Genomic DNA, 115,343 nt, shown 5'->3' with positions numbered 1-115,343 from the left:
CGCTCGTGGGTCCCGTTGCCACCGGCGATCTGGTGCTCGTGCATGCCGGCACCGCGATCAGCCGAATCGAGGACACGCGATGAGCCGCGACGAACCCACCAACTTTCTCTATCCGTTCATCGACGCGCAGGAGGACGACCCCACCTCGCTGCTCGCCGACCTGGCCGCGTCGGCGCGGGCGAAAGCGGCCGAAAGCCTGGCCTTGCGGCGCGCCACGCTGGACGCCAACGCCGAGCTGCTGCAGGTGGCCGCCACCGAGACGGCACGCCGGTTCGCCGCGGGCGGGCGGATGTTCACCTTCGGAAACGGCGGCAGCTGCACCGATTCCACGACCCTTGCCACCTTGTTCGCCCGGCCGCCGATCGGCACGTCGCTGCCGGCCTGGTCGTTGACCGCCGACCAGGCCATCGTGACCGCGCTGGGCAACGATGTCGGGTTCGAGCTGGTATTCGCCCGTCAGCTGATCGCCCGCGCCAACGCCGGTGACATCGCCGTCGCGATGTCGACCAGCGGCAACTCGCCGAATCTGCTCACCGCGCTGGCCGAGGCGCACCAACGCGGCCTGTACACCATCGGTTTCGCCGGTTACGACGGCGGTGCCTTCGTGAACAATCCAAATGTGAACGCCTGCTTCGTCGTTCGATCACAAAGTGTGCACCGGATCCAGGAATCTCAAGCGCTGCTGGGCTATCAACTGTGGCTAGCTGTTCACGAACGGTCCGGCGACCAAGGTGTGGGGGCCGCATGAACAAGTATCTTTCGTCGGGACCGCGCTTCGCCGAGGGTGAGGTGATCGAGCGGATCGAGTCGTTCCGCCGGCGCCGCCCCCGGTTACTCGACGACCACGTGACGCTGGCGCATGGCGCCGGCGGCAAAGCGTCGGCGGCACTGCTCGACGCGGTGTTCATGGAGGCGTTTCGCAACCCGGCGCTGGAGTCACTCGGCGACGGCGCGGTGCTCACGTTGCCCGGCGGCGAGCGACTGGCGATGTCCACCGACTCGTTTGTGGTGCAGCCCAGGCGTTTTCCAGGCGGCTCCGTCGGTGAGCTCGCCGTCAATGGCACCTGCAATGACCTGGCGATGACCGGTGCCGTGCCGGCCTGGATATCGGCGGCGTTCGTGCTCGAAGAGGGCTTTGCGATCGCCGAGTTGAAAGAGATCGCCGCCGATATGGCCGCGGCCGCCGCCAAGGCCGGTGTGCAGATCGTCACCGGCGACACCAAGGTGGTGCCCAGAGGCGCGGCCGACGGGCTGTTCATCACCACCGCGGGGGCCGGCGTCATCCCGGCCGGGCGCACCCTGTCGGCGGATTCGGTGCGCGTCGGCGACAAACTGCTGCTGTCCGGGTCGATGGGCGACCACGGCATGGCCGTCATGCTGGCCCGCGGCGACCTGGCCATCGAGGCCGACATCGCCTCCGACACCGCCTGCGTCAGCCCGCTGGTCGAATTGCTGATGGCCGCGGCACCCGCCACTCGCTGGCTGCGCGACGCCACCCGCGGCGGCGTCGGCACGGTATGCAACGAACTGGCCCAGGCCTGCGGTCTCGGGGTGGTGCTCGACGAGCAGCGACTCCCGTTGCAGGCACACGTCAATGGCGCGTGCGAGTTGCTCGGCATCGATCCGCTCTATGTCGCCAACGAGGGCAAGTTCGTCGCCGTCGTCGCGCCGCAGGAGGCCGAAGCCGGCCTGGCCGCGTTGCGGTCGCACCCGCTCGGCACGCAGGCGGCGCAGGTCGGGGAAATCGTCACCGAACCCGCGGACGCCGTGGTACTGCGCACCGGATTCGGCGGGACCCGCATCGTCGACATGCTCGTCGGGGATCCGTTACCAAGAATCTGCTGACGAAAAGGAGCTCGCTGACATGTGCCTCGGAATTCCGGGCCGGATCGTTGAAATCACCGACCCCGCAAACTATTTAGCGAAGGTCGACGTCAGCGGCGTGCAGCGCAACATCAGCGTGCGCCTGCTGGAGGACGACATGCCCGAGCCCGACGAGTGGGTGCTGGTCCACGTCGGGTTCGCGATGGCCAAGATCGACGAAACCGAGGCGCTGCTCACCTTGGCCGCGATCAAAAAGCTCGGCGAGGCCTACACCACCGAAATGGAAGCCTTCGACTCGTCGGCCATCGTCTGAAAGGGGGACGGCAATGAAATTCGTTGACGAATTCCGCGATCCGGCCGCGGCCCGCAAGCTGCTGGGCGCGATCGAGCACCTGGCCGGCAGCGGTGCTGAGCAGTTCAAGTTCATGGAGGTGTGCGGCGGGCACACCCACACCATCTATCGGCACGGCATCGAGCATCTGTTGCCCGACAACGTCGAATTGGTGCACGGCCCGGGCTGTCCGGTCTGCGTGATCCCGATGGGCCGCATCGACGACGCGATGTGGCTGGCCGGTCAGCCCGATGTGATCTTCACCTGCTTCGGCGACATGATGCGGGTGCCCGGTTCGAACGGAAGCCTGTTGGACGCCAAGGCCCGGGGCGCCGACGTGCGTTTCGTCTATTCACCGCTGGACGCGTGCAAGGTCGCGATGGACAACCCGGACCGCCACGTCGTGTTCTTCGCGATCGGCTTTGAAACCACCGCGCCGTCCACCGCGGTCACACTGGTGCGGGCACGCGAGCTGGGGCTGCCGAACTTCTCCGTGTTCTGCAACCACGTCACGATCGTGCCGCCGATCAAGGCGATCCTGGAATCGCCGGATCTGCGGCTGTCGGGATTCATCGGTCCCGGTCACGTGTCGACGGTGGTCGGCAACCGGCCGTATCGATTCGTCCCCGATGTGTATCGAAAGCCGTTGGTGGTGGCTGGATTCGAGCCCCTGGACATCCTGGCCGCGGTCGCGATGCTGCTGCGTCAGATCCGCGAGGGCCGCTGCGAGGTGGAGAACCAGTACAAGCGGGTGGTGCCCGAGCACGGCAACCCGGCCGCGCTGGCGCTGCTGGGCGCGGTGTTCGCGCTACGCCCGCATTTCGAATGGCGAGGGCTGGGCTTCATTTCGCAAAGCGCACTGCGGCTGCACGACGACTTCGCGGAGTTCGACGCCGAGCTGCGGTTCGCGATGCCCGGTGTGCGGGTCGCCGACCCGAAGGCTTGTCAATGCGGCGAGGTGCTCAAGGGTGTGCTGAAGCCTTGGGAGTGCAAGGTTTTCGGCACGGCGTGCACGCCGGAGACGCCGATCGGAACGTGCATGGTGTCGCCCGAGGGGGCCTGCGCGGCCTATTACAACTTCGGCCGCATGCACCGTGACGCCGTCAAATTGGTGGCGCGGTCTTGAATCAGAGGGGCGTCGAGATGTTCGCCCGCTACGCGTATGCACCCAACGCACTGGGCTACTGCGGGCCACCGCTGGGCGCCACGCTGCGTGCCGGCTCGGTAGCCGATGTGCGCGCCGCGGCGTCGAAGTTCTCCGGGGCCTGGCCGTATCTGCGGGTGCTGGCCGCGCTGGCGGGTATCGCCGATCCGCTGGATCACCGCCTGGTCGAATCGTATTGGCTCGGCGGCGGAATCGGCGCCGGCATCGATGCGCGGGACTTCTACGACGCGTTGCTGGCGATCATCGGCCCGCAGGCCGGGCGCTACTGGTCACACCTGACACCGGAGCTGTCGCGCGAAGCGGCCGGCAACCACTGCTTCCATGTGTTCGGCGTGTACCCGTGGACACGATTTCTCGGCCGCGGCATGGACGAACATCCGCTAGGTGTGTTGGACAACTGCCGAATCACCTGGGGCACAGTCGTTTCCCGAACCGGTGACGACGTCGAGGTGAGCTGCCGGCGGCTGATCTACGATGGGCGGGCGCTCACACTGGGCGAGCCGTCGCTGCGATTGCTCGACATCTGGGCCGACGGGTACAGCGCGGTGCCCGACGTGGCCGTCGGTGACGAGGTCGCGGTGCACTGGGGCCGGCTGTGTGGCCGGCTGGACCCGCAGCAGCAGCGCGCGCTGGCGCAGAGCACGGACCGGCAACTGCGGGTGACCAGTCAACGGCTGGCCCACGTTTAGCCGTGCCAGACTGGGGCCATGTCTGCTCCCACGCCCGGCTCCCTGTGCGATGTGCTGCCGGCGGCGGCCGCACTGCTCGGCGTGCCGGATGCCGTCGACCGGTTGGCGGTCACCGAATCGGTTGCCGGGCAGGTTGATCGAATCGCCGTCGTGCTGGTGGACGGACTGGGCTGGCACCTGCTACCGGAGTTGGCGGGCAGCGCGCCGCTGCTGGCCTCGGTGCTGGCCGGCGGGGCGGGGCGGATGACCCAACTCACGTGCACCTTCCCGTCGACCACGCCGAGCAGCCTGGTGTCGCTGGGCACCGGCGCGCAGCCCGGCGAACACGGCATCCTCGGCTTCACCCTCAACGTCCCGGGCACCGAGCGGGTGCTGACCCACATCTACTGGCGCTCGGATTCACCCTGGGCCCCGCCGCCGGCGCAGTGGCAGCCGTTGCCCACCTGGTTCGAGCGGCTGCACCGATGCGGGGTCGCCGCGCGGGCGGTGCTGCCGGCGTTGTTCGTGGGCAGCGGACTGACGGATTCGGCGTATCGCGGCGCCGACTTTCGGCCCAGCAACCCCGGCGACGACTACGCCCAGCTGGTCATCGACGAGCTGCGCGCGGCACCCGGCCTGGTCTACGGCTACACCGCCGAACTGGACACCGCCGCGCACGTGTTCGGCATCGGATCGCCGCAGTGGCATGACGCGGCCGCAGGGGTCGACGCGCTGCTGACACGCCTGGTCGATGCCCTGCCGGCCAACGCCGCGCTGCTGGTGACCGCCGATCACGGCGGCCTCAACGTGCCGCCGCAGGCCCGCGTCGACATGGACACCGACGCCCGGCTGAGTGCGGGCATCCGGGTGGTCGCGGGTGAACCGCGGGTGCGCTACCTGCACACCGAGCCGGGCGCCGCGGTCGATGTGCAGGCCACCTGGAGCGCGCTGCTGGACGGCCGGGCCCAGGTTTACAGTCGCGACCAGGCGGTGGCCACCGGGATGTTCGGGCCGGTCGATCCGGGGCATCTGGCGCGCATCGGCGACGTCGTTGTGATCTGCACCGGCGACACCGCGGTGCTGGCCACCAAGCGCGAGCCTGCCGAGGCGGCCCGCCTCATCGGGTTTCACGGCGGGGCCACCGCGGTCGAAATGGCGATACCGCTCATCGTTTTCGCCCTATGAGCGAAATGCACAACAGACTCCGATCCACCTCACAGCTGGCGACCGCCGACGACCAGCTTCGTCCTGTACAGTCGGGCCACTGTGAACGTCCGGTGCGCAAGTCACACTCGGCGGCGGCAGGCGGCCATCGCCGTTATCGCGGCGCTGAGTCTGTTTGCCAGCCTCATCGCCGGTTCTGCGTTGCGGTCCCAATTTTCGGCGGCCACCCTGCCCGAGCCCGCGGCGTGGTCGCACTCGACACCGAATTCCGGTCATCCGCAATCCGATAGCGCATTCTTCGCGGCGATCCACCTGCAACAGGCCAGTTCATGGGATGCGTCCCCGGTGAACAAGAAACCGTTCCACAGCATGTGGATGACGCACGACCGCCCGGACGTCTGGACGCGCATATCGGCGCACTCGTTACTGTCCGTGCTGCCGGTTTCTTTTCCCGGCACCGGTTTTCGCATCGGCGGCGTGTCCGCCGGCACCCCCGCACCCGAATGCGACAAGCAGGAGATATTGGCGCTGCTCTGCGTTGCTCGCCGCTGAGCGGACAGCACCAGGCTGTGGCCCGCCTCACTTTCGACCGTGAGATGCGTTGTGAGGCCTATTACAACTTCCGCAGGAGCGAAACGCGAGCGTCCGTGGCGGCGTTCTTTTTCGCATCTATGTCTTGAAGGGAACGTCCATGTTTGCAATGGATTTCGCAACTCTACCGCCCGAAATCAACTCGGGGCTGCTGCATTCGGGCCCCGGCTCACGATCGATGACGGATGCCGCCACGGCATGGAGCGTGCTCGCTGATCGCCTATATAACGCTGCGGCACAATATAATTCGTCGACCGCGGAGCCCGTGATGACCACCCACGCCCAATGGCTGAACGACGTTGCGGCACAAGCCGAGCAGACGGCCGCCCGGGCTACCTCGGCCGCGAATGCCTACGAGTTGGCGCTGGCGGCGACGGTGGCCCCTGCGGCAGTCCAGGCCAACCGCATGCTGTGGACGTGGCTGGCCGAGACGAACTGTCTGGGCCAGGCAAGTGCGGCCATCGCGGACGCCGAGAGCGACTACGACCAGATGTGGGCCCAGGACGTCGACGCGATGCACACCTACGCGCAGGCCTGCGCCGACGCCGCGGCGGTGACGCCGTTCGCGTCGCCGCCACTGGCCGGTGTGGATCCCGACCAGGACAGCCGCACGCCGCACGCGCCGGTCGTCATCTCGGCTGGCCGCCAGGTGATCTCGGCGATACCCGACGCTCTCGATGCACTGGCTACGTCGTCCGGAAAGCCCTCGACGGTTTTCGACACGTTCCTCTCGCCGGTGACCGCGTCGCTGTCGAACCTTGGCTCACTGTGTGCGCCGTCGGACTTCGCGATCAACCACCTGAATTCGCGGAACAAGAACGCGGCACTGCAAAGAGCGGCGACGTTGTTGTCCGGGTTACCGATCCGCGCTCGGGCGGCGGACTTCGGGCGCGCGGCATCGGTCGGGATGCTGACCGTGCCGCAAGGCTGGCTGGCCCAGACGCCACCCCCGCAACGCGAGTGGGGTTACGAACCAATGCATTTGGTCAACAACGGTGAACCGCCGCAATGGCCACAGACCCGTTAGGCGACCCTCGTGCCGGACGCGTAGGAGCTCGCGGCGTCGACGATCGCCGTAAACAGCCGCAGATCCTCGAGGAACTGCTCGGGATGCCACTGCACGGAGACCACGAAGTTGTCCCCGGGTACCTCCAGCCCCTCGACGACGCCGTCAGCGTCCCAGGCACTGACGATCAGGCCGTCACCGACCTTGTCGACGGCCTGGTGGTGGTAGCACCAGGCGTAGGCGGACTCGCCGAGTAGCTCGGCGAGCCTGGTCCCGGCAACCGTGGTGACCGGCAACTTGGTGAAGCGCCCATAGCCCGCGTGATGCCCGCGGTGGCCGAGCACGTCGGGCAGATGCTGATGCAGGGTTCCACCGAATGCGACATTGAGCATCTGCGTGCCGCGGCAGATGCCCAGCACCGGAAGGCCGCGGTCCAGTGCGGCCCGCAACAGCGCGAACTCAAACTGGTCGCGGACCGTGCGGGGCGCGTCGGTCTTCGGATGCGGTTGCTGGCCATAGGCGGCCGGGTCGACGTCGTATCCCCCGGTGACGATCAGCCCGTCGAGGTGGTCGAGCACGCTCTCGGCGACCCCGGGATCCGCCGGCTGGGGCGGCAGCAGCACCGCGATGCCGCCCGCCTTGATGACGCCCTCGAAGTAGTTGGCGCCCAGATATCCCGCCGGGATGTCCCAGCCGTCGGACTGCACTTGCTCGAGATAGCTGGTCAGGCCGATGACCGGCCGACGCATTCCAGAGGCGTTCACGCCGCGGCGTCCTTTCCTTGACTACGCGACCACGCTGTCGCCAAACGTATGCCGGCCGGACAGTCCTACCAGGTGCTGGTACGCAAGACGATCTCGGCCGCCAATTGGGCAGTCGACTCCTGGGCGTTGCGCCGTCCGAGCATGTCCACGCTGCGGTAGTCGGCGTACACGAACCGCTGGCTGTTGCGGGCGACCGTCCGTCCGCCCGGCGTACTGACCAGCACCGTGGTGCCGATCTCGACCGGAGGACAGTGCTCGTCGCGGACCACGCCGTTGACGTCGGCCACGCACGGATGCCCGCGATCCACGACGACCAGCCCGACGAACCGGCCCAACTTGGTCGCCGCGAGCTCCCAGGCGATGTCGCCGCCGGCGCGGTCTCCCACCACGACGGCCCAGCCGATACCCAGGCCGTCGAGGATGCCGATCACCGACTTCGGGGTCAACCGCGGGTCGAGGCCGATGACGATGGTGCGCAGCGACGCGGTGTGGAGGCGCTCACAGACCGCGTCATATGCGGCTAACTCTCGCTGTTCATCGCAGAGGATGACGACGACGACACCCTTCTCCGGACCGGACACGCCCACCGGGACGGGAAACCCGTCGAGCGTGGTCATCATCGAGGGCACTTACGCACGCTACAGCCAATATTGGCACCGCGCGAGGTTTCTCCCGGCGCCAGCGCGAGCCGCGGGCGCTACGGCCGCAGCCGGCTCACGAGCTGTGGCCGCGGCGGCGGGCCGTCGAGCAGGCCGAGGACAGCGTCCATGTCGAGGTGCGACGCCAGCAATTCGGCGGCCACGTCCAGTTGGGCGTCGCGTCGCGCCGCGACGTCGATGTCGTCGGCGACGACGAACCTCGTCCGTCCGGCGGCCGCGGCCACCTCGGTCAGCCAGTCGCGGCGAAAGTCGTCGTTGTCCAGTAGGCCGTGCCAATGCGTGCCGAAGACCGCGCCGTGGGCCAGGCCGTGCAGATCGTCGCCCGCCTGGAACCACGGCTCGTTGCGGTAACGGGCCAGCCGGCCATGGTGGATTTCGTAGCCGGCGAGCGGCCGCTCCCAGCGCCGCAGCACCTTGGCTTGCGCGAACACGATGTCGGCGTCCAGCAGCCCGAGCCCCGCCACTTCCCCGCTACCGGATTCCACCGTGTCCTGGATGCGCCGGCACAGCATCTGGAATCCCCCGCAAATCCCCAACAACGGCTTGCCGGCCCCGGCGTGCTCGGTGATCGCGGCGGCCAGGCCCTGGTCGCGTAGCCAGTGCAGATCGGCGACGGTCGCCTTGCTCCCGGGAAGCACCACCAGGTCGGCGTCGGCGAGGTCGGCCGGGTCGCTGGTCCAGCGCACCAGCACACCGGGCTCGCAGGCCAGCGCCTCGATGTCGGTCGAGTTGGAGATCCGCGGCAGCCGGACCGCGGCGACCTGGAGCCACTCGTCACCGCGCGGCGGCGCCGGCCTGCCGATGACGCGATGTGCGAGCACCGACAGCGAGTCCTCGGCATCCAGCCAGAGGTCGTCGGCGTAGGGCAACACCCCGTAGGTCGGGCGGCCGGTCAGGTCGAGGAGTTGCCGCAGTCCGGGCTCCAGCAGCGCGGGGTCGCCGCGAAACTTGTTGACGATGAAGCCCGCGATCAGTGCCTGGTCGTCGGGGTCGAGCACGGCGAGGGTGCCGAACAGATGCGCCAGCACACCGCCGCGGTCGATGTCGCCGACCACGACGACGGGCAGGTTCGCGGCCCGGGCCAGACCCATGTTCGCCAAATCCGTTGCACGCAAGTTGATTTCGGATGGTGATCCGGCCCCTTCACAGATCACCACGTCGAATTCATCACGCAGCGAAGCCAGCTCGTCGGCGACGACTTCCGCGAGCCGGTCGCGATGCTCGAAATAGCTTGCCGCAGTCACTGATTCGGCAACACGCCCCCGGATCACCAGCTGCGACGTCCGGTCGCTGCCCGGCTTGAGCAGGATCGGGTTGAACCGCACGCTGGGCTGCAGTCCCGCCGCCCGGGCCTGAATGGCCTGGGCCCGGCCGATTTCGCCGCCCTCGACGGTGACCGCGGAATTGTTGGACATGTTCTGCGCCTTGAACGGCGCGACCCTGACCCCGGTGCGGGCCAGCAGCCGGCACAGGCCCGCGACGACCACCGATTTGCCGGCATCGGAGCTGGTACCCGCGACCAGCAGCGCGCCGTTCAAGCGCTCACGGCTTGCTATACCTGGGTCAGGATTTCGGCACCGGTGTCGGTGACCAGCAGGGTGTGCTCGAACTGTGCGGTCCACTTTCGATCCTTGGTGACCACGGTCCAGCCGTCGTCCCAGATCTCGTAGTCCAGCGAGCCGAGATTGATCATCGGTTCGATCGTGAACGTCATTCCCGGTTGGATCTCGGTGGTGACCGACGGCTGGTCGTAGTGCAGCACGACCAGCCCGTTGTGAAACGTGGTGCCGATGCCGTGACCGGTGAAGTCGCGAACCACGTTGTACCCGAACCGGTTTGCGTATGCCTCGATGACGCGTCCGACGACGGACAGCGCGCGTCCGGGTTTGACGGCGTTGATCGCCCGCATCGTCGCCTCACGTGTCCGCTCGACCAGCAACCGGTGTTCCTCGGACACGTCGCCGGCCAGAAACGTCGCGTTGGTGTCGCCGTGCACGCCGTCGATGTAGGCGGTGACGTCGATGTTGACGATGTCGCCGTCTTCGACCACCGTCGAGTCGGGGATGCCGTGGCAGATCACCTCGTTGAGCGAGGTGCAGCAGGACTTGGGGTAGCCCTTATAGCCCAGGGTCGACGGATAGGCGCCGTTGTCCACCATGTACTCGTGCGCGATGCGGTCCAGCTCGTCGGTCGTCACGCCGGGCGCGACCGCCTTGCCCGCCTCCTCCAGCGCACCGGCCGCAATCCGGCCCGCGACGCGCATCTTCTCGATCACCTCAGGCGTCTGCACCCACGGCTCGGTGCCCTCCTTGGCGGTGGGCTGCCACGCGTACTCCGGCCGCGGGATGCGGTTGGGCACCGGCAGCGTCGGGGACAACACTCCGGGCGAAAGCGCGGTGCGAACAGACATGCTCGCTAGCTTAATCGCAGGCAGCGGGCTTGGGTGTGCCTGCAGAGCCGCCGGCGCCGGCATCAGGGCTTGCGGCGGTGCAGCAGCGAGCGGCGGGGGCCGTGAATGGTCACCGAGCCGCACACCACCCGGCCGGTCAGCACCACATGCGGCCTGCCCTCGCCGGGCGCATCCTTGCGACGGTCGCGAGCACTGCCGACGTACACCTCGACGTCGTCGATCGAGGCGCTGGCGCCCTCCGGCAGCCAGATGTCGACCGAGCCGAACCGCACGTCGAGCTCGACGACCACCACCGGGCCGGCGAACCGGGCCTTGGTGAGCTCGAGTTTGACCGAACCGAGGCGCCGCACCAACGCCAACCGGGTGGGCACCGTCCATTCGCCGTGCCGGCGCAGCGAGCCGGCCCAGCCCCGCAGCTCGATCCGATCCGCCGCCGAGGTGACGATCGCGCCCGGCCCGGGCAGGTCGCCGACCAGGCCGTCCAGCTCGCCCTGGGTGCGCGCGTAGGACACCCGCGACGAGCGCTGCTCGAATTCGTCGATATCGATCAGGCCGAGCGCAACCGCATTGTGCAGTCGCCGCATCGTGCCGTTGCGGTCCGCATCGGAGACGCGCAGCGTCACCATGTCCCCGCCGCTATCCGTCATGCCCGCAATTTACGCCGTTACGGGTTCGGGGGCCGCCATGCTTCAGGTCAGATAGCCCGGCGGGAGCGACTCGAACATGAATTTGGTCATCCGGACCGCCCATTCCGAGCTGCCGCCCCCGACGATCAGCGCCGCGAAGGCCAGATCGCCGCGGTAGCCGGCGAACCACGAGTGTGACCCGCCCGGGAACTCGGCCTCACCGGTCTTCCCGTAGATCTCGCCACAGCCGTTGATCTCCTTGGCGGTCCCATTGGTCACCACCAGCCGCATCATCGGGCGCAGCGCGTCGATCATCTTCGGGCTGATCGGGGTGCTGTCACCCTCGACCGTCGTCGGCCGGCCCGCGATCAATTGCGGCACAGGGGTTTTCCCGGCCGCGACGGTGGCCGCCACCAGCGCCATGCCGAACGGGCTGGCCAGCACCCGGCCCTGGCCGAAGCCGTCCTCGGTGCGCTCGGCCAGGTCGACCGTCGGCGGCACCGACCCGGTCACGGTGGTGATGCCGTCGACCGTGTAGTCGAGCCCGATCCCGTATTGGGAGGCCGTCTGCGTCAGGCCCCGCGGCGGCATCTTGCTGCTCAACTCGGCGAACGTGGTGTTGCACGAACTGGCGAACGCGCGCGACATCGAGACCACGCCGAGGTCGAAGCCGCCGTAATTGGGAATGGTGCGGTGGCCGATGTCGAGATGACCCGGGCAGCCGACCATCGAGTTGGGCGTGGCCATGTCGCGGTCGACGGCGGCGCCGGCGGTGACCATCTTGAACGTCGACCCGGGCGGGAACAGGCCGTTGGTGGCGGGCAGGCCGTCGGCATCGGCCGCGCCGTTCTGGGCGATCGCGAGGATCTCCCCCGTCGACGGCTTGATCGCGACGATCATCGCCTTGCCGCCCTTGTTGTCCACCGCCCGCTGGGCGGCGTTCTGCACGACCCGATCCAGGGTGATCGACACCGACGGGGCCGGCGCTCCTTCGACCTCTTGCAGCACCGCGACGTCGACGTTGTTCTGGTTGACGCTGACCACCCGCCAGCCCGCCTGGCCGTCGAGTTGGTCGATCACGGCCTTCTTGACCTCGGCGATGACGGCGGGCGCGAAATGCGGGTCCGTGGCCAGCATGTCGGCCTGCGGAGTGACCACGATCCCGGGCAGGTGGCCGATCAGCGGAAAGACCTTGTCGTTGTCGGCGGGAAGCAGCGTGACGCCCAGGTCCACCTGGTTAGGTGTCGAGCTGGCCCGCTCGGCGAGCAGCTGCGGGTCGGTCAGCGTGTCGTTGAACGGCCGCAGCACGTCGACGATCGAGTGGGTGGTGAAGCTCAGCGACTGCGGCGGGCCGGCCTTGGTGGCGTCCAGCGTGTAGTGATAGCGGTAGCCCGGCGCCAGCACGTCGCTGCCGCCGAGTTCGTTCACCGAGGCGCGCCGCGGCTGATCGGCGCGCAACGCGAATGTCTGGTGCTCCCCCAGCTTGGGGTGCAGCCCGTTGGGCGCCCAGCGGACCTCCCAGCGGCCCTCGTAGCGGGCCATCTTCAGCTGGCCGTCGTAGCTCCACACCCGGTTCTTCGGCAGGTGCCAGCTGAACCGATAGTCGACCGTGCCGGTGTCCTCGGCGTACTTCGAGCTGAGGATCTGCGCGTCCAAATGGGTGGCCTGCAGCCCGGCCCAGGCCGCGTTGAGCGCCTCGCGGGCCTCGTTGGGGTTGTCGCTGAGTTGAGCGGCCGTCGCGGTGTCGCCAATGGCCAAGGCGCGGAAGAACTTCTCCGCGGCAGGGCCCGGGCCGTCGGGCCGCGGCGTGCATCCCGACAGCGCGGCAGCCGCGACGAGCAGCAGGGCCGCCGCCGCCGAAACAATTGATACTGATGAGGTTTTTGTGGCCATCGTTACTGATGTTAAGAACATAGGCGGGTGCACCGGCGCCGACACACCGAGACCTCACCGTTATGTGGGGTGTTCACGCGGCGGGCCTCGGTCAGGTCGAGGAAAGGCCTCCGGCGGGGCGTGCTCCCGCGATTTCCGGGTATCTCGACTTCAAAGCATCGATGTTCAGGAGGCGGCAATGGCGCGAGACACGAGAGGACCGAACGCGACGGAAAATCTGCGCCGGGTCAGCCTCAACCCGCCACGTTGGCGCCAGGGCCGATGGCTACTGGCTGGCGAAGCCGTGGTCGCCGCCGCGATCGGCGTAACCGGCTTGGTAGCGATGTTTCTCATCGCACCCACCCGCGTCGGGCTGTCGCTGGTCGGCGTACCCGTGACCGCGACGCTGAGCTGCGTGATGCTGGGCCTCGCCGCGGCCGCGGCCCTATCGACGATCCATCGACGCCTGGCGTTGCTGTTCTGTGCCGTCGTGAGTGTGATCGCGCTCGGCTTCGTGTTCGTGGCCGCGGTGGCCGGTGTTCATCACTCTCCGGGACCGATGGGATTCACGCCGACGGCCATCCTGTGGTGGGCCGCGGTGTTCTGCTACAACTTCGGCCTCGGCTTCTGGCTGATTCCCGACCACCTCGAAGGCCCCGAGTGGATACGCCGGCGCCGCACCGAGGAGCGCTCCGGCGGTTCCGGGCGACGGACCGGCTAGTCCAGCAGGACGGTGGCGAAGGTGCCGACCTCGGCGAAGCCCACCCGGGCGTAGGCAGCCCGGGCCACCTCATTGAAGTCGTTCACGTACAGGCTGGCGATCCGCCCGCTGCCGACGATCACGGCGGCCAGCATCGCGGTGCCCCGAGCACCCAGCCCCAGGCCGCGCCACTCCGGATGCACCCAGACGCCCTGGATCTGGCCGACCGCGGGCGATTGCGACCCCACCTCGGCCTTGAAGACGACCTGGCCCTGCTCGAACCGGGCCCAGGCGCGCCCGGCGGCGATCAGGCTGGCCACCCGGCGGCGGTAGCCGCGACCGCCGTCGCCCAGCCGCGGGTCGATGCCGACCTCGCCGATGAACATGTCGACCGCGGCCACCAGGTAGGCGTCCAGCTCCTCCGGCCGCACCTGACGCACCTCGGGGTCGAGGTCACACATCGGGTGTTTGGCCAGCGCCATCAGCGGCTGGCGTTCCCGCACGTCACGGGCCGGCCCCCAGGCGGTCTCCAGCCGCTCCCACATCGGCAGGACCAGACTCGCCCGCCCGACCAGGGACGAACAGCGCCGCGTCCCGCTCATCGCCTCGTCGGCGAACGCGTTCAGGTCGGCCGGCAGCCCCCGCAACGGGATCAGGTTGGCACCGGCGAAACACAGCGACTCGTCCGCGCCGCGGCGGGTCCACAGCTCCCCGCCGATCGCGCCGGGGTCGATGCCGTGATCGGCGACGCGGGAGGCGACCATGCACGCCCCGATCGGGTCTTCGTCGAATACTCGCCACACCGCGGCGGCGTCGCGCACCACGGACACCCGTCTATCGCCAACGAGGCGAAACAGGGGCGGAGCCGACATCTGGCGAACTCTCCGTGGTGCGAACGACAGGACCAGTAAGAGAGAACTGGTCTTATCAGCTTACGGTGACAACCGGCGTCCCGCTGCCTGTTGTGCCAGGACCGTTATCACCGGCCATGTCCGAAGCCAGCCGCATCGCCTCTTCGATCAGCGTCTCAACGATCTGAGCTTCGGGAACGGTCTTGATCACCTCGCCGCGAACGAAGATCTGCCCCTTGCCATTTCCGGAGGCAACGCCGAGATCGGCCTCGCGGGCCTCCCCCGGGCCGTTGACGACGCACCCCATCACCGCGACCCGCAGCGGCACGTCGAGCCCGTCCAGGCCCGCGGACACCGCGTTGGCCAGGGTGTAGACGTCGACCTGCGCGCGGCCACACGACGGGCACGAGACGATCTCCAGCCCGCGCGGGCGCAGGTTCAGCGATTCGAGAATCTGAATGCCGACCTTGACTTCCTCGACCGGTGGCGCCGACAGGGACACCCGGATTGTGTCGCCGATGCCGCGGGACAGCAGGGCGCCGAAGGCCACCGCCGACTTGATCGTGCCCTGGAAGGCCGGCCCGGCCTCGGTTACACCGAGGTGCAGCGGATAGTCGCACGCCGCGGCCAGCTGCTCGTAGGCGGCGACCATCACAACGGGGTCGTTGTGCTTGACGCTGATCTTGATGTCGCCGAAGCCGTGCTCCTCGAACAGCGAGGCCTCCCACAGCGCCGACTCGACCAGCGCCTCCGGGGTGGCCTTGCCGTACTTCTCCATGAACCGCTTGTCCAGCGAGCCGGCGTTGACGCCGATGCGGATCGGGATGCCGGCCGCGGCGGCCGCCTTGGCGACCTCGCCGACGCGCCCGTCGAACTCCTTGATGTTGCCCGGATTGACCCGCACCGCAGCACATCCGGCGTCGATCGCGGCGAAGATGTACTTCGGCTGGAAGTGGATGTCGGCGATCACCGGGATCTGGCTGTGCCGGGCGATCTCGGCCAGCGCGTCGGCGTCCTCCTGCCGCGGGCAGGCCACCCGGACGATGTCACAGCCTGCGGCCGTCAGCTCGGCGATCTGCTGCAGCGTCGTATTGACGTCGTGCGTTTTGGTGGTGCACATCGATTGCACCGAAATCGGGGAATCGCTGCCCACCCCGACGTCGCGGACCATCAATTGGCGCGTTTTACGCCGGGGCGCAAGCGTGGGCGGCGGCGCTTCCGGCATGCCGAGGCCGGTCATTGAAACAACCTGATCGGGTTGACCAGATCCGCGGTCACGGTCAGCAGCATGTAGCCGACCACGAACACCAGGACCACATAGGTCGCGGGCATCAGCTTGAGGTAGTTGACCGGGGCCGCCGCGACCATTCCCCGCGCGGAGCGGAACAGGTTGCGGATCTTTTCGAACACCGCGACGGCGATGTGGCCGCCGTCGAACGGCAGCAACGGCAACAGGTTGATCGCGCCCAGGATCAGGTTCAGCTGGGCCAGGAAGAACCAGAACGCCACCCACAGTCCGTGGTCGACGGTGTCGCCGCCGATGATGCTGGCCCCGACGACGCTCATCGGCGTCTGCGGGTCGCGCTGCCCGCCGCCGATCGCGTGCACCAGCGCGCCGACCTTGCCGGGGATCGCGACCAGCGCCTTGCCCACCTCGGCCGTCAGGTCGCCGGTGAAGGCGAACGTGGCCGGGATGGCGCCGAGCACGCCGTAGTGCGTGGGCGACTGTTTGACGCCGCCGACGCCCATGGCGCCGACTGTCGCGGGGGCGGGCTTGCCGTCCTGTCCGTTGCCCACGTATCGCTGCGTTTGCGTGATGTCGACGTAGGCGGTGATCGGGGTGCCGTCACGTTCGACGACGACCGGGACGGTGCCGTGCAGCTTGCGGATCGCGGCGGCCATGTCGTCGAAGGTGGACACCTTGGTGTCGCCGACCTTGACCACCACGTCGCCGGGGCGGATGCCGGCCAGGGCGGCCGGACCGGGACCGGTGCACTCCCCGAGCTTGCCCGGAGCGACTTCTGGTGCGATGCAAGCGGTTTCGCCGACGATCGCCTGGGTGGGCGGGTGCAGGTTGGGCAGCCCCCAGATGAGTGCGATCACGTAGATCAGGACCACGCAGATGATGAAATTCATGCCCGGGCCGGCGAACAGCACCGCGACCCGCTTCCATGTCTTCTGCTTGTACATGGCCCGGTCGGACTCGTCGGGCGCCAGGTCCTCCACCGGGGTCATCCCGGCGATGTCACAGAAGCCGCCCAGCGGAACGGCCTTGAGGCCGTACTCGGTCTCGCCGCGCCGCGTCGACCACAGCGTGGGGCCGAACCCGACGAAATAGCGGCGCACCTTCATGCCGGTGGCACGCGCGACCCACATGTGGCCGCATTCGTGCAGGGCCACCGAGATCAGGATGGCCAGCGCGAACAGCGCAATGCCGATTCCGAACATCATCAGCCGCTAGGACCTTTCTAAGACCATTCCCGAGACTTCGGCGGGGCTTGCAGTTGTGACCGCGCGCTGCGCTCGCTCCCGCGCCCAGCGCTGCGCGTCTAGTACCTCATCCACGTTAGCGGGTGTTACGGCCCATTGGTCGGCGGCGCTCAGCACGTCGGCGATTGTTCTGACGATGGTCGGAAAGCTGATGCGGCCGTCCAGGAAGGCCGCCGCGGCCTCCTCGTTGGCGGCGTTGTAGACCGCGGTCATGCAGCCGCCGGTCTCGCCGGCCTGCCGGGCCAGCTCGACGGCCGGGAAAACGTCGCTGTCCAACGGCTCGAATTCCCAGGTGGACGCGGTGGTGAAGTCACAGTGCGCGGCCGCTCCCGGCACCCGCCGCGGCCAGCCCAACGCCAGCGAGATGGGTAGCTTCATGTCCGGCGGGCTGGCCTGCGCGATCGTCGAGCCATCGGTGAACGTGACCATTGAATGAACAATCGACTGGGGGTGCACGACGACCTCGATGCGGTCGTAGGCGACGCCGAACAGCAGGTGGGTTTCGATGAGCTCGAGTCCCTTATTCACCAGAGACGCCGAGTTCAGCGTGTTCATCGGCCCCATTGACCAGGTCGGATGGGCGCCGGCCTGCTCGGGGGTGACGGCCTCGAGGTCGGCGGCGGCCCAGCCGCGAAACGGTCCGCCCGAGGCGGTCAGCACCAGCTTGGCGACCTCGTCGGGCTCGCCGCCGCGCAGGCACTGGGCCAGCGCGGAGTGCTCGGAATCCACCGGCACGATCTGCCCGGGTCGCGCCGCCGCCAGGACCAGCGGGCCGCCGGCGATCAGCGATTCCTTGTTGGCCAGCGCCAGCCGGGCGCCCGAGTGCAGCGCCGCCAGCGTCGGTCGCAGGCCCAGCGCCCCGACCAGGGCATTGAGCACGACGTCGGCTTCGGTTTCCTCGACCAGCCGGGTAACCGCATCCGGGCCGTGAAAGGTGACGTCGCCTAGCGTGTCGGCCGCCCGCTCGTCGGCGACGGCGATGTTGGTCACTCCGGTCTCGGCGCGCTGGCGCGCCAAGATGTCCGGGTTGGAGCCGCCCGCCGCCAGCCCAACCACCTCGAAGCGGTCCGGGTTGGCGGCGATGACTTCCAGCGCCTGGGTGCCGATGGAGCCGGTGCTGCCCAGCACGAGCACGCGGATCGGGCCGTCGGCCCGCACTTGGTTCCTCGGGGAACTCACTCACTCATTGTGCCGCCGGTGGCCGTCGCGGGCCACGGCGGCTTGAGGGTGCGCTCAGGGCGGCGAGCCCGCGCCATGGCCGTCCGATTGGACCCATCCGTGACCGTCCGCACTCCGAATCACTGGCGTTCATCCCAGAGGTGGCGGCTGCGGCCGTCGTAACAAAGGAATCGAAGCGCAATGACGAATGTTCAGGCCAAGACAGTCGCGGCGGCCAGCCTGGCGGCGATCGCGATCGTGGGTTTCTCGGGCTGTTCGAGCAACAAACCCGCAGCGCAAAGCTCGACCAGCGCGACCGTTGCGACCAGCAGCACAACGGCACCGATGACCACATCCGCGGCGGCCGCCGACCCGGCGGCGGACCTGATCGGGTCGGGGTGCTCGGCGTACGCCTCGCAGAACCCCAACGGCCCCGGGTCGGTCGCCGGGATGGCGCAGGACCCCGTCGCGACGGCGGCATCGAACAACCCGATGCTGACCACCCTGACGTCGGCGCTGTCGGGCAAGCTCAACCCACAGGTGAACCTGGTCGACACCCTCAACAACGGCCAGTACACGGTGTTCGCCCCGACGAACGCCGCGTTCGACAAGCTTCCGGCGGCCACTATTGACAAGCTGAAGACCGACGCCGCCCTGCTCAAGAGCATCCTGACCTACCACGTGGTGCAGGGTCAGCTGAGTCCGGCGAAGGTCGACGGCGCCCACGTCACACTGCAGGGCGCCAGCGCTACGGTGACCGGCCAAGGAAACGACCTGAAGGTCAACGACGCGGGCCTGGTGTGCGGCGGGGTGCACACCGCCAACGCGACCGTGTACATGATCGACACGGTGCTGATGCCGCCGAATCAGTAGCCCTTCAGGTGCAAGGAATGGCTGGGCAGCCGAGATAATGGGCTGCCCAGCCATTCTTATGTGATCGCGAAACTCCTTGGCTCTCAGACCAATCCATCACCGAGACGGCAACGAATACCAAGCATGTTGACGCTCGCGCTGGTCGGCTTACTCGGCGGCCTCATCACCGGCATCTCCCCCTGCATTCTGCCGGTCCTGCCGGTGGTGTTCTTCTCGGGAACGCAAGTCTCTGCCGAGCAGTCGCCCGCAACCGAAGGTGCCGTCGCGGTCGCGGAAAAGCGCAAGCTGTCCGCGACATTGCGGCCGTACCGGGTGATCGGCGGCCTGGTGCTCAGCTTCAGTGTGGTCACCCTGCTCGGCTCGGCACTGCTGTCGGTGCTGCGCCTGCCGCAGGACACCATCCGTTGGGTCGCCCTGGTCGCGCTGGTGGCGATCGGCATCGGCCTGATCTTTCCGCGCTTCGAACAGCTGCTGGAGCGGCCGTTCTCCCGCATCCCGCAGAAGCAAATCGCCACTCGCGGAGGCGGTTTCGGACTGGGCCTGGCGCTTGGTGTGTTGTACGTACCCTGCGCGGGTCCGGTGCTCGCCGCGATCGTGGTGGCCGGGGCGACGGCGACGATCGGCGTGGCGACGGTGGTGCTGACCGGCGCGTTCGCGGTCGGCGCCGCCCTGCCGCTGCTGTTCTTCGCGCTGGCCGGTCAGCGGGTGGCCGAGCGGGTGAAGGCTTTCCGGAGCCGGCAGCGCGAGATCCGGGTGGCCGCGGGCGTCGTGACACTTCTGCTCGCGGTGGCGCTGGTGTTCGACCTGCCGGCCGCGCTGCAGCGGGCGATTCCCGACTACGCCGGGTCGCTGCAACAGAGAATCGGTGACTCCGAGCAGGTACGGGAAAAACTGAACCTCGGCGGTATCGTCAACGACCAGAACGCACAGCTGTCGAACTGCAGCAATGGCGGCACAAAACTCGAGAACTGCGGTCCCGCACCCGATCTCAAAGGCATAGCCGGATGGCTGAACACCCCCGGCGGCCAGCCGATCACCCTCGACTCGTTGCGCGGCAAGGTGGTGCTGGTCGACTTCTGGGCCTATTCCTGCATCAATTGCCAACGCGCCATCCCACACGTCGTCGGCTGGCAAAAGGCATACCAGGACGGCGGTCTGGTGGTCATCGGCGTGCACACTCCGGAGTACGCGTTCGAGAGAGTGCCGGACAACGTCGCCAAGGGGGCGGCGGATCTGGGCATCACCTATCCGATCGCGCTGGACAACGGTTACTCCACCTGGACCAACTATCGCAACCGCTACTGGCCCGCCGAATATCTGATCGACGCCAGCGGCACGGTGCGGCACATCAAGTTCGGTGAAGGCGACTACGACGTCACCGAGAGCCTGATCAGGCAGCTGCTCACCGACGCCCGGCCCGGGGTCAAGCTCGGCAAACCGGTGGACGCGGCCGACACCACCCCGAAGGCCGCTCTGACACCGGAGACCTATTTCGGGGTCGGCAAAGTCGTCAACTTCGGCGGGGCCGGAATGTACGACGAAGGGACGGCGACGTTCGATTACCCACCGGAGCTCGCGGCCGACAAATTCGCCTTGCGCGGCCCCTGGTCGCTCGACTATCAAGGCGCGACGGCGGACGGCGACGACTCCGCCATCAAGCTCAGTTACCACGCGAAAAACGTGTACATCGTGGTCGCCGGCACCGGCACCCTCACGGTGGTGCGCGACGGAAAAACCACAACGGTGCCGATCAGTGGGCCTCCCACGTCCCACCAGATCGTCGGCGGCGATCAGGTGGCACCCGGCACGCTCGAGGTGCGCCCCGGCAGGGGGTTGCAGGTGTTTTCGTTCACCTATGGCTGATATTGCGGTCGCGATCAATCCACAAGCGGAGCGGCTCCGAATCAGAGATGCCGGGACTTCAGCCAGACGGGGTGAATGCTCGCGGCCTATGAAGGGAGCGAATCGCATGAATGCATTGAGGAAAATGGCGGCAACCAGCTTCGCTGCCGCAGGAATCGTTGGCCTCGGAATCGCAGTGTCTCCGAGCGCGGGCGCCGCTGATTTGGTGGGTCCGGGATGCACCGATTACGCGGCGGCCCACCCCAACGGTCCGGCCTCGGTGGACGGGATGTCTCAGGCGCCCGTCGCCGTAGCGGCGTCCAACAACCCGATGCTGACCACCCTGACTTCGGCGCTGTCGGGCCAGCTCAATCCGCAGGTGAATCTGGTGGACACCCTGAACAACGGCCAGTACACGGTGTTCGCGCCCACTGACGCCGCATTCAGCAAGCTGCCCGAGTCCACCATCGGCCAGCTGAAGACGAACGCGGCGATGCTGAAGAGCATCCTGACCTACCACGTGGTACCGGGTCAGCTGAGTCCGGCGAAAGTCGACGGCACCCACGTCACACTGCAAGGTGCCGGCGTGACAGTGACCGGCCAGGGAAACGACCTCAAAGTCAACAATGCGAGCGTGGTTTGTGGAGGGGTGCCGACCGCGAACGCGACGGTGTACATGATCGACACCGTGCTGATGCCGCCCTCGTAGGCGAGTGGCAATCGGGTTGGTGGCCCACCGGCTCCGGCCGGTAGGTCACCAACCCGAGGCTACGAAGGGCTGCGGCACGGCGGGTATGCCAGAATCTGTGATCAGAAGACGATCCGACCCGAAGGGAATCGCCGTGGCCAGTACCGAGGTGGAGCTCTACAACGGTGTCGACCCGGCCGAGGTGCCGTCCGCCGCGTGGGGATGGAGCAAGATCAACATCCGCACCTGGCACGGCGTCGGCATCTTCGCCGTGATCTTCTTGCTGGCCATGCTGCGCGGTAACCACGTCGGCCACGTCGAGGACAACTTCCTGATCGGTTTCGCGGTCCTGTCTCTGTTCATCCTGATCCGCGACATGTGGGGCCGCCGGCGCGGCTGGATCCGCTAGCCGCTGCGCGCCGCGTGCGTCGGTGCCAGGCGCTCACCACCGCGACGCCCACCAGCGCGACCAACGCCAGCAGCCAGGGCCAGACGCCGTGCTGGTGCACCCAGTCGGCCAGCACGCCCTGTAGCCGCCCGGCCGCGAGAATCACCGCATCCCGGGGGTCCGCCGCGGCGTCCAGCAGCCGCAACTCGTAACGGCCGTAGTAGCCGACGTACAGGCCGACCAGCACCAGCAGCGCGCCGCCGATCCGGTTGACGAACGGCAGAATGCGACGCAGCCGATCGGCCAGCGCCGAGCTGGCGGTCGCGGCGGCGATCGCGAGCACACCGACGACCAGGGTCAGGCCCGCGACGTAGGCCAGATAGATGGACACGCCCGTGACGAGCGACCCGCCGCGCAGGCCGGCGGCAGTGACCGCCAGAAACGGCCCGATCGTGCACGACAGCGAGGCGATCGCGTAGCTGATGCCGTAGCCGTACATGCCGGCCAGGCGCGTGGGCGCCCACCGCGGTCCCAGCGCGCGTGGCGTCAGCGCGGTCAGCTCCCGGCCCGAGAGCAACCAAATGCCAAGGGCGACAAGCACAATGCCGATCATGACGGTCGCGTATGGCAGGTAGCGCTGCACCGTGGTGGCCGCCGAGATGGTCAGCGCGCCGAACAATCCGAACACCGTCAGGAACCCGAGCGCCATCCCGGCGGTGGCGGCCAGCGCGCGTCCCACCCCGGCCGCCGGGCTTGGGCGTTGCCCGTTGTACTGGCCGCGCACCACCAGCAGCAGGTAGGCGGGCAGCATCGCGAACCCGCACGGGTTCACCGCGGCCACCAACCCGGCAGCGAATGCCAGACCGACGAGGCCCTGGTTCACTTCAGCGCGGCCACCCGATTGGCCAGTTCCTGCTGGGGCATCGCCGAGGTGGGGTTGTTGACGAACGTCGAGCTGCCGTCCGCCCGGTAGAACACGTAGGCCGGCTGCCAGGGCACGTTGTAGCGGGCCCAGATCGAGCCGTCGGCGTCGTTGAGGTTGGTGAAGTTCAGGCCGTATTTGGAGACGAAGGCCTGCTCCGCGCCGGGGTCGGAGTGCCCGGCGATGCCGACGAAGGTGACACCGGGATTAGCGGCCGCGACCTGGGACACCCCGGGAGCTTCGGCGTTGCAGAACGGGCAGAACGGCGCCCAGAACCACAGCACCGCCGGTTTCCCCTGCAGGCTGGCACCGTTGAACGGTGCCCCGCTCAGCGTCGTTCCGGTGAACTGCAGCCGATCGTCGGCAGCCTGTGCCCGTGGTGCGCCGGCCGATACCAGGACCGCCGCGACAAGGCCCGTCATGATGGCCGCGGCAAACAACTTGAAGCGCGAGAAAAAGCGAATCGTCATGCCAACCCCTTTTGCTGGACTACTAATTCACAACACGGACTAGGGTCGTGCCCGGTTCAGCACGCCACTAACCCTGTTCGAAGGCAAGTTGTCCGCATGCCGCACTGATCTCGCGGCCACGGGTGTCGCGGACCGTGCAGGACACGCCTTTCGCCCGGACCCGCCGGACGAACTCGCGCTCGGCGTCCTTGGGGCTGGCGTCCCAATCGCTGCCCGGGGTCGGGTTGAGCGGGATCAGGTTCACGTGTGCCAGCGGCCCGAGCGTGCCGTGCAGTCGCTTGCCCAGCAGGTCGGCGCGCCAGGGCTGGTCGTTGACGTCGCGAATCAGCGCGTACTCGATCGACACCCGCCGGCCCGTGACGTCGCCGTAGTATCGCGCGGCGTCCAGCGCCTCGCTGATCTTCCAGCGGTTGTTGACCGGAACCAGCGTGTCGCGCAGCTCGTCGTCCGGCGCGTGCAGCGACAACGCCAGCGTCACGCCCAGCCGTTCGTCGGCCAGCTTGCGGATGGCCGGAGCCAGGCCGACCGTCGAGACGGTCACCGAACGGGCCGAGATGCCGAAGCCGTCCGGCGGCGCCTCCGTGATGCGCCGCACCGCGGCCACCGCCCGTGCGTAGTTGGCCAGCGGCTCCCCCATCCCCATGAACACCACGTTCGACAGCCGGTCACCGAACTCGTCGCGCAGCGCCACCGCCGCGGCGCGCACCTGTTCGATGATCTCGGCGGTCGACAGGTTGCGCGTCAATCCGCCCTGGCCGGTCGCACAGAACGGACATGCCATGCCGCAACCCGCCTGCGACGAGATGCAGACGGTGTTGCGCTGTGGATAGCGCATCAGGACCGACTCGAAGGTGGTGCCAGCAGGGTCGTTAACGGCCCGCCACAACGTCTTTCGCGTCTGCCCGGCGTCGCAGGTGATTTCCCGGGCGACGCTGAGCAGGTTCGGGAACATCGTCTCGGCGATCACGTCGCGCACGGCCGCCGGAAGGTCGGTCATCTGCCGCGGATCGGCGATCAGCCGGCCGTAGTACTGATGCGCGAGCTGCTTGGCCCGAAACGCCGGCAAGCCGAGCTCCTCGACGGCCGACGCCCGGCCACCCGCGTCGAGGTCGGCGAGATGCCGCGGCGGCTTTCCCGCTCGCGGCTCTTCGAACACCAGTTGTTGGGCCATGCTCTGTCCAGTATCGGCTAGCGGCCTAGGGGACCAAGGTCAGCACGATCCAGGCTGCGACGGCCGACGGCAGCACTCCGTCGAGCCGGTCCATCAGCCCGCCGTGGCCGGGCAGCAGCCGGCCCATGTCCTTGATGCCGAGGTCCCGCTTGACCTGCGACTCCACCAGGTCACCGAGCGTGCAGGTGAGCACCAGGATGAGACCCAGCAGCGCGCCGATCCACGCTGGTTTGCCGGCCAGGAGGGTCGCGGTCAGGATCGCCGCGGAAATTCCGAAGACCAGCGAGCCGGTGAATCCCTCCCAGGACTTCTTCGGGCTGATCGTCGGGACCAGCGGATGCTTGCCGAAGAGCGCCCCGACGGCATATCCGCCGGTGTCGGAAGCGACGACGGTAACCATCAGGCAAAACACCCGTCCCGCGCCGTCGTGGGGATAGACGAGCAGGACGCCGAAGGAGGCGAACAGCGGGACCCAGGCGGCCAGGAAGACGGTGGCCGACGCGTCGCGCAGGTAGTTCGACGACGAGCCGGCGGGTGACGGACTGCGGCTGGGATCCGGCATGAACAACCGCCAGACATTGCAGACCACCACGGTGGCGGCGAAGCCGGCCAGCGCGCCGGCGGCGTGGTACGGCCAGGTCAGCCAGACGGTGACCTGGCCACCGACCAGCAACGGGATGACCGCGATGACGTACCCGGCTTCGCGCAGCCGGCGCACTACCTCGTGGGTGGCAACGAGAATCGCGATCGCGACGATGAGCACCCAGAAGCGCGGAGCGAAGACCAGCGTCGCGACGAGCAGCCCGCCGATCGCCGCACCGACCGCGATCGCCGCGGGCAGATCGCGTCCGGCCCTCGACGTCTTCTTGACGGGTTTCTGCAGGGTGTCTTTCACCCCCCGCGCCGGCTCGTCGGGCGGGGTGCCTGTGCCGGCATCGGAGGTTGCCACTGACTCGGTTGCTGAGCGGCCCCTAGACCTCCAGCAGCTCGCCTTCTTTGTGCTTGACCAGCTCGTCGATCTGGTTGACGTACTGCTGGGTGGTTTTGTCCAGGTCTTTTTCGGCGCGGCCGACCTCATCCTCGCCGGCCTCGCCGTCCTTACGAATCCGGTGCAGTTCTTCCATCGACTTACGGCGGATGTTGCGCACCGAGACCTTCGCGTCTTCGCCCTTGCCCTTGGCCTGTTTGACCAGCTCGCGGCGGCGTTCCTCGGTCAGCTGGGGTACCGCCACCCGGATCAGGGTGCCGTCGTTGCTGGGGTTCACCCCGAGGTCGGAGTTACGAATCGCCGTTTCGATCGCGTGCAGCTGGCTGGCTTCGTACGGCTTGATCACGACCAGTCGCGCCTCCGGGACGTTGATACTGGCCAGCTGGGTGATCGGAGTGGTCGTGCCGTAGTAGTCGATGACAATCCGGGAGAACATGCCCGGATTGGCGCGGCCGGTCCGGATGGTTGACAAGTCGTCACGGGCCACCGACACGGCCTTCTCCATTTTCTCTTCGGCGTCGAAGAGAGCCTCATCGATCATCTGCGCCACTCCTCTCCCCCGCAAGCGGGTGGTACCCCCACATCGCTGCGCCTCGCATCGTCGCAGTCGCGGATCATCTGCGTCTTCCCCTCAAGTGGTGACTAGCGTTCCGATCTTCTCACCAGCGACCGCCCGAGCGATATTGCCGTCAGTCAGCAGGTTGAACACCAGGATTGGCATGCCATTGTCCATACACAGGCTGAACGCGGTGGCATCGGCCACCCGCAGCCCCCGGTCGATGACTTCGCGGTGGCTGATCGCGGCGAGTAGCTCGGCGTCGGGATTCACCCGCGGATCCTCGGTGAACACGCCGTCGACCGCCTTGGCCATCAAGACCACATCGGCGCCGATTTCCAGCGCGCGCTGCGCGGCCGTGGTGTCGGTGGAGAAGTACGGCAGCCCCATGCCGGCCCCGAAAATGACCACGCGGCCCTTCTCCAGATGACGGACGGCCCGCAGTGGGATGTAGGGCTCGGCGACCTGGCCCATCGTGATCGCTGTCTGGACGCGGGTGTCGATGCCCTCCTTCTGCAAGAAGTCCTGCAGCGCAAGGCTGTTCATCACGGTGCCGAGCATGCCCATGTAGTCCGAGCGAGTGCGCTCCATGCCGCGCTGCTGCAGTTGTGCACCCCGGAAGAAGTTGCCGCCACCGATCACGACGGCGACCTGCACGCCGTCGCGGACCACTTCGGCGATCTGGCGGGCGACCTGGGCCACCACATCGGGATCGAGCCCGACCTGACCGCCGCCGAACATCTCGCCGCCGAGCTTCAGCAACACACGCGAATACTTCGCGCGCGGCTGGCTGGCGGGTTGTCCGTGGCCGGATGAAGATGTCGGCACGCCGTTAGCGCTGGTGGGCTCGGGCTGCGTCATCAGACTCCTCGCATGACAGTGCCATCCCGAGCTCGGCAGCACGGTGGCTTCCCACCCGGAACGGCAGTTCACATCCTGCCCCATCGCAGCACAATCTGGCGCCAGCGGGGTGGATTATTTGCGCGGGCGGCGAGCCACACCGCAGCGGCGCACCGTCGGCGCAGGTCACGCCCGGATGTGCTGGCGTCGCGACTTTGCTTCCGGTGCCGGATGTTTGAGCTCGCGCCGGCCTGGGAATCCCCACCACTCGGTGGGGAAATCTGCGGTCTTGAGAAGCAGGGCCGAATCACGCCGTATGCCGGAAGCGATCGCGCGAGCGCGTCAGTCGCTCACCCCTCGTACGCCTATGAGGAGGAATTGATTCATGGCGGACAACGAAAACTCTGGTCCCGCGGAAGCCGTCAAGGGCGTCGTCGAAGACGTCAAGGGCAAGGCCAAGGAGGCCGTCGGCGCGTTGGCCGGTCGCGACGACCTCACCCGCGAAGGCCAAGCCCAGCAGGACAAGGCCGAAGCCCAGCGTGACGCGGCCAAGAAGGAAGCCGAAGCGGAGGCCGCACGCGGCTCCGCGAAGGTGGCCGAGGAGCGCCAGAAGGCCAATCAATAGCTTGTTTGAAGGATGGGTCCGGCCCGTGTTGACGGGCCGGGCCCGTCGACTTTCCGGGCTGTTTTCCGGGCTGTTGTGGGCCCCATCCAGACGAAGCCAGCTCCGGTAACCGCCCACTTCAACGGGCAATTGCCCGACCAGTGAGCAATAGAGAAGGCATAGTTAACTCCCGAATGGGGTACTCAGCGCTGCGCTGGTGGACATCCGGTTGAGGTGCCGAGGCGGTCGGGGGCGACGACAGACCCTCATGAGGTTTGGAGATGTCTGTGGACGTGCTACTGCTTTCCAATGCCGACGATTTCGCGTCGGCATTACCCACCCTCGAGTCGTTGACCCAGACGATTCGCCGCGCGCCACTCTCCGACCAGCTCGACGGGCATCATGACAGCGCTGACGTCGCGATCATCGACGCACGCACCGACTTGGCGGCGGCCCGCAGTACCTGCCGCGGCCTGACGGCCCACACGCCGGCCCTCGCGGTGGTCGCGGTCGTCGCCCCCGCGCACTTCGCGTCGGTGGACGTGGACTGGCGCATCGACGATGTGATGTTGCCTGCCACCGGTGCCGACGAGCTCGAGGCGCGATTGCGTCTGGCGATCAAGCGCCGCCGCAGCGCGGTGGACGGCTGCTTGAAGTTCGGTGACCTCATCCTGCACCCGTCGAGTTTCGCCGGATCCCTGGACGGCAAGGATCTCAGCCTGACGGTTACCGAATTCAAATTGCTGAATTTCCTTGTGCAACATGCCGGTCGGGCGTTCAGCCGCACGCGGCTGATGCACGAGGTATGGGGATACGACGCCAATGGACGCGTGCGCACCGTCGACGTTCACGTGCGGCGGCTACGCGCGAAGCTCGGGCCCGAACACGAATCGATGGTCGACACCGTCCGCGGCGTGGGTTACATGGCGGTGACGCCACCGCACCCGCAGTGGGTCGTCAACGACGCCGCGGGGAGCCCAGAGCTCAACGGCCGCGGCCAGCACTGAACCGCGTTGGGGTTCAATCACATTCGAACCTCACGCGAACAGCGGTAGCGCCCGCTTGCGCGCCAGCGCATCCATACCTTGCTGGATGGCGTCTTGCACCTCCCGGTACTTCGCGTCGACGTAATCGTCGTCCTCGGCACGCGCGGGATCGTGATCCAGCTCCACCGCCGGCATGAACCGCGTCCTGATCTTGGCGGGTAACGGCAGCTGCGGAAGTGCGGCCGGCGCGATGCCCCACGGCAGCGAGACCGCCAGCGGAAAGACCTTGAGCCGCAACAGCCGATCCAGTCGCAATGCCTTGGACAGGCCGTCACCGCGGATCAGCACCGGCATCGCGTCCGCGCCGCCGACCGTGGCGATCGGCACTATCGGCACCCCGGCGCGAATCGCCATCTTCACGAAGCCTGTGCGCCCCGCCAGGTTGGCGCGGTCGCGTTCGGCCCAGGGACGCAGCGAATCCACTTCTCCGCCAGGCCATAGCGCGACGTCTCGCCCCTCGGCCAGCGCGGTGGCGATGGCGTCGGGAGCGGCCGGAAGCACACCCATCGAACGGAAGTAACGGCCGAAAAGCGGGATCGCCATCAACGCGTCGTGAGCGGTGCCGTGCAACGTGCGGTCCGGGCCGAAGCGCCGCCACCATTGCAGACCGACCGTCCACGCGTCCCAGACGAACGGAGCGCCGGAGTGGATCCCGACCAGCAGCGCCGGGGGCTCGGGAATGCTCTCCCAGCCGTCGATCTCCATGCGAAACCAATAGTCGACCAACAGATTCCACACAAACTTCTGGCGTTGCAGAGTGGATTCGTCTTGGCCGCGCAGATCCCAGCGGGCGGCCTGCTGCGCCACCCAGCCGCTCAATCCCCCGCGCAGCGCGTCGCGCTTTTCCTCCATCATCTCGCGGGCCTGTTCGGCGTGTTCTTGAGCTTGTTCGCGCACCGCGGCCGGCCTGTGATCTGTGTAACTCATTTCTGCCGGGTACCCCATTGAGCCGCCGGCAATTCGGTGAATCACCCGGCGAAAAAACCTGGGCAATCACTGTCAACGCAGAACTCCCCGCGCCACGGTGAGTGGCGCGGGGAGTTCGTCAGCGACTAGGCCTGTACCAGCCTTAGGTGTTCGCGCGCGCGTTCGGCGCCGGGGCCGGCGGCTGACCGGGCGCCGGGGTGGCGTTCGGCGCCGCACCCGGCTCCGAGCCTCCCTGCATGTTCGACGTCCAGATCAGGATGTCCTGGGTGCCCTCGTTGTAGACCACGCCGTTCGGCGGTGCGCCGGTCACGTCGAAGTACAGCGTGCCGGTCGACTCGCTGCCCTGCGGAATCGGCGCCGGGTTCAGACTGCCCGGGGCCCCGACCTTGTCGATCACCCGGTAGTTCTGGCCGTTGGGCCCACGGGCAATGAAGTCGTTGACCATCGGGGTGACCAGGCCGCCGTCCGACCGGGCCGTGACGTCCGCCTGGTAGAGCGTGCCCTTCGGCGTGTACCCCGGGATCGCCACATTGCTTGGCTGCAGGTTGCTCACCGTGTAGTTGGTGATCAGCGGCCCCGCGACCAGCTGCTGGCTAGTGCCGAAGCCCTGGATGTTGGGCGCCGCGGACGCGGTGGCCGCGGTGAAAGCGCTGACAGCAGCAATACCGGCGGCTCCGATCACCGATTTCATAGCATTTGAAGTGAACTTCATTGCTAAATACCTCTCAATTCAATCTTTACCGTTGTTTCGTCGCGATGATTTCCCTCCGGCACGGGTTGTCACCGCACCTCTGCCGCATATCCAATCCTTGTCAGCCCCAAACATCAGAGCAATGAACTGCAGAAACACCGTAATTCGTCGGCGCAAATCAATTCGCCACAGAATGCGCACAAACCTCAAAGCATAAGTTCAGCCCCAAATGCCACAGTTGAGTTCCACCGCGCAAAACAAAGTTCCCCGCGCGTAAACAGCGCGGGGAACTTCTCGCGAATTCGCAGTTCGAGCGGGCTAAACGTGGCGCGTCCAGACCAGGAAATCGTCGTCCTTGTCGGTGTACACCACGCCGACCGGCCGCTCGCCAGTTACGTCGAAGTACAGTTCGCCGGACGTCTGTTGGCCCTGATCGATCGGACGAGGGTCAAGGCCGTCGGGCACCGGCCTGGTGTTGAGCACGGGGTAAACCGTGCCGTTGAACGCCCTGGCCATGAAGCGGGACATCTGGGGCTGGACGTTTCCGGCAACCGATTTCGCCGTCACATCGGCCCGGTACAGCTGCCCAGCCGGTTGGTATCCGGGAATCGTCACGTCGGTCGGCGCCAGATTGCTGACGGTGTAGTCGGTGATCAGTGGGCCATCGACGGCCCGTTCGGTGGCTCCGTAGCTCTGGACCTTGGCAGCGGCCATGGGCGCCATCAAGATGCTCGCGCCCGCAATCCCCACAGCGCTCAGAGCCGCTTTCACTGTCGTCCTGGTAAGTGTCATTGTGATCCCCTTGGTAACTCGTGTTCCCTCCGACAACAGGCGTTACCCATCGGCGTCCGCACGCTAAACGACGCGGCGCGCTGTGAGCGCCGAATTGTCGCGACGTTCAAGCGCCTGTTACTTCGCATTCGCCGCATGCAATCGCCCATCCTCTGGCCGTGCTTACGCCGGCCCGCCGGCGGGATATGTCAGTATCGCTGACATGGGTGCGACCGAAGATGCTCCGCTTGGCTATCTGCTCTACCGGGTGGGAGCCGTGCTGCGACCCGAAGTTTCGGCCGTATTGAGTCCCATTGGCCTGACGCTGCCCGAATTCGTTTGTCTGAGAATGCTTTCCATGTCGCCGGGGCTGTCCAGTGCCGAGCTGTCCCGCAACACCAACGTCACGCCGCAGGCGATGAACACGGTGCTGCGCAGGCTGGAAGAGATTGGCGCGGTGGAACGGCCGGCGTCGGTGTCCTCCGGACGCGCGCTGCCGGCCACCCTGACCAGTCAGGGGCGCACGATGCTGAAACGCGCGGAAACCGCGGTCCGCAACGCCGATGACCGCATCCTGGCCAAGCTCACCGCGACACAGCAGCGCGAATTCAAGCGAATGCTGGAAAAACTCGGCTCCGACTGACTAGCCGGCCGCTTGAATCCGGGCCCAGGGCCGCGCCTGTTCGAGTTCGTAAGCCAGTTCCAGTAGCAGCGCATCCTGGCCCAGGTCGGCCGCGAACATCATGCCGACGGGCATGCCGTCCGCGGACTGGGCCAGCGGCAACGAAATCGCCGGATCTCCGGTGACGTTCTGCAGCGGCGTGAACGCCACCCAGTCGATCAGGCGGTCCATTACCTGCTGGTAATCGGTGGGCGCCAGGTGACCGACTCGCGGCGTCGGGTCGGCGAGCGTCGGGGTGAGCAGTGCGTCATAGGTCTGGTAGAACTCGGCGCTGCGCCGCCGCATTCTGCGCAGCCGCATGATCACGGCCGGCAGCCGGTGCAGGTTGCGGCCGGTGTGGCGCTCCAGGCCCAGCGTCAAGGCGTCCAGCCGGGTGCGGTCGAAGGTGTTGCCGAACACGCGCCGCCCGGTGCGCACCTGCATCAGCGCGAGAAATCCCCAGTACAAGATGAAGTCATCGACGAAGCTGTCCGGCACCGGATGATGGTCGATGTGTTCGACGCGGTGCCCCAGCTCTTCGAGCACCCCGGCGGTCTTGAGGGTCAGCTCCCGCAGTTCCGGGCCGCACTCGCGCCGCACCGAGCCGGTGGCCACCGCGATCCGCAACCGCTGCCGGCCGGGCCCGGTGACGTCTCCGATGGGTGCCAGCTTGGCGTTGCGCCAGATGCGTTCGGCTTCCCGATAGAACGCCGCGGTGTCGCGCACGGAGCGGCTCAGCACGCCGTTGGCGACGATGCCCACCGGCATCCGGCGCAATTCGGCGTCCAGCGGCAGCCGACCGCGCGACGGCTTGAGACCGACAATCCCGTTGCAGGCGGCCGGAATTCGAATCGAGCCGCCACCGTCGTTGGCGTGTGCGATCGGCACCACCCCGGCGGCGACGAACGCACCCGAGCCCGACGAGGAGGCCCCGGCCGTGTAATCGGTGTCCCAGGGGTTGCGCACCGGCCCGAGGCGGGGATGCTCGGCGGCCGCGCTGAAACCGAACTCCGACATCTGCGTTTTGCCCAGCGACGTCGGCCCGGTGGCCAGATACACCGCGGTGAACTCGCCGTCGGCGACGGCATTGCGCGGCGCCCACGCGTCGGCACCGCGCATCGTCGGTTGCCCCGCGACGTCGACGTTGTCCTTCAGGAACGTCGGGACGCCCTCGAAAAACCGATCGCTCGCGGGATTGGCCGACGCGGTCGCCCGTGCCTGCTCGAATGCCTTGTACGCCAAGCCGTTCAGCGCGGGGTTGACGGCCTCGGTGCGAGCGATCGCCGCTTCGACCACCTCAGTTCTGCCGACCCGGCCGGCCCGGAGGGCCTCGGCCAGGCCGGTGGCGTCGAGATCACCGAGGGCGTCGTCACCGAAAGCGTGCACGCGTCGCATAGGACTGACGCTAGCCGCTCGGGTTTGTCGGCTAGGCCTGGCCTACCTCGAAGCGAACGAACCGGGTCACCGTGACGCCGGCCTCGTCGAGCAGCGCCTTGACGGTCTTCTTGTTGTCCGACACCGACGGCTGCTCGAGCAACACCACGTCCTTGAAGAAGCCGTTCAGCCGGCCCTCGACAATTTTGGGCAGCGCCTGCTCCGGCTTGCCTTCTTCTTTCGCGGTCTCCTCGGCGATGCGACGCTCGCTGGCCACCACATCCTCGGGCACGTCCTCGCGGGTCAGGTAGCGCGCCTTGAGCGCGGCGATCTGCAACGCGACCCCATGCGCGGCCGCTGAGCTGGTGTCCGGGTCGGCACCCGGACCGTACTCGACGAGCACGCCGACCGCCGGGGGCAGGTCTGCGGCACGCTTGTGCAGGTAGGTCTCGACGGTGCCGTCGAAGAAGGCGGCCCGGCGCAGCTCCAGCTTCTCGCCGATCTTGGCGGACAGGTCGGCGACAGCCTGCTCGACCGTCTTCTCACCCGCCGAAGCGGCCTTGAGCGCGTCGACGTCGGCGGCCTTGGATTGGGCTGCGGCGGCGACGATTTCGTCGGCGAGCTGCTGAAACTCGGCGTTCTTGGCGACGAAGTCGGTCTCGCTGTTCAGCTCGATCAGCGCGCCGTCCTTGGCCGCTACCAGACCTTCGGCCGTGGCACGCTCGGCGCGCTTGCCGACGTCCTTTGCGCCCTTGATCCGGAGTGCCTCGACGGCCTTGTCGAAATCGCCGTCGCTTTCGGCCAGTGCGTTCTTGCAATCGAGCATGCCGGCACCGGTGAGCTCACGAAGACGCTTGACGTCGGCAGCGGTGAAGTTCGCCATATCAGCCTTCCGTGCTTGTTTCGGTTGCAGCTCCAGCGGCGTCGGTGGTGGCTGTGGTGGTCGCGGTCGTGGTCGCCCCGGTAGTCGCGGAAGCCAGCAGCTCCTGCTCCCACTCGGCGAGCGGCTCGGCGGACATCGAGTCTCCAGGCTCGGGCTTGCCGTCGCCGCGACCGACACCGGCACGCGCCTGCAGGCCCTCGGCGACCGCGGAGGCGATCACCTTGGTCAGCAGCGCCGCCGAGCGGATCGCGTCGTCGTTGCCCGGGATCGGGTAATCGACCTCGTCGGGGTCGCAGTTGGTGTCCAGGATCGCGATGACCGGGATTCCGAGCTTGCGGGCCTCACCGACGGCGATGTGCTCCTTATTGGTGTCGACGACCCAGATCGCCGAGGGCACCTTGGACATGTCGCGGATACCGCCGAGGCTGCGGTCAAGTTTGTTCTTCTCGCGGGTCAGCATCAAGATTTCCTTCTTGGTGCGGCCCTCGAAGCCACCGGTCTGCTCCATCGCCTCGAGCTCCTTGAGGCGCTGCAGGCGCTTGTGCACGGTGGAGAAGTTGGTGAGCATGCCACCCAGCCAGCGCTGGTTCACGTACGGCATGCCGACGCGGGTGGCCTCGGCGGCGACGGACTCCTGCGCCTGCTTCTTGGTGCCGACGAACAGCACGCTGCCACCGTGAGCGACGGTCTCTTTGACGAACTCGTACGCCTGGTCGATGAAGGTCAGCGTCTGCTGCAGGTCGATGATGTAGATGCCGTTGCGGTCGGTGAAGATGAACCGCTTCATCTTGGGATTCCAGCGACGGGTCTGGTGCCCGAAGTGGGTGCCGCTGTCGAGCAGCTGTTTCATGGTCACGACGGCCATGGTGATGCCATTCCTTTATGTCGGTTGTCGCCTGGCATCGGGTGAGGCCAGGCCCTGGCGCCTGCTGCGCTGCCGGACCCTGTTACGGGACCGCCCGGCATGCGCTGCGAACTCCTAGTGGAACGGGAGACGCGAGGCAGACGCGCGAAGTCAGCCCGCGAACGAGCTGCGACGAGCAGTTTACACCGACTCAGCTGGTGATTTTTCCAGCACATGTCCACAGTGCGGTCCGCGTGCACAGATTGGGCAAACGCGGGTGGCCGTGTCGTCGACGCCACGCTGAACTCATGGGGTGCGGTGGGCGGCGCTGGTCGTGGGTATGACGCTGTTCAGCGCGGTCCCGGCGGCCGCCGGGGACGTCCGGCTGGATTGGCCGCTGCGGCCGGCTCCGGCCGTCGTGCGTACGTTCGACGCGCCGTCGCCCAACTGGCAGCCGGGGCATCGCGGCGTCGACCTGGCCGGACGCGCAGGTCAGCCGGTGTACGCCGCCGGCAGCGCGACCGTGGTGTTCGCCGGGTTGCTGGCGGGACGGCCGGTGGTCGCCCTGGCTCATCCGGGCGGATTGCACACCAGCTACGAGCCGGTCCGGGCCGCGGTCCGGGTCGGTCAGCAGGTGAGCGAGCAGACGGTGATCGGCGAGCTGATCACCGGGCATGGCGGGTGCCGGGCGTCGGCGTGCCTGCACTGGGGCGCGATGTGGGGGCCGTCGTCGGGTGCTCGGTACGTCGACCCGCTGGGCCTGCTGGCGTCGACCCCGGTCCGGCTCAAGCCGCTGGGGGGTTGAGTGGGCAGTGTGGACTGGCCGATTCACGGGAATCGTTGGGTATGACCGCAGCAGAGACCGACGATGCGCCGACCGAGCACCGGAAGGCCGCGCCCGCTCCTGACGACCCGAGCAAACCCGATTCCCCGGACGACTTGACCAAAGCCTCGTGGCGGTACGTGCTGCGAAAGACCGCCCGCGAATTCACCGATGACCAGTGCACCGACCTGGCCGCCGCACTGACCTACTACGCCGTGCTATCCGTATTTCCCGCGCTGCTGGTGATGGTCTCGCTGCTCGGTGTGGTCGGCGACGGCGCGCACACCACCAATGCGCTACTCGACGCGGCGGCAAGTCTCGTCCCCGCATCCGCGCTCGACATCCTGCGCCAGCCGATCAAGCAACTGGTCGACAACCGTTCCGCTGGTTCGGCGCTGATCCTCAGCGTCCTGGCGGCATTGTGGTCGGCGTCGGGATACATCGGCGCATTCGGACGCGCCATGAACCGGGTCTACGGGATCGTCGAGGGGCGGCCTTTCTGGAAGCTGCGCCCACTGCAGCTGCTGCTCACCATGGCCGCACTGATCTTGGCGGCGGCGGTGGCTTTCATGCTGGCGACCAGTGGTCCGCTGACTCGGGTGATCGGCAGGGTGATCGGACTCGGCGAGGGCGCACAGCTGGCCTGGTCGATCGCGAAATGGCCGCTGATCCTGTTGTTGGTCACGCTGGTCGTGGCGATCCTGTACTACGTCACCCCAAATGTGCAGCAGCCGCGGTTTCGCTGGCTCAGCATCGGTTCGGCGATCGCCATCGTGGTCTGGGCTCTCGCCTCCGTCGGATTCGGCTTCTACGTCCGCGATTTCGGCAGCTACGACACGACCTACGGCGCGCTGGGCGGCGTCATCGTCTTCCTGTTATGGCTCTGGATAACCAACCTGGCCCTGTTGTTCGGGGCGGAGTTGGACGCCGAACTCGAGCGGGGGCGCCAGCTGCAGGCCGGCATTGCCGCCGAACGGGAGCTGCAGCTTCCGCCCAAAGACACGCGCGAGGTGGAAAAGAAAGAAGCCGCGGACCGCAAGGACATCAAGCGAGGGCGGTTGCTGCGCCGCACCCGGGGCCGCCACGAGTCGGGCGGCGGCTAGGCGCGCGGGTGGGCCTGGTCGTGCACCGCCCGCAGCCGCGACACCGCGACATGGGTGTAGAGCTGGGTGGTCGCCAGGCTGGAATGTCCCAGCAACTCCTGGACGACGCGCAGGTCAGCGCCGCCTTCCAGCAGATGGGTGGCCGCGCTGTGCCGTAGCCCGTGCGGGCCCAGGTCGGGCGCGCCGTCCACCGCGGCGATCGTCTGGTGTACGACGGTGCGGGCCTGGCGCACATCGAGGCGGCGGCCCCGCGCGCCCAGCAGCAGCGCCGGCCCGGAATCCGCGTTGGCCAGGGCGGGACGCCCGTCGTCCAGCCACGCCCGCAGCGCGTCCGCGGCCGGCACCCCGAACGGCGCGCTGCGCTGCTTGTTGCCCTTGCCCAGCACCCGCACCACCCGGTGACCGGCGTCCACGTCGTCGATGTCCAGGCCGCACAGCTCGCTCACCCGAATCCCGGTCGCGTACAGCATCTCGACGATCAGCCGGTCCCGCAGGGCGAGCGGGTCTCCTTGCTCGGCACCGGATTTCGCGGCGGCCATGGCGTCGCGCGCCTGATCCTGACGCAGCACGGCGGGCAGCGTGCGGTGCGCCTTGGGCACCTGCAGCCGTGCGGCGGGATCGACGCTCAGCAGGCCGCGCCGCACCGCCCACGCGGTGAACGCCTTGATCGACGAGGTGCGCCGCGCCAGCGTGGTACGCGCGGCCCCGGCCACTGCCCCGCTGGACAGCCAGGTCCGCAGCAGCGGCAGGCTCAGCGCGTCCAGCGCCACCCCGCGCTCGTCGAGGAAGGCGAACAACGAGCGCAGGTCGCCCAGATACGCGCGCCGGGTATGCGCCGAACGCCCGCACTGAAGATCCAGGTACTCGTCGAACTCGTCGAGAATCGCCTGCACTCCCCCACGGTCGCAGGCCCGGCCCGCTGCCCCTTAGCCGACGCGCCGAAGCGTGTCCGGGTTAGATCTTTGCGGGTCGGATAGCCGTCGACGGCCATGATCAGATCCGCTTCGGCCAGCAGGCTGCGCAGCACGTGCACGATTCCGTCGACGCCGCCGAGCGCCAGACCGTAGGCATACGGGCGACCGACCCCGACGGCGGTCGCGCCCATGCCCAGCGCCTTGACGATATCGGCGCCGCTGCGGATCCCCGAGTCGAACAGAACCGGCAAGCCTTCGGCCGCCTCGATCACGCCGGGCAGGCAGTCCAGCGCGGGCAGACCGCCGTTGGCCTGGCGCCCGCCGTGGGTGGAGCAGTAGATGCCGTCGACGCCGCCGTCCCTGGCGCGCCGGGCGTCGTCGGGATGGCAGATGCCCTTGATGATCATCGGCAGGTCGGTCAGCGACCGCAGCCAGGGCAGGTCATCCCAGGTCAGCGGGTTGCCGAACGTCGTAATCCACTGCAGCACCGTGCCCTGCGGGTCCTCTTCGGGCGGGCGTTGCAGGCTGGCGCGAAAGACCGGATCGCTGGTGTAGTTGCTCAGACAGTGCCCCCGCAGCTGGGGGAAGTTGGCCGTGCTGAGGTCGCGCGGTCGCCAGCCGGGGATCCAGGTGTCCAGGGTGACGATGATGCCCTGGTAGCCGGCTGCTTCGGCCCGCTGCACCAGGCTGGCGGCCAAGTCGCGATCCTTCGGCGTGTACAGCTGGAAGAAGCCGGGGGTGCCGCCGAACTGCGCGGCGACCTCTTCCATCGGGTCCGCGGTCAGGGTGGAAACCACCATCGGGACCCCGGTCGCCGCGGCCGCACGGGCGGTGGCCAGGTCGCCGTGGCCGTCTTGAGCGCAGATGCCGATCACACCGATCGGCGCCATGAACAACGGCGACGGGAGGTTCATGCCGAACATCTGCACCGACAGGTCGCGCTCGGCGGCCCCGACGAACATGCGCGGGATCAGGCCCCAGCGATCGAACGCCTCGCGGTTGGCCCGCTGGGTGCGTTCGTCGCCGGCGCCCCCGGCGACGTAGGACCACACCGACGGCGGCATCGCCTTCTCGGCGCGGGCCTCCAACTCTGCGAAGGCCATCGGCAGCGCGGGTACGACCCCCGCCAGGCCCTGGAAGTAGATCTCGTTCTGGTAAGCGCCGAATGCCATGGGATAGAGAATGCCAGCCGGCCGTCAGGCTGACGAGCTTGCCGACTCCGCCTCGGCTAGTTCCTTCTTCCACTGCCGGAATGTCTCTTCGGTGCGGCCGCGCCGCCAGTAGCCGGAGATCGACGACGCCCACTTCGCGTCCACTGCACGCTCTTTGCGGACGTAGGGCCGCAAATTGTGCATGACGGCTTGGGCCTCGCCGTGGATGAAGACGTGCACCTGCCCGGGCAGCCACAGCGTGGTGGTGACGGCCTCGATCAGCGGCGCGAAATCGCCGGCGCGATCATCGGAGGCAAGGTCCGCGCGGGCGCCGCGATAAACCCAGTTCACCTGCATGCCTTCGGGCGCGGTCAACTCGATTTGGTCGTCGGGCCCGGCCACTTCGATGAAAGCCTTGCCGATTGCGTTGGGAGGCAATGCTTCCAACGCGGTGGCGATGGCCGGCAGCGCCGACTCGTCTCCGGCCAGCAAATGCCAGTCTGCCGCGGGGTCGGGCGTATACGCCCCGCCGGGACCCATCAGATAGATCACCTGTCCGGGTTGGGCGTGGGCCGCCCAGACTCCCGCCACGCCGTGTTCGCCGTGCACCACGATGTCCAGCGAGATCTGGCGGGCCGCGGCGTCGACCTTGCGAACGGTGATGGTCCGCACGGCCGGCCGTTTCTCCGGGGGCAGCACGGCGAAGCTGTCCTGGGTCAGGGGCTGGGGCAACGCGGCTACGTCGATGTCGGCGGCGACGAATACCAACTTGACGTAGGAGTCGGTGAAGTTGCTCGGCACGAACGTGTCGAACTGATTGCTCCCCAGCGTCACACGCTTCATGTGCGGTGCGAGTTGTTGGGTACCGACGACTTCAAAACGTTGGAGTGGTCGACCTGCCACGTGTCCTCCTGTTCAGACCCGGCCCCAGCCGACTATACGAGCCGGGGCCGTCGTCGCAGGTCGGCCGCCCGCGACGGGACGCGTTCCCCGGCGAACGAGGCGCCACCGTCCGCCGTCACGCTCGGCCAGTCCGGTCACCTCGAGGATCGCCAACGGTCCCAGCACCTGCTCGGGCATCAGCCCGGAGGAGACGGCGATCTCGTCGACCGTTGCGGCACCTCGCCCGGGCAACGCCTCGCACACCTGACGCTCGGGCTCGCCCAGCCCGTCCAACGCCGTCGCGGGCCGGGCCTCTTCGACGGCGAGTTCACCGATGTGTCCCACGAATTCCACGATGTCGTCGGCCCGGGTGACCAGCTCGGCCCCGTTGCGCAGCAGCGCGTGACAACCCGCCGACGCTGATGAGGTGATCGGTCCGGGCACCGCGGCCACCACCCGGCCCAACGACCCCGCCCAGGCGGCGGTGTTCGCGGCGCCGCTGCGCAGACCCGCCTCCACCACCACGACGGCCCCTGCGACCGCGGCGACCAGACGATTGCGGGTCAGGAACCGATGCCGAGCGGGCCGCAGGCCAGGCGGATATTCGCTGATCAACAAGCCATGCGAGGCGATGCGATGCAGCAACGCCGAGTGCCCGGCCGGATAAGGGATGTCGATGCCGCCGGCCAGCACCGCCACCGTGATTCCGTCGCTGGCCAGCGCCGCGCGATGGGCCGCACCGTCGATTCCGTAGGCGCCTCCCGAAACGACCGCGACGTCGCGCTCGGCCAGACCGGACGCCAGATCCGCGGTCACCTGTTCGCCGTAGGCCGTGGCCGCACGGGTGCCGACCACCGCCGCAGCGCGCCGGGCGATCTCGTCCAGACGCATCGGACCCAACGCCCACAACACCATCGGCGGCCCGCCGCGAGGCCTGCACCCGGCGCCGGCGAATGCCGAGAACGCGACCAGCGGCCACTCCGGGCAATCGGGCGTGATCAACCGGCCGCCGCGACGAGCGAGCACCTCGAGATCCGCTGCGGCCCGGTCTATCTCCCGCCTGGCGGCGGTGTGCCGTACCAGCTCCTCGCTGACCAGCCCACGCCGGACGCGGTCGGCCGCCTCGACCGGGCCCACGCATCCCACCAGGGCCGCGAGCTCCGGGCAGGGCGGCTCGGCCACCCGCGACAGGTACGCCCAGGCCGGCCAGGCGGGATCGTGGAACACCGCGGTCATCGTTGTTCTCCCAGCTGCCGGAAGCTCAGCGCGGCGGCCACCTCGTCCAGGCCGGGCGAGCCGCGGCCGGCCAAGTCGGCCAGGCTCCACGCGACGCGAAGCGTGCGATCGAGCCCGCGGATGCTGAGCAGCCCACGCTCCACCGCCAGGCGCAGCGGATGCATGGCTTGACTACTGAGCCGAAACTTGCGCCGCAACAGCGTCCCGCTCACTTCGGCGTTGGTGCTGAAACCGTGCGGGCGCCACCGGGCCGCGGCCTTGGCGCGGGCCCGCGCCACCCGATCGCGCACCTGTGCGGAGGATTCACCCTCGACGGTGGCGAAGGCCCCGGTCCGCACCGGGTGCATCTGTACCCGCAGGTCCACCCGATCCAGCAACGGGCCCGAAAGCTTGCCCAGATAGCGGCGTTTCGTCGCGGCCGGGCAGATGCAATCCTGCGGATCGGCCGGCGCGCAGGGGCACAGGTTGGCGGCCAACACCAGCTGAAACCGGGCCGGGTAGCACGCCACCCCGTCGCGGCGCGCCAGACGAATGAGGCCGTCCTCCAACGGTGTTCGCAATGCCTCCAGAGCGCTGACGCTGATCTCGGCGCATTCGTCGAGGAACAGCACACCGCGGTGCGCCCGGCTCACAGCGCCCGGGCGGGCCATCCCCGAGCCTCCCCCGACCAGTGCGGCAACGCTGGAGCTGTGGTGCGGCGCCACAAACGGCGGCGCCGTGATCAGCGGTGTGTCCCCGGACAACAACCCGGCCACCGAGTGGATCGCGGTGACCTCCAAGGCCTCACTGTCGGTCAGGCTGGGCAGCAATCCCGGAAGGCGTTGCGCCAGCATCGTTTTGCCCACACCAGGCGGTCCGGTCAACATCAGGTGATGCGCCCCCGCGGCGGCCACCTCGACCGCGAACCGTGCCTGCGCCTGTCCCACCACGTCGGCCAGATCCCCTACCGGCTCCGGGCCGGTGGCCGTCGCGCTGATCCGCTCGGCCAACCGGGCCGACCCATTGAGCCAGCTCCGCAGCTGCCCCAGCGTGCGGACGCCCCAGACATCGATGCCGTCGATCAGGCTGGCCTCGGCCAGGTTGTCCACCGGCACCACGACGGCGGGCCACCCGTCGCGTTTGGCGGCCAGCACCGCGGGCAGCACCCCGCGCACCGGCCGGATGCGGCCGTCCAGCGACAACTCGCCCAGCAGCACCGTCTTCTCCAGGCGTTCCCACGGGTTCTTTCGCTGCGCCGACAGCACCGCCGCCGCGAGCGCAATGTCGTAGACCGAACCCATTTTCGGCAGCGTCGCCGGGGACAGCGCAAGCGTGAGTCTGGCCTGCGGCCAGCTGTTTGTGCAGTTGGTGACGGCCGCACGCACCCGGTCCCGCGACTCCTGCAGCGCGGCGTCGGGCAGGCCGACGAGGTGGACGCCGGGCAGACCCGAGGTGATGTCGGCCTCGATCTCCACGATGTGACCGTCCAGTCCGCGCACCGCGACCGAGAACGCACGTCCCAGCGCCATCAGCCGATTCCCTGCAGATGCGAGATCTCCGGGGTGCGCCGGTTCCCGACACGGATCCCGATCACATCGATGCGGACCGCCGCCCAGCGCCCGTCCTGCGCGGCCAGCCACAGCCCCGCCAGCCGGCGCAGCCGCCGGACCTTGCGGGGTGTGACCGCGTGCGCCAAGCCCCCATACCCGTCGCCGGTACGGGTCTTGACCTCTACGAACACCACCGTGCGGGTGGCGTCGTCGGCCGCGATCACGTCGAGTTCGCCGTAGCGGGAGCGCCAATTGCGGTCCACGACGCGTAACCCCATCCGCGTCAGGTATTCCACGGCGAGGGCCTCACCCATCGCGCCCAGCTCAATGCGTGTCTTTGCGATCGTCATGCGGCCAATCTGGCCGACGCGCCCGACACGGCGTGCCGCGACGGACGCCGAGCGCCCGCTATCACGGCCGGTTATCCCCAGCGGGGTGTTCATCCACAGCGCAACGGCGGAACTGGTTTGCCGCGCAGCGCAATCGGCTACGTGACGCGGTCCGCGCGGGTGTAGACGTTCATCGAGTCCTCCCGCAGGAACGCGATCAGCGTGAGCCCGGATTCCTCGGCCAGGGAAACCGCCAGCGACGACGGCGCCGACACCGCGGCCAGCACGGGAATCCCGGCCAGCACGGCCTTCTGCGTGATCTCGAACGACGCCCGCCCGCTGACCAACAGCACCGAACCGGCCGGCGGTATCCGCTCGTGTTCCAGGGCCCAGCCGACGACCTTGTCGACGGCGTTGTGCCTGCCGATGTCCTCGCGGACCACCAGCATCGTGCCGTCGCCGTCGAAAAGCGCCGCGGCGTGCAGCCCACCGGTGCTGTCGAAAACCTTTTGCGCACTGCGCAGTTGGCCGGGCATGGCCTTGAGCGTGGCCGGGCCGACGGTGACCGGATCCGCGCCGGGCGTGAAGCGGCTGATCACCCGGACCGCATCCAGTGATGCCTTGCCGCATACCCCGCACGAGGAGGTGGTGTAGAAGTTGCGGGTCACGTCGAGGTCGGGCGGGTTCACCCCGGGGGCCAGTGTCACGTCGAGCACGTTGTACGTGTTGGCGCCGTCGTCGCCGCGGCCGCCGCAGTAGCGGATGGTCTGCACGTCGTCGCGGCGCACGATCACGCCTTCGGTGAGCAGAAAGCCTTGCGCAAGTTCGATATCCGCGCCCGGCGTCCGCATCGTCACGGTGACCGGTGTGCCGTTGACGCGGATCTCCAGCGGCTCCTCGACGGCCAGGGTCTCCGGCCGGACGACGGCCTGACCTGCGTTGACGTGTGTGGCGCGCCGGCGTGCGGTTACGTTCCCCACGGGATCGGAACTCCGGCCGAGCGCTGAAACCTCATCAAGCCAAACTACATTGGCCCGCGGCCCGCCGCCCATGCGGCGATCGGCCGCCCGGAAGACGTCTGACGTGCGGCCATTCCGACACCGTGCCGTCGCGATTGCTCTAGTGTCGACATGGCTCGTCGCGCCTGAGCAGTGCACCGCACCTGCGCAGGTCTGTAATAGGCGGGTATGGGGAGAAGGTGGTAACGACCGGCGTAAGAATCACGTCGTCGATACCGCGGACATAATGAGGCACAACATGGCAGCTGAAACACCAGGCGACGCGTCGATGCCGGGCGGGGAGAAGGCCGATCCGGCGACGGTGTTCGCCGCCCTCGCCGAAATCATCTATCAGGGCTCGGATGCCAAAGAGATGTACGCCGCCATCTGCGTCGCGGCGACCCTGGCCATCCGCGGCTGCGACCACGCCAGCCTGTTGATGCTCGAAAACGATCGTTATGTCACCGTCGGCGCGAGCGACGCGCTCGCCCAGCGGATCGACCAGATGGAACTGGAAGCCGGCGACGGCCCCTGCCTGGACGCGATCGAGGAGGAGACGCCGCAGATCGATGCGGATCTGACCACGCCGTCGCATTGGCCCAAGCTGGCGGCCCGGCTGCTCGAGGAGACCCCGGTGCGCGGTGCCATGGGGTTTCGGCTGCAGGTCAACAAGCGCAAGGGGGCCGCGCTGAACCTGTTCAGCGACACTGCGAACATGTTCGACGCCGAGTCGGCTGGGCGCGCGGCGGTGCTGGCCTCGTTCGCCAGCGTGGCCATCAACGCGGTGGCGAAGGGTGAGGACGCCGCCAGCCTGCGGCGGGGCCTGCTCAGCAACCGCGAAATCGGCAAGGCCGTCGGCATGCTGATGCTGCTGCACGACCTGACCGAAGACGAGGCGTTCGACCTGCTCCGGCGGCACTCACAGGCGCTCAACATCAAGTTGGCCGACGTCGCGCGTGAGGTCATCGAGCGGCGCGGTGGCCTGCCGTCCAACGGCGAGCAAGAGCTGCCGTCCGACAAATAGCTATTCGGGGAGCCGCAGCTCGGGCTTCTCGACCTCTTCGATGTTGACGTCTTTGAAGGTGACCACCCGCACCTGCTTGACGAACCGGGCCGGGCGGTACATGTCCCAGACCCAGGCGTCCGACAGCCGTAGCTCGAAGTAGACCTCGCCGTCGGCGTTGCGCGGCACCATCTCGACGCTGTTGGCGAGGTAGAAGCGCCGTTCGGTTTCCACCACGTAGCTGAACTGGCCGACGATGTCCTTGTATTCGCGGTAGAGCGAGAGCTCCATCTCGGTTTCGTACTTTTCGAGATCTTCGGCACTCATCTGCTCAGACGTCCTTTTCCCTGCCCGTTTTCCTGACTCCCCGTTCCCAACAGCTCGGTCGCCGGGTGAGCAGTCCGCATCTATCTTTCCTCACGGGCGTTCGCCACGCTCGCCCGGAGGGTCCGGTTTGCATTCGGCTACCAACCGGGTGCGGGAGCCGTCCCCGGTCGGCGAGGCCACCCGCCGGACGTTGATGAAGGAATAGCGGTGCTCCGCGCAAGGCCCCAGCCGCGTCAGCGCCGAGCTGTGCGCGGGCGTGCTGTAGCCCTTGTGGTCCGCGAAACCGTAGCCGGGGTGATCGACGTCCATCGCGACCATCAGCCGGTCGCGGCTGACCTTGGCCAGCACGCTGGCCGCGGCGATGCAGGCCGCGGCCGCGTCCCCGCCGACCACCGGCAACGACGGCATCGGCAGCCCGGGCACGCGAAAGCCGTCGCTCAGCACGTAGCCGGGGCGCACCGACAGCCCCGCCACCGCGCGCCGCATGCCTTCGATATTGGCGACGTGCACCCCGCGCCGGTCGACTTCGACCGACGGGATGAACACCACGTGATAGGCCAACGCGTAGCGGCAGATCAGCGGGAACAACTTCTCCCGCATCTTCTCGGTGAGCTTCTTCGAATCATCAAGGGCAGCAAGGCTTTCCAGGCGATTCGGTCCCAGCACACAGGCCGCCACCACCAGCGGCCCGGCGCAGGCGCCACGGCCGACCTCGTCCACTCCGGCGACCGGCCCCAGGCCGCTGCGATGCAGCGCGGACTCCAGGGTGCGCAGTCCGGTCGATTTGCGGATCACCGTCCGCGGCGGCCACGTCAGGGTCATTTCCGAGCCACGACTACTGGCCTTGCTGGGGGTTCACCGAACCCACTCCACCCCATCGCGTCGGCGGCCAGACGATGAACCTGGCCTTGCCGATGACGTTGGCCACCGGCACCGTCCCCGACATCGGATCACCGGTGCACAGAATGCCTTTGAGTGCGTCGGTCGGAGTGCTCGTGCAGTGGGCACGCGAATCCGCCGAGTGGGTGCGGTTGTCGCCCATCACCCACAACCGCCCGTCCGGGACGGTGACCGGACCGAATTCGCTGCCCAGGCAGGGGTATACGGACGGGTCGGCCATCATCGTGGCCGGCTTCAGGTACGGCTCCTTGAGCGGCTTGCCGTCGACCGTCAGCCCGGTATCGGCCCGGCATTGCACGGTCTGCCCGCCGACCGCGATCACCCGCTTCACCAGATCGTTCTCGTCGGGGGGCACAAAACCGATGAACGACAACGTGTTCTGCAGCCAGCGCAGCGCGGTGTTGGGAGACCGGATCGACTTGTATCCGGTGTTCCAGTTCGGCGGTCCCTTGAAGACGATCACGTCGCCGGGGTGCGGCGACCCGAACCGGTAAGTGAGCTTGTCGACCATGATCCGGTCGCCGACACAACCCGAGCAGCCGTGCAGCGTGGGCTCCATGGACTCGGACGGAATCAGGTACGGACGCGCCACGAATGTCAACATCACGTAGTAGAGGACGATCGCGGTAACCGCCAGGATCGTCAGCTCGCGCAGCGCGGACTTCTTCTTGGGTTCCGGCTCGTCCGCGTCGTGCGACTCAGCACCCGGTTCGGGCGCGGCGGTGGGCTCGACCGCGTCGGCCCGTTCGTTCGTGGGCGCGTCTGGGACGCGAGTGGAGACCTTCGGCTCCGACTGACCAGGCTCGGACTGGGGCTCGGGCGAGTCCGTGGAATCCGTCACGAGATCAGAGTAGCCAGCGCGGTGTGGGTGACCGTAAAGCGTCTTCGAAACCGAACGCGCGTGCCGCAGTGATCGTCGAGACGCGCGCGGTCAGCGCTTTTCCTTGATCTTGGCCTTCTTGCCGCGGAGTTCGCGCAGGTAGTAGAGCTTCGCGCGGCGGACATCGCCACGGGTGACCACCTCGATGTGGTCGATGTTCGGCGAGTGCACCGGGAAGGTCCGCTCGACGCCGACGCCGTAGCTCTCCTTGCGCACGGTGAAGGTCTCGCGGACGCCACCGCCCTGCCGGCGCAGCACCACGCCCTTGAACACCTGGATACGCTCCTTGGCGCCCTCGATGACCTTCACGTGCACATTGATGGTGTCGCCCGGGCTGAAGGCCGGGATGCCGTCGCGCAGCGACGCCTGATCGACGAAGTCCAGCCTGTTCATGTGGAGACACTTCCTTGAGGTCGCGGCGTGCGGAAACTGCCCGCACGCAGGGGTGGTCGTTAAGCCGATTCGGGCTTTGGGTGGCATCTCGCAGCGGGCGGAATGCGGCCCGGCCGGCCGGGTGCCGCTGGAGACAACTGGTCAATTGTGCCAGACACCCCGCGTGCATTGAAAATCACATGTAAACGCTGCGATTCATGGCGCGCCTGAGGCACCGGTGAATGGTACATATGACTGGGGTCAGCACACGCTAGTCACTACCCGAACTCGAAGACGCCCGGGCAGATTGCGGTACGGCGCCCACACAGGTTTACGTCAGAGGACTTGGGAGAAGAACAGATGCGTGTACGCCCGCGCACCGCACTCGCCGCCGTCGCGGCGGTGACGCTGGTGCTGGCCGGGTGCGACGAGGCACGACTAGCGGCAAAATCCCAGGTTAAGGCGTCCAGCAACGCCTCCGGCGCGCCCGATCACCAACCGCAGCTCATTCAGCTGCTGCTGGACACCATCGACACATCCGGGTTGCCGGCGGCACCGCCCAAGACGCTGGACGCGCTGCCCGGCGCCGGATGGGGCGGGTTGCAGGCCCGCATTCAGCAGGCCACCGAGCAGGCCGCCGCCAGCGGGGCCACCCTCTCGGTGGGCATCCTGGACCGCAAGACCCACGAGCTGATCTCCAACGGCAACAGCCAGATCATCGGCACGGCCTCGGTGGCCAAGCTGTTCATCGCCGACGACCTGCTGCTGGCCGAATCCCAGGGCCGGACCGCCCTGTCCCCCGACGACCGTCAGGCACTCGACCTGATGCTGCAGTCGTCCGACGACGGCGCCGCCGAGAGGTTCTGGGGTCAGGACGGCGGCGACAACATCATCACGCAGGTGGCGGGCCGCTACGGGCTGTCGTCCACCGCTCCGCCCTCGGACGGGCGCTGGTGGAACACGACGAGCTCGCTGACCGACCTGATCCACTACTACGAGAAGCTGCTCGACGGTTCCGGCGGGCTCTCGGCGGACCGGGCCAAGATCATCGTCAACGACCTGGCCCATTCCACCCCGAACGGCGTCGACGGGTACCCGCAGCGCTTCGGCATCCCCGACGGGCTGTTCGCGGAGCCGGTGGCCGTCAAGCAAGGCTGGATGTGCTGCATCGGCACGGAGTGGATGCATCTGTCGACCGGCGTGGTGGGCGCGGACCGCCGCTACATCGTGGTGGTGGAGTCCCTGCAGTCCTCCGACGACGCGACGGCGCGCGACACGATCACGCAGGCCGTCAAGACGATGTTCCCCAACGGCCGGATCGGGCCGACGACCTTCTAGGGCGAATCGCCCGGCCCGAGATCGGGCCGGCGCTCGCGCGTACGCCGCAGCGAAACCTCCCGGCGCCAGGCCGCGATGCGGGCGTGATCGCCTGACAGCAGCACCTCGGGGACGTCGAGCCCCCGCCAGCTCGGCGGCCGGGTGTAGCTGGGCCCCTCCAAAAGGCCGCCCAGCACGTCGGAGTGCGAATCCTCGCGATGGGACGCGGGATTGCCCAGCACCCCGGTCAGCAGCCGCAGCACGGATTCGATCATCACGACGGCCGCCGACTCACCGCCCGGCAGCACATAGTCGCCGATCGAGACTTCCTCGACCCGCATCCGTCGCGCGGCGTCCTCGACGACGCGGTGGTCGATGCCCTCGTAGCGGCCGCAGGCGAACACCAGATGCTGCTCGGCGCTCCAGCGCTGGGCGGTGGATTGCTTGAACAGTGCGCCGGCCGGCGTGGGAACGACCAATAGCGTTTCGCCAGAACAGATTTCATCCAGCGCGTCGCCCCACACCGGCGCCTTCATCACCATTCCCGGGCCGCCGCCGTAGGGCGAGTCGTCCACCGAGTGGTGCACGTCGTGAGTCCACGCCCGCAGGTCGTGCACCCGAAGGTCGACCAGGCCCGACGCAATTGCCTTGCCGGGCAACGATTGCCGCAGCGGATCCAGGTAGGCCGGAAAGATCGTCACGACGTCTATGCGCACCGGCTATCCCAGATCCAGCAGGCCCTCGGGCGGATCGATTTCGACCATCCGGTCGTCCAGCGACACCGACGTGACGATCGCATTCACGAACGGCACCAGTACCTCCCGGGTTTCGCCGCCGTCACTGCGGTGCACCGCCAGTAGTTCCCCGGCGGCGGTGTGCAGCACCTCGGCAACGACGCCGAGATCCTCCCCCGCGGTGGTCCGCACCCGCAGTCCCTCGAGCTGATGGTCGTAGTAGGTGTCCGGCTCGTCGATCGGCGGCAGGTCGCCGGAGTCCACCACGAACAGGCTGCCGCGCAGCGCGTCGGCGGCGTCGCGGTCGTCCACACCGGCCAACCGCACCAACAGCCGGCCGCCGTGTTCGCGCGCACCGGCGACCACGTAGCTGCCTTCTGCTCCGCGGCCGCGAGATGGCTTGGCGCGCAGGGTAATACCCGACGCGAAGCGATCGGCAGGGTCGTCGGTGTGAACCTCCACGACCACCTCGCCGGTGATGCCGTGCGCTTTCACGACGCGCCCGACGAGCAGCTCCATGAGTTGGTGACCTACTGGTCGGTGTCCACCACGTCGACGCGGATACCGCGGCCCCCGATTCCGGCGACCAGCGTGCGCAACGCGGTCGCGGTGCGTCCGCCGCGACCGATCACCTTGCCCAGATCCTCGGGATGGACATGCACCTCGACGGTGCGCCCACGCCGGCTCGTCACCAGGTCCACCCGGACATCGTCCGGGTTGTCCACGATTCCGCGAACCAGATGTTCAACAGCGTCGACGACGACGGTACTCATTGCGACCGTCAGCTTTCGGTGGCGGGCTCGGCCGGCGCTTCGGCAGCCGGCTCGGCCGGGGTCTCGGCGGTTTCAGCAGGGGCTTCGGCGGTTTCAGCCGGGGCTTCGGTGGTTTGCGCCGGCGCCTCGTCGGCCTTAGCGGCCTTCTTGGCCGGGGCCTTCTTCTTCGGCTTGGACGCCTCGGTGGTCGGTCCGCCGTCGGCCTCGGCCAGCGCGGCGTTGAACAGCTCCAGCTTGGTGGGCTTGGCCGGGGCGACCTGCAGGCTGCCCTCGGCGCCGGGCAGACCCTTGAACTTCTGCCAGTCGCCGGTGATCTTCAGCAGTTTGACGACCGGCTCGGTCGGCTGCGCACCCACCGAAAGCCAGTACTGGGCCCGCTCCGAGTCGATCTCGATCAGGCTGGGGTCTTCCTTCGGGTGGTACCGGCCGATCACCTCGATCGAGCGGCCGTCGCGGCGGTTGCGGGCGTCGGCGACGGCGATGCGGTACTGGGGATTGCGGATCTTGCCAAGCCGGGTGAGCTTGATCTTGACAGCCATGATTAAGCGAATTCTCCTGGGTGTCACGCTGCAATTCAGCGATCGGGGCGGGATGCCCGGATCCGGTTTTGCCTCGCGTGTATGACCGCCGAACGAGCACCCCGGCGACGGGGCGGGTCGCGCGGCGGACAGCCGCCTATTGTGCCAGAACGAGGGGCTCCGGCAGAAATTCGCCTGCACCGGCGACTTTCGGCTATGCGGGACGTCAAACTGGTTAGGATTGCGCGGGGGCGAAAGTAGGGAGCCGATCGATGCGGATCGTGAATTTCAGCTGGAGCCGGCGAGTGACCGGTCCCGTCGCTGTTGCCGCCGTGCTCAGCGCCCCGTTCGCGCTGCTGGGGGCGCCGTCCGCGCACGCTGCGACCGGCATCGATGGCTACGCCCAGTGCGTCGACACGAAGCCGCCCCCGCCGGGGGTCAGTGCGGAATTCTGGTTTCCCAGCGTCCACATCATCCAGAACGATCTCGATTCGGGCATTCCCGCCGCCCAAGTGACCCAGATTCTGGTGACCATGGGAGTCTCGCCGGAGGATGCCGCCAAGCGCGTGCAGTGCTTCCAGGCCAATCAACCCCGCGGACAAGGGCACTGACCCGACGCCTGGCCCACCTCGCCCGCGGCGTCACATGATCTTCTGGAAGACCTTCGTCTCGACCCTGCGTGTCATCCGCCAGCCCTGCGGCGTGCGCGCGAACTCGTCGTCGTACCAGAGCCCGCAGAACATCACCTGGTCCCCGGGTTTTCCGTCGGCGCCGGGAAAGACCATCGGGTTGAAACAGATCACCCGCGACGTGGCCTTGTCCCCGTCGATCTGGACCGAGAAGTTGCCGAGCATGTGCGCGTATACCGGAAAGCCCGGCAGCACCTCGGAGAGCCATTTCTTGACCTCGGGATAACGGCCTTCGATACCTCCCAAGGCCGTGTAGTCGATGTAAGCGTCTTCGGTGAATACCTTGTCCAAATCGTCGAATCGCCGCTGGTCAATAGCGGTGGAATAGTCCACCATCAGCTGCTGGATCTCCAGACGGTCGGAAATTTCGGCCAGGCTCAACATGCATCGATTCAACACCCGGGGCATCGGGAACACCCAGGCACCCCGAGTGGTCGTCAGTTTCCTTGTGTTCCAGCGTGTTTGGCGTCGTGTTTCGCGACCACTGCGGCCGGCGGGTTGCGGAAGCTGATCGCCAACCGGTTGTAGGTGTTCATCGTCGCGATCGCGATCGTCAGATCGACCAATTCCTTGTCGTCGAATTGCGCCGACGCGGCCGCGTACGCGCTGTCGGGTGCGCCCGTGCTCGATATTTCGGTGACGGTTTCCGCCCACGCCAGCGCGGCCCGCTCGCGGCCGTCGAACAGCTCACCGGCTTCCGGCCACACCGGGACCAACGCGATCTTCTCGTTCGACACCCCCAGGTCGCGCAACTCGCGCGTGTGCATGTCGATGCAGTACGCACAGCCGTTGATCAGCGACACCCGCAGGTAGACGAGGGTCAGCAACACCGGCGACAGACCCGACTGGCTGACATACAGATGCACGCCGCCCAGCAGTTTCACACCCCGCGGTGCCACGGCTTGGTAGTCGATTCGTCGACTCATGGCTGTCTCCTCCCCTTTTGCCATACCACGCAAAGCCGCCGAGGAGAATAATCCCCGCTATGAGAGCAGGAATCACCTGCTTAGCAACGGCCTTGTTGGTGTGGGTCGGGGCGCCGAGCGCCGCCGCCGCCCCAGGGAGCTGCGCGCCGGGCAGCGCCTGCCAGCGCTGGTGCCCCGGCGATCCCGATCCGGCAGGCCGGCCCATCCCCTGGGACCCGAGCGTCTGCCACGACTTCTACTGGGATTACGCCGGGGTCCACGACACCGGCACCGGCGTCTTCTACTCGTGGTCCTCCCTTCCGTTCAAGCAGCCGCCGCCGCCCGGGCCGGTGCCCACCCAGACCTCGTATCTGCCGCTGCCCCCGCTGCCGTTCTGCCCGGTGCCGCCCTGGTGCCCGTGAGGCAGCAGGCGTCGGCCAGGCCCGGAAGTTACACTGTGCGCCCATGCGGAAACTCATCGCCGCAGCTGCTGCGCTGCTCACGGTCGCCGGTGTCACCGCCCCCGCCTCCTGGGCCGACGATATGCAGCCGGTCGGCTCGGTTCCGATCCCCGACGGCCCGGCCCAGACCTGGATCCTGGCCGACCTGGACAGCGGCCAGGTGCTGGCCGGTCGCGACCAGTACGCGGTTCATCCGCCCGCGAGCACGATCAAGGTGCTGTTGGCGCTGGTGGCTCTCGACGAGGTGAGCATGGACTCGACGGTCGTCGCCGACGTGGCAGACACCCAGGTCGAATGCAACTGCGTCGGAATCAAACCCGGCCGGGTTTACACCGCGCGCCAGTTGCTCGACGGCCTGCTGCTGGTGTCCGGCAACGACGCCGCCAATACGCTGGCGCATCTGCTGGGCGGCGCCGACGCCACGGTGGCCAAGATGAACGCGAAGGCCGCCTCCCTCGGAGCGACCAGCACCCACGCCGCGACCCCGTCCGGGCTGGACGGCCCCGGCGGATCCGGCGCCTCCAGCGCGCACGACCTGGCCGTCATCTTCCGGGCCGCGATGGCCAACCCGATGTTCGCCCACATCACGGCCGAGCCGTCGGCGCTGTTCCCGGGCGATCACGGCGACGAGCCGATCACCAACCAGGACGAGCTGCTGACCCGGTATCCGGGCGCCATCGGCGGCAAGACCGGGTTCACCAATGCGGCGCGCAAGACCTTCGTCGGCGCCGCGTCGCGCGGTGGGCGCCGGCTGGTGGTCGCGATGATGTACGGGATGGTGAAGCCCGGCGGACCGACGTACTGGGATCAGGCGGGCGGCCTGTTCGACTGGGGCTTCGCGCTCAATCCGTCGTCGAGCATCGGCTCACTCTAAAACTCGCTCGGAACAAGCCCGGTTATCAGCTTGGACAGCAACGCAATGCGTTGCTCTTCGATATCGGGCTCCGGAAAAATCCCGCGCACGATCGCCGCGCCGTCGAACACGTTGGTCATCAGCGCCACCAGCACCGGGAACGTCTCCTCGCCGACGGCGTCGGCGCCCGGCAGCGCCCGCGCGGCGTCGAGAATCTTCGCGGTGTACTGCGCCAGCACCTCGCGCAGATGGGCGCGCAGCTTCGCGTCGGTGCGCGCGGCGACCATCAATTCGTAGAGCACGGCGTTGGTGGGACCGCCGGTGATGTCCCGCAGAATCGTCAGCGCCGCTTCCAGCGCCGGCCGGTCGGCCGGGATCTGGGCGACCTGCTTGGTGAACGACTCCACCTGCCGGCGCAGCACCTCCGACGCCGTCGCCGCCATGAAGTCGCTCATCGTCTCGAAGTGGCGGAACAACGCACCCACCGACACCCCGGCCGCCTTGGTGATCACGGCCGCCGATGCCCGCGCGTAGCCGACCTCGACGATGCTTGCGATGGACGCCTCGAGGAGCCTCCCGACCGTCTCCTCGCGGCGTTGCTGCTGGGTTCGGGCCATCTCAGGCACTGACTTTGTGAGCGCTGCGGCCCCGATGCCGCTGACCCGCCCGCAGGTACCGGCCCGACTTCGCGGTCTGGCCGTAGCCGTCGCGGAACTCGCCGGCGCGGAAGACCACGGTGCCGCCCACAGCGGTCGCTACGACGGCATCGTCGTTGCGGTTGACCATTCGCCGCAGGCCGCCGTAGAAGGGGACCTCTTCCTCGTGGTAGGCCTCGACCTCGTCGTTCAGGCCGGCCGGGTCGATCACCACGAAGTCGGCACGGTCACCTTGGCGCAGCGTTCCGGCGTCGATGCCGAACCATTCCGCCAGCTCACCGGTCAGGCGGTGCACGGCCCGTTCGGTGGACATGAACGGCGCACCCGCCCGGTAGGCGTCGCGGGTTCGCTTGAGCAGCTTGATCGGAAAGTTGTAGAACGCCATATTGCGCAGGTGCGCACCGGCATCCGAGAAGCCCATGTGCACGCTCTCCTCGTTGGCCAGCGCGTCGAGCAGCTTGGGCCGGTGGTTGGCAACGATGGTCGTCCATCGCACATTGCGTTCACCGTTTTCGACGAGCACGTCGAGGAACGCGTCGAGCGGATGCAGTCCGCGCTGATCGGCGATCGCGCCAAAGCTCTTGCCGATCAACGACTTATCGGGGCACTCGACGATGACGGCGTCGTGGAAGTCGCGGTGCCACAGCGACGGGCCCAGCTTGATGCGGTCGAACTCCTTGCGGAACTCGCGGCGGTAGGCCTCGTCGGCCAGTAATTCGTTGCGCTGCAACTGGTCTCGCAGATGTAAGGCGGCGGTGCCCGCACCGAACTCCTCGAAGACCGGCAGGTCGATGCCATCGGAGTACAGCTCGAACGGCACCGGCAGGTGCTGGAACCGCACGCTCGAGCCCAGCAGCTTGTTCATCAGCCGGACGCCGGGCCCGAACACGTAGACGGCGAGCGGGTTGGACTTGGCGTCCGCCGACACCAGCAGACTCATCCGAACGCCCTTGCGGCGTCTGAAGATTCGGCTGCTTTCCAGGAAGAACATGATCGCCGTGGCCGCCCGGTTGACGTCGGGCGCGCTCTGCAGGATCCGGCCGCGCTTGCGCAGGACCTTGATCAGCTTGCGCCGCTCCCGCCAGGTCGCGAAGGTCGACGGCAGCGCCCGGGAGCGGAAGCGGTCGCCGTCGAGTTTGTCGATCGCGGCGTCCATGCCTGACATGCCGAGCATTCCGGCGTCGAGCGCCTCCTCGAGCAACGTCGCCATCTTGTCCAGTTCGGCGTCGGTGGGCCTGACGTCGGCGTCGGTGGCCCGGTCGAGCCCGAGCACCGCGGAGCGCAGGTCCGAATGCCCAAGCAGCGAGCTGACATTCGGCCCGAGCGGCAACTCGTCGACGGCGGCGATGTACTCCGCGGCGTTCGCCCAGGTCCGGTTGGTCTCCAGCGCGCCGTGCACATATTCGCGTGGCACCGCCTCGACCCGGCTGAACAGGTCCGCGGCGTCTTCGCTGTTGGCGTAGACCGTCGACAGCGAGCACATGCCCAGCAGCACCGTGGTGACACCGTGGCGCACCGACTCGCGCAGGCCCGGGTCCAGCAGTACCTCGGCGTCGTAGTGGGTGTGCACGTCGATGAAGCCCGGCACCACCCACTTGCCGGCCGCGTCGATGACCTCTGGGCAGCCCGTCTCGTCGAGCGGCCGGGTCGACACCGTGGCCACCACGCCGTCGCGGATACCCAGCGTGCGGGTGTGCGGCGTGCTACCGGTTCCGTCGAACCACAAGCCATCTCGGATGATCACGTCGTACGTCATTGTCGCCTCCCGGTATGTTGGAGCGAACCTATCATAGATAGTGAGCGCTCGCAATCTTTCTACCGGATTACCCTCCCGGCTTCGCCGGTTTCGTGGCGCTGGGCGCTGCGGGGGCGGGGCTGAGCAGGCCGGTGGGTTCGGGGACCGAGACCGGGTCCGGCACGGAGACGCCGGACGGGGTATCGGCGGTGCGGGTCAGCGTCGCGGGAACCCGGATCACCGATCCGCGCTGACCACACTCGTCGGTTTGCACGACGAGATCCATTTCACCGACGAGGTCCCCCTGCGGATTGGGCCGCAATGCCAGCGTCTGCACCGTGGTCTGCGACTTGGCCAACCCGGTCGGCCCCACGCACGGAAACGGCACCGTTTCCGGCCGCGCCTGCCATTGGCCGTCGGTGAACTGAAAAATCACCGGACGACCGCCGGAGTTGGCCGGCTGGGTGTGGTCGTTGTTGTCCAGCAGTACCGCCGCGGCCGAGCAGTACGACGGCGTGCACGACGAGCGCAATGCCCACCAGGTCGAGACGTCCGGCGGTTGCGGGCTCGGCGTGTAGTCGAAGGTCTCCTTGGACCGCTGCGCGTCGAGGCGATAGGTGCCGTCCAGCGCAGCGGGCGGGCCGGACGGGGCGGTGGGCGGCGGCACGGCGGCCGGGGCGGGCGCGCTGGCGGGGGCGCTTGCCCCGCGTGCCGCGGTCGACTCCATCTTTCGCCCGATGATCAGGCCGAACGCGAACAACGCGATCAGCAGCAGGATCGCGGCGGCGCCGAGCACGATTTTGCGGGGCCTGCGCCGCGTCGGCAGCGCGGCCGGTGCCTCGGCATCGGGTGCGGCCGATTCGGTGCTCGCGGCGTCCTCGTCGTCGGGCCACCCGAAGGCCGGGTAGTCGAGGACAAGGACAGCCTCGGGACTGCGATCCGCCCGCTGGGTCGCGAACAGTGCATTGGCGGCCTCGGCGAACTCTCGGCAACTCGCAAACCGGTCGGCGGGCCGGTTGGCGAGCGCCCGCGCGAACACGTGATCCAGCTGCGCCAATTCCGGGCGCTGGTCGCTGAGTTTGCGCGGTGCACCTTCCAGCAGCTCGCGCAGCGCGGCGGACGGACTGCGGTACTCGGTTGGCGGTGCGCCCGTCAACAGGTGAAATGCCGTTGCCGCCAACGCATACTGGTCGGCGCGCCGGTCGACGTCGGCGCCCATCAACTGCTCGGGCGCGGCGTAGCCCACGGTGCCGACCGGGACATGCGTGCCGACCACGCCGGAGTGCTCGCCCAGTGGGCGGGCTACTCCGAAGTCCGACAACAAAATCCGTTGCTCGCCGTCGGAGGGGTTGGTCAGCAGAATGTTGGCCGGCTTGACGTCGCGATGCAACAACCCGCGCTGGTGCGCATAGTCCAGTGCGTCGGCCACCGCGGTGATGATCGCCAGCACTTCACCGACCGGCCACACCGCCGGGAATCGGTCCTTGAGCAGCTGCGCGGCGTTGCTGCCCTCCACGTAGTCCATCGCGATCCACAGCTGTCCGTCGTAGTCGCCGCGGTCGTGCACCTCGACGATGTGCTGGTGATGCAGGCTCGACACCGTCGGGGTCTCGGACAGAAAATCCCGGCGGAACCGGCGGTCCGACGACAGCGCCGGGGACAGAACTTTCAGTGCCTGCCAGCGCGCCGAACGAGGATCCTGAACAAGGTAGACATCTCCAGTCACCCCGGATCCGAGCCTTCGAGCGACGGTATAACCGGCAAAAACCGCGCCGCTGGCCAACGCCATCGGGTCATTCTATCCGCCACCGCGGCGCCTCGCTGACCAGGCGTCCTGACGGCACGCGGCGTGCGTCAAGGCCGAAAGACGTTGCCGCGCAGGATCACCAGGTCGGGCCGGGACAAGACACCGGGACCGTTACGCGGGTCTTGCGCATAGCAGACCAGATCCGCGGACGCCCCGTGCTCCAAGCCGGGACGGCCCAGCCAGCGCCGGGCATCCCAGCACGCGGCGCCCAGCGCGTCGGTCGGACTCATTCCGACCTTCGTCAGCGCCTCGACCTCGTCGACGATCCGGCCATGCGCGATCATCGTGCCGGCGTCGCTTCCGGCATAGATCGGCACGCCGGCATCCACGGCCGCCGCGATCCGCTCGGGGCAGCGCGCATACAGATCGCGCATGTGCGCGGCATAGGTCGGGTAGCGCTTCGCGGCGTCGGCGATCCCCGGGAAATTGTCGAAGATATTGATCAGGGTGGGCACCAGCACGGTTCCGTGCGCAAGCATCAGCGCGATGGTCTCGTCGGTGAGCCCGGTGCCGTGCTCGATGCAGTCGATCCCGGCCTTGATCAGCCCCGGCATCGCCTCATCGCTGAAGACGTGCGCCGTGACGCGGGCGCCGTGCGCGTGCGCGGTGTCGATCGCCGCCTTGAGCACGTCGTCGGACCACAGCGGCGCGAGATCGCCGACACCGCGGTCGATCCAGTCGCCGACCAGCTTGATCCAGCCGTCGCCGCGCCGGGCTTCGACCGCCACCGCGTCCGGCAGCTGTGATTCGTCTTCGAGCTCGACCGAGAAGCCGGCCTGGTAGCGCTTGGGGCGCGCGATGTGCTTTCCGGCCCGGATGATGCGCGGCAGGTCGTCGTGGTCGTCAAGGCTGCGGGTGTCGGTCGGCGAGCCGCAGTCGCGCAGCAGCAAGGCGCCGACCTCGCGCTCGGCCTCGGCCTGTGCGATCGCGTCCTGGAGGGGGATCTCGCCGTCGTGGCCGAGACCGACGTGACAGTGAGCGTCCACCAGCCCGGGCAGGATCCAGCCGCCGTCGAACACGGTGTCGGCCCCGGCGACGCGTTCGGTGCTGATCTTGCCGTCGACGATCCACAGTTCGACCGCGGCGTCTTGGCCATTTTCCGGGGGTAGTCCCCGACCCCGCACGTGCATGGGCACCGCGCGGCTACTTCTTGCCCGGGAACTTCAGCTTGGACAGATCGAAGTCCGCCAGACCGGGCGGCAGCTCGTTGAGGCCCTCCGGCATCTGGGACAGATCGGGGAACCCCGCCGGCATCCCCGGCATGCCCTGCATCAGCGGGTTGCGCGCCTTGGGTGGCGTCGGCCCGCGGCCTCCCTTCTTACCCTTCTTGCCTTTGGCTCCCTTGCCTTTTCGGTTGATGGACTTGCGGCCCATCCCCGGGATGCCCATGCCGCCCAGCATCGACGACATCATCTTGCGGGCTTCGAAGAAGCGGTCCACGAGCTGGTTGACTTCAGAAACGCTGACACCGGATCCATTCGCGATGCGCAGTCGCCGCGAGGCGTTGATGATCTTGGGGTCGGCGCGCTCCTGCGGCGTCATCCCGCGGATGATGGCCTGCAACCGGTCGAGCTGGCGGTCGTCGACCTCGGCCAGCGCGTCCTTCATCTGCCCGGCACCGGGCAGCATGCCCAGCAGGTTGCCGATCGGGCCCATCTTGCGGATCGCGAGCATCTGTTCGAGGAAGTCCTCGAGGGTCAGCTCGCCGGACCCGATCTTGGCCGCGGCGGCCTCGGCCTGCTCGGCGTCAAAGACCTGCTCGGCCTGTTCGATCAGGCTGAGCACGTCGCCCATGCCGAGGATGCGGCTGGCCATCCGGTCCGGGTGGAAGACGTCGAAGTCTTCCAGCTTCTCGCCGGTGGACGCGAAAAGGATTGGCACGCCGGTGACCTCGCGGACCGACAACGCCGCACCACCGCGCGCGTCGCCGTCCAGCTTGGTCAGCACCACGCCGGTGAAGCCGACACCCTCACGGAACGCTTCGGCGGTGGTGACCGCGTCCTGACCGATCATCGCGTCGAGCACGAAGATCACTTCGTCGGGATCGACGGCGTCCCGGATGGCCGCGGCCTGGCTCATCAGCTCGTCGTCGATACCCAGACGGCCGGCGGTGTCGACGATCACCACGTCGTGGTGCTTGGCGCGGGCTTCGGCGAGCCCGGCCGATGCGACGGCGACCGGGTCACCGGGGCCGGAGCCCGGGGACTCCCCCGGATGCGGCGCGAAGACCGGCACCCCGGCGCGCTGGCCGACGACCTGCAGCTGGTTCACCGCGGCGGGACGTTGCAGGTCACAGGCCACCAGCAGCGGCGTGTGCCCCTGGCCGCGCAACCAGGCGGCCAGCTTCCCGGCCAGCGTGGTCTTACCGGAACCCTGCAGACCGGCGAGCATGATGACGGTCGGCGGTGTCTTCGCGAACGCCAGTTGCCGGGTCTCGCCGCCGAGGATGCCGATCAGTTCTTCGTTGACGATCTTGACGACCTGCTGCGCCGGGTTGAGGGCACCGGACACCTCGGCGCCCCGGGCGCGCTCCTTGATCCGGGCGACGAAGGCCCGCACGACAGGAAGTGAGACGTCGGCTTCCAGCAGCGCGAGACGGATTTCGCGCGTGGTGGCATCGATGTCGGCGTCGGTCAATCGACCTTTGCCGCGCAGCCCCGCAAGGGCACCGGTCAACCGGTCGGAGAGCGATTCAAACACCCCAACAGGCTACTGGAGTGCGTTACGGACCCTCCACGGGCGCGAACGTCACGCCGGCGTGACTGTCGTCGGTCAAAGCCACGCTGGCGTGACGCCCGGTGAGTGGGGTCAGGCCCTTGACGCCACAGCCGCGGCCAGCAAATGTCAGCACATGCTCGAGGTAATCGACAAGGGGTCCTGCAGCCAGGACCATCCGGTGCCGTTGCTCTTCGTGCACGGCGGCTGGCATGGCGCGTGGTGCTGGGACGACCATTTCCTGGACTACTTCGCCGACGCGGGCTATCGCGCGGTGTCGATCAGCTTTCGCGGACACGGCACCAGCCCCACCGCCAAACCCCTGTCCAAGGTTTCCGTCGCCGACTACATGGATGATCTGCAGTCGGTGGCCGACGACCTGGGTGGCCGGCCGGTGCTGATCGGCCATTCGCTGGGCGGTTTCGTGATCCAGCGCTACCTAGAGGAGCACGGCGCCCCGGCCGCGGTGCTGCTGGGCTCGGTGCCGCCGACGGGCGTGCTCAGCCTGGCGATACGGGTGTGGCGGCGCCGGCCGTCGATGACTCTGGAGGCCTGGAGCGACCCGACCCTGCTGAAATTCCTGGCCACCCCGGAGCTGACCCGCGAGTACCTGTTCTGCGCCGACACGCCCGAGGCCATCGTCGAATCCTGTCGTCTTCGCGCCGGAGCCGAGAGCGTGCGCGCTGCCATGACCGATCCGGTGTTGCGCCGCGTCAGGACCCGACGGGTCCACACGCCGATCCTGGTCCTGGGTGCGCTGTACGACGGGTTCGTCAGCGTCGAGGAGGTGCGCGCCACGGCGCGGGCCTACGGCACCGAGCCGGAGTTCTTCGCGATGGGCCACAACATGATGCTCGAACCGGGCTGGGCCGACGTCGCCGCGCGGATAGATTCCTGGCTAGAAACCCGCGATTTTGCGAACCCTTCACGGCTTTCCGGATAACCTGGCTTTCGTCTCTTTCGAGTCGTTGCAGCGTCGGTCCAGCGCCGAAAAGCGTTGCCATGCTACATTTCACACCCGCCACTTAACTGAGCTGGCCGCGTCGGAGAGCAACTACTGAGGGGAGTCGTGTCGATGCAGCCGGTCGCTGACGCGAGCGTTGGAATCGACACGCGACCGCTGCGAGGCTGGCAGCGCCGCGCGCTGGTGAAATACGTGGCCGACTCGCCGCGCGACTTCCTGGCCGTGGCCACCCCCGGATCCGGGAAGACGACGTTCGCATTGCGGGTGATCGCCGAACTGCTGAGCAGTCGTGTCGTCGAGCAGATCACCGTCGTGGTGCCCACCGAGCACCTCAAGGTGCAGTGGGCGCAGGCCGCGCTGCGGCACGGCATATACCTGGACCCCCGATTCTCCAACACCAGCGCGGCGACCTCGCCGGAGTACCACGGCGTGATGGTCACCTACGCCCAGGTCGCCTCGCATCCGACGCTGCACCGGGTCCGCACCGAGCAGCGCAAGACGCTGGTCGTCTTCGACGAGATCCACCACGGCGGTGACGCCAAGACCTGGGGCGACGCCATCCGTGAAGCATTCAGCGACGCGACACGCCGACTTGCCTTGACGGGCACCCCGTTTCGCAGCGACGACAGCCCCATCCCGTTCGTCAGCTACGAATCGGGCCTGGACGGGATTCGCCGTTCGCAAGCCGACCACACCTACGGCTATGCCGAAGCGCTGGCCGACGGGGTGGTGCGCCCGGTGGTGTTTCTCGCCTACTCCGGGCAAGCGCGCTGGCGCGACAGCGCCGGCGAGGAACACGAAGCGCGCCTCGGCGAGCCGCTATCGGCCGAGCAGACCGCACGGGCATGGCGCACCGCGCTGGACCCCGCCGGCGAATGGATGCCCGCGGTGATCACCGCCGCGGATCAGCGGTTGCGTCAGCTGCGCACCCATGTGCCCGACGCCGGCGGCATGATCATCGCGTCGGATCAGACCGCGGCCCGCGCGTATGCGACCCTGCTGACCCGGCTGACCGGGGAAGCGCCGACGCTGGTGCTCTCCGACGATCCCGGATCGTCGCAGCGGATCTCCGAATTCTCCGACAGCACCTCACGCTGGCTGGTCGCGGTGCGGATGGTCTCCGAAGGTGTCGACGTGCCCCGGCTGTCGGTCGGGATCTACGCCACCAGCGCCTCGACGCCGCTGTTCTTCGCCCAGGCCATCGGGCGCTTCGTGCGGTCGCGGCGCCCGGGCGAGACCGCGAGCATCTTCGTGCCGTCGGTGCCCAACTTGCTGATGCTGGCCAGCGAGTTGGAAGCCGAGCGCAATCACGTGCTCGGCGAACCGCACCGGGAGTCACTCGACGACCCCCTGCTCTCCGATCGCGCCGTCGGGGAGCAGAACGAAAAGACCGACCTGGAAAAGGGTTTCACGTCGCTGGGCGCCGACGCCGAATTGGATCAGGTCATCTTCGACGGGTCCTCGTTCGGCACCGCCGCCGCGGCGGGCAGCGACGAGGAGGCAGACTACCTCGGCATCCCTGGTTTGCTCGACGCCACCCAGATGCGGGCGCTGCTGCATCGCCGCCAGGACGAGCAACTGCAGAAGCGGGCCGCCTCCGGACAATCCGCGCCCGCACCCTCCGGGCCGGGGGCCATGCACGGGCAGCTGCGCGAGCTGCGCCGCGAACTCAACAGTCTGGTGTCGGTCGCCCATCACCGCACCGGCAAGCCGCACGGCTGGATCCACAACGAACTGCGCCGCCGTTGCGGCGGACCGCCGATCGCCGCGGCCACCCGCGATCAGCTCAAGGACCGCATTGTGGCGCTGCGCCAACTGAATTCGGAGCTGGCGTAGTTCACTCGGTGACGGGCTCGTCGACCACCGCGTCCGCGGAGGCGCCCAGCACCGCCAGCAATTGCTTCTCCACGTCGGCGCGGGCAGCCGTGCGCTGGTCGCCGTCGACGGCGTCGCCCGGCATGGTCACACAGAACACGTCGGCGGCCGTCGATCCGAACGTATTGACCTTCGCCCAGGCCATATCTGCTCCCGCCCGCTCGAGCGCCTGAGCCAGCAACGCCAGCAGCCCGAGCCGGTCCATCGCGCGCACCTCGACGACGAGGTGCTCGGGCGCGGCGGCGTCAAGCCACAGGATGCGCGGCGGGGCGGTGGATCGGGTCAGCGGTGCCCCCACCTGAATCTCCCCCGCCCGGGCCATCGCCGAGTTGGCGGCATCGGTGTCGCGCTTTTCCAGCGCGCCGAGGACATCGACGTCGCCGGCCAGGGCGCCCACGAACTGCTGGCGCAGCAGGCCCGCTTCGGGCGGCGAGCCGAACAGCGGCGACACCACGAACTCGGCGATCGCGACGCCCTCGTGCGTGTTGACCGTCGCGGAATGGATCCGCAGCGAATTCAGCGCCAGCACTGCGGCGGCCTTGGACACCAGTCCCCGCTTGTCCGGCGCGACCATCACCGTGTGCAGACGCTCGGACTCCCCACCGTTGATCTCCACGTGTACGCCGTGGCTGGCCGCCAGCGAAAGATAATGTGGCGCAGTCGGTTCGGCTTTGGGCAGCGGCTCACCCACCATCACCAGCCGACAGCGGCGCACCAGGTCCTCCATCAGCGAGGCTTTCCAGTCACTCCAAACCCCCGGCCCGGTGGCCTTCGAGTCGGCCTCGGCGAGCGCGTGCAGCAGCTCCAGCAGTTGCAGATCCCCGCCCAACGCCTCGGCAACGGACGCAATGGTTTTCGGATCGTTGAGATCGCTTCGGGTGGCCGTGATGGGCAGCAGCAGATGGTGGCGGACCATGCCCGCCAGTGTCTCGATGTCCCGGGGTTCCAGCCCCAGCCGCTCGCCGATGGGTGGCACCAAATCCGCCCCGAACACACAGTGGTCCACGCCGCGGCCCTTGCCGATGTCATGCAGCAGCGCGCCGATCGCGAGCAGGTCCGATCGCGCGACGCGGGTGGTCAGCGGTGCCGCGTTGACGGCGGTCTCGACGATGTGGCGGTCCACCGTCCACACATGGGACACATCGCGCGGCGGAAGGTCGCGCACCGCGTCCCATTCGGGAAAGAGCTTGCTCCACAAGCCGGTACGGTCCAGTGCCTCGATCGTGTCGACCATCGTGGGGCCGGCCAACAGCACCACCAGCAGGTCGTCCAGCGCCTCCCGCGGCCACGGTGTCGGCAAGTCGGGGACGCTGGCGGCCAGCCGGCTCAGCGTCGCGGCACCGATCGGCAGCCCCGTGTCGGCCGACGCGGCCGCCACCCGGAGCACCAGTCCGGCATCGGTTTGGGGTTGCGCCTCGCGAGCCAGCACGATTTCGCCGTCATACTCGACCACGCCCTCGTCCAGCGGTCGCCGCTTGGGGCGTCGGACCAACGCGGTGATGCCGCGGCGTGGCAGCGCATTCTGCGCGGTCCGCAGGCCGGTTTCGGCGTGGTACGCGATCGTGCGGCCGGCGTCGGAAAGCGTGCGCGCCAAGCTGAATCGATCACCCATGTACAGGGCGGCGCTGATCTCATCGGCGAACTGAGCCAGCAGCTGGTCGCGTCCGCGGCCCGAAACCCGATGCAGTTCGGTGCGCACGTCGAGCAGCGTCAGATACGCGTCGTCGAGCGAACCGCCCGGGATCTCCGGACGACTCATGCCGCGGCGGTCGATCAGTTGGGCGACGCCCAGCGCGTCCAGCAATTGGACGTCGCGCAGGCCGCCGCGGCCTGATTTCAGATCGGGCTCGGCGCGTTGCGCGATCCGGCCACAGCGCCGCCAGCGGGCGTTGGTCATCTCGACCAGCTCGTCCATCCGAGAGCGAATTGCGGTGCGCCACTGCTTTCTTGCGCCGGCAATCAACTCCTCGGACAACGCGGGATCACCGGCGATGTGGCGAGCGTCCAGCAGGCCCAGGGCGGCGATCATGTCGCCGTTGGCGACACCGAGCGTTCCGGATACCGTGCGCACGCTGTGGTCGAGCCGAACGTTGGCGTCCCACAACGGATACCACAGCCCGTCGGCGACCCGCTGCAGCACGTCGTCAGACACGTTGTCGTGCAACAACATCAAGTCAAGATCGGAATAAGGGAGCAGCTCGCGCCGGCCCAGGCCGCCGACCCCGACGAGCGCGAAGCCACTGCTGTCGGTGATCCCGAGTTCGGCGGACTTGGCCGCCAGCCACGACTCATGCAGTTCCAGCCAGGCGTGCCGCAGTTCGGCCGCGTGCAGGGTGCCGCCCTCAGACAGCAGCGTACGCCGCGCAGAGGCCAAATCGCTTGCACCAGAAGCGATTTCAGTCTGCGCGGCGTCCGCTCCAGGTTCCCGGTCGGGCTCGGTCGGTTTCATAACCTCCCGGCCCGCCCGGGCTGGAACCTCAACTTGCGGCTAGCGTCATATCGCATCGGTCCCGCGCTCACCGGTGCGCACTCGCACAATGGTTTCCACGGGACTGACCCAGACCTTGCCATCACCGATCTTGCCAGTGCGGGCCGCCCGGACGATGCTGTCGACGACCTTGTCGACGACGGAATCATCGACAACGACCTCGATCCGAACCTTCGGCACGAAATCGACCGAGTATTCAGCACCGCGGTAAACCTCGGTGTGCCCCTTCTGGCGGCCGTAACCCTGGACTTCGCTGACGGTCAGCCCCAGGACGCCCGCGTCTTCGAGGCTGGTCTTCACGTCATCGAGGGTGAACGGCTTCACGATCGCGGTGATCAGCTTCATGATTATTCCGCCTCCACTTTCTCGGCCACTGCGACGTCCAGTCCGTTAGAGCTGTCCGGCAGGGTGGCACGGGGAAGGACTGACGACGTGGCCACGGCGAAATCGTATCCGCTCTCCGCATGCTCGGCCTCATCGATGCCGGAAGCTTCCGCTTCAGGATTCAGCCGCAGCCCGATGGTGTACTTCAGGATCAACGCCAGGATAATCGTCACGGTGAACGAGTAGAACAGCACGCTGAACGCGCCGACCGCCTGCCGTTCCAGCTGATCCCAGCCGCCACCGTAGAACAATCCCTTGGATACGCCGGTGACGCCGTTGATCGCCACACTCTCCGGTGCGGCCAGCAGGCCCACCAGCAGCGTGCCCGCCAATCCGCCGACCAGGTGCACACCGACCACGTCGAGCGAGTCGTCGAAGCCCAACTTGAACTTCAGCCCGACCGCCAGCGCACACAGCACGCCGGCCACCAGACCGATGATCAGCGCGCCCAACGCGTTCACCGACGAACAGGACGGCGTGATCGCGACCAGCCCGGCCACGATGCCCGACGCCGCTCCCAGCGTCGTGGCGTGTCCGTCACGAATGCGCTCGGTGAGCAACCAGGCCAGCATCGCCGCAGCCGTCGCGATCGTGGTGGTCATGAAGGTCGACCCGGCGGCGCCGTTGGAGCTGGTCGCCGATCCGGCGTTGAACCCGTACCAGCCGAACCACAGCAGGCCCGCGCCGAGCATCACGAACGGCAGGTTGTGCGGGCGGAACAGCGTCGTGGGCCAGCCCTTGCGCTTACCCAGAATCAGCGCCAGCGCCAGACCCGCGGCACCGGAGTTGATATGGACCGCGGTCCCACCGGCGAAGTCGATCGCGTGCAGCTTGTTGGCGATCCAGCCACCCTTCTCGGCGGCGAAGCCGTCGAACGCGAAGACCCAGTGCGCAACCGGGAAGTAGACCAGCGTCGCCCACAGGCCGGAGAAGACCAGCCAGGCGCTGAACTTCAGCCGATCGGACACCGCGCCCGAGATCAGGGCGACGGTGATGATCGCGAACATCAGCTGGAATGCCACGAACACGGTCGCCGGCAGCGTGCCGGCCAGCGGAATGTCGGTCGCCGCAACGCCCTTGGTGGGGTCGGCGGCCACGGCGTTACCGCCGATCAGGCCCTTCAGACCGAAGTATTCCGTCGGGTTTCCCATGACGTTGCCAACGTCAGTGCCGAACGAAACTGAATAGCCATATAACACCCACAGCACCGTCACCACGCCCATGGCGCTGATGCTCATCATCAGCATGTTGAGCACACTTCTGGCGCGCACCATGCCGCCATAGAAGAATGCCAAACCTGGCGTCATCAACAGCACCAGCGCTGAACTCGCCAGCATCCATGCGGTATCGCCGGTATTGGGCTGGCCCATTACTGGGAAACTCACTCGCTATCACCTCCGGTCGGCCCTGAACGGGTCATCAGACATGTGCCTGATGACCTGATCCAGAACCTTGCGCAATGGTTGTTTCCGAGTTGGGGCCACCATGTTTCGGCGTCATTAACGAAACGGCCGCCGTGTAAGGGGTTTCAGCCGAGCAGGGCGTCCACGAATGCGGCCGGCTCGAAAGGCGCCAAATCGTCGGGGCCTTCACCGAGGCCGACCAGTTTCACGGGCACGCCGAGTTCCTGCTGCACCCGGAAAACGATGCCGCCCTTGGCCGTTCCGTCCAGCTTGGTCAGGACCGCGCCGGTGATGTCGACGACGTCGGCGAAAACCTTCGCCTGGGCCAGGCCGTTCTGCCCGATCGTGGCGTCGAGGACCAGCAACACCTCGTCCACGGCGGCACGCCGGGTTACCACGCGTTTGACCTTGTCGAGCTCGTCCATCAGGCCCACTTTGGTGTGCAGGCGGCCCGCGGTGTCGATCAGCACGACGTCGGCGCCGGTGTTGATGCCCTTGTCGACGGCATCGAAGGCCACCGCCGCCGGATCGGAGCCCTCGGCGCCGCGCACCACTTCGGCACCCACCCGAGACGCCCAGGTCTGCAGTTGATCGGCGGCCGCGGCCCGGAAGGTGTCGGCGGCGCCCAGCACCACCCGCCGGCCGTCGGCCACCAGCACCCGTGCCAGTTTGCCGACCGTGGTGGTTTTGCCGGTGCCGTTGACGCCGACGACCAGCAGCACCGACGGGTGGTCGTCGTGCGGCAGTGCCCGAATCGAGCGATCCATCTCGGGTTTCAGCTCTTTGATCAGCACGTCGCGCAGCACCGCCCGGGCGTCGGCCTCGGTGCGGACGTTGCTGCTGGCCAGCCGGCTGCGCAGCTGTGAGACCACCGATTCGGTGACGACGGGGCCCAGGTCGGCGATCAGGAGGGTGTCCTCGACGTCCTGCCACGAGTCTTCGTCCAGGTCGCCGCCGCCGATCAGGCCCAGCATGCTGCGCCCGAGCGCGTTCTGGGACCGCGCCAGCCGCCCGCGCAGGCGTTCCAGCCGGCCCTCGGTCGGCGCGATCTCCTCGATCTCGGCCGCCGCGGGGGCTTGCGGTTCAGCTTCCGGGGGCGCCTCCGGTGCGACGGGCGACTCGGGAACCGGTGGGGCTGGCGGTGGGGCGGGCGGCTCCGGAACCGGCGGAGCGACCGGCGGCGGCGTGACGGTCTCGGGTTCGGCCTCCGGCGCCGGCAGCTGGACGTCGGAGATCGTGCGCCGCGGCGCGTCACGCGGGATGGTCGCGTCGTCGCCCACCGCGGGCAGGCCGGTGGTGTCGACCGTCGGCGCGCCCTGGCTGAAGGTGATGCCCGACGATGCGACGTAGCCCCCGGATCGGTCCAGGGCGCCCGGCTCGGGCCGGGTCAGGTTGATCCGCCTGCGGCGGTACCGGGTCAGCCCCAGGACCAGCGCAACGATGACAACCAGGGCGGCTAGAACGCTGAGGACGGCGAGGGCGATCCAAAGACCTTGCGACACGCTGACATTGTTTCAGGGCCACACCGCGCAGCCGACAGCGGCAGCCGCCGCCCGGCGCTTAAGAAGACGTGGTGGCGAGCTGCTGGACCTCTTGTCCACGCATACGCTGCGAGATCACCGCGGTGATGCCGTCGCCCTGCATGGTGACGCCGTAGAGCGCGTCGGCGACCTCCATGGTCGGCTTCTGGTGGGTGATGATCAGCAGCTGCGAGTGAGCCCGCAGCAGCTCGAACAGCGAGATCAGGCGGCGCAGGTTGGTGTCGTCGAGCGCGGCCTCGACCTCGTCCATGATGTAGAACGGCGACGGGCGGGCGCGGAAGATCGCGACCAGCATCGCGACGGCGGTCAGCGCCTTCTCGCCGCCGGACAGCAAAGACAACCGGGTGATCTTCTTGCCGGGCGGACGCGCCTCCACCTCGATGCCGGTGGTGAGCATGTCGTCCGGGTTGGTCAGCCGTAGCCGGCCCTCGCCGCCGGGGAACAGCACCGTGAAGACTTCCTGGAATTCGCGCTCTACGTCGACGAACGCCTCGCTGAACACCTGCAGGATGCGGGCGTCGACGTCGGCGACCACGTCGAGCAGATCCTTACGGGCCGCCTTGACGTCCTCGAGCTGGGTGGACAGGAAGTTGTAGCGCTCTTCGAGCGCGGCAAACTCCTCGAGGGCCAGCGGATTGACCCGGCCCAGCTCCGCCAGTTCCCGCTCGGCGCGCTTGGCCCGCCGCTCCTGGGTGGGCCGGTCGTACGGTATCGGCGCGGGCGCGGTGACCTGCTCGCCGCGCTCGCGGGCCAGCTCGAACTCGGCCATCTCCAGCTCGGAGGGCGGCAGCGCGATCGCCGGCCCGTACTCGGCGATCAAATCCGCCGGGCTCATGCCGAACTGCTCGAGCACCATTTGTTCGAGCTGCTCGATGCGCAGCGCCGCCTGGGCGTTGGCCACCTCGTCGCGGTGCAGCGAGTCGGTCAGTGTCGCTACCCGGGTGCTCAGCGTGTGCACCTCGTTGCGCACCGCCGCCATCGCCGTCGACCGCGCCTCGCGTTCGGCGACCATCGCGTCGCGGATCTGCGATGCGGCGGCCACCACCCGGTTCAGCCGCTCCGCGAGCAGCCGGCCGGCGTCGGCCACCGCCGCGGCCACCGCGGCCGCCCGCAGTCGCGCGGCGTGTGCCTGCTGGGCGCGCACCCGCGCCTCACGTTCCGCGGCGGCCGCGCGGCGCAACGAATCGGCCCGGCCGCGCACGGCGTTGGCCCGCTCCTCGGCGGTGCGCACCGCGAGCCGGGCCTCCACCTCGACGCCGCGGGCGGTGTCGGCCGCCGCGGCGATCCGCTGACGATCGACGGGGTCTTCCGCGGGGGCGAGCTGGCTGGCCTGGGCGTTGCGGAGCCGGGTCTCGAGTTCGGTGACCTCTTCGACGGTCTGGGCGCGCCCGGCCTCCAGCTCCTCGCGCTGGCGCAGCAGCCGGTTCCACTCCTCCTCGGCGGTGCGGGCGTCCTGCCCGAGCCGGCCCAGCTGCTCGTACATCGCCGAGATCTCGGTGTCGGACTCGTTGAGCGCGGCCAGCGCCTGCTCGGCCGAGTCTTGGCGCCCGCGCTGCTCGGTCAAGGCGCCGGACAGGGCGGCGGAAAACTGCGCCACCTGCGACTCCGCGGCGGCCAGCTCGCTGCCGGCCTTGTCGATCTCCGAGGTGAGCTCCAGGGTCGACGGCTTGCGGTCCGAACCGCCGCTCACCCAGCCGCGGCCGACCAGGTCGCCGTCGAGGGTGACCGCGCGCAACTGCGGCCGGCCCGCGACCAGATCCAGCGCCGCGCCCAGGTCGCTGACCACCGCGACGCCGGACAGCATGGCCACCATCGCGCCCCGCAGCCGCTGCGGCGCCTCGACCAGGTCGAGCGCCCACAGCGCGCCGTCGGGTAGCGGTGCCGCGGGCGGGGGATGATCGGCCGGCCAGTCTCCCAGCACCAGCGCAGCGCGGCCGCCGTCGGCCTGCTTCAGCGCGGCGACCGCGGACCGGGCGGCGCCGAAGTTTTCGGCGGCCAGCGCGTCCGCCGCGGATCCCAGCACCGCGGCCAGTGCCGTTTCATAGCCGGAACGGACCTTGACCAGCTTCGCGACGGGCCCGAAAAGCCCTGCGCCACTGTGGTTTTGGGTGAGCCACGCCGCACCGTCCTTGCGCTCGAGCCCGACCGAGAGCGCATCGATGCGGGCCCGCAGCGACGCCACCCGGCGCTCGGCCTCGCGCTCGCTGGCCTGCAGCTCGGCGACGCGCTCGTCGGCCAACCGCAGTGCGGCCACCGTCCGCTCGTGATGCTCGTCCAGGCCGACCTCGCCCTGATCGAGTTCGCCGACGCGGCCCTGCACGGTTTCGAACTCCGCGCGGGCCTGCTGCGCGCGGGCCGCGCCGTGTTCGATGCGCTCGGACAGCCGCGCGACGCTGTCGTCGATCGATTCGACCCGGGCCCGCATGGTCTCGACCTGACCGGCCAGCCGGGCCAGGCCCTCGCGACGGTCGGCCTCGGCCCGCACGGCGGCCAAGTGCGCCCGGTCGGCCTCGGCGGCCTCACGTTCCCGCTCGGACAACTCGGCGCGGGCGGTCTCCAGCCGGGTCCGGGCGGCATCCAGCTCAGCCAGCAGCTCGCGCTCGGCGGCCGCGACCTGCTCGGCCTCGGCGTCCAGTGCGTCCGGGTCGGTGTCGCTGGTCGCCACCGGCTCGAGATCCAGGTGCTGGGCACGCTCGCTGGCGATGCGCACCGTGGCGCCTACCCGTTCGGCCAGGGCCGACAGGCCGAACCAGGTGTGCTGGACCGACTCGGCGCGCACCGACAGCTCGGCCAGCGCCGTCTCGTGCGCGGTCAGCTCCTCCGAAGCCACGGCCAGCCGGCCGGCGGCCTCGTCGTGCTCGCGGCGCATGGTGGCCTCGGCCTCCAGGATCGCGTCGCGCTGCACCTGCCGGTTGACCAGGTCGTCGGCGGCCAGCCGCAGCCGCGCGTCGCGCAGGTCGGCTTGGATGGTCGCCGCACGTCGGGCCACCTCGGCCTGGCGGCCCAGTGGTTTGAGCTGGCGCCGCAGCTCGGTGGTCAGGTCGGTGAGCCGCGCCAGGTTGGCCTGCATCGCGTCGAGCTTGCGCAGGGCCTTCTCCTTGCGCTTGCGGTGCTTGAGCACACCCGCGGCTTCCTCGATGAACGCGCGGCGGTCCTCGGGTCGCGACTGCAGGATCTCGTCGAGCTTGCCCTGTCCCACGATCACGTGCATCTCGCGACCGATGCCGGAGTCGCTCAGCAGCTCCTGGACGTCCATCAAACGGCAACCGGCGCCGTTGATTTCGTACTCACTGGCGCCGTCGCGGAACATCCGCCGGGTGATCGACACCTCGGAGTACTCGATCGGCAGCGCGTTGTCGGCGTTGTCGATCGTCACGGTGACTTCGGCGCGGCCCAGCGGGGCGCGCGACGAGGTGCCGGCGAAGATGACGTCTTCCATCTTCCCGCCGCGCAGCGTCTTGGCGCCCTGCTCCCCCATCACCCACGCCAGCGCGTCCACCACGTTGGATTTGCCGGAGCCGTTGGGTCCGACGACGGCGGTAATGCCCGGCTCGAAGCGCAGAGTCGTCGGCGAAGCGAAGGACTTGAAGCCCTTCAGCGTCAGACTCTTGAGGTACACGGCGAGCCAGACTACCGCTCAAATCGCCCCGACTCGCCGTCACCGCGGGGTGTCGGCTCGCTTGAAATACACCCGGTGTTCACACTCTGCCGCACTGGCCACAGTGGCCACTTCAGTCACTGAAAAGGCGATGCGCCTCCCGGCGAGCGTCACGCCAGCGTGACCGTCGCGGTCTGGTGCCACGCCAGTGTGACGCTCGGCGATGCGGTCGCCGTTACCGCTCGACGAACCCCTCGAATTGCTCCCGCGGCTGCGACCACTCGGCCACGACCTTGTCGACACGACCGGGCCGGGACGGCCAGGAATGACCGCCTTCGAGCAGCTCCAGCAATTTCTCGCCGGCTTCCCGCGGCCCGTGGGCGACGACCAGGACACGGCCGTCGGCCTGGTTGGCGGCGTAGCCGGTCAGGCCCAGCTCCAGCGCCCGGCAGCGAGTCCACCAGCGAAAACCCACACCCTGGACCATGCCGTGCACCCAGGCGGTGAGCCGGACGTCAGGACCCGGCATTTTTGGTTTCGGAGGCGATCTCGAACTTGACCGTGGTACCCGCCTTCAGGGTGCGCCCCACGGTGCAGACCAGATCGATCGCGCGGTTCACGACCACCAGCAGGCGTTCCCTGTCGTCGTCGGACAGTCCGGACAGGTCCAGCTCGAGAGTTTCGGAGAGCAGTGGATAGACCTCTTCGTCACGGTCGGCGTCGCCGGACACCCGGACCACCGCGTGGTAGTCGTCGCCGAGCCGGCGGGCCAGCGGCTGGTCACTGGACATCCCGCTGCATGCGGCGAGCGCGATCTTGAGCAGCTCGCCGGGGGTGAACACGCCCTCGACGTCCTCGGAGCCGACAAGAACCTGCGCGCCCCGCGAGCTATGGCCGGTGTAGCGGCGTGTCCCGGTGCGTTCGACCCACAGTTCCGTCATGGCTCATTTCTACCGGGGACGAGCGAAGACGCGCTCAGCGGACTATCAACGACAGCAGCTTCTTACCGAAAGATGGTGAGGGCGAATGGTTTTCGGACGAGACAACTACCTGATCGTCGACGCGCCGGCGCAGCTCGCGCTCCAGCGCGTCGCGCAGCGTGGCCGACGCGCCAGGGCATCCGTCGCAGGCGCCGGCCAGCCGCACCGTCACGTGGTGGCCGACCACCGAGACCAGCTCGATCGATCCGCCGTGCGAGGCGGCCAGCGCACCCACCGGGCCGGCCAGCAGCTCCGTTACCGCGGCTTCCAAAGTGCCTGCGGCAAAAGGGGTTTCGTCGACCGTCCAACTCCCCGGGTGCTGCAGCGCCTCGCTGAGCGCCTCGCGGATCTCGTCGCCCAGTTCACGCCAGGTGCCGGCCACCGTGATCAGGATGCCGCCGGGACCCACCACGATTTCGTCGATCACGCGGGCCCGCAGCAGGGCGCCCAGCCGGCCCGGTGCGACCCGGACCGTGCCATGCGGCGGCAGGTGATCGGCCGCGACCACCCAGCGCAGCCGGCGCGGGTCGTCGGTGGCCGTGGCGTGCAGCGGAATCATGCGCCCAGCGCTATCGCGACCGACCGGGCGGCAAACGCCATCAGCCAGGCCAGGACGAACATGTAGGACCACGCGATCGCGGGCCATTTCCACGAGTTGGTCTCGCGGCGCATCACCGCAACGGTCGACATACATTGCAGCGCATAGATGAAGTACGCCATCAGCGCGATGACCGTCGGCGCGGTGAACACCTGGTGGCCTTCGTCGTCGGTCAACGAGACCAGCGCTTCGTGCGGATCGTCGGGGCTCTCCGCCGCCGCGACCTGCCCCAGGGTGGACACGAACACTTCGCGCGCCGACATCGAACCGAGCAGGGCGATGTTGACGTGCCAATCGAATCCGAGCGGCTTGAACACCGGCCCGACCGCCTTGCCGAGGTCGGCGGCCAAGCTGTGGTCCATCACGTAGGCGGTCGCGTCGGCCGGCGACAACTTCGCGGTCTCGGCTTGGCGCGCCGGCAGATTGAGCAGCACCCACAGCACGACCGAGGTGCCCAAGATGATGGTTCCGGCCTTGCGCAAGAACATCTTCGCCGAATCCCACATCGTGATCAGCACGTTCTTGGGTGAGGGGAAGCGATAGGGCGGAAGCTCCATCGTGAACGGCAGCAGATCGCTGCGCAGGATCGTCGATTTGAACACCGCGGCGGCGATCAGGGCGGAGGTGCCGCCACAGACGTAGAGCGCGAACATCGCGACGCCCTGGGCGCTCAACCCGCCCCAGTGCGTCTTCGGGGACACGAGGATGCCGACCAACAGCGTGAACACCGGAAGCCGCGCCGAGCAGGTCATCAGCGGCGCCGTGATGATGGTGGCGATCCGGTCCCGCGACGACGGCAGCGTCCGGGTGGCCATGATCCCGGGGATGGCGCAGGCGAACGACGAGAGCATCGCGACGAAGGCGCGACCTTCCAGCCCCGTCGAGGCCATCACCCTGTCCATCAGGAATGCGGCGCGCGCCATGTAGCCGACATTCTCCAGCAGCGCGATCAGCAGGAACAACAACACGATCTGCGGGATGAACTGCAGCACCGTTCCGACGCCGCCGATCAGCCCCTGGCCGAGCAGCCCGCGCACGACGTAGTTGCCGACGTGATTGCTGACCAGAGTGCCCAACGAGTTGAGCCAGTCCCCCACCTGATCCTGCAGGGGTGCGGCGACGGTGAAGACGACCTGGAAGAAGCAGAACATCACCGCGAAGAAGATCACCGTCCCCCATAGCGGGTGCAGCACTACGGCGTCGATGCGTCGCGTCCGCCGATCCGGTTGGGGCGCGTGGTAATAGGCCGCATCCAGCACCGACTTGCCCCAGCCGTCGATGGCGTCGTCATCGGCCGGCGGCAGGACCGGGGGCCGTTGCCATTGGTGGAAGGACACCAGTTGGGCGCGCAGGGTATCGATGCCCACCCCGCGGTTGGCCACCACCGCGACCACCGGGACACCCAGCGCCGTCGCCAGCGCGTCGACGGAGATGCCGCCACCGCGCGCGGTCAGCTCGTCGGTCATGGTCAGCACCACCAGGCACGGCAGGTCGAGCCGCAGCACCTGAGCCAGCAGAATCACCGAGCGGTGCAGCGTGGTGGCGTCGGCGACGATGACGATCGCGTCGGGCGGCCCGTCGCCGTACACCTCGCCGCCCAACAGGTCGGAGACCACCTGCTCGTCCGGGCTGATCGGGTCGAGACTGTAGGTGCCGGGCAGGTCCTCGATGGCGACCTCGACGCCGTCGACCTTGGTGATGCCGACGCTGCGCCCGACGGTGACGCCCGGGTAGTTACCGGTCTTGGCACGCAATCCGGTCAGGTGATTGAACACCGACGTCTTGCCCGCATTGGGACTTCCCACCAGGGCGATCCTTGCCTTGCCCGCAACGGCGACCCCGGAGCCGCCTTCTTCGTGGCAGGACGTCATGCGCCGGTCCCGGGGGTGACCTCGATCAGCCGCGCCTCGCGCCGGCGCAGGCATAGTTCGGTGTCCTGAACCCGGTAGATGGTCGGGTCACCCATCGGTGCGCGGCGGATCACCTGGACGTCGGAGGCCGGCCGAAATCCCAGCTGCCGCAGGCGGCCCGCCACCACGGTGGAGGCCGCCGGCGTCACGCCCAGGATCGTCGCCCGCTCGCCCGGCGACAGCTGCGCCAGCACGGTGGGCGAACCCGCAACACGGTCTGCATCTCGCACCGAATCGCGCATTAACCGCTCCAACGCCGGAGGTTCATCATCTCGGTAAGGATAACCTCACGATGCTGAGGATAGCCTCAGCTTTGCGCGAGAAAGTCCTAACGGCGTGGGCGGGGTTGACACCGCGGACAGTAGAACGACGAGCGGTTCATGAACTTCTCGCGGCGGATCACCGCACCGCAGCGCCGGCAGTTCTCGCCTTCGCGCCCATAGGCATCCAGCGATCGGTCGAAGTAGCCCGATTGGCCGTTGACGTTGACATACAACGAATCGAACGAGGTCCCGCCCTTGGCGAGTGCCTCGCCCATCACCGCCGCGGCGGCGTCCAGCACGGCGGTCAGCTGGCGGCGGGACAGCGTGTCCGCCACCCGGGCACCATGAACTTTGGCCCGCCACAACGCTTCGTCGGCGTAGATGTTGCCGATGCCCGACACCACCTGTTGATCCAGCAGCTGACGTTTGATTTCGGAATGCTTGCCCCGCAACACTTTTACGACGGCGTCGATGTCGAACCGGGGGTCCAGCGGATCGCGCGCCAGGTGCGCGACGGGCTGCGGCACCACGCTGCCGTCGATTTCTATGAGTTCGGCCAGCATCCAGCCGCCGAAGGTCCGCTGGTCGGCGAAGCTCAGCACGGTCCCGTCGTCGAGCAACGCCGAGATCCGGACGTGATCAGCCCGCGGCACCTTGCCGAGCAGCATCTGCCCGCTCATACCGAGGTGGACGACCAGCGCGACGTCACCGTCGAGCAGCATCCACAGGTACTTGCCGCGCCGGTCGGTTCCCTCGATCCGCGCGTCGAGCAGCCGGGCCGTGAGGTCGGCGGGACCGGCTTCGTGGCGGCGCACCGCGCGGGGGTGGTGCACCCGAACCGCGGTGATCGTCTTGCCCACGACATGGGCGTGCAGACCGCGGCGCACCACCTCGACTTCGGGCAGCTCGGGCATCTAGACGGGCACCATTCAGATAGATGTGGTCCCCGCGGTGTCCAACGCTTCCAGCGTTTTCCAGGTCGCGGCGGCCGCCTTCTGCTCGGCTTCCTTCTTCGAGCGGCCGACACCCGACCCGTATTCGGTCTCCATCACGACGACGACGGCCGTGAATTCCTTGTCGTGGTCCGGGCCGGTGGAGGTGACCAGGTAGGACGGCGCGCCCATGCCGCGCGCCGCGGTGAGCTCCTGCAGGCTGGTCTTCCAGTCCAGCCCGGCGCCCAGCGTCGGCGCGGCGTCGAGCAGCGCACCGAACAAGCGCAGGATCACCTCGCGCGCGGATTCGATGCCGTGCGCCAAGTAGATCGCGCCGAGCAGCGACTCCATGCCGTCGGCCAGGATGCTCGACTTGTCGGCCCCGCCGGTGTTCGCTTCGCCGCGCCCCAGCAGCAGGTGGACGCCCAGTCCGCCGTCGCACAGGTGCCGCCCGACGTCGGCCAGCGCCTGGGTGTTGACGACACTGGCGCGCAGTTTGGCCAGGTCGCCTTCGGAACGGTCGGGATGACGGTGGTAGAGCTCGTCGGTGACCGTCAGGCCCAGTACGGCGTCGCCCAAAAACTCCAGCCGCTCGTTGGTCGGCAGTCCGCCGTGCTCATAGGCGTAGCTGCGGTGGGTCAACGCCAACGAGAGCAGCTCCTCGGGCAGGTCGACCCCGAGCGCGTCGAGCAGAGGTTGCCGCGAAGTCACCGGTCACCCCGCGAGGCGTCCGAGTCCGCGGCATCGTCGTCGGAGAGGTCGTCGGAGAGCATGTCCACCAGCTTGGCCCATCGCGGATCGATGGTGTCGTGGTGGTGGCCGGGGTCATTGGCCAGCGCCACGCCGCACTCCGGGCACAACCCGGGGCAATCCGGTCGGCATACCGGCGCGAACGGAAGGTCGAGTCCGACGGCATCGATGATCGACTGCTCGAGGTCGATGCGGTCGTCGACGACCCGGCCGACCTCGTCTTCCTCGGTGGTCGCCTCGGTGGTGCTGTCCGGGTAGGCGAACAGTTCGGTCAAGCCGACCTGCACGTTCCCGTGCACCTCGGTCAGGCACCGCGAGCACTCGCCGACCGTCGGCCCCGACACGGTCCCGGTGACGAGCACGCCTTCCGACACCGATTCGACCCGTAGATCCATGTCCAGCGGAGCGCCCTGCGGGATCGCGATCATGTCCAATCCGATGCGCAACGGGCTGGGCACGGTGTGACGTAGCGTCACCATCGATCCCGGTCGTCGCCCGAGCCGGGTGACGTCCACCGTCATCGGCGAAGCCGGATGCTGCTGCGCAGTAGTGCTGTGTTCGCGCGCCATGGAAAAAATCTTACGGCGCCGTCCAGGTGCTCCGAGCGGCGCTTCGACCATTCGCCCAGGTGGCTATGCTCGGCCGGAGCCGAGGGTGTTGCTGTCCTTAGCGGGTCGCGTAGTCGTGCGTGCCGGCGGCGGTACGGAGTTGGTGGCGACCACGCCCCACCGAACGCAGCGTGCCGTTGAGGAACTCCTCGAACTCGGCCAGTTTGTTGTCGACATAGATGTCGCACTCCCCGCGCAGCCGATCGGCCTCGGCGTGTGCGGTGTCGATCAGGCGGGTCGACTCCGCATTGGCCGCCTGCACGACCTCGTTCTGCGAGACCAGGCGCTGCTGCTCCTTGATGCCCTCTTGCACGGCCTTCTCGTAGGAGATGTTGCCGTTCTCGATCAGCCGGTCGGCTTCGGCCTGGGCGCGGCTGACGCTGGCCTCGTATTCCCGCTTGGCCGCCGTGGCGATGCGTATCGCTTCCTCGCGGGCTTCGCCGACCATCCGCTCGCTGTGCTGACGCGCCTCGTTGACCATCCGGTCGGCCTGCGCCTTGGCATCGGAGAGCAGCCGGTCGGCCTCCGCACGGGAGTGGTTCAGCAGCGACTCCGACTCGGTGGTTGCCGAGGAGACCATGGATTCGGCGTGCGACTTGGCGTCGGACAGCATCGAATCGCGGGCATCAAGCACGTCCTGGGCGTCGTCCAGCTCGCCGGGGATCGCGTCTTTGATGTCGTCGATCAACTCCAGCACGTCACCGCGAGGCACCACACAGCCCGCCGTCATCGGCACGCCGCGGGCTTCTTCGACAATGGCGCCCAATTCATCAAGCGCTTCAAAGACTCGGTACACGGCCATACCCTCCTGGCTTCCGGAAAACCATCGTTGTTACCAGTGTGCCTGGTGTTACCTCTGTGACGGCGGTGGCGACACCGGTGTGTCGGGCATTGGCCACACCCAGCTTCGAAAACGGATTCTTCCAGGAATTTGGCGACATCGCCCGCGCAGGTCAGCATCCTCGCGCCACCGCCCAGGCGATCACACGGCGGTGGCCGGGCAATCAACCGCACCGCGATACGCTGAGCCGGTGAACGCGCCGCCGCCGACGTTATTCATATTTCCGCATGCCGGCGGATCCGCGACCTATTATGTGCCGTTTGCCAAGGCGTTCTCCGCGGATATCAAACGGGTGGCCGTGCAATACCCGAGCCGGCGCGACCGCGGGCTGACCGAACTCGCCAGCATTCCCGAGTTTGCCGACGAAATTTTCAACATGATGGCGCCGGCCGCCAAAGCCGGAGGTCAGGTCGCATTTTTCGGACACAGCATGGGCGGGCTCGCCGCGTTCGAGGTGGCCCTGAGATTCCAATCGGCCGGACACCCGATCAGTGCGCTGTTCATATCGTCGTGCGCGGCGCCGGGTCACATCCGCTACAAGGAATTGCAGGGATCCGACCACGAGATATTGAGCCTGGTAGCCCAGGTCACCGAGACGAATCCCGAGCATTTGGCAAATGACGAATTCGCCTCGAGCATCCTGCCCACATTGCAAAGCGTCCGGACCATTGCGGCCTACACCCGGCCCCCGGAGATAAAGCTGGCATGCCCGATCCACGCATTCGTCGCTGATGACGACCTCATCGTGGCGGAGGAGAACATGACGGCCTGGGCCGATCGCACCACCGCGGAGTTCTCCATCCGGGTGTTCCCCGGAGATCATTTCTACCTCAACGCTCACTTGCCAGAGCTGGTCAAGGACATCGAGGCGGTCGTCCTCAACGCCCCCGGCCAAAGTTAGCTGAACGAGCTGTCACCCGGCGATCCGCGGTGCCCCGGACCGATCGCCGCCAGGCATTCGCCGCGCGGCCGTTCGACGCAGGTGCAATAGCGACACCACGTGCGGCCGTGCCGGGCGGTCGACCGCCGCCACCGGTCATCCCGCGGCGGGTGAGATGTTGCTTGGTGAAAATGGTGCGCAGGTCCCAGAACGCGGCGCTGCACGGATTGGGTGAGCAGGTGAGATTCATCTCACCCTGACCTTTAATCACAACACCTGCCCCACCAGCACCACCAATCACGCGGCTGGATACCCGCGCTGAGCTGCAGTAACGTGAGGACCTAGCACTATAGTAGACGTGCGCAAAATAAGGCGAGACGGCGCCGCCCCAAAATCTGTGGATTTCTCCATTCTCACACTTCCCCATGAAAGATTGCTTACCTTGCTTAAAGAGACGGATGGTCGGGGTGGACGATCGTCGCGCCGTGGCCGTCCAACTCTTGCGCGCCGACGTTTCCGCCAGCAGCTGCCGTGTCACCGGGGGCGCCCCGTGAGGGGGCCGCGAAAGCTGCTGGACGGGACGCCATGCAGGGTGCGTGCAGATAGGACTTGCAGCGACCTGGAAGGTGAAGCGACACCGGTGACCGACACTTCCATCGACGCTTTGCTGCGCCAACTCGGTTCGATACACCCGGGTGTGGCGGCGTGACGTCCAGCATCCGCGGCGAAGCCGACCTCCGCCACTGGCTGGTCGACTATCTGGTGACGAACATCGGTCGCACACCCGACGAGGTCGACCCCGAACTGTCGCTGGCAGACCATGGCGTGAGCTCGCGCGAGGTGGTTGTGCTGTCCGGTGAGTTGTCGGAGTTGCTGGGCCGCAAAGTCTCGCCCGTCGACTTCTGGGAGCACCCCACGATCAACGCGCTGGCCGCGCACTTGACCGCGCCCGTGCCCGACGCCGATGCGGATGCCGCGCTGAAACGCCCGGCTCCCAACTCGCTCGACGAGCCGATCGCCGTCATCGGGATGGGATGCCGCTTCCCCGGCGACATCAGTGGGCCGGACGCCTTGTGGGAGTTGCTCTGCAACCGCGGCTGCACGATCTCCGAGGTCCCGCCGCAGCGCTGGCGGCCGTTCGACAACGGCTCACCCGAGGTGACGGCGGCGCTGGCCCGCACCACCCGGTGGGGGTCCTTCCTGCCCGACATCGACGCCTTCGACGCGGAGTTCTTCGAGATCACCGCGCACGAAGCGAACAAGATGGATCCTCAGCAGCGACTGCTGCTGGAGGTCGCCTGGGAGGCCCTCGAGCACGCCGGCATCTCCCCGACCTCGCTGAGCCGAACGCAGACCGGAGTATTCGCCGGAGCGTGCTCGAGCGAATACGGTGCCATCACGTTGGGCGATCTGCCTCAAGTCGACGCGTGGAACAACACCGGCGGCGCGATGAGCATCATCGCCAACCGACTCTCGTATTTCCTCGACCTGCGCGGCCCGTCGGTGTCGGTCGACACCGCCTGCTCGTCGTCGCTGGTGGCCATCCACCTGGCCTGCCAGAGTCTGCGCACTCAGGATTCCCACCTGGCCATCGCGGCCGGGGTGAACGTGTTGTTGACCCCCACCGTATTTCGCGGTTTCGATCAGGCCGGCGCGCTGTCGCCGACCGGAAAGTGCCGCGCGTTCGACGCCGCGGCCGACGGGTTCGTGCGCGGCGAAGGCGCCGGGGTGGTCGTGCTCAAGCGGCTGACGGACGCACAGCGCGACGGCGACCGGGTGCTCGCCGTGATCTGCGGCTCGGCCGTCAATCAGGATGGCCGCTCCAACGGGCTGATGGCCCCCAACCCCGCGGCCCAGATGGCGGTGCTGCGCGCCGCCTACGCCAATGCCGGCATGCAGCCGAACGAGGTCGACTATGTCGAAACCCACGGTACCGGAACACTATTGGGAGATCCGATCGAGGCACGGGCGCTGGGCACGGTGCTCGGTCGCGGGCGATCGCAGGACTCGCCCCTGCTGATCGGCGCGGTGAAGACGAATATCGGTCACACCGAGGCCGCGGCCGGGATCGCGGGCTTCATCAAGGCGGTCTTGGCGTTGCAGCGCGGCCAGATTCCGCCGAACCAGCGCTTCGAAAGCCCCAACCCGCACATCCCGTTCACCGACCTGCGCATGAAGGTCGTTGACACGCAAATGGATTGGCCGCAGACAGCGCATCCGCGCCGGGCCGGGGTGTCGTCCTTCGGATTCGGCGGCACCAACGCGCACGTGGTGCTCGAGCAGGGCCAAGAGGTGGCGCCCCCGGCGGCGCCCAGGTCTGATCCGAACATCTCGACCCTCGTCGTCGCGGGTAAGACGCCGCGACGAGTCGCCGCGACGGCGTCGGCGCTGGCCGAGTGGATGGAAGGCGCCGGGGCCGACGTCGCCCTGGCCGACGTGGCTCACACGCTCAACCATCACCGGGCCCGGCACTCCAGGTTCGGCACCGTGGTAGCCCGCGACCGCGCCCAGGCGGTGGCCGGGTTGCGCGCCCTGGCCGCGGGCCGGCAGGCACCCGGAGTGGTGGGCCCGCAGGACAGCGACGAGCCGCGACCGGGCACGGTGTTCGTGTACTCGGGCCGCGGATCGCAGTGGGCCGGCATGGGCCGCCAACTGCTGGCCGACGAGCCCGCTTTCGCCGCGGCCGTCGCCGAGCTCGAGCCGGTGTTCGCCGGCCAGGCCGGGTTCTCGCTGCACGACGTGCTGGCGGGTGGCAAGGAACTCGTCGGTATCGAACAGATTCAGCTCGGCCTGATCGGCATGCAGCTGACGTTGACCGCGCTGTGGCGCTCCTACGGCGTGGAACCCGACCTGGTGATCGGTCATTCGATGGGTGAGGTCGCCGCCGCGGTGGTGGCCGGGGTGCTCACCCCCGCCGAAGGACTGCGGGTGACCGCGACGCGCTCGCGGCTGATGGCCCCGTTGTCGGGGCAGGGCACGATGGCGCTGCTGGGACTCGATGCCGCCGCCACCGAGGCATTGATCCTCGAGTACCCGCAGGTGACGCTCGGGATCTACAACTCGCCGAGCCAGAGTGTGATCTCCGGGCCCACCGAGCAGATCGACGAGCTGATCACCCGGCTGCGGGGTCAGAACCGCTTCGCGAGCCGGGTCAATATCGAAGTGGCGCCGCACAATCCGGCGATGGATGCGCTGCAGCCGGCGATGCGCGCGGAGCTGGCCGACCTGGCGCCGCAGCCGCCGACGATTCCGATCATCTCCACCACGTACGCAGACCTCGGCATTCGTCCGGCCTTCGACGCCGAGCACTGGGCCACCAACATGCGTAACCCGGTGCACTTCCAACAGGCCATCGCTCATGCCGGAAGCCCGGCCGGTGGACCCCATCACACCTTCATCGAAATCAGCGGGCACCCGTTGCTGCCCCAGGCGATCAGCGAAACGCTGCACAGCGCGCAGCACGGAAGCAAATACGTCAGTGTCGGCAGCTTGCAACGCAACACCGACGACACCATCAGCTTCCGCACCAGCCTCAACACCGTGCGCGGCACGCATCCCCCCCAGACGCCACATCCGCCGGAGCCGCACATCCAGATCCCCACCACTCCGTGGCACCACACCCGGCACTGGATCGACACCACCCCCATTGCCTGGAAAACGCCGGAAACGTTGGGCTGCAACGGTTCTGCAGCCATTGCGGCGGGCCCGCTCGGCGACTGCTCGTACCGGCTGGCGTGGCCGGCGATTCCATTGGCCGATGCCGAGCTCGCGGCCGCCGGCGCCGGGCGATGGCTGGTGATCGGCGATCCCGCGCTGGCGACTCAATTGAATGCCGAAACGGTGGCCGCCGACGCCGACCCGGTGGAATTGGCCGAAGCCCTCGGCGAAGTCGACTACGTGCTGTATGCACCGGCGGTAGCCGACGATTCGTTCGATGTCGGGTTGGCCTATGAGCTGTTCGACCAGGTGCGCCGGCTCGTCGCGGTGCTGGCGGCCGGCGACTCATCGGAGAAGTTGTTCCTGGTCACCCGCAACGCCCAACCCGTCTTCGACGGTGATCGCGCCAACCCTACGCACGGACTGCTGTGGGGCCTTGGTCGCACCCTCGCTCTCGAGCACCCCGAAATCTGGGGTGGCATAGTCGATTTCGATGCTTCCGTGCCGGCCGCGGTGGTGGCCAGGCAGCTACTCGGGGAAGTAGGCAGCACCGACGGCGAGGACCAGGTCGTTTACCGGCGCGGCGCCCGCCACGTGGCCCGGCTGCATCGGCGGACGCTGCCGACGGAATCGCCGGTCACGTTGGACGCCGACGGCAGTCAGCTGGTCGTCGGGGCGACCGGAAACATCGGTCCGCACCTGATCCGCCAACTCTCGGCGATGGGCGCCAAAACCATCGTCGCGGTGTCCCGCAACCCCGGGTTGCGCCTACAGGCGCTGACCGAAACCCTCGCCGCAGAAGGCACCAACCTGGTCACCGTGGCCGCCGACGCCACCGACGAATCCGCGATGAGCGAGCTGTTCGCCCGGTTCGGTGCGGACCTGCCGCCGCTGCAGGGAATCTACTTGGCGGCCTTCGCCGGCCAGCCCGTGTCGCTCAGCGAGATGACCGACGACGACGTGCGGGCGATGTTCGCCCCCAAGCTGGACGCCGCCGCGCTGCTGCATCGGCTGTCGCTGACGACAACGTCGCTGCGCCACTTCGTCTTGTTCTCCTCGATCTCCGGGCTGACCGGTTCGCGCTGGCTTGGTCACTACGCCGCCACCAGCGGGTACCTGGACGCGCTGGCATACGGCCGTCGCGTGATGGGATTGCCGGCGACCACCGTCAACTGGGGACTGTGGAAGTCGTTGGCCGACACCGACGAGGCCAGTCAGGTCAGTGTGGGATCCGGGTTGCTGCCCATGGACGACGAGGTTGCGATCGGCGCGCTGCCGTACCTGATGAGCCCCGCCGCTGGCGTGCACTCCGTTGTGGTGCAAGCTGATTGGCCGTTGCTGGCCGACGCGTACCGGGCTCGCGGAGCGCTGCACATCGTCGACGACCTGCTGCCGGCGCCCGGTGAGACGGCCATGGGCGAAAGCGAGTTCCGCATTTCGCTGCGCGCATGCGAGCCGGGACGCCGCCACACGATGCTGTTCGATCGGGTCGGCATGCTGGCTGCCAAGGCGATGGGACTGCCGCCTACCGAGACGCTCGATCCGTCCACCGGGTTCTTCCAGCTCGGCATGGACTCGCTGATGAGCGCGATGCTGCGCCGCGCACTGTCCGACGATCTCGGCGAGGCGCTGCCGGTCTCCGTGGTCTTCGACTACCCGACCGTCTACAGCCTGACCGACTATCTGGCCACCGCGCTCCCCGAGCTCGACACCGAAACCGAAGCCGTCGCCGATGCCTACGACGAGCTCGACGAGGACGAGTTGCTGGCAGAACTTTCGGAAAGGCTACGAGGCTCTCGATGACCGCCGCCACACCGGACCGCCGGGCGATCATCACCGAGGCGCTGCACAAAATCGATGATCTGACCGCGCGGCTGGCCATCGCCGAACAGGCGAGCACCGAACCGATTGCCGTCGTCGGCATGGCCTGCCGGCTGCCCGGAGGCATCGACAGCCCCGAACAGTTCTGGGACCTGTTGTGCGAGCGGCGAAGTGGCATCGTCGAAGTTCCGCCCGAGCGGTGGGATGCCGACGCCCTGTACAACGAGGATCACACCGTCCCGGGCACGATCTGCAACCGACAGGGCGGCTTCCTGTCCGGCTGGCAGCCCGACGAATTCGACGCGGAGTTCTTCGCCATCCCGCCGCGCGAGGCCGCCGCGATGGACCCGCAACAGCGGTTGTTCCTCGAGGTCGCGTGGGAGGCGTTGGAGGACGCCGGGATTCCGCCGCACACGCTGCAGGGCACCCAGACCGGGGTGTTCGTCGGCGTCACCGCCTACGACTACATGCTGAAGATGTCGGGCGCGGTGCGACCCGACGAGTTGGACGCTTACCTGTTGACCGGAAACTCCGCGAACTTCGCCGCGGGGCGCACCGCCTACCTGCTCGGCGCCCGGGGTCCGGCGGTGGTGCTGGACACCGCATGCTCCTCGTCGCTGGTCACCATCCACTTGGCCTGCCAAAGCCTGCGCTGGCGGGAAAGCGACACGGCGCTGGCCGGCGGGACCAACCTGCTGCTGAGCCCGGTGGCCAGCATCGCGTGCTCGCGCTGGGGAATGCTGTCGCCCGAAGGCCAGTGCAAGACCTTCGACGCCGGCGCGAACGGCTATGTGCGCAGCGAGGGCGCCGGCGTGGTGGTGCTCAAGCGACTGTCCGACGCGCAGCAAGACGGCAACCGCATCCTGGCCGTGATACGTGGTTCGGCGGTCAACTCCGACGGCGCCAGCAGCGGGGTCACGGTGCCCAACGGCCCGGCCCAGCAGGCTCTGCTTCGCCAGGCGCTGAAAGTGGCCAGGCTGACACCGGCCGACATCGACTACATCGAGGCGCACGGCACCGGCACCCCGTTGGGCGACCCGATCGAACTCGATTCGCTGAGCACGGTTTTCGGTGACCGCGAGGGCCGTGCGCCGCTGGTGCTCGGCGCCGTGAAGACCAACCTCGGCCACCTGGAAGCCGCGGCCGGGATCGCCGGGTTCATCAAGACCGTGCTGGCGGTCGAACATGGCCGCATCCCGCAGAACCTGAACTTCACCGAGCTCACTCCGCATGCGAGCCAAGGTGTTTCGCGGCTGAAGATCGCCACCGAGGACATGGCATGGCCCTCGACCGAGCAGCCGCGCCGGGCCGGGGTGTCGTCGTTCGGTGTGAGCGGGACGAACGCGCACGTGGTGATCGAGCAGGCACCGTCTTCGGCGCTCGCGCCGCAGGACCCGCCGCCGGCGGTGTCGACGCTGGTGCTGTCCGGCAAGTCGGCGCAACGCGTGGCGGCGACGGCCTCGGTGCTCGCCGACTGGATGGACGGCCCGGGGGCCGACGTGCCGCTGGCCGACGTGGCGCACACCCTCAACCACCACCGGGCCCGGCACCCCAAGTTCGCGACAGTGGCCGCCGTCGACCGCGACCAGGCGGTGGCGGGATTGCGCGCACTGGCCGCCGGTGAACCAGGCCCGGGTGTGGTCGGGTGCCCCGAGACATCCACCGGGCCGGGCACCGTGTTCGTCTATTCCGGCCGCGGATCGCAATGGGCCGGAATGGGGCGCCGGCTGCTGGCCGACGAGCCCGCGTTCGCCGCGGCACTGACCGAACTCGAGCCGGTTTTCGTTGCGGAGGCCGGGTTTTCGCTGCACGACGTGATCGCCGGCGGCAAGGAACTGATCGGCATCGAGCAGATCCAGCTCGGTCTGATCGGGGCGCAGCTGGCGCTGACCGCGCTGTGGCGCTTCTACGGAGTCACGCCGGATCTGGTGATCGGCCACTCGATGGGAGAGGTGGCGGCCGCGGTGGTGGCCGGTGCCCTGACACCCGCCGAAGGTCTTCGAGTGACGGCGACCAGGTCGCGGCTGATGGCCCCGCTGTCGGGGCAGGGCACGATGGCCATGCTCGAACTCGACGCCACCGCCACCGAGCGGCTGATCACGGATTATCCGCAGGTCACCCTCGGGATCTACGCCTCGCCGCGCCAGACGGTCATCTCGGGGCCCCCCGGGCAGATCGACGAGTTGATCGCCAAGGTGCGCGCGCAGGGTCAGTTCGCCGGCAAGGTCAACATCGAAGTGGCCCCGCACAACCCGGCGATGGACGCGCTGCAGCCGGCGATGCGCGCCGAGCTGGCCGGTCTGCGACCGCAGACACCGAGCATTCCGATCATCTCGACGACCTACGAAAACCTGGGTCGCCCAGTGACATTCGACGCCGAGCACTGGGCCACCAATATGCGCAACCCGGTGCGCTTTCAGCAGGCGATCAGTTCCGCCGGCGCGGCCCATCACACGTTCATCGAAATCAGCGGACACCCCCTGCTCACCCACGCCATCGGCGAAACGCTGACCGCGCGCGAGAGTCCCGGCTTCGTCAGCATCGGTACCCTGCAGCGCGATACGCACGACACGCTGACCTTCCACACCAACCTCAACACCGTCCGCCGACCGGATACTTCGACCGGACGACAGATCGTGCTGCCGACCACCCCCTGGCTGCACGGCCATCACTGGATCACTCCCAGCGCCACCGCGCACCACGCGCCGAACACCCACCCGCTGCTGGGTTTTGGCGTCACTGATCCCACCAACGGCACCCGGGTCTGGGAATGCGAGCTCAACCCCGAGTTGTTGTGGCTCGGCGATCACGTGATCGACGATCTGTGCGTGCTGCCGGGCGCCGCCTACGCCGATGTCGCGCTGGCAGCGGCGACGGATGCATTCGCGTCGGAGTCGGACGACCGGCCGTGGATGATCCGCGAGCTGAGCCTGCACCAGATGCTGCAGGTGACCGACGACACGGTGCTGGTCACGACGCTCACCGGCAGCGAGCAGACGTGCCAGATCGAAATGCGCACCCGCAGCGCATCGTCGGGATGGATCAAGCATGCCAGCGCCACCGTGGCGCGCGAGACCGTGGACCGGCCGGCCGGTCCGACCGTTGCTGCCAATGATGTTGCGGCCGAGATCAACCCGGATGAGCTGTACGACCGGTTACGTGCCGCCGGGCAACAACACGGACCGGCGTTTCGCGGGATCACCGGGCTGGCCGTGGCGGCCTCGGGTGCGGCTCGCGCGCAGGTGCGGCTGCCCTCGTCGGCCAAGGCCGGTGCCCGCAACTTCCTGCTGCATCCGGTCATGATGGACATCGCGGTGCAAGCCCTCGGCGCCACCCGGGCCGCGACCGACCTGGCCGGAGGGCAGAACACAAGGCAAACCCTGGTGCTGCCAATCCGTTTCGCGGGCATCCACGTGTACGGCGACGTCTCCGACGGTGTGTGTTCGACCGGCTCACTTGCCGCCACCGACAGCCCGGACCGGCTGCTCGGCCATGTTGAGCTGACCGACGCCAACGGACGGCCACTGCTCGTCATCGACGAAGTGGAAATGGCGGTACTCGGGTCGGCAAGCGGCGCAGCACATCTCAACGATCACTTGCTGGCATTGGAGTGGGAGCCCGCACCGCTGGACAAAGCGGCCGCCAGCCTCGGCGGATTGTTGCTGATCGGCGACGCCACCGCCGGCGATCCGCTGCTGGCCGCGCTGCGGTCGTCGCTGAGCGACGGCGCCGCCGAAGTCGACGTGGTGTCCCCGACCGATACCGCCGAGCTGCGCGCGGCGATCACCCGAAAGCCCTGGGACGGCATCGTCGTCCTGTGCCCGCCGCACGCCGCCGACGAATCGCTGCCGCAGACGGCACAACTGGACCTGGCGCTGGCGCGCACCCTGCTGATCGCCGACATCGCCAAGACCGTGACCCGCATGGGCGCCCGCAACAGCCCGCGACTGTGGATCGTCACCCGCGGCGCACAGCAAGTCGGCCCGGGTGAACCGGTCACGCTGGCTCAGACGGAGCTGCGCGGCATCGCGCGGGTGCTGACTTTCGAGCATCCGGAGCTGAAGACCACGATCGTCGACGTCGACCCGGACGGTGCCGGCTCGGCGGCCGCGCTGGCCCAGGAGCTGCTGGCCGGCTCCGACGCCGACGAGGTCGCGCTGCGCGACGGGCATCGCTACCTGAACCGGCTGCTGCCGGCCCCCACCACGGCCTCCGGTGAGCTGGTCGGCGAAACCCGGCACGCGAAAGTGAACCTGGACACCGGTGGCGCGGTGCGGCTGCAGATCGACGAGCCCGGACGCCTGGATGCCCTCAGACTGCATGCGGTGCAGCGCATTTCGCCGAAGCCCGACGAGGTGGAGGTCCGCATCGCCGCGGCGGGCCTCAACTTCAGCGACGTGCTCAAGGCGATGGGCATCTACCCCACCCTCGACGGCGCCGCTCCCGTCATCGGCGGCGAGTGCGCCGGCGTCGTCACCGCCGTCGGCAGCGATGTCGACTCCGTGCAAGTCGGGCAGCGCGTGATCGCCATCGGCCCAGGCACTTTCGGCTCGCACATGACCACGCTCGCCGAGCTGTGCACCCCGATTCCGGACACGCTGCCGGATGCCGAGGCGGCCGCGTTCGGGATCGCGTATCTGACCGCCTGGCACTCGTTGGTCGAGGTCGGGCGGCTGGCCCCGGGCGAACGGGTACTGATCCATTCGGCCACCGGCGGTGTCGGCGTGGCGGCGATGGCGATCGCGAAGATGATCGGCGCCCGCATCTACACCACGGCCGGCTCGGACGCCAAGCGTGACATGCTCGCCGCGCGCGGCGTCGAATACGTCGGCAATTCGCGCACGTCCGATTTCGCCGACGAGATCCTCGAGATCACCGACGGCTACGGCGTGGACGTCATCCTCAACTCGCTTCCCGACGAAGCGATTCAGCGCGGGGTGCAGATCCTGGCACCCGGCGGCCGGTTCATCGAACTGGGCAAGAAGGACGTCTACGCCAACGCCACCCTGGGCTTGGCGGCGCTGACCAAGAGCGCGTCGTTCTCCGTGGTGGACCTGGACCTCAATCTCAAGCTGCAGCCGGCGCGCTACCGCGCGATGCTCACCGAAATCCTGCGGCACGTCGCGGACGGCACCCTGCAGGTCCTTCCCGTCACCGCGTTCGCCCTCGAAAACGCGGGCGACGCCTTCGCGTTGATGGCATCCGGACGGCACACCGGCAAGATCGCCGTCACCGTACCGGCCTCCGGCAGCATCGACGCGATCGCGGCAACCCCACGGCAACTGGTCAGCCCCGACGGCGGCTACATCATCGTGGGCGGCATGGGCGGTCTCGGTTTCGTCGTGGCCCAGTGGCTGGCGCGCCACGGCGCGGGATTGATTGTGCTGAACGGTCGTTCGGCACCCGGACCGGACGTGACGGCGGCGATCGCGGAACTCGGCGCCGGGGGCACCCGGATCGAAGTCGTCACCGGCGATATCGCCGAACCGGGCACGGCCGACCGGCTGGTACAAGCGGTCCACGACGCCGGCTTGCGGGTGGCCGGAGTCCTGCACAGTGCCATGGTCCTCGACGACGAGATCGTGCTGAACATCTCGGACTCGGCCGCGCGCCGCGTGTTCTCCCCCAAGGTCACCGGCGGATGGCGGCTGCATCAGGCCACCGCCGGGCTGGACGTGGATTGGTGGCTCACCTTCTCGTCGGCGTCCTCGCTGCTGGGCACGCCCGGCCAGGGCAGCTACGCCGCCGCCAACTCGTGGGTCGACGGACTGGTCGCCTATCGACGCTCGCGCGGGCTGCCCGCTGTCGGAATCAACTGGGGCCCATGGGCCGACGTCGGCCGCGCCCAGTTCTTCGCCGATCTCGGCGTCTCGCTGATCACGGTCGAAGAAGGGCTGGCGGCCATGCAGCGGCTGTTGACGGCCGACCGCGCCCGCACCGGGGTCATCCACCTCGACACGAGGCAGTGGTTCCAATCCTTCCCGGTCGCGGGTGGTTCGTCCTTGTTCGCGACGTTGCACGACTCGGCCAAGGCGCAGCGGCACGGCGGTGGCGCGATCCGCGCCGAATTGGATGCCAGCGACCCCGCCGAGCGCCCGGATCGGCTGGCGGCCGCGATCGCCGACCAGATCCGGGCGGTGCTGCGCTCCACCGAGCCGATCGCACATGACCGGCCGATGGAGTCGCTCGGTCTCGACTCGCTGATGGCCCTCGAACTGCGCAACAGGCTGGAGGCGAGCCTTGGCACCACGTTGCCGGCCGCCCTGGTCTGGGCGTACCCGACGATCCACGATCTCGCCGGTGCGATGTGCGAACGCCTGGGTTATGACACGGTGGCCGCTGCCGAACCGGAGGCCGACGCCGAGACCGAGCTATCCGATGAGGAAATGGAATTGTTGTCCGACCTCGTTGCGGCAAGCGAGCTCGAAACAGCCACGGGGGGCAGTGAGTAATGACGAGTCTTGCCGAACGCGCGGCACAGATGTCCCCCAAGGCGCGCGAGGTGCTCGCGCGTGAGCTTGTTCGGGCCGGCACGGCATTTCCGACCGACATCGCCGAGCCGATAGCGGTCGTCGGGATCGGCTGCCGGTTGCCCGGGAATGTGACTGGGCCCGAGAGCTTTTGGCAGCTGCTGATGGACGGTCGCGACGCCGTCGGCGAGGTGCCGGCCGACCGGTGGAACGGGGACGCGTTCTACGATCCCGATCCGCAGGCGCCGGGACGCATGACGACCAAGTGGGGCGGCTTCCTCGACGACGTCGCCGGATTCGACGCCGACTTCTTCGGCATCACCCCGCGCGAAGCCGTCGCGATGGACCCGCAGCAGCGGATCCTGCTCGAGGTCGCCTGGGAAGCCCTCGAACACGCCGGGCTGGCCCCGGATTCGTTGAGCGGCAGCCAGACCGCCGCGATCATGGGTGTGTCGGCGTGGGATTACACGATCCTCAACCTCGAGCGCAACACCGAGATCGACGCCTACATGAGCACCGGAAACCCGCACAGTGCCGCGGTGGGCCGCATCTCGTACCTGCTCGGGTTGCGCGGTCCGGCGGTGGCCGTCGACACGGCGTGCTCGTCGTCGCTGGTGGCCATCCACCTGGCCTGCCAGAACCTTCGGCTACGGGAAAGCGACGTCGCACTCGCCGGTGGGGTGCATCTGTCCCTGTCGCCGTTCACCAGCATCGCGTTGTCCAAGTGGTCGGCCCTGTCGCCGACCGGCCGGTGCAAGACCTTCGACGCGCTCGCCGACGGGTTCGTGCGCGGCGAGGGCTGCGGCGTGGTGGTGCTCAAGCGGTTGGCCGACGCGGTTCGCGACGGTGATCGGGTGTTGGGTGTCGTCCGCGGTTCGGCGATCAACTCCGATGGCCGGTCCAACGGCATGACCGCGCCGAACGCCGCCGCACAACGCGACGTGATCAGCACCGCGCTGAAGATGGCCGACGCCACCGCCGACACCGTGAACTACGTCGAAACCCACGGCACCGGAACGATTTTGGGTGACCCGATTGAATTCGAGGCGCTGGCCGCCACTTATGGCGGCGGCCAGGGCCGCTGCGCGCTGGGCTCGGTCAAGACCAACATCGGTCACCTGGAAGCCTCGGCCGGCGTCACCGGATTCATCAAGGCGATCCTCGCGGTGAACCGCGGATATATTCCGCGCAACCTGCACTTCAACCGGTGGAACCCCGCGATCGACCCGTCGGGAACGCGGCTGTTCGTGCCGACCGAGGGCACCGCGTGGCCCACCGACGGCATCCGCCGGGCGGCGGTGTCGTCGTTCGGGCTGAGCGGCACCAACGCACACGTGGTCGTCGAGCAGCCGCCCGCTGCGTCCCCGCCACCCGCGGCCCAGCCGGTGGTGTCCACGTTGGTGGTGTCGGGCAAGACACCGCAGCGACTGGCGTCGTCGGCCGCGACCCTGGCCGACTGGATCGCCGGTCCCGGCGCCGCGGTCCCTCTGGCCGACGTCGCGCACACCGTGAATCATCGCCGTGCCCGGCACAGTTGGGTGGGCACCGTCGTGGCGCGTGATCACGCCGCGGCGGTGACGGGACTGCGGGCGTTGGCCACCGGCACGCCGGCGCCCGGTGTGGGGGCGGCACGCGAGGCAGGCTCAGGATCCGGCACCGTGTTCCTCTACTCCGGCCAGGGCGCGCAGTGGGCCGGCATGGGCCGCCGGCTGCTGGCCGACGAACCGGCCTTCGCCGCCGCCGTCGCCGAGCTGGAGCCTGAATTCGTTGCCCAGACCGGCTTTTCGTTGCAGCAGACGCTGGCCGACGGCAGCCCGGTCACCGGCATCGACAAGATCCAGCCACTGCTGGTGGGCATCCAGCTGGCGCTGACCGCACTGTGGCGCCACTACGGCGTCGAACCCGACGCGGTGATCGGACACTCGATGGGCGAGGTGTCGGCGGCCGTGGTGTCCGGGGCGCTCACCGCCGCCGAAGGGCTGCGGGTGATCGCCACCCGCTCAAAACTGATGGCGCAGTTGTCCGGCCAGGGCGCGATGGCCCTGCTCGAACTCGACGCCCTCGCGGTCGAGGCACTGATCAGCGAGTACCCGGACGTCACCCTCGCCGTCCACGCTTCGCCGAGCCAGTCGGTGATCGCGGGCCCACCCGACCAGGTGGATGCGGTCATCGCGGCGGTGACCGCCCGGAACCTGCTGGCCCGGCGCATCGAGGTCGACGTGGCCTCCCATCACCCGATCATCGACCCGATATTGCCGCAATTGCGTTCGGCATTAAGCGATCTGGCCCCCAAGCCGCCGACCATCCCGATGATCACCACGGTGCTGGAGGGTCCCGCCCCGGCGCTGGACGCCGACTACTGGGCGGCAAACCTGCGCAACCCGGTGCGGTTCCACCAAGCCGTCAGCGCCGCGGGTGCCGACCACCACACCTTCATCGAGATCAGCCCCCACCCGTTGCTTACTCACTCGATCAACGACACCCTGGGTGAGGCCAACGCGCACACCCTCGGCACCCTGCAGCGTGACACCGACGACACTGTCACCTTCCACGCGCAGCTCGCCGCGCAGTCCGCCGGCAACGCGAACGCGGCGACGAACAGTGCCGACGGCCGGCTGGCCGACCTCCCGGTCACACCGTGGGAGCACACGCAATATTGGATCGCCGACCGGTCCGCGGTGTCGAATTCCGTTGCCAGTCATCCACTGCTCGGTGTGCACATCGAGGTTCCGTCCAGTAAAGACCACGTCTGGCAGGCCGATGTCGGCACCGAGGTGTCGCCCTGGCTTGCCGACCACAAGGTGTTCGGACAGGCGACCATGCCCGGCGCGGGGTTCACCGAAATCGCCTTGGCCGCAGCCAGTGAGGCGTTGGGCGTGCCGGCCGACGCCGTGTCGCTCAACCAGCTCGAAGTCGAGCAGATGCTCACCCTGAACGACCACACCCAGTTGACCACCCAGTTGATGCGGGGCGCCGACGACAAGATCCGGATCGAAATCTATTCCCGCTCAGCGGGTAACGACTGGACCCGGCACGCGACGGCCAGGGCCGAAGTACGCACGCCCCAAACCCCTCTCGAACAGCCGGCAACCGCCGGCGGCAGCGGCGAGACGGCGATCAACCCCGCCGATGTGTACGCCGCGCTGCGGCGGGCCGGTCAATTCCACGGTCCCGCTTTCGCCGCCTTGACGGCGATCCGCCGGCTGCCCGGTGGTGCGGTCGAAACCGACATCGTTCTTCCTGACGAGTCGCCGTGGCACCCGGACTTTCGGCTCCACCCGGTCATGCTGGACGCGGCTCTGCAGAGTTTGGCCGCCGCGATCCCCGATGACGAACTCGCCGGATCCGCCGAGGCGAGCTATCTCCCGGTGTCCTTCGAGTCGGTGCGGGTGTACGGCAACCCCGGCCGGCGAGCTCACTGCCGGGCGCAGCTGTCCGGTCTGGACGAGGGCGGGGCGGGAAAGCTCGGCAGAATCGTCTTGACCGATGACGCCGGGACCGTCACCGCGGAGATCAACGACATCTACGTGCGACGGGTGGAACGCCGTAGCGTGCCGCTTCCCTTGTCGCAGAAGGTCTTCGATACCTCGTGGGAGCCCCGCCCGGTCAGCGCCGGGCCGTCGGACGTCCCCGGCAGCTGGCTGGTGCTCACCGATGGGACGACCACCCGGGCCGACCAGTTCGTCGCCGGATGGCGGTCACCGGCGCACCGCGTCGTCACCGCCGACCTGCACGACGAGTCCGCCGTGCTCGCCGCGTTCGCCGACACCGCGGCCGACCCCGAACACCCGCCCGTCGGTGTGGTCGTATTCATCGCGGACAACCCGAGCGTGAACCGCGACGGCATCGCACAGTCCCGCGAAGCGGTCTGGGCGGTCTCGACCGTCGTGCGCGCGATCATCGGCGGCTGGCACGGCCGGCCGCCCCGGCTCTGGCTAATCTCCGGCGGCGGCCTGCCCATCGGTGCGCAAGCCGGCCAGCCGGGGATCGGGGCGCTCAAGGGCCTGGTGCGCGTGCTGGCTTACGAACACCCCGAATTGCGAACCACGCTGGTCGATCTCGACCTCACCCGCGATCCGGACACCGTGCTGAACGCCGAACTGGAGTCCGCGGTGTCCGGCTCGATCGACGACGTGATCGCCTGGCGCGGCGACCAGCGGTACGTCGAGCGGCTATCCCGGGCGACGCTCGACGAGCCCGCCGGTGGCGAGGTGGTGCGCGCCGGGGCGTCCTACATCATCACCGGCGGCCTGGGCGGTCTCGGGTTGGTGTTCGCGCACTGGCTGGCCGAGCGCGGCGCCGGCCGCATCGTTCTCAACGGTCGCAGCGAACCGTCCGACGAACAGCGGGCGGTGCTGGCCGAATTGGAACGCAAGGCCGAGATCGCGGTCGTCCTGGGCGATCTCGCCGTCGACGGCGTGGCAGAGAAATTGGTGGCGTCCGCCGGGGAATCGACACTGCGCGGCGTCCTGCACGCCGCCGCGGTACTCGACGACAGCCTGGTGTTCTCCATGACCAAGGACAGCGTGGAGCGCGTATGGGCGCCCAAGGTGATCGGCGCCGCGCGGATGCATGAGGCCACCCTCGGGTGCGAATTGGACTGGTGGCTCGGCTTTTCCTCCACCTCGTCCCTGCTGGGCGGTCCGGGACAGGCCTCGTACGCCTGCGCGAGCGCCTGGCTGGACGCCCTGGTCGACTGGCGGCGGGCCTCGGGTTTGCCTGCGGCGGTGATCAACTGGGGACCGTGGGCCGAGGTCGGACTGGCCCGCACGCTGACCGGCGGGCCGCTGGATCCGATCACCCCGGCCGAGGGTGCCGCGGCCCTGGAGCCGTTGCTGGCCACCGGTCGCGGCCACACCGGCGTCGCACGGTTGCGTCCCGACCGGGCGCTGATCGCCTTCCCCGAGATTCGCAACCTCGGCTACTTCACCAGCGTGGTGGCCGAACTCGAGGCCGCGGGCGACGGCGGCAACTGGGCCGGACCCGAGGCGCTGCACGGTTTGGATCCCGCCGAAGCGAAAGCCGCGATCGCCGACCGGCTGCACGCACGCATCGCCGCGGTGATGGGCTACGCGGAACGATCGGCCGTCGACGCGGACCTGCCGCTGGTCGAATTGGGGATGGATTCGCTGATGGCCGTGCGCATCCGCAATTCCGCGCGGGCGGATTTCGGCGCGGAGCCGCCGGTGGCGCTACTGCTGCAGGGCGCGACGCTCAACGATCTCACGGCCGAGCTGCTCCGCCAGCTTGGGCTTACCGGTGACGCGCAAGCACACCAGCAAGAAGGTGCTGTTCGCGACCGGGCACAGCAGCGCGCGGCGGCGCGCCAACAAGCCGCACAGCGGCGGAAGCGAGGACGCTAGGAATGAGCACGCCAGAGGCTTACGCAACGGCACCGCCGGACAACGCCATCGCGGTGATCGGCATGGCCGGAAGATTCCCGGGCGCCAACAATGTTGCGGACTTCTGGGACAACCTTCGGCGCGGCGAGGAGTCGATCACCACGCTGTCCGAGGACGACCTGCGCGCTGCCGGCGTCGGCGACGAGGTGCTGGCGAACCCCGGGTATGTACGGCGCGCGCCCCTGATCGACGGTTTCGACGAGTTCGATGCCGAGTTCTTCGGATTCCCACCGCAACTCGCCCGCAAGCTGGATCCGCAACACCGGTTGTTCCTGCAGTGCGCGTGGCATGCGTTCGAGGATGCCGGGTGTGACCCCGCCGAGTTCGACGGCGCGATCGGCGTCTACGGAACCAGCTCCCCCAGCGGTTATCTGATGCACAACCTGGCGTCGCATCACGGCGGCGGCGCCTTCATGGCGACCGGACTCGACTTCGAGCAGTTCAACCTGTTCCTGCAGAACGACAAGGACTTCCTGGCGACGCGGGTATCGCATCAATTCGACCTGCGCGGGCCGAGCATCTCGGTTCAGACCGCGTGCTCGTCGTCACTGGTCGCCATCCACCTGGCCTGCCAGAGCCTGCTGTCCGGGGAATGTGACATGGCCCTGGCCGGCGGGTCATCGCTGGCCATCCCGCATCGTGTCGGTTACTGGAACTCACCGGGAGCGATGGTGTCGGCGGTCGGCCACTGCCGCCCGTTCGACGTGCGCGCCGATGGGACGGTGTTCGGCAGCGGTGCCGCGATCGTGGTTCTCAAGCCACTGCAGGCCGCCATCGATGCCGGGGACCGGATTCACGCGGTCATCCGCGGGTCCGCGATCAACAACGACGGATCCATGAAGATGGGGTACGCGGCGCCGAACCCCGCCGCGCAGGCCGATGTGATCGCCGAAGCCCATGCGGTATCGGGTATCGATGCCTCGACCGTGAGTTACGTCGAGACACACGGAACCGGTACGGCGCTGGGCGATCCGATCGAAGTCCAGGGCCTCAAAGCCGCGTTCGCCGTGTCCGAGACGCCGCGGCCCGGACCGTGTGTGCTGGGGTCGGTCAAATCGAACATCGGCCATCTCGAGGTGGCCGCGGGCGTGGTGAGTCTGGTCAAGGCGATTCTGTGCCTGAAGCACCAGGCGATTCCCGCCACGCTGCACTTCACCAGTCCCAACCCGGAACTGCATCTCGACGAGACTCCGTTCACCGTGCGCAGCGAGTACGGCCCGTGGGAATGGGACGGCGTGCGCCGGGCCGGTGTCAGTTCGTTCGGCGTGGGCGGCACCAACGTGCACGTCGTGGTGGAAGAAGCGCCGCGGGTCCCGGACGCCGCCAAGCCCGACCGTCCCCAGGTGCTGCTGTTGTCCGCACGAACGCCGGCGGCGCTGGAGGAATCGCGTGCCGCCCTGGCCCGGACGTTGGCCGACCCGGACGGACCCGACCTGGCGGACGCTGCTTTCACCCTGTCCGCTCGTCGCAAGCACGGCATCGCCATGGCGGCGGTGGTGCACGATCGCGAGCACGCGGCGAAGGTACTGCAGGCCGCGGAGCACGACAACGTTTTCGTCGGGGAGTCCGTCAGTCACGGCGACACCGACGAATCCACGGCCGACCGGGTCGTTTTCATGTTTCCGGGGCAAGGCGCTCAGCACGTCGGGATGGCCCGGGGTCTGTACGATACCGAGCCGGTTTTCGCCGAACACTTCGACGCCTGCGTGGCGGGATTCAACGACGAGATGGGGATCGACCTGCGTGCCGAGATATTCGGCGACGCCACAACGGATTTGGAGCGCATTGACCGTTCTCAGCCGGCGCTGTTCACGGTGGAGTACGCGTTGGCGAGACTGGTCGAGACCTTTGGTGTGCGAGCCGGCGCGTACCTCGGATACAGCACCGGCGAGTACATCGCGGCCACGCTGGCGGGGGTTTTCGATCTTCCGACGGCGATCAAGACGGTGTCCTTGCGTGCCCGCCTGATGCACGAATCCCCGCCCGGCTCCATGGTCGCCGTGGCGCTGGGGCCCGACGACATCGCCGAATTCCTTACCCCCGGGGTCGATCTGTCCGCGGTCAACGATCCCGGCAACTGCGTCGTCGCCGGACCGAACGACCAGATTCGCGCGTTCACCGGGCGGCTGCGCGAACGCGGCATCAACGCTCGACGGGTCCGCGCGACGCACGCATTCCATTCCAGCGCAATGAATTCCATGGCAGCGCAGTTCCAGGAGTTCCTCTGCGGTGTCGAGCTGCACCGGCCGAACACGCCGCTGCTGTCCAACCTGACCGGAACCTGGATGACCGACGAGCAGGCCACCGACCCGGCCAGCTGGGCGCGCCAGATCAGCGCGACCATCAAGTTCGCCGACGAACTCGACGTGTTGCTGAGCGATGCCGACCGGGTCCTGGTCGAAATGGGCCCGGGCGGCAGCCTGACCGGATCGGCGATCCGGCACTCCAAGTGGTCGGGCAAGCACCGCGCCGTGCGGCTGATGCGCCACCCCGTGCAGAACACCGACGACCGGGACGCCTTCTTGCTCGGCCTCGGCCAGCTATGGGCGGCCGACGTGGCCGTGGACTGGTCGCCGGTCACCGGATCAACCAACAGCATCGTCAGCCTGCCCGGTTATCCCTTTGCACGCGAGCGGCATTGGGTTGACCCCAAGCCCATCGTGTGGACCGGCGCGGCCGCGGAGGTCAACGGCTCGTCCACCAACGGCGTCGCCGTCGCCGCGGCACCGGTCAACGGTCAATCGGCCACCGAGGCGACGTTGCATCGCATCTGGATGCAGTGCCTGGGCGTCACCTCCCTGGACCGCAACGCCAATTTCTTTGACCTCGGTGGAGACTCGCTGATCGCGATCGGCATCTCGACGAGTGCCAACAATTCCGGCTTGGTCGTCACCCCGCAGCATCTCTACGAACACCCGACCCTGGCCAGCCTGGCCGCTGCCGTCGACGCCGAGTTCACCGGGGCCGGGCTGACGCAACCACCGGACGCCGACGCGTATTCACCGGTGCCCGCCAATATCGCCGGTTTCCTGGAACACGGTGTGCGAGAAGCCGGTCGCTGGCGCGTCCCGCTGATCTTCTCACTCGCGCCCAGCGTCACGATCGACGACGTCCGCGCCGTGCTGACCGCGTTGGCCAATCACCATGACGCGTTGCGCCTCGAGCTCGTCGACCGAGCGGGCACCTGGGAGCAGCACATCGCCGCGCCACAGGAATTCGGCCGCCTGTCGTCGCGGACGCTGCCCGCCGGGGTGGCCGACGAGCGGGCCGCGGTGCGCGACGTGGTGGCCGAACTGGTGGCCCAGGACGACCTGACCGCGTTGTTCACCGCGACCCATATCACCGGTGGCGCCGCCGGTTCCTACCTGGTGTTGTCCGCCCACGAGATGATCGCGGACATCGCCTCGCGCGAAATCCTGCTGACCGATCTGTTCACCGCCTTGTCCCAACACCTTGCGGGCGAAGAGATCCTGCTGCCCCCGACCGCCGCCGGGTGGCGCGATTGGTCGCTGCGCACCGGGGCCCTGGCAACGCATCCGGCCGTCGTGGACACCCGCGACTTCTGGCTGCAGACCCTGACCACGGCGACGGTCCACCTGGGCGATCCCGCAATCACCGACCCGCCGAGCGCCGGCGACCTGCTGAGGCTGCCGTCGGCGCTGGACGTCGCGGAAACAGCCGAAGTCGACGACGCCCGCCGCAGGCTCGGCGTGTCGATCGAGGAGGTTCTGCTGGCGGCGTTGAGCGCAACGATCGCCCAAACCGTCGGCGAGGGTGCGGTTTCGGTCGACTTGGAGGGCACCGGCCGTTCGGTGCTGAGGCCGGACGTCGATCTGCGCCGCACCATCGGCCGGTTCACGACGATCTATCCGGCCGCGCTGCGATGCACGAAGGCCGCGGCTGCGACCGAGCTGCTGGCAGGCGTGAGCGACACCCTGAAATCCGTGCCGCACTTCGGCGTCGGCTACGGACTGCTTCGCTACGTGTATGCGCCCACCGCCCGGACGCTGGCCGCCGCCGGCGCCTCCGACATCCACCTGCGCTACGTCGGCACGGTCCCGGAGCCGCCGCCATTGGACGCGCCGGTGCAGTTCGATTCCGACGCGGCGCTGCCGGTGCGCGATCCGATTCCTGGGCTGGGCCATGCGGTCGAACTTCGTGTGTACCGCTATTCCGGCGCGCTGCATCTGGATTGGTGGTACGACGCGCGCCGCGTCGCACTGCAGCGGGCGCAAGCGCTGGTCGAACGTTTCCCCATCGCAGTGCGGGCCTTGATCTCCGAGGCTGTCGATGCCATCCCCGACGATGGCGATACGGGCTCGGCACCGGTGGAGCTGGCGCTGGTGGACTTGTCGTCGTTCGACTGAGGGGGGCTCGATGAACAACGCAGAGCGTGACTTCGACAAGGCCGTCGTCGTCGACAAAGTGCGCAAGACCTTCGGTGATTTCGTGGCCTTGCATGAGGTCAGCTTCGAAGTCGGCCGTGGTGAGGTGCTCGGCCTGCTCGGCCCGAACGGGGCCGGCAAGACCACGCTGGTCGACATCTTGTCGACGCTGAGCCGCCCGGACGAGGGCCGCGCGCTGGTCGCCAGCTACGACGTAGTGTCCGAGCCGGCCGGTGTGCGCCGGTCGATCATGCTGACCGGACAGCAGGTGGCGATCGACGACACGCTGACCGGCCTGGAAAACCTTTTCATGTTCGGTCGCCTCTACGGGTTGAAAAAGGCGGCCGCGCGCAGCCGCGCGAAGGAACTGATCGAGGAATTCGATCTGGTATACGCCGCCGATCGGCGCGTGAAGACATACTCGGGCGGGATGCGGCGACGGATCGACATTGCCTGCGGCCTGGTGGTCCCGCCACAGGTGGTCTTCTTGGACGAGCCGACCACCGGCTTGGATCCCCGTAGCAGGCAAGGCATTTGGGATCTAGTCAGCAATTTCAAGGACCGCGGCATCGCCACGCTGTTGACCACACAATATCTCGAGGAAGCCGACGCGCTGGCCGACCGGATCATCGTCATCGACCACGGACGGATCATCGCCGAGGGAACGGCCGACGAGCTCAAGGCACGCACGGGCGGCAGCTACCTGGAGGTCGTTCCGCGCGACTTGCACGATCTGGCGGTGATCGCCGAGATCCTGGGCTCGCTGTTGACGGAGGAGAATCGGGCCGCGCTGACAACCGATTCCGACCGCATCGCCATGCCGGCCCCCGACGGCGCCAACACGCTCCTCGAGGCCGTGGGACGGCTCGCCGCCGCCGACATCGCCGTTGCCGACGTTGCGCTGCGCCGCCCGTCGCTGGACGACGTATTCCTGGCGTTGACAAAGGATCCCGCGACATCCGTTGCCGAGGCGATCGGGTGACCGCCGCCGGCTTCGCGGGATCCCAGGCGCGACCCCACCCCTCGATGCGGGCCCAGTGGTGGGTGCTCACCACTCGCTTCATCGCGCCCACCGTGCGCAACGGTGAGCTCGCAATCACGATCGCGGTCTCGGTGGTGTTCACCGCGGGCTTCTACATCCCGCTGCACCAGATCATGGGCAACGTCACCAGGGGTGTGGCCAGTAGCTACGCGCAGTACTTGATGCCGCTGATCGCCTTGGAGGCCATCACTTTTGCCGCGATGTCGACGGCGTTTCGGGCCGCGACGGATTCGGTGCAGGGCGTCAACCGCCGGTTCCGGTCCATGCCGATCCCACCGTTCACCCCGGTGGCCGCCCGCATCTCCGCCGCGCTGTACCGGTGCACGGTGTCTCTGACGGTGGCCCTGATCTGCGGCTATACCATAGGATTTCGTTTTCGCGGCTCGGCCGTCGACACCGTTGCCTTCTGCGTGTTGGTACTCGTGTTCGGGGCGGTGCTGTCATTCGCGGCGGACCTGTTGGGCACCGGATCCCGCAATCCCGAGGCGATGGCTCCCATGCTGACGTTGCCGCCGTTGATCTTTGGGTTGCTGTCGGTCGGTGTTCAACCGGTCGAGCAGTTCCCCCGCTGGGTCCAGCCCTTCGTTCGCAACCAGCCGATCTCCGCGCTGGTCGACAGTCTGCATGCCGCGGCCGCCGACGTCGCACCGTTCCACACATCGTTGACCTGGTCCGTGCTGGCGCCGACGCTGGTGTGGTTGTGCGGATTGGCCGCGCTGCTGGTCCCGGTATCGGTCATCGTTTTGGCGAAGCGGGCATGATGACTCTGGTATACGAGGAAACCGCGCGCCGCGCCGCCGCGCCGCGGGTGCGCGAGAATTCGGCGCGACTGCTGATCCCGCAAACCCTGGTGCAGACCCGGCGGATACTCACCAAGTGGTCACGTGACATCACCGCGATCATCATGGTCACGGTGTTGCCCGTGCTGTTCCTGATCACCATGAATATTGTTCTGGGCCATGCCGTTACCCAGGTCGCCGGGTACGACGCGCTGTTCAACACGGTTCCGATGAACGTGCTCGCCGCGGCGGTCAACGGATCGGCCGTCGGTGCGATCGGCCTCATCGTCGAGCGCGACGAGGGCCTGTTGCGCCGGCTGTGGGTGGTGCCCGTACACCGGGCGTCGGGCGTCTGTTCGCGGATCGTCGCCGAGATGGCCCGGATCGTCGTCACGACGGGGATCGTGCTGGTCGCGGGGATGGTGCTGGGTTTCCGCTTCAAACAGGGCATCCTGCCCACCCTGGTGTGGCTGAGCGTCCCGGTGCTGTTCGGACTCGCCTTCGCGACCCTGATCACCACGATCGCCTGGTATGCGTCGAAGAACTTTCTCCTCGAGGCGATTACGCTGGTGCACCTACTCGCGATCCTCTTCTCGACCGGGTTCCTGCCGGTGGACCAATTTCCCAAGTGGATCCAGCCGGTGGTTGCCCACCAGCCGATCAGCTGCGCGATCGACACGATGCGCGCGCTGGCGCTGGGCGGGCCGGTGCGCTCGCCGATGATCGAGACATTGCTGTGGGTCACCGGCATCACCGCGGTCTGCATCGGACCAACGCTGGTGGGTTATCGACGGGCCAGCACACGCAGATAGGGGAAGTCAGCAGTGTTTTCCGGATCCGTGATCCGCAAGCTCGCGCACAGCGAAGAAGTGTTCGCGGCCAATGAGACCTTTTTCGGGCTGAAGATACACATCACCGGTGACGTCGATATCGACGCAATGGCAGACGCTTTCGATGCGCTTCTGCAGATGTACCCCATCTGGGCCGGCCACCTCGAGCAGGCCGACGACGGCCGGCATCAGATCGTCGCCGAAGACGTCATGCATCCGGGGCTGTGGATCGTCGATGAGCACACGTCGGAGGCCGCGATCGCCGGCATGCGCCTGGATCAGAACCAATCCCTGCTGAATCTTCGGTTGCAGATCAACAGCGAACAAAGCGAACTGACGTTGTATGCACACCACGCGCTGGCCGACGGGCACCATGTCTTCGGCCTGTTTGAAGAGCTGCTGTCCCGCTATACCAACGTGGTGGAAACCGGCGATGCCGGTCCGGTGACCCCGCAACCCGCTCCCGAATCGCTCGAGGCGCTGCTCGAACAGCGCGGCGTCGCCAAGCAGGAGCGTTCGGGGCTGGAACGGCTTTTCCCGGCGGCCTTCGCCTACGACCTGCCCGCCGTCGAGAAGCCGGCCATAGTGACGAATTCCGATCTGATGCAACATATTCCGGTGGCACGAGTCCGCTTCACCGAGCAGGAGACATCGGCGTTGGTGGAATTGGGCCGGGCCAATGCGCTCAGCCTCAACTCCCTGGTGGCCGCGGCGCTGCTGCTGGCCGAATGGGAACTCCGCAACACCCCGCACGTTCCGATTCCGTACTTCTATCCGGTCGACCTGCGCTATCACCTCACCCCCCCGGTCGGTGCAACCGATGCCACGATGCCGCTGGGGTTGGCGAGCTATCTGGCCGAAATCGGGCCCGACACCGATCTCGTCGGCTTGGCCGGGGGCATCGTGGAGGCGTTTCGCGCCGACCTGTCCGAAGGCCTGATCCAGCAGTCCTCGCTGCACTTCAGCCTCCAGTACGAAGGCAGCCTGCCCGGACTCCCCCCGTTCGTGATGTGCACCGACGTCGGCTCGATCCCCGGCCTGCGCACGCCCGAAGGCGTCGAAATCACCGACGTGGGCGGCGAATTCCACTTCGCGGCCCACGCACCGGTCGATCTCTACAGTTGCTGGACCTTCGCGGGTCAGCTGTACATCGAGCGCCACTCCAACCTGCCCGGCCACGAGGAGTCGCTGAAGCAAGTCCATGCCCTGTTGTGCGCAGCACCCGCCGAGGACAGCTGGATGGTGGAGTGACCACCGAGCGTGAGTTCGACATCGTCTTGTACGGGGCCACCGGCTTTTCCGGCACGCTGACCGCGGAATACCTCGCCCGGTGCGGGTCTGCGGCACGCGTCGCCCTGGCCGGCCGGAGCAGTGAACGCCTGCGGGCCGTGCGGCAGACACTGGGCCCCGCGGCGGCGGATTGGCCGGTGATCGTCGCCGACGCGGCGCAACCGCCGACGCTGGCCGCGATGGCGTCCCGAACCCGGGTGGTGCTGACGACCGTCGGGCCCTACGCGCAATACGGCCTGCCACTGGTGGCCGCCTGCGCTGCGGCCGCAACGGACTACGCCGACCTGACCGGCGAGTTGATGTTCGCCCGCAACGCCATCGACCAATACCACAAGCAGGCCGTCGACACCGGCGCCCGGATCGTGCTGTCGTGCGGATTCGACTCCATCCCTTCGGATCTCAACGTCTACCAGCTGTACCGACAGGCACGCGAAGACGGGGCCGGCCAGCTCTGCGACACGATGCTGGTGCTGCGGGCGTTTCGGCAAACCGGGGCCTCCGGCGGAACCCTCGCATCGTATTTCGATGCGATGCGCACAGCGTCTGCCGACGCGCAAGCGCGCCGACTCGTCGAGGATCCTTACACGCTGACCACCGACCGCGGGGCCGAACCCGAACTCGGTCCGCAGCCCGACTTTTCGTGGCATCGGGGCCGCGACGTCGCACCCGAACTAGCCGAGTTCTCGCTTGGAGGGTTCTTTCAAGGCCCCTACAACGACCGAATAGTGCGACGCAGCAATGCATTACAAGAATGGACGTATGGCCGGCGGTTCCGCTATTCGGAAACGATGAGTCTGGGAAGATCGTTTGTGGCTCCGCTCGCCGCCAGGACCGTCACGGCTGCCCTGGCGGGCGGCTTCCGGTTGGCGAATCGGCATTCGCACCGATTGCCGCGGCGATGGGTCCAGCGGCTGCTGCCCAAGCCGGGCGCCGGTCCGAGTGACGCTTCGCAGCAACGTGGTCACTTCAGGATGCAGACCTACACCACCACCACGACCGGGGCCCGCTACCTGGCGACGTACGCACAGAACTGCGACGCGTACCACGCGACCTCGGTCATGCTCGGCGAGAGCGGCCTGGCGCTCGCGCTCGATCGCGATCGCCTGTCCGGTCTATCCGGTGTGCTCACCCCCGCCGCGGCGATGGGCGACGCACTGATGGCGCGGCTGCCGGCCGCCGGGGTGACCCTGACCACCACCCGGTTAGCCTGAACCGCTATGGAGCTTCTCGGCGCCGACCCCGTCTTGGCGGTACACGATTTGGCCCGAGCAGCCCGCCAACGACCGAACCATGGGGCAGACGAGAGATGGGCTTGAGATCGCCGGAAGGACAACGCTTTATGTTGTCGGGGCCCCGGTAGCCGCCGGTGTTGCCACCTCCGCCACCAGCGTCTCGGCCAGATGGACGCTCAATGCCTGGGCGGTGTTGTGGGTGGCGATGGCCTTCGGCGTGACACGGATACCGATCTCGGCTTCGATGCGGGTCCGCAGCTCCAGATTGCCCAATGAGTCCAGTCCGTGTTCGACGAACGGGCGGTCCGGATCGACGGTGCGACGCAGGATCAGACCGGTCTGCTCGGTGATCAGACGCCGAAGCCGGGTGGGCCATTCGTCCCGCGGTAGCGATCGAAGTTCGGTGCGCAGCGTGGTCTCGCCGACCTGGTGCGGTCCCGCGTGCCGGAAGGCTTCGGCGAACGGACGGCGCGCCACCAACTCGGCCGGCCACGACGACCCGGTCATCGGGACGTAGCCGGTGTAGCCGCGGTTATAGCGCAGCAGTTCGGTAAACGCCTGCGCGCCTTCGTCGGGGGTGATCATCGTGGTACGTCCGCCGTCGGCCAGGTGCTTGGCGCGCCCGACCTCGCCCCACGCCCCCCATGCGATAGCCAACGACGGCAGGCCCTGGCGGCGCCGCCACAACGTGAAGGCATCCACCCAGCTGTTGGCTGCCGCGTAGGCACCCTGTCCTGGCGTGCCCAGTAGTGCCGCCGCGGAGGAGAAACAGCAGAACCAGTCCAGTGGCTGGCCCAGCGTGGCGCGGTGCAGGTTCCATGCGCCGTAAACCTTTGGCGCCCAGTCACGATCGATCACCTCGTCGGTGATGTTGGCCAACGTGGCGTCGACCACCACAGCCGCGGCATGCAGCACCCCGCGCAGCGGAAGCCCGGTGGCCGTGGCCGCGGCCACCACCCGGTCCGCGGTATCGGCCTCGGCCATGTTGCCGGACTCCACGACGACGTCGACCCCGCCGGCCCGGATCCGATCGATGGCCTGGCGCGCCTTGGGAGTTGGATTGGCCCGGGCGGTCAGCACGATCCGGCCGCAGCCCGCCTTGCCCATCTCGGCCGCCAGGAACAGCCCGAGCCCGCCCAGCCCGCCGGTGATGATGTAGGCACCGTCGCCGCGGAAAACGGTGGCCCGCTCCGGGGGCACCAGCACTGTGCTGTGTCCCTCCCGCGGTACGGACAGCACGAGTTTGCCGTTGTGTTCGGCCGCACCCATCACCCGAATTGCCTTGGCCGCCTGGTCAAGTGGATAGATTGTGTGCTCGAGCGGCGGCAGCTCACCCGCTCCGACGAGCCGGTAGACCGTGCTCAGCAGATCTCCTACCTGCCGGGGCTGGCTGGCCGCCATCAGCGCGAGGTCGAGGTAGTGGAACGTGAGGTTGCGGCGGAACGGATATTGACCCAGCCGGGTATCACCGTAAACGTCGCGCTTACCGATCTCGACGAATCGTCCACCGATGGCCAGCAGCTCGAAGCCCGCGCGCTGGGCGGCGCCGGTGACCGAGTTGAGCACGACGTCGACGCCGTACCCGTCGGTGTCGCGGCGAATCAGATCGGCGAATTCGGTGCTGCGCGAATCGTAAACGTGCTCGATGCCCATGTCGTGCAGCAGCGCACGCCGCTGCGGGCTGCCCGCCGTGGCAAAAATCTCCGCCCCAACCGACCGGGCTATCGCGATTGCGGCCCGCCCCACTCCGCCGGTTGCCGAGTGAATCAGCACCCGCTCCCCCGGCTTGATCCTGGCCAGGTCCCGCAGGCCGTACCAGGCGGTGGCGTACGCGGTCGTGGCCGCGACCGCCTGCTCGGCATCCAGGCCAGTCGGAAGCGTCACGGCAAGTTTGGCGTCGCAGGTGACAAACGTTGCCCAACAGCCGTTTTCGGATACGCCGCCGACCCGGTCACCGACCTGATGGTCGGTGACATCCGGCCCGACCGCGGTCACCACGCCCGCGAAATCCATACCGAGGCGTGGTTGACGCCCGTCGACGCTGGGGAATCGGCCCATGGCGATGAGCACATCGGCGAAGTTGAGGCTGGACGCGGTGACCGCGACCTCGATCTGGCCCGGCCCCGGTGCGGTGCGGTCGAACGCAACGAGTTCCAGACCCTCCAGGTCCCCCGGCGTGCGAATCTCCACGCGCATGCCGTCGAGCTGATGGTTCGCGACGGCGGTCTGCCGATCGTCGGGGCGAAGCGGGGCGGGCCGTAGCCGCGCGGCATAGAACTGCGCGGCGCGCCAGGCGGTTTCGTCCTCGTCCGATCCGGACAGCAGTTGACGCACCAACTGCGCGGCGTCGGTCTCCTGGTCGATATCGATCTGGATCGCCCGCGGTTCGGCGTCTTCGGCGGAAATCACCCGCATCAGGCCACGCAGGCCCGCCTGGTCCAGGTCGGGCTGGTCATCGGGCAACACGGTCTGGGCGTTGCGGGTCACGACGTACAACCGGGGCGGCGCCCCGGCGCCCTCGTCCAGCGAGCGGGCGATCCGCACCAGAGCCCGCACCTGCTCGCAGCCGCGGGCCGGGGACTGCTCATCGAAGGCGGCGGCCGGTGGCCCGGCCAGCACCACCACACCGGTGACATCGCTGGACGGCGAGCCGAGCTGTCCAGCGATCTCGCATTGGGCGCCTTCGCTTTTCAGCGCCTCGGCGAGCGGGGCGGACAGCGGATCGTCGTCATCGGCCAGCAACAGCCAGCTCCCGGCATCGGCGCTCTGGCCGACGGGCAGCTCGCGCGGTTCCCATTCGACCGCCAGCAGGCGCTCGGCTAACAATTGTTGGCGCGCAACGCTTTCGGAGACGTCGCTGCCCACTCGCAGCCCCCGCACGACCAGCAGCACGGTTCCGTTCTCGTCGAACACGTCGAGATCGGCTTCCATCCCGATCTGGTTCGCCTGGGTCACCCGGCTCAGGCAGTAACGAGCGTCCTGCAGCGATCCGTAACTGCGCAGCCGACGGACCCCCAACGGCAACAGCAGGCTGCCCTCGGCGATATCGCCGCTGCGTGGATGAGCCGCGATCGACTGGAAGCAGGCATCGAGCAGCGCGGGATGGGCACGAAACGCGCTGCGCTGCAGGCTAACGTGCGGTGAGCCCGCGACTTCGGCCAGCACTGTGCCGGTTGCCGCGTTGCCGGTGCGTACGGCCGCCAGGCCGGCGAACGCGGGGCCGAACCGGACCCCGCGGTCGTCGAACCATTCCCGCAGCGACGTCCCGTCGATCCGGTTCGGGTGGGCGGCGAGCAGCGCCGCGACGTCGTGCACGGGTGGTTGGCCCAGCTCGTCGATGGCCTGCAAGGTTGCCGCGGCCCGCCGCGTGTACTCGCCCTCCTCGTCGGTTTGCACCTCGAAGGCCACCACCCCGGGCGACTGGACCGCCGCGTCGGCGCTCAGCGCCGTCTCACCGTCGAGCAACAGCATCCGTTCGAACCGGATGTCGCGTACCTCCGACGCGTCACCCAGCGTCGCGCGCGCCGCCGCGAGCGCCATCTCGCAGTAGGCGGCTCCCGGCAGAGCCGCAACGCCGTGCACCTGGTGGTCTGCCAGCCACGGCTGTGCCGTGGTGCCGACTTCGCCCTGCCAGACATGACGCTCGGGCTCTTCGAGTAGCCGCACGTGGGCGCCCAACAAGGGATGCACGGAAACGGTTCGGCCACCGGCTGCCTCGGAGTCGCGGGTCGGCAGCTGCGCATGATGCTCGGCGACGCCGAGCCAGTGGCGGGTGTGGTGCCAGGGCGCCGACGGCAGAGCCGGGTGCGGTTCGGGCGGGTGCGGGGTCTGGGGCGGATGACCGGTGTGGCTCGCGTTCAGGTTGGTGTGGAACGTGAGGGTGTCGTCGGTGTCGCGCTGCAGGGTGCTGACGACCCGGTACTCCCCGGCGCCAAGGGTGTCGTTGATGGCGTGGGCGAGCAACGGGTGTGGGCTGATCTCGATGAAGGTGGCATGGGCCCCACCGGCTTGGCTAGCAGCATGAGCAATGGCCTGGCTGAACCGAACCGGGTTGCGCAGGTTGGCCACCCAGTGGTCGGCGTCAAAAGCCGGCGTGTCGTCGCCGGGGCCGGCCGTCGTGCTGATCACCGGGATGGCCGGCGTATCCGGGTCTAAATCGGCTAGCTCAGAACGCAATTCGGCCAGGATCGGCTCGATGATGCGGTGATGGCTGGCCACGTCGACCTCGATGCGCCGGGCCAGCCGATCGGTGTCGGCCACAACGGCCATCACTGCGTCGACGTGATCGGGCGGGCCGGCGATCACCGTCTGACTGGGCGAGGCGTACACGGCGAGGCTCACCTGCGGGTAATCGGCGAGCAGCGCCTCGGTGGTCGCGGCGTCGGACTCCACCAACGCCATCGCCCCCTGGCCGGACAGCCGCGACATCAGTCGCGACCGGGTGGCGATCACCCGCAATCCATCGGCAACATTCAGCGCGCCGGCGACCACCGCCGCGGTGACCTCGCCCATCGAATGCCCGATCACCGCGTCCGGCTCGACGCCGTAGGAGCGCCACAACGCCGTCAGCGCCAGCTGCACGCCCACCAGCAGCGGCTGAATCCGCTCGATACCGGTGACCGGCTCGCCGTCGGCCAGCACCCGCTGCAGCGAAAACCCGGCGTGTGCGACGAATATCGGTTCCAACTCGGCGATCGCCGCGGCGAACACCGGTTCGTCGGCCAGCAGCTGGCGGCCCATCCCCGCCCACTGGGAGCCCTGCCCGGAATACACGAACACCGTGCCGGGCCGCGACGTTGTCTGCTGTGGGGCCACCACACCGTCGGCCGGCGTGCCGTCGGCCAGTGCGCGCAATCCGACAATCGCATGCTTGCGATCGCGCGCGCACACGGTGCCGAACACGGGGTGCCGGGACCGGTGGTGATTGAGCGTGTGCGCGACATCGGGCAATGCCACATCCGCGCCGTCACCGTCCATCCAGTCTGCCAACGCCGACGCCAGCGAACTGACGCGCTCGGTGGTCTTGCCCGACAGCACCAGCGTGCTCACGGCCGGAACCGGTTGGGATGCAATGGGACCCGTCTCGGGAGCCTGTTCGATCACTACGTGGGCATTGGTGCCGCCGAAGCCGAAGGACGACACCCCCGCCCGTCGCGGCAGCCCGGTGTCGGGCCAATCAGTAGGCTCGGCAACGACTTTCAGCCGCATCTGGTCGAACGGAATGTGCGGGTTCGGGGTCTGGTAGTTCAGGTTCGGCGGGATATGCCCGCGGTGTACCGCCAGCACCGCCTTGATCAGGCCGGCGATTCCGGCCGCGCCCTCCAGGTGGCCAATGTTCGATTTGACGGCGCCGATCAGCAGCGGACCGTCTTCGGGGCGCCCGCGGCCCAGCACCGTACCCAGTGCGCGCGCCTCGATGGGATCGCCCAAAAGCGTTCCGGTTCCGTGGGTCTCGACGTAATCGACCTGATGCGGAGCGACGCCGGCGTTGGCACACGCCGCGCGTAGCACCGCCATCTGTGCAGCCGGGTTCGGTGCCATCAGCCCATTCGATCGGCCGTCCTGATTGACGGCCGATCCACGCAGCACCGCCAGCACCCGATCACCGTCGCGCACAGCGTCGCTGACTCGCTTGAGTATCACCGCGCCGCACCCTTCGCCGCGGACGAATCCATTCGCGTCGGCATCGAAGGATTTACACTGCCCGGTCGGTGACAACGCTTCGGCCCCGTCGAAGCTGCGGAAGATGGCCGGCGACAACAGCAGGTTCACTCCCGCGGCGATGGCCAGATCGCAATCCCCGGTGCGCAGGCTCTGGCATCCCAGGTGCACGGCCACCAGCGACGACGAACAGGCCGTGTCCACCGACACCGAGGGGCCGCGAAGATCCAGAACATACGACAGCCGGTTGGCGATGATGCTCAGCGCGCCGCCGATGTTGCTCCACGCGTCGACCCGGGACAGATCCGTTCCGGCCAGGTACCCGTAGTCGGTCGCACACGCGCCGGCGAAGACCCCGGTCTGGGAACGACGCAGTGATTCCGCGGGAATCCCGGCATGCTCCAACGCTTCCCAGGCCACTTCCAGCAATAGCCGCTGCTGCGGGTCCATCGCGGTCGCTTCCCGCGGGGAGATCTCGAAGAACTCGGCGTCGAAACCTTCGACGTCGCTCAACACCGAAGCCCACCGGGTGGTACCGGCCAGCACCTTCGTGATCTCCGGTGAGCCGTCGTCGAACGCCAGCCATCGGTCCGCGGGCACCTCGGTTACCGACGAACGCCCCTCACACAGGAACCGCCAGTACGCTTCCGGTCCGGAAATGTCACCGGGAAAACGGCATCCCACTCCGATCACGGCAACCGGCTCGTCGGCCCAACCACGCTCCGAATCGGCCGGCGCCTCGGACTCCGACTCGGGCGTGGTCAGAAACCGCACCAATTCGTTGATCGTGGGGTGCTGCCAGAAGTCCAACGGCGAGACCGACCGGCCGACCAGTGTCGCCAACTCGCCCGAGAGTACGACCGCGTCGCGCGAGCCCACTCCCAAGTCGTTGAACGCCACATCGAGGCCGACCTCTCCACGATCACAACCGATCTCGCTGACGAGATAGTCGATCAACCAGCGCTCGAGCCCCCCGGCCGCATCAGGACCGGCCGACGTCACGCCGAAACGTCCAAACGTTCAAACTCCTCGAGCCGGTAGGACTCGACGCACGTCGACCGGCGCACCTTGCCGCTCGTCGTGAGTGGAAGCGAACCCGGCGCCACCAGCACGAGATCGGCGATACGCACACCGTGCGCACTCGAAATCGCCGCGGCGACATCGCGCCTGATCGAGCGGAGCTTCTGTTGAGCGTCCTCGTCGGAGCCGGCCTTGTTCTTGACCTCGGCGATGGCGACAAGCTGCTCGCTGGTGTCGTTGGCAACCGAAATCGCCGCCACCCGGCCCTTGGTGATCTGCCCGATCGTCGATTCGATGTCGTCCGGGTAGTGGTTACGGCCGTCCACGATGAGCAGATCCTTCAGCCGGCCCATGATGAACAGTTCGCCGTCGGAGATGAACCCCAGGTCGCCGGTCCGCAGCCAGGGCCCCTCGGGTGTGCCCGCGGAGGGGTGGGTGATCCGGGCACCGAACGTGCGCTTGGTCCGCTCCGGGTTGCGCCAGTACCCGTTGCCGATGTTGCGGCCGTGCGCCCAGATCTCTCCGATGACGCCGGGCGCCGTCTCGGTCTTGGTGTCGGGGTTGACGATTCGCACCAGCGGCGACTTCATGGCGCCGTAGCTGATCAGATCGCTGCCGCCCTCCGCCTCGGTGCAGGGCGTGGCCTGACCCCCCGACAGCTGCTCGTACTGAAAGCGCACTGATTTGGGCGCCTGTCCCGTCTTCGCACTGGCGACGTACAGCGTCGCCTCGGCCAGGCCATAGGACGGCCGGATGGCCGGCTCGGGGAGGCCATATTGGGAGAACCGCTCCATGAAGCGGGTGATCGATGCCGGCTGCACGCGTTCACTGCCATTGGCCAGGCCCACCACGCCGCTCAGGTCGAGCCCGGCCATGTCGTCGTCCGAAATCCGGCGCACCGCCAGATCGAAGGCGAAGTTCGGTCCGCCGGAGAACGGCCGGGGGTTGCTCGCCAGCAGCCGCATCCAGCGGGCCGGCTCGATCAGGAACGCGATCGGACTGGTCAGCACCGCGGGCAGGCCCCACACGATGGGGTAGCAGATTCCCTGGATGAGCCCCATGTCGTGGTAGAAGGGCAGCCACGACACCAGCGTTTCGGGCGGCCCGGAAACGTCGAACAGGCCCGACTCGAGCTGCTGGCAATTCGTCACCACGTTCTCGTGGGTGATTACGACACCGGCGGGCTGGCCCGTCGACCCCGACGTGTACTGCAGATACGCTTCCTTCGGATGCTCGTATTCCGCCGTCAATTCCCCGGCGGAGTAATAGTCGAGAGAGTCAATTTCAAGGACCGTCGGCGCGACCGATCCG

Annotated in this window: 94 protein-coding genes and 2 pseudogenes (2 of these 96 running past the window's edge); 36 read left to right on the top strand and 60 right to left on the bottom strand. The window is 68.1% G+C overall.

What is annotated here, in order from left to right:
• The 9 genes from AC5Y5O_RS15195 to AC5Y5O_RS15155 all read left to right on the top strand — a co-directional run.
• Positions 1–83, top strand: partial view of a HypC/HybG/HupF family hydrogenase formation chaperone gene (locus AC5Y5O_RS15195; RefSeq protein ID WP_096286172.1) — the final stretch only. Its footprint begins 646 nt before the window's first position; 83 of the gene's 729 nt are visible here — the last part of the coding sequence; the start codon falls outside the window, past its left edge; it ends in the stop codon at positions 81–83.
• A complete protein-coding gene (locus AC5Y5O_RS15190) occupies positions 80–748 on the top strand; it encodes a D-sedoheptulose-7-phosphate isomerase (protein WP_500025658.1) in 669 nt (222 codons plus the stop codon). Before AC5Y5O_RS15195 ends, AC5Y5O_RS15190 begins: the two co-directional genes overlap by 4 nt.
• A complete protein-coding gene (gene hypE / locus AC5Y5O_RS15185; protein WP_500025657.1) occupies positions 745–1,845 on the top strand; it encodes a hydrogenase expression/formation protein HypE in 1,101 nt (366 codons plus the stop codon). The genes AC5Y5O_RS15190 and hypE overlap by 4 nt, the downstream gene beginning before the upstream one ends.
• A 19-nt stretch (positions 1,846–1,864) precedes the next feature.
• Positions 1,865–2,137 (top strand): HypC/HybG/HupF family hydrogenase formation chaperone, encoded by a 273-nt coding sequence (locus tag AC5Y5O_RS15180; RefSeq protein ID WP_096286166.1) that lies wholly within the window; start codon positions 1,865–1,867, stop codon positions 2,135–2,137.
• Positions 2,138–2,150: 13 nt separating this feature from the next.
• The gene (gene hypD / locus AC5Y5O_RS15175; protein ID WP_096286164.1) at positions 2,151–3,281 is read left to right on the top strand and encodes a hydrogenase formation protein HypD; all 1,131 of its coding nucleotides are present in this window, start codon (positions 2,151–2,153) and stop codon (positions 3,279–3,281) included.
• Positions 3,278–4,009, top strand: coding sequence for a DUF6390 family protein (locus tag AC5Y5O_RS15170; protein ID WP_279304389.1), 732 nt, complete (start codon positions 3,278–3,280; stop codon positions 4,007–4,009). The genes hypD and AC5Y5O_RS15170 overlap by 4 nt, the downstream gene beginning before the upstream one ends.
• Positions 4,010–4,027: 18 nt before the next feature.
• Positions 4,028–5,173 carry an alkaline phosphatase family protein gene (locus AC5Y5O_RS15165; protein WP_500025656.1) on the top strand — a complete coding sequence of 382 codons (1,146 nt, stop codon included), beginning with the start codon at positions 4,028–4,030 and terminating at the stop codon, positions 5,171–5,173.
• A gap of 324 nt (positions 5,174–5,497) precedes the next feature.
• Positions 5,498–5,704 (top strand): hypothetical protein, encoded by a 207-nt coding sequence (locus AC5Y5O_RS15160; RefSeq protein ID WP_165796333.1) that lies wholly within the window; start codon positions 5,498–5,500, stop codon positions 5,702–5,704.
• 139 nt (positions 5,705–5,843) lie between these two features.
• Positions 5,844–6,770: a PPE domain-containing protein gene (locus AC5Y5O_RS15155; protein ID WP_096286156.1), complete on the top strand. Its 927-nt coding sequence runs from the start codon at positions 5,844–5,846 to the stop codon at positions 6,768–6,770.
• Here the strand turns inward: AC5Y5O_RS15155 and AC5Y5O_RS15150 are convergent.
• The 6 genes from AC5Y5O_RS15150 to AC5Y5O_RS15125 all read right to left on the bottom strand — a co-directional run bounded on the left by AC5Y5O_RS15150 (position 6,767) and on the right by AC5Y5O_RS15125 (position 13,101).
• On the bottom strand, positions 6,767–7,498 hold the full coding sequence (locus AC5Y5O_RS15150) for a gamma-glutamyl-gamma-aminobutyrate hydrolase family protein (protein WP_096286154.1): 732 nt from the start codon (positions 7,496–7,498) through the stop codon (positions 6,767–6,769). The two genes, AC5Y5O_RS15155 and AC5Y5O_RS15150, sit on opposite strands and share 4 nt — an antisense overlap.
• A gap of 80 nt (positions 7,499–7,578) precedes the next feature.
• Positions 7,579–8,133 (bottom strand): alpha/beta hydrolase, encoded by a 555-nt coding sequence (locus AC5Y5O_RS15145; RefSeq protein WP_096286152.1) that lies wholly within the window; start codon positions 8,131–8,133, stop codon positions 7,579–7,581.
• Between the two features lie 77 nt (positions 8,134–8,210).
• Positions 8,211–9,710 carry a cobyric acid synthase gene (locus tag AC5Y5O_RS15140; protein ID WP_500025655.1) on the bottom strand — a complete coding sequence of 500 codons (1,500 nt, stop codon included), beginning with the start codon at positions 9,708–9,710 and terminating at the stop codon, positions 8,211–8,213.
• A gap of 14 nt (positions 9,711–9,724) precedes the next feature.
• Positions 9,725–10,582 (bottom strand): type I methionyl aminopeptidase, encoded by an 858-nt coding sequence (gene map / locus AC5Y5O_RS15135; RefSeq protein ID WP_096286148.1) that lies wholly within the window; start codon positions 10,580–10,582, stop codon positions 9,725–9,727.
• 62 nt (positions 10,583–10,644) lie between these two features.
• Entirely contained in the window at positions 10,645–11,229 is a 585-nt protein-coding gene (locus tag AC5Y5O_RS15130; protein WP_096290989.1) for a DUF1707 SHOCT-like domain-containing protein, read from the bottom strand.
• Between the two features lie 42 nt (positions 11,230–11,271).
• Complete coding sequence (locus AC5Y5O_RS15125) at positions 11,272–13,101, bottom strand: penicillin-binding transpeptidase domain-containing protein (RefSeq protein ID WP_096286146.1); 1,830 nt, start codon at positions 13,099–13,101, stop codon at positions 11,272–11,274.
• 178 nt (positions 13,102–13,279) lie between these two features.
• Here AC5Y5O_RS15125 and AC5Y5O_RS15120 point away from each other — a divergent pair, with 178 nt between their 5' ends.
• The gene (locus AC5Y5O_RS15120; protein WP_096286144.1) at positions 13,280–13,801 is read left to right on the top strand and encodes a hypothetical protein; all 522 of its coding nucleotides are present in this window, start codon (positions 13,280–13,282) and stop codon (positions 13,799–13,801) included.
• Here the strand turns inward: AC5Y5O_RS15120 and AC5Y5O_RS15115 are convergent.
• From AC5Y5O_RS15115 to dxr, 4 genes are read right to left on the bottom strand one after another with little or no spacing between them, the layout of a single operon-like run.
• Positions 13,798–14,652, bottom strand: a complete 855-nt coding sequence (locus tag AC5Y5O_RS15115) for a GNAT family N-acetyltransferase (protein ID WP_096286142.1) — start codon at positions 14,650–14,652, stop codon at positions 13,798–13,800. The two genes, AC5Y5O_RS15120 and AC5Y5O_RS15115, sit on opposite strands and share 4 nt — an antisense overlap.
• 55 nt (positions 14,653–14,707) lie before the next feature.
• On the bottom strand, positions 14,708–15,871 hold the full coding sequence (gene ispG / locus AC5Y5O_RS15110; protein WP_096286140.1) for a flavodoxin-dependent (E)-4-hydroxy-3-methylbut-2-enyl-diphosphate synthase: 1,164 nt from the start codon (positions 15,869–15,871) through the stop codon (positions 14,708–14,710).
• Complete coding sequence (locus tag AC5Y5O_RS15105) at positions 15,868–17,082, bottom strand: M50 family metallopeptidase (RefSeq protein ID WP_096286138.1); 1,215 nt, start codon at positions 17,080–17,082, stop codon at positions 15,868–15,870. Before AC5Y5O_RS15105 ends, ispG begins: the two co-directional genes overlap by 4 nt.
• A 6-nt stretch (positions 17,083–17,088) precedes the next feature.
• A complete protein-coding gene (gene dxr / locus AC5Y5O_RS15100) occupies positions 17,089–18,279 on the bottom strand; it encodes a 1-deoxy-D-xylulose-5-phosphate reductoisomerase (protein ID WP_096286136.1) in 1,191 nt (396 codons plus the stop codon).
• Between the two features lie 201 nt (positions 18,280–18,480).
• On the opposite strand from dxr, the gene AC5Y5O_RS15095 reads away from it, so the two are divergent.
• The 4 genes from AC5Y5O_RS15095 to AC5Y5O_RS15080 all read left to right on the top strand — a co-directional run bounded on the left by AC5Y5O_RS15095 (position 18,481) and on the right by AC5Y5O_RS15080 (position 22,091).
• Positions 18,481–19,152: a fasciclin domain-containing protein gene (locus AC5Y5O_RS15095; RefSeq protein WP_096286134.1), complete on the top strand. Its 672-nt coding sequence runs from the start codon at positions 18,481–18,483 to the stop codon at positions 19,150–19,152.
• A 123-nt stretch (positions 19,153–19,275) separates the two neighbouring features.
• On the top strand, positions 19,276–21,015 hold the full coding sequence (locus AC5Y5O_RS15090) for a cytochrome c biogenesis protein DipZ (protein WP_500025654.1): 1,740 nt from the start codon (positions 19,276–19,278) through the stop codon (positions 21,013–21,015).
• Between the two features lie 106 nt (positions 21,016–21,121).
• A complete protein-coding gene (locus tag AC5Y5O_RS15085; protein ID WP_096290988.1) occupies positions 21,122–21,703 on the top strand; it encodes a fasciclin domain-containing protein in 582 nt (193 codons plus the stop codon).
• A 133-nt stretch (positions 21,704–21,836) separates the two neighbouring features.
• A complete protein-coding gene (locus AC5Y5O_RS15080) occupies positions 21,837–22,091 on the top strand; it encodes a DUF2631 domain-containing protein (protein WP_207768489.1) in 255 nt (84 codons plus the stop codon).
• Here AC5Y5O_RS15080 and AC5Y5O_RS15075 read toward each other — a convergent pair.
• The 6 genes from AC5Y5O_RS15075 to pyrH all read right to left on the bottom strand — a co-directional run bounded on the left by AC5Y5O_RS15075 (position 22,042) and on the right by pyrH (position 27,038).
• A complete protein-coding gene (locus AC5Y5O_RS15075; protein ID WP_500025653.1) occupies positions 22,042–22,953 on the bottom strand; it encodes a cytochrome c biogenesis CcdA family protein in 912 nt (303 codons plus the stop codon). The genes AC5Y5O_RS15080 and AC5Y5O_RS15075 overlap by 50 nt on opposite strands.
• Entirely contained in the window at positions 22,950–23,462 is a 513-nt protein-coding gene (dsbE, locus tag AC5Y5O_RS15070) for a disulfide bond-forming protein DsbE (protein WP_500025652.1), read from the bottom strand. The genes AC5Y5O_RS15075 and dsbE overlap by 4 nt, the downstream gene beginning before the upstream one ends.
• 67 nt (positions 23,463–23,529) lie before the next feature.
• Positions 23,530–24,633 carry a dual-specificity RNA methyltransferase RlmN gene (gene rlmN, locus AC5Y5O_RS15065; RefSeq protein ID WP_096286126.1) on the bottom strand — a complete coding sequence of 368 codons (1,104 nt, stop codon included), beginning with the start codon at positions 24,631–24,633 and terminating at the stop codon, positions 23,530–23,532.
• A gap of 25 nt (positions 24,634–24,658) precedes the next feature.
• On the bottom strand, positions 24,659–25,582 hold the full coding sequence (locus tag AC5Y5O_RS15060) for a phosphatidate cytidylyltransferase (protein WP_096286124.1): 924 nt from the start codon (positions 25,580–25,582) through the stop codon (positions 24,659–24,661).
• Between the two features lie 22 nt (positions 25,583–25,604).
• Positions 25,605–26,162, bottom strand: coding sequence for a ribosome recycling factor (frr, locus tag AC5Y5O_RS15055; RefSeq protein ID WP_036468078.1), 558 nt, complete (start codon positions 26,160–26,162; stop codon positions 25,605–25,607).
• Between the two features lie 90 nt (positions 26,163–26,252).
• Complete coding sequence (pyrH, locus tag AC5Y5O_RS15050) at positions 26,253–27,038, bottom strand: UMP kinase (protein WP_096286122.1); 786 nt, start codon at positions 27,036–27,038, stop codon at positions 26,253–26,255.
• 364 nt (positions 27,039–27,402) lie between these two features.
• On the opposite strand from pyrH, the gene mbp1 reads away from it, so the two are divergent.
• Both mbp1 and AC5Y5O_RS15040 read left to right on the top strand, forming a co-directional pair.
• The gene (mbp1, locus tag AC5Y5O_RS15045; protein WP_500025651.1) at positions 27,403–27,642 is read left to right on the top strand and encodes a microaggregate-binding protein 1; all 240 of its coding nucleotides are present in this window, start codon (positions 27,403–27,405) and stop codon (positions 27,640–27,642) included.
• Positions 27,643–27,902: 260 nt separating this feature from the next.
• Positions 27,903–28,628: a winged helix-turn-helix domain-containing protein gene (locus AC5Y5O_RS15040; protein ID WP_103175405.1), complete on the top strand. Its 726-nt coding sequence runs from the start codon at positions 27,903–27,905 to the stop codon at positions 28,626–28,628.
• Positions 28,629–28,658: 30 nt separating this feature from the next.
• Here AC5Y5O_RS15040 and AC5Y5O_RS15035 read toward each other — a convergent pair whose 3' ends face one another.
• The 3 genes from AC5Y5O_RS15035 to AC5Y5O_RS15025 all read right to left on the bottom strand — a co-directional run bounded on the left by AC5Y5O_RS15035 (position 28,659) and on the right by AC5Y5O_RS15025 (position 30,999).
• A complete protein-coding gene (locus AC5Y5O_RS15035; RefSeq protein WP_500025650.1) occupies positions 28,659–29,594 on the bottom strand; it encodes a lysophospholipid acyltransferase family protein in 936 nt (311 codons plus the stop codon).
• Between the two features lie 142 nt (positions 29,595–29,736).
• Complete coding sequence (locus AC5Y5O_RS15030) at positions 29,737–30,306, bottom strand: MPT63 family protein (protein ID WP_096286116.1); 570 nt, start codon at positions 30,304–30,306, stop codon at positions 29,737–29,739.
• A gap of 297 nt (positions 30,307–30,603) precedes the next feature.
• Entirely contained in the window at positions 30,604–30,999 is a 396-nt protein-coding gene (locus AC5Y5O_RS15025) for a DUF1942 domain-containing protein (protein ID WP_500025649.1), read from the bottom strand.
• Between the two features lie 280 nt (positions 31,000–31,279).
• On the opposite strand from AC5Y5O_RS15025, the gene AC5Y5O_RS15020 reads away from it, so the two are divergent.
• On the top strand, positions 31,280–31,699 hold the full coding sequence (locus AC5Y5O_RS15020) for a MarR family winged helix-turn-helix transcriptional regulator (protein WP_096286112.1): 420 nt from the start codon (positions 31,280–31,282) through the stop codon (positions 31,697–31,699).
• Here AC5Y5O_RS15020 and AC5Y5O_RS15015 read toward each other — a convergent pair whose 3' ends face one another.
• The 3 genes from AC5Y5O_RS15015 to rpsB are packed head-to-tail and all read right to left on the bottom strand — an operon-like array spanning position 31,700 to position 34,839.
• Positions 31,700–33,112 (bottom strand): amidase, encoded by a 1,413-nt coding sequence (locus AC5Y5O_RS15015; protein WP_096286110.1) that lies wholly within the window; start codon positions 33,110–33,112, stop codon positions 31,700–31,702. It abuts the gene before it with no gap.
• 31 nt (positions 33,113–33,143) lie between these two features.
• A complete protein-coding gene (tsf, locus tag AC5Y5O_RS15010) occupies positions 33,144–33,974 on the bottom strand; it encodes a translation elongation factor Ts (protein WP_096286108.1) in 831 nt (276 codons plus the stop codon).
• A 1-nt stretch (position 33,975) separates the two neighbouring features.
• Positions 33,976–34,839, bottom strand: coding sequence for a 30S ribosomal protein S2 (gene rpsB, locus AC5Y5O_RS15005; RefSeq protein WP_096286106.1), 864 nt, complete (start codon positions 34,837–34,839; stop codon positions 33,976–33,978).
• Positions 34,840–35,170: 331 nt separating this feature from the next.
• On the opposite strand from rpsB, the pseudogene AC5Y5O_RS15000 reads away from it, so the two are divergent.
• Positions 35,171–35,614, top strand: a pseudogene (locus AC5Y5O_RS15000) (M23 family metallopeptidase); the annotation flags it as partial.
• 50 nt (positions 35,615–35,664) lie between these two features.
• Positions 35,665–36,744 (top strand): YihY/virulence factor BrkB family protein, encoded by a 1,080-nt coding sequence (locus AC5Y5O_RS14995; RefSeq protein ID WP_096290985.1) that lies wholly within the window; start codon positions 35,665–35,667, stop codon positions 36,742–36,744.
• Here AC5Y5O_RS14995 and AC5Y5O_RS14990 read toward each other — a convergent pair.
• The 7 genes and pseudogenes from AC5Y5O_RS14990 to fdhD form a co-directional block, all read right to left on the bottom strand.
• Positions 36,741–37,637 carry a tyrosine recombinase XerC gene (locus AC5Y5O_RS14990; protein ID WP_096286104.1) on the bottom strand — a complete coding sequence of 299 codons (897 nt, stop codon included), beginning with the start codon at positions 37,635–37,637 and terminating at the stop codon, positions 36,741–36,743. The two genes, AC5Y5O_RS14995 and AC5Y5O_RS14990, sit on opposite strands and share 4 nt — an antisense overlap.
• 33 nt (positions 37,638–37,670) lie before the next feature.
• Positions 37,671–38,830, bottom strand: a pseudogene (locus tag AC5Y5O_RS14985) (alpha-hydroxy-acid oxidizing protein).
• A gap of 24 nt (positions 38,831–38,854) precedes the next feature.
• Positions 38,855–39,712 carry a siderophore-interacting protein gene (locus AC5Y5O_RS14980; protein WP_500025648.1) on the bottom strand — a complete coding sequence of 286 codons (858 nt, stop codon included), beginning with the start codon at positions 39,710–39,712 and terminating at the stop codon, positions 38,855–38,857.
• Between the two features lie 12 nt (positions 39,713–39,724).
• Complete coding sequence (gene dprA, locus AC5Y5O_RS14975) at positions 39,725–40,927, bottom strand: DNA-processing protein DprA (protein WP_500025647.1); 1,203 nt, start codon at positions 40,925–40,927, stop codon at positions 39,725–39,727.
• Positions 40,924–42,435 (bottom strand): YifB family Mg chelatase-like AAA ATPase, encoded by a 1,512-nt coding sequence (locus tag AC5Y5O_RS14970; protein WP_500025646.1) that lies wholly within the window; start codon positions 42,433–42,435, stop codon positions 40,924–40,926. Before AC5Y5O_RS14970 ends, dprA begins: the two co-directional genes overlap by 4 nt.
• Complete coding sequence (locus AC5Y5O_RS14965) at positions 42,435–42,806, bottom strand: YraN family protein (RefSeq protein ID WP_096290984.1); 372 nt, start codon at positions 42,804–42,806, stop codon at positions 42,435–42,437. The genes AC5Y5O_RS14970 and AC5Y5O_RS14965 overlap by 1 nt, the downstream gene beginning before the upstream one ends.
• A gap of 137 nt (positions 42,807–42,943) precedes the next feature.
• On the bottom strand, positions 42,944–43,765 hold the full coding sequence (fdhD, locus tag AC5Y5O_RS14960) for a formate dehydrogenase accessory sulfurtransferase FdhD (protein WP_500025645.1): 822 nt from the start codon (positions 43,763–43,765) through the stop codon (positions 42,944–42,946).
• A 277-nt stretch (positions 43,766–44,042) separates the two neighbouring features.
• Between fdhD and AC5Y5O_RS14955 the strand changes: the two genes are divergently transcribed.
• Positions 44,043–44,807, top strand: a complete 765-nt coding sequence (locus tag AC5Y5O_RS14955; protein ID WP_096286093.1) for a GAF and ANTAR domain-containing protein — start codon at positions 44,043–44,045, stop codon at positions 44,805–44,807.
• Here the strand turns inward: AC5Y5O_RS14955 and AC5Y5O_RS14950 are convergent, their stop codons facing one another.
• From AC5Y5O_RS14950 to rplS, 4 genes are all read right to left on the bottom strand, one after another.
• The gene (locus AC5Y5O_RS14950; protein ID WP_007171389.1) at positions 44,808–45,113 is read right to left on the bottom strand and encodes a DUF2469 domain-containing protein; all 306 of its coding nucleotides are present in this window, start codon (positions 45,111–45,113) and stop codon (positions 44,808–44,810) included. It abuts the gene before it with no gap.
• A 90-nt stretch (positions 45,114–45,203) separates the two neighbouring features.
• Complete coding sequence (locus AC5Y5O_RS14945) at positions 45,204–45,935, bottom strand: ribonuclease HII (RefSeq protein WP_500025644.1); 732 nt, start codon at positions 45,933–45,935, stop codon at positions 45,204–45,206.
• A gap of 13 nt (positions 45,936–45,948) precedes the next feature.
• Positions 45,949–46,854 (bottom strand): signal peptidase I, encoded by a 906-nt coding sequence (gene lepB, locus AC5Y5O_RS14940; protein ID WP_096286091.1) that lies wholly within the window; start codon positions 46,852–46,854, stop codon positions 45,949–45,951.
• Between the two features lie 90 nt (positions 46,855–46,944).
• The gene (gene rplS, locus AC5Y5O_RS14935) at positions 46,945–47,286 is read right to left on the bottom strand and encodes a 50S ribosomal protein L19 (RefSeq protein WP_096286089.1); all 342 of its coding nucleotides are present in this window, start codon (positions 47,284–47,286) and stop codon (positions 46,945–46,947) included.
• Positions 47,287–47,625: 339 nt separating this feature from the next.
• Between rplS and AC5Y5O_RS14930 the strand changes: the two genes are divergently transcribed.
• On the top strand, positions 47,626–48,603 hold the full coding sequence (locus AC5Y5O_RS14930) for a serine hydrolase (RefSeq protein ID WP_096286087.1): 978 nt from the start codon (positions 47,626–47,628) through the stop codon (positions 48,601–48,603).
• Here the strand turns inward: AC5Y5O_RS14930 and trmD are convergent.
• From trmD to rpsP, 4 genes are read right to left on the bottom strand one after another with little or no spacing between them, the layout of a single operon-like run.
• Complete coding sequence (gene trmD, locus AC5Y5O_RS14925; RefSeq protein WP_096286085.1) at positions 48,600–49,298, bottom strand: tRNA (guanosine(37)-N1)-methyltransferase TrmD; 699 nt, start codon at positions 49,296–49,298, stop codon at positions 48,600–48,602. The genes AC5Y5O_RS14930 and trmD overlap by 4 nt on opposite strands.
• A gap of 3 nt (positions 49,299–49,301) precedes the next feature.
• A complete protein-coding gene (rimM, locus tag AC5Y5O_RS14920; protein ID WP_500025643.1) occupies positions 49,302–49,835 on the bottom strand; it encodes a ribosome maturation factor RimM in 534 nt (177 codons plus the stop codon).
• 11 nt (positions 49,836–49,846) lie between these two features.
• Positions 49,847–50,089 carry an RNA-binding protein gene (locus AC5Y5O_RS14915; RefSeq protein WP_025736282.1) on the bottom strand — a complete coding sequence of 81 codons (243 nt, stop codon included), beginning with the start codon at positions 50,087–50,089 and terminating at the stop codon, positions 49,847–49,849.
• An 8-nt stretch (positions 50,090–50,097) separates the two neighbouring features.
• Positions 50,098–50,628, bottom strand: a complete 531-nt coding sequence (gene rpsP / locus AC5Y5O_RS14910; protein ID WP_096286081.1) for a 30S ribosomal protein S16 — start codon at positions 50,626–50,628, stop codon at positions 50,098–50,100.
• A 251-nt stretch (positions 50,629–50,879) separates the two neighbouring features.
• On the opposite strand from rpsP, the gene AC5Y5O_RS14905 reads away from it, so the two are divergent.
• On the top strand, positions 50,880–51,218 hold the full coding sequence (locus AC5Y5O_RS14905; RefSeq protein ID WP_207768488.1) for a hypothetical protein: 339 nt from the start codon (positions 50,880–50,882) through the stop codon (positions 51,216–51,218).
• Positions 51,219–51,248: 30 nt separating this feature from the next.
• Here the strand turns inward: AC5Y5O_RS14905 and AC5Y5O_RS14900 are convergent, their stop codons facing one another.
• Together AC5Y5O_RS14900 and AC5Y5O_RS14895 are read right to left on the bottom strand one after the other, a co-directional pair.
• Positions 51,249–51,680 (bottom strand): nuclear transport factor 2 family protein, encoded by a 432-nt coding sequence (locus AC5Y5O_RS14900; RefSeq protein ID WP_207768487.1) that lies wholly within the window; start codon positions 51,678–51,680, stop codon positions 51,249–51,251.
• Between the two features lie 53 nt (positions 51,681–51,733).
• The gene (locus tag AC5Y5O_RS14895) at positions 51,734–52,222 is read right to left on the bottom strand and encodes a carboxymuconolactone decarboxylase family protein (protein WP_096286075.1); all 489 of its coding nucleotides are present in this window, start codon (positions 52,220–52,222) and stop codon (positions 51,734–51,736) included.
• A gap of 59 nt (positions 52,223–52,281) precedes the next feature.
• Between AC5Y5O_RS14895 and AC5Y5O_RS14890 the strand changes: the two genes are divergently transcribed.
• The gene (locus AC5Y5O_RS14890) at positions 52,282–52,623 is read left to right on the top strand and encodes a hypothetical protein (protein ID WP_133160833.1); all 342 of its coding nucleotides are present in this window, start codon (positions 52,282–52,284) and stop codon (positions 52,621–52,623) included.
• 43 nt (positions 52,624–52,666) lie between these two features.
• Positions 52,667–53,536, top strand: coding sequence for a D-alanyl-D-alanine carboxypeptidase family protein (locus AC5Y5O_RS14885; protein WP_096286071.1), 870 nt, complete (start codon positions 52,667–52,669; stop codon positions 53,534–53,536).
• Here the strand turns inward: AC5Y5O_RS14885 and AC5Y5O_RS14880 are convergent.
• The 5 genes from AC5Y5O_RS14880 to ffh all read right to left on the bottom strand — a co-directional run bounded on the left by AC5Y5O_RS14880 (position 53,533) and on the right by ffh (position 60,413).
• Positions 53,533–54,132, bottom strand: coding sequence for a TetR/AcrR family transcriptional regulator (locus tag AC5Y5O_RS14880; protein WP_096286070.1), 600 nt, complete (start codon positions 54,130–54,132; stop codon positions 53,533–53,535). The genes AC5Y5O_RS14885 and AC5Y5O_RS14880 overlap by 4 nt on opposite strands.
• Position 54,133: 1 nt before the next feature.
• Positions 54,134–55,927, bottom strand: a complete 1,794-nt coding sequence (locus tag AC5Y5O_RS14875; RefSeq protein ID WP_096286069.1) for an N-acyl-D-amino-acid deacylase family protein — start codon at positions 55,925–55,927, stop codon at positions 54,134–54,136.
• 67 nt (positions 55,928–55,994) lie between these two features.
• Entirely contained in the window at positions 55,995–57,695 is a 1,701-nt protein-coding gene (locus tag AC5Y5O_RS14870) for a serine/threonine-protein kinase (protein WP_500025642.1), read from the bottom strand.
• Positions 57,696–57,760: 65 nt separating this feature from the next.
• Positions 57,761–58,843, bottom strand: coding sequence for a metal-dependent hydrolase family protein (locus AC5Y5O_RS14865; protein ID WP_500025641.1), 1,083 nt, complete (start codon positions 58,841–58,843; stop codon positions 57,761–57,763).
• Positions 58,844–58,856: 13 nt separating this feature from the next.
• On the bottom strand, positions 58,857–60,413 hold the full coding sequence (gene ffh / locus AC5Y5O_RS14860; protein ID WP_096286064.1) for a signal recognition particle protein: 1,557 nt from the start codon (positions 60,411–60,413) through the stop codon (positions 58,857–58,859).
• Between the two features lie 151 nt (positions 60,414–60,564).
• On the opposite strand from ffh, the gene AC5Y5O_RS14855 reads away from it, so the two are divergent.
• The gene (locus AC5Y5O_RS14855) at positions 60,565–61,371 is read left to right on the top strand and encodes an alpha/beta hydrolase (protein WP_500025640.1); all 807 of its coding nucleotides are present in this window, start codon (positions 60,565–60,567) and stop codon (positions 61,369–61,371) included.
• A 132-nt stretch (positions 61,372–61,503) separates the two neighbouring features.
• A complete protein-coding gene (locus tag AC5Y5O_RS14850) occupies positions 61,504–63,228 on the top strand; it encodes a DEAD/DEAH box helicase (RefSeq protein WP_096290983.1) in 1,725 nt (574 codons plus the stop codon).
• Between the two features lies 1 nt (position 63,229).
• On the opposite strand, the gene AC5Y5O_RS14845 is transcribed toward AC5Y5O_RS14850, so the two are convergent.
• The 14 genes from AC5Y5O_RS14845 to sepIVA all read right to left on the bottom strand — a co-directional run bounded on the left by AC5Y5O_RS14845 (position 63,230) and on the right by sepIVA (position 79,518).
• Entirely contained in the window at positions 63,230–65,716 is a 2,487-nt protein-coding gene (locus AC5Y5O_RS14845; RefSeq protein WP_500025639.1) for a [protein-PII] uridylyltransferase, read from the bottom strand.
• Between the two features lie 45 nt (positions 65,717–65,761).
• A complete protein-coding gene (gene glnB, locus AC5Y5O_RS14840) occupies positions 65,762–66,100 on the bottom strand; it encodes a nitrogen regulatory protein P-II (RefSeq protein ID WP_096286058.1) in 339 nt (112 codons plus the stop codon).
• A gap of 2 nt (positions 66,101–66,102) precedes the next feature.
• On the bottom strand, positions 66,103–67,509 hold the full coding sequence (locus tag AC5Y5O_RS14835) for an ammonium transporter (RefSeq protein WP_096286056.1): 1,407 nt from the start codon (positions 67,507–67,509) through the stop codon (positions 66,103–66,105).
• Positions 67,510–67,667: 158 nt separating this feature from the next.
• On the bottom strand, positions 67,668–69,044 hold the full coding sequence (ftsY, locus tag AC5Y5O_RS14830) for a signal recognition particle-docking protein FtsY (RefSeq protein WP_500025638.1): 1,377 nt from the start codon (positions 69,042–69,044) through the stop codon (positions 67,668–67,670).
• A gap of 58 nt (positions 69,045–69,102) precedes the next feature.
• Positions 69,103–72,702 (bottom strand): chromosome segregation protein SMC, encoded by a 3,600-nt coding sequence (gene smc / locus AC5Y5O_RS14825; protein ID WP_500025637.1) that lies wholly within the window; start codon positions 72,700–72,702, stop codon positions 69,103–69,105.
• 214 nt (positions 72,703–72,916) lie between these two features.
• A complete protein-coding gene (locus AC5Y5O_RS14820; protein ID WP_096286050.1) occupies positions 72,917–73,210 on the bottom strand; it encodes an acylphosphatase in 294 nt (97 codons plus the stop codon).
• Entirely contained in the window at positions 73,197–73,622 is a 426-nt protein-coding gene (locus tag AC5Y5O_RS14815) for an OsmC family protein (protein WP_096286048.1), read from the bottom strand. The genes AC5Y5O_RS14820 and AC5Y5O_RS14815 overlap by 14 nt, the downstream gene beginning before the upstream one ends.
• 34 nt (positions 73,623–73,656) lie before the next feature.
• Complete coding sequence (locus AC5Y5O_RS14810) at positions 73,657–74,220, bottom strand: NifU family protein (RefSeq protein ID WP_500025636.1); 564 nt, start codon at positions 74,218–74,220, stop codon at positions 73,657–73,659.
• Positions 74,217–76,130 (bottom strand): ferrous iron transporter B, encoded by a 1,914-nt coding sequence (feoB, locus tag AC5Y5O_RS14805; RefSeq protein WP_096286044.1) that lies wholly within the window; start codon positions 76,128–76,130, stop codon positions 74,217–74,219. Before feoB ends, AC5Y5O_RS14810 begins: the two co-directional genes overlap by 4 nt.
• Positions 76,127–76,411, bottom strand: coding sequence for a FeoA family protein (locus tag AC5Y5O_RS14800; RefSeq protein ID WP_500025635.1), 285 nt, complete (start codon positions 76,409–76,411; stop codon positions 76,127–76,129). The genes feoB and AC5Y5O_RS14800 overlap by 4 nt, the downstream gene beginning before the upstream one ends.
• A gap of 86 nt (positions 76,412–76,497) precedes the next feature.
• Positions 76,498–77,346 (bottom strand): DNA-formamidopyrimidine glycosylase, encoded by an 849-nt coding sequence (mutM, locus tag AC5Y5O_RS14795; RefSeq protein ID WP_096286042.1) that lies wholly within the window; start codon positions 77,344–77,346, stop codon positions 76,498–76,500.
• Between the two features lie 15 nt (positions 77,347–77,361).
• The gene (gene rnc, locus AC5Y5O_RS14790; RefSeq protein ID WP_096286040.1) at positions 77,362–78,075 is read right to left on the bottom strand and encodes a ribonuclease III; all 714 of its coding nucleotides are present in this window, start codon (positions 78,073–78,075) and stop codon (positions 77,362–77,364) included.
• Positions 78,072–78,683: a YceD family protein gene (locus tag AC5Y5O_RS14785; protein WP_207768486.1), complete on the bottom strand. Its 612-nt coding sequence runs from the start codon at positions 78,681–78,683 to the stop codon at positions 78,072–78,074. The genes rnc and AC5Y5O_RS14785 overlap by 4 nt, the downstream gene beginning before the upstream one ends.
• Before the next feature lie 97 nt (positions 78,684–78,780).
• Positions 78,781–79,518: a cell division protein SepIVA gene (sepIVA, locus tag AC5Y5O_RS14780; protein ID WP_096290981.1), complete on the bottom strand. Its 738-nt coding sequence runs from the start codon at positions 79,516–79,518 to the stop codon at positions 78,781–78,783.
• A gap of 133 nt (positions 79,519–79,651) precedes the next feature.
• Between sepIVA and AC5Y5O_RS14775 the strand changes: the two genes are divergently transcribed.
• The 10 genes from AC5Y5O_RS14775 (at position 79,652) to AC5Y5O_RS14730 (ending at position 107,330) form a co-directional block, all read left to right on the top strand.
• Complete coding sequence (locus tag AC5Y5O_RS14775; protein WP_500025662.1) at positions 79,652–80,464, top strand: thioesterase II family protein; 813 nt, start codon at positions 79,652–79,654, stop codon at positions 80,462–80,464.
• A 684-nt stretch (positions 80,465–81,148) separates the two neighbouring features.
• Complete coding sequence (locus AC5Y5O_RS14770; RefSeq protein ID WP_500025634.1) at positions 81,149–85,903, top strand: SDR family NAD(P)-dependent oxidoreductase; 4,755 nt, start codon at positions 81,149–81,151, stop codon at positions 85,901–85,903.
• Positions 85,900–92,373: a type I polyketide synthase gene (locus AC5Y5O_RS14765; RefSeq protein WP_500025633.1), complete on the top strand. Its 6,474-nt coding sequence runs from the start codon at positions 85,900–85,902 to the stop codon at positions 92,371–92,373. Before AC5Y5O_RS14770 ends, AC5Y5O_RS14765 begins: the two co-directional genes overlap by 4 nt.
• Positions 92,373–97,754 carry a type I polyketide synthase gene (locus tag AC5Y5O_RS14760; protein ID WP_096286032.1) on the top strand — a complete coding sequence of 1,794 codons (5,382 nt, stop codon included), beginning with the start codon at positions 92,373–92,375 and terminating at the stop codon, positions 97,752–97,754. The genes AC5Y5O_RS14765 and AC5Y5O_RS14760 overlap by 1 nt, the downstream gene beginning before the upstream one ends.
• A gap of 2 nt (positions 97,755–97,756) precedes the next feature.
• Positions 97,757–102,160: a type I polyketide synthase gene (locus tag AC5Y5O_RS14755; RefSeq protein WP_500025632.1), complete on the top strand. Its 4,404-nt coding sequence runs from the start codon at positions 97,757–97,759 to the stop codon at positions 102,158–102,160.
• A gap of 10 nt (positions 102,161–102,170) precedes the next feature.
• Complete coding sequence (locus AC5Y5O_RS14750) at positions 102,171–103,160, top strand: ATP-binding cassette domain-containing protein (RefSeq protein ID WP_500025631.1); 990 nt, start codon at positions 102,171–102,173, stop codon at positions 103,158–103,160.
• 44 nt (positions 103,161–103,204) lie between these two features.
• Entirely contained in the window at positions 103,205–103,981 is a 777-nt protein-coding gene (locus AC5Y5O_RS14745; protein WP_096290979.1) for an ABC transporter permease, read from the top strand.
• Positions 103,978–104,811: an ABC transporter permease gene (locus AC5Y5O_RS14740; protein ID WP_500025630.1), complete on the top strand. Its 834-nt coding sequence runs from the start codon at positions 103,978–103,980 to the stop codon at positions 104,809–104,811. The genes AC5Y5O_RS14745 and AC5Y5O_RS14740 overlap by 4 nt, the downstream gene beginning before the upstream one ends.
• Before the next feature lie 12 nt (positions 104,812–104,823).
• A complete protein-coding gene (locus AC5Y5O_RS14735) occupies positions 104,824–106,080 on the top strand; it encodes a phthiocerol/phthiodiolone dimycocerosyl transferase family protein (RefSeq protein WP_500025629.1) in 1,257 nt (418 codons plus the stop codon).
• Entirely contained in the window at positions 106,077–107,330 is a 1,254-nt protein-coding gene (locus AC5Y5O_RS14730) for a saccharopine dehydrogenase family protein (RefSeq protein WP_500025628.1), read from the top strand. Before AC5Y5O_RS14735 ends, AC5Y5O_RS14730 begins: the two co-directional genes overlap by 4 nt.
• Positions 107,331–107,456: 126 nt before the next feature.
• Here the strand turns inward: AC5Y5O_RS14730 and pks2 are convergent, their stop codons facing one another.
• Positions 107,457–114,014 (bottom strand): sulfolipid-1 biosynthesis phthioceranic/hydroxyphthioceranic acid synthase, encoded by a 6,558-nt coding sequence (gene pks2, locus AC5Y5O_RS14725; protein WP_500025627.1) that lies wholly within the window; start codon positions 114,012–114,014, stop codon positions 107,457–107,459.
• Positions 114,011–115,343, bottom strand: partial view of an AMP-binding protein gene (locus AC5Y5O_RS14720; RefSeq protein ID WP_500025626.1) — the 3' portion only. 407 nt of this gene lie beyond the right edge of the window; 1,333 of the gene's 1,740 nt are visible here — the last part of the coding sequence; its start codon lies beyond the right edge, outside the window — the gene reads right to left on this strand; it ends in the stop codon at positions 114,011–114,013. The genes pks2 and AC5Y5O_RS14720 overlap by 4 nt, the downstream gene beginning before the upstream one ends.

This window comes from Mycobacterium sp. NGS40, assembly GCF_059812735.1.
Note: the sequence above shows the minus strand (reverse complement) of the source record. Positions and strands in the feature narration are given on the sequence as shown.

Coding starts and splice junctions, on each gene's coding strand:
- AC5Y5O_RS15190 (WP_500025658.1), top strand. CDS start 80: ATGAGCCGCGACGAACCCACCAACTTTCTCTATCCGTTCATCGACGCG.
- hypE (WP_500025657.1), top strand. CDS start 745: ATGAACAAGTATCTTTCGTCGGGACCGCGCTTCGCCGAGGGTGAGGTG.
- AC5Y5O_RS15180 (WP_096286166.1), top strand. CDS start 1,865: ATGTGCCTCGGAATTCCGGGCCGGATCGTTGAAATCACCGACCCCGCA.
- hypD (WP_096286164.1), top strand. CDS start 2,151: ATGAAATTCGTTGACGAATTCCGCGATCCGGCCGCGGCCCGCAAGCTG.
- AC5Y5O_RS15165 (WP_500025656.1), top strand. CDS start 4,028: ATGTCTGCTCCCACGCCCGGCTCCCTGTGCGATGTGCTGCCGGCGGCG.
- AC5Y5O_RS15155 (WP_096286156.1), top strand. CDS start 5,844: ATGTTTGCAATGGATTTCGCAACTCTACCGCCCGAAATCAACTCGGGG.
- AC5Y5O_RS15150 (WP_096286154.1), bottom strand. CDS start 7,498: ATGCGTCGGCCGGTCATCGGCCTGACCAGCTATCTCGAGCAAGTGCAG.
- AC5Y5O_RS15145 (WP_096286152.1), bottom strand. CDS start 8,133: ATGATGACCACGCTCGACGGGTTTCCCGTCCCGGTGGGCGTGTCCGGT.
- map (WP_096286148.1), bottom strand. CDS start 10,582: ATGTCTGTTCGCACCGCGCTTTCGCCCGGAGTGTTGTCCCCGACGCTG.
- AC5Y5O_RS15130 (WP_096290989.1), bottom strand. CDS start 11,229: ATGACGGATAGCGGCGGGGACATGGTGACGCTGCGCGTCTCCGATGCG.
- AC5Y5O_RS15125 (WP_096286146.1), bottom strand. CDS start 13,101: ATGGCCACAAAAACCTCATCAGTATCAATTGTTTCGGCGGCGGCGGCC.
- AC5Y5O_RS15120 (WP_096286144.1), top strand. CDS start 13,280: ATGGCGCGAGACACGAGAGGACCGAACGCGACGGAAAATCTGCGCCGG.
- AC5Y5O_RS15115 (WP_096286142.1), bottom strand. CDS start 14,652: ATGTCGGCTCCGCCCCTGTTTCGCCTCGTTGGCGATAGACGGGTGTCC.
- ispG (WP_096286140.1), bottom strand. CDS start 15,871: ATGACCGGCCTCGGCATGCCGGAAGCGCCGCCGCCCACGCTTGCGCCC.
- AC5Y5O_RS15105 (WP_096286138.1), bottom strand. CDS start 17,082: ATGATGTTCGGAATCGGCATTGCGCTGTTCGCGCTGGCCATCCTGATC.
- AC5Y5O_RS15095 (WP_096286134.1), top strand. CDS start 18,481: ATGACGAATGTTCAGGCCAAGACAGTCGCGGCGGCCAGCCTGGCGGCG.
- AC5Y5O_RS15090 (WP_500025654.1), top strand. CDS start 19,276: ATGTTGACGCTCGCGCTGGTCGGCTTACTCGGCGGCCTCATCACCGGC.
- AC5Y5O_RS15085 (WP_096290988.1), top strand. CDS start 21,122: ATGAATGCATTGAGGAAAATGGCGGCAACCAGCTTCGCTGCCGCAGGA.
- dsbE (WP_500025652.1), bottom strand. CDS start 23,462: ATGACGATTCGCTTTTTCTCGCGCTTCAAGTTGTTTGCCGCGGCCATC.
- rlmN (WP_096286126.1), bottom strand. CDS start 24,633: ATGGCCCAACAACTGGTGTTCGAAGAGCCGCGAGCGGGAAAGCCGCCG.
- frr (WP_036468078.1), bottom strand. CDS start 26,162: ATGATCGATGAGGCTCTCTTCGACGCCGAAGAGAAAATGGAGAAGGCC.
- pyrH (WP_096286122.1), bottom strand. CDS start 27,038: ATGACGCAGCCCGAGCCCACCAGCGCTAACGGCGTGCCGACATCTTCA.
- mbp1 (WP_500025651.1), top strand. CDS start 27,403: ATGGCGGACAACGAAAACTCTGGTCCCGCGGAAGCCGTCAAGGGCGTC.
- AC5Y5O_RS15040 (WP_103175405.1), top strand. CDS start 27,903: ATGTCTGTGGACGTGCTACTGCTTTCCAATGCCGACGATTTCGCGTCG.
- AC5Y5O_RS15035 (WP_500025650.1), bottom strand. CDS start 29,594: ATGAGTTACACAGATCACAGGCCGGCCGCGGTGCGCGAACAAGCTCAA.
- AC5Y5O_RS15030 (WP_096286116.1), bottom strand. CDS start 30,306: ATGAAGTTCACTTCAAATGCTATGAAATCGGTGATCGGAGCCGCCGGT.
- AC5Y5O_RS15025 (WP_500025649.1), bottom strand. CDS start 30,999: ATGGCCGCTGCCAAGGTCCAGAGCTACGGAGCCACCGAACGGGCCGTC.
- AC5Y5O_RS15020 (WP_096286112.1), top strand. CDS start 31,280: ATGGGTGCGACCGAAGATGCTCCGCTTGGCTATCTGCTCTACCGGGTG.
- AC5Y5O_RS15015 (WP_096286110.1), bottom strand. CDS start 33,112: ATGCGACGCGTGCACGCTTTCGGTGACGACGCCCTCGGTGATCTCGAC.
- tsf (WP_096286108.1), bottom strand. CDS start 33,974: ATGGCGAACTTCACCGCTGCCGACGTCAAGCGTCTTCGTGAGCTCACC.
- rpsB (WP_096286106.1), bottom strand. CDS start 34,839: ATGGCCGTCGTGACCATGAAACAGCTGCTCGACAGCGGCACCCACTTC.
- AC5Y5O_RS14995 (WP_096290985.1), top strand. CDS start 35,665: ATGACCGCAGCAGAGACCGACGATGCGCCGACCGAGCACCGGAAGGCC.
- dprA (WP_500025647.1), bottom strand. CDS start 40,927: ATGACCGCGGTGTTCCACGATCCCGCCTGGCCGGCCTGGGCGTACCTG.
- AC5Y5O_RS14970 (WP_500025646.1), bottom strand. CDS start 42,435: ATGGCGCTGGGACGTGCGTTCTCGGTCGCGGTGCGCGGACTGGACGGT.
- AC5Y5O_RS14965 (WP_096290984.1), bottom strand. CDS start 42,806: ATGACGATCGCAAAGACACGCATTGAGCTGGGCGCGATGGGTGAGGCC.
- AC5Y5O_RS14955 (WP_096286093.1), top strand. CDS start 44,043: ATGGCAGCTGAAACACCAGGCGACGCGTCGATGCCGGGCGGGGAGAAG.
- AC5Y5O_RS14950 (WP_007171389.1), bottom strand. CDS start 45,113: ATGAGTGCCGAAGATCTCGAAAAGTACGAAACCGAGATGGAGCTCTCG.
- AC5Y5O_RS14945 (WP_500025644.1), bottom strand. CDS start 45,935: ATGACCCTGACGTGGCCGCCGCGGACGGTGATCCGCAAATCGACCGGA.
- rplS (WP_096286089.1), bottom strand. CDS start 47,286: ATGAACAGGCTGGACTTCGTCGATCAGGCGTCGCTGCGCGACGGCATC.
- AC5Y5O_RS14930 (WP_096286087.1), top strand. CDS start 47,626: ATGCGTGTACGCCCGCGCACCGCACTCGCCGCCGTCGCGGCGGTGACG.
- rimM (WP_500025643.1), bottom strand. CDS start 49,835: ATGGAGCTGCTCGTCGGGCGCGTCGTGAAAGCGCACGGCATCACCGGC.
- AC5Y5O_RS14915 (WP_025736282.1), bottom strand. CDS start 50,089: ATGAGTACCGTCGTCGTCGACGCTGTTGAACATCTGGTTCGCGGAATC.
- rpsP (WP_096286081.1), bottom strand. CDS start 50,628: ATGGCTGTCAAGATCAAGCTCACCCGGCTTGGCAAGATCCGCAATCCC.
- AC5Y5O_RS14905 (WP_207768488.1), top strand. CDS start 50,880: ATGCGGATCGTGAATTTCAGCTGGAGCCGGCGAGTGACCGGTCCCGTC.
- AC5Y5O_RS14900 (WP_207768487.1), bottom strand. CDS start 51,680: ATGTTGAGCCTGGCCGAAATTTCCGACCGTCTGGAGATCCAGCAGCTG.
- AC5Y5O_RS14895 (WP_096286075.1), bottom strand. CDS start 52,222: ATGAGTCGACGAATCGACTACCAAGCCGTGGCACCGCGGGGTGTGAAA.
- AC5Y5O_RS14890 (WP_133160833.1), top strand. CDS start 52,282: ATGAGAGCAGGAATCACCTGCTTAGCAACGGCCTTGTTGGTGTGGGTC.
- AC5Y5O_RS14885 (WP_096286071.1), top strand. CDS start 52,667: ATGCGGAAACTCATCGCCGCAGCTGCTGCGCTGCTCACGGTCGCCGGT.
- AC5Y5O_RS14880 (WP_096286070.1), bottom strand. CDS start 54,132: ATGGCCCGAACCCAGCAGCAACGCCGCGAGGAGACGGTCGGGAGGCTC.
- AC5Y5O_RS14875 (WP_096286069.1), bottom strand. CDS start 55,927: ATGACGTACGACGTGATCATCCGAGATGGCTTGTGGTTCGACGGAACC.
- AC5Y5O_RS14870 (WP_500025642.1), bottom strand. CDS start 57,695: ATGGCGTTGGCCAGCGGCGCGGTTTTTGCCGGTTATACCGTCGCTCGA.
- AC5Y5O_RS14865 (WP_500025641.1), bottom strand. CDS start 58,843: ATGCACGTGCGGGGTCGGGGACTACCCCCGGAAAATGGCCAAGACGCC.
- AC5Y5O_RS14855 (WP_500025640.1), top strand. CDS start 60,565: ATGCTCGAGGTAATCGACAAGGGGTCCTGCAGCCAGGACCATCCGGTG.
- AC5Y5O_RS14850 (WP_096290983.1), top strand. CDS start 61,504: ATGCAGCCGGTCGCTGACGCGAGCGTTGGAATCGACACGCGACCGCTG.
- AC5Y5O_RS14845 (WP_500025639.1), bottom strand. CDS start 65,716: ATGAAACCGACCGAGCCCGACCGGGAACCTGGAGCGGACGCCGCGCAG.
- glnB (WP_096286058.1), bottom strand. CDS start 66,100: ATGAAGCTGATCACCGCGATCGTGAAGCCGTTCACCCTCGATGACGTG.
- AC5Y5O_RS14835 (WP_096286056.1), bottom strand. CDS start 67,509: ATGGGCCAGCCCAATACCGGCGATACCGCATGGATGCTGGCGAGTTCA.
- AC5Y5O_RS14820 (WP_096286050.1), bottom strand. CDS start 73,210: ATGCCGGGTCCTGACGTCCGGCTCACCGCCTGGGTGCACGGCATGGTC.
- AC5Y5O_RS14815 (WP_096286048.1), bottom strand. CDS start 73,622: ATGACGGAACTGTGGGTCGAACGCACCGGGACACGCCGCTACACCGGC.
- AC5Y5O_RS14810 (WP_500025636.1), bottom strand. CDS start 74,220: ATGATTCCGCTGCACGCCACGGCCACCGACGACCCGCGCCGGCTGCGC.
- feoB (WP_096286044.1), bottom strand. CDS start 76,130: ATGACGTCCTGCCACGAAGAAGGCGGCTCCGGGGTCGCCGTTGCGGGC.
- AC5Y5O_RS14800 (WP_500025635.1), bottom strand. CDS start 76,411: ATGCGCGATTCGGTGCGAGATGCAGACCGTGTTGCGGGTTCGCCCACC.
- mutM (WP_096286042.1), bottom strand. CDS start 77,346: ATGCCCGAGCTGCCCGAAGTCGAGGTGGTGCGCCGCGGTCTGCACGCC.
- AC5Y5O_RS14785 (WP_207768486.1), bottom strand. CDS start 78,683: ATGGCGCGCGAACACAGCACTACTGCGCAGCAGCATCCGGCTTCGCCG.
- AC5Y5O_RS14765 (WP_500025633.1), top strand. CDS start 85,900: ATGACCGCCGCCACACCGGACCGCCGGGCGATCATCACCGAGGCGCTG.
- AC5Y5O_RS14760 (WP_096286032.1), top strand. CDS start 92,373: ATGACGAGTCTTGCCGAACGCGCGGCACAGATGTCCCCCAAGGCGCGC.
- AC5Y5O_RS14755 (WP_500025632.1), top strand. CDS start 97,757: ATGAGCACGCCAGAGGCTTACGCAACGGCACCGCCGGACAACGCCATC.
- AC5Y5O_RS14750 (WP_500025631.1), top strand. CDS start 102,171: ATGAACAACGCAGAGCGTGACTTCGACAAGGCCGTCGTCGTCGACAAA.
- AC5Y5O_RS14745 (WP_096290979.1), top strand. CDS start 103,205: ATGCGGGCCCAGTGGTGGGTGCTCACCACTCGCTTCATCGCGCCCACC.
- AC5Y5O_RS14740 (WP_500025630.1), top strand. CDS start 103,978: ATGATGACTCTGGTATACGAGGAAACCGCGCGCCGCGCCGCCGCGCCG.